At 37.4% G+C, this 92393-nt stretch carries 64 protein-coding genes, 3 tRNA genes and 1 pseudogene (1 of these 68 running past the window's edge); 35 read left to right on the plus strand and 33 right to left on the minus strand.

Going from position 1 to position 92393, the window contains the following annotated elements; translation table 11 throughout:
• Positions 1–2050 (plus strand): annotated as a pseudogene (locus ACFIJ9_RS00900) (GH36-type glycosyl hydrolase domain-containing protein) (it extends 6520 nt beyond the left edge of the window).
• 132 nt (positions 2051–2182) lie between these two features.
• Positions 2183–3487: a nicotinate phosphoribosyltransferase gene (gene pncB / locus ACFIJ9_RS00905; RefSeq protein ID WP_375635414.1), complete on the plus strand. Its 1305-nt coding sequence runs from the start codon at positions 2183–2185 to the stop codon at positions 3485–3487.
• A 1569-nt stretch (positions 3488–5056) separates the two neighbouring features.
• Here the strand turns inward: pncB and ACFIJ9_RS00910 are convergent.
• The 10 genes from ACFIJ9_RS00910 to nth form a co-directional block, all read right to left on the minus strand.
• The gene (locus ACFIJ9_RS00910; protein WP_375635415.1) at positions 5057–5443 is read right to left on the minus strand and encodes a YbaN family protein; all 387 of its coding nucleotides are present in this window, start codon (positions 5441–5443) and stop codon (positions 5057–5059) included.
• Between the two features lie 406 nt (positions 5444–5849).
• Entirely contained in the window at positions 5850–6755 is a 906-nt protein-coding gene (locus tag ACFIJ9_RS00915) for a metal ABC transporter permease (protein ID WP_012754509.1), read from the minus strand.
• Positions 6752–7618 (minus strand): metal ABC transporter permease, encoded by an 867-nt coding sequence (locus ACFIJ9_RS00920; RefSeq protein WP_012754510.1) that lies wholly within the window; start codon positions 7616–7618, stop codon positions 6752–6754. Before ACFIJ9_RS00920 ends, ACFIJ9_RS00915 begins: the two co-directional genes overlap by 4 nt.
• The gene (locus ACFIJ9_RS00925; RefSeq protein ID WP_375635416.1) at positions 7615–8445 is read right to left on the minus strand and encodes a manganese/iron ABC transporter ATP-binding protein; all 831 of its coding nucleotides are present in this window, start codon (positions 8443–8445) and stop codon (positions 7615–7617) included. Before ACFIJ9_RS00925 ends, ACFIJ9_RS00920 begins: the two co-directional genes overlap by 4 nt.
• On the minus strand, positions 8442–9350 hold the full coding sequence (locus ACFIJ9_RS00930) for a metal ABC transporter substrate-binding protein (RefSeq protein ID WP_375635417.1): 909 nt from the start codon (positions 9348–9350) through the stop codon (positions 8442–8444). The genes ACFIJ9_RS00925 and ACFIJ9_RS00930 overlap by 4 nt, the downstream gene beginning before the upstream one ends.
• A 291-nt stretch (positions 9351–9641) precedes the next feature.
• The gene (pheT, locus tag ACFIJ9_RS00935) at positions 9642–12056 is read right to left on the minus strand and encodes a phenylalanine--tRNA ligase subunit beta (protein WP_375635418.1); all 2415 of its coding nucleotides are present in this window, start codon (positions 12054–12056) and stop codon (positions 9642–9644) included.
• Between the two features lie 32 nt (positions 12057–12088).
• Positions 12089–13171 carry a phenylalanine--tRNA ligase subunit alpha gene (pheS, locus tag ACFIJ9_RS00940; protein WP_375627962.1) on the minus strand — a complete coding sequence of 361 codons (1083 nt, stop codon included), beginning with the start codon at positions 13169–13171 and terminating at the stop codon, positions 12089–12091.
• Between the two features lie 95 nt (positions 13172–13266).
• Entirely contained in the window at positions 13267–13668 is a 402-nt protein-coding gene (rplT, locus tag ACFIJ9_RS00945) for a 50S ribosomal protein L20 (protein ID WP_375635419.1), read from the minus strand.
• A 33-nt stretch (positions 13669–13701) separates the two neighbouring features.
• A complete protein-coding gene (gene rpmI / locus ACFIJ9_RS00950; protein WP_012754516.1) occupies positions 13702–13905 on the minus strand; it encodes a 50S ribosomal protein L35 in 204 nt (67 codons plus the stop codon).
• A 154-nt stretch (positions 13906–14059) separates the two neighbouring features.
• Positions 14060–14800 carry an endonuclease III gene (gene nth / locus ACFIJ9_RS00955; protein ID WP_375635420.1) on the minus strand — a complete coding sequence of 247 codons (741 nt, stop codon included), beginning with the start codon at positions 14798–14800 and terminating at the stop codon, positions 14060–14062.
• A gap of 120 nt (positions 14801–14920) precedes the next feature.
• Between nth and ACFIJ9_RS00960 the strand changes: the two genes are divergently transcribed.
• The 3 genes from ACFIJ9_RS00960 to ilvD all read left to right on the plus strand — a co-directional run bounded on the left by ACFIJ9_RS00960 (position 14921) and on the right by ilvD (position 18484).
• Positions 14921–15352, plus strand: coding sequence for an Hsp20 family protein (locus tag ACFIJ9_RS00960; RefSeq protein ID WP_012754518.1), 432 nt, complete (start codon positions 14921–14923; stop codon positions 15350–15352).
• Between the two features lie 26 nt (positions 15353–15378).
• The gene (locus tag ACFIJ9_RS00965) at positions 15379–15630 is read left to right on the plus strand and encodes a DUF1150 domain-containing protein (protein ID WP_012754519.1); all 252 of its coding nucleotides are present in this window, start codon (positions 15379–15381) and stop codon (positions 15628–15630) included.
• A 1015-nt stretch (positions 15631–16645) separates the two neighbouring features.
• The gene (gene ilvD / locus ACFIJ9_RS00970) at positions 16646–18484 is read left to right on the plus strand and encodes a dihydroxy-acid dehydratase (RefSeq protein WP_375627959.1); all 1839 of its coding nucleotides are present in this window, start codon (positions 16646–16648) and stop codon (positions 18482–18484) included.
• Between the two features lie 1057 nt (positions 18485–19541).
• Here the strand turns inward: ilvD and mutS are convergent.
• Complete coding sequence (mutS, locus tag ACFIJ9_RS00975) at positions 19542–22286, minus strand: DNA mismatch repair protein MutS (protein WP_375635421.1); 2745 nt, start codon at positions 22284–22286, stop codon at positions 19542–19544.
• 195 nt (positions 22287–22481) lie between these two features.
• On the opposite strand from mutS, the gene ACFIJ9_RS00980 reads away from it, so the two are divergent.
• A complete protein-coding gene (locus ACFIJ9_RS00980; protein ID WP_375635422.1) occupies positions 22482–24782 on the plus strand; it encodes an NADP-dependent malic enzyme in 2301 nt (766 codons plus the stop codon).
• A 67-nt stretch (positions 24783–24849) separates the two neighbouring features.
• On the opposite strand, the gene secB is transcribed toward ACFIJ9_RS00980, so the two are convergent.
• Positions 24850–25326, minus strand: a complete 477-nt coding sequence (gene secB / locus ACFIJ9_RS00985) for a protein-export chaperone SecB (protein WP_375635423.1) — start codon at positions 25324–25326, stop codon at positions 24850–24852.
• 142 nt (positions 25327–25468) lie between these two features.
• Positions 25469–25963, minus strand: coding sequence for an FxsA family protein (locus ACFIJ9_RS00990; protein WP_375635424.1), 495 nt, complete (start codon positions 25961–25963; stop codon positions 25469–25471).
• Positions 25964–26135: 172 nt separating this feature from the next.
• On the opposite strand from ACFIJ9_RS00990, the gene ACFIJ9_RS00995 reads away from it, so the two are divergent.
• Positions 26136–26828, plus strand: a complete 693-nt coding sequence (locus ACFIJ9_RS00995) for a Tim44/TimA family putative adaptor protein (protein ID WP_012754525.1) — start codon at positions 26136–26138, stop codon at positions 26826–26828.
• 52 nt (positions 26829–26880) lie between these two features.
• A complete protein-coding gene (locus tag ACFIJ9_RS01000; RefSeq protein WP_012754526.1) occupies positions 26881–27471 on the plus strand; it encodes a Smr/MutS family protein in 591 nt (196 codons plus the stop codon).
• A gap of 901 nt (positions 27472–28372) precedes the next feature.
• Here ACFIJ9_RS01000 and ACFIJ9_RS01005 read toward each other — a convergent pair.
• Complete coding sequence (locus ACFIJ9_RS01005) at positions 28373–28906, minus strand: GcrA family cell cycle regulator (protein ID WP_375635425.1); 534 nt, start codon at positions 28904–28906, stop codon at positions 28373–28375.
• A 485-nt stretch (positions 28907–29391) separates the two neighbouring features.
• Between ACFIJ9_RS01005 and ACFIJ9_RS01010 the strand changes: the two genes are divergently transcribed.
• Genes ACFIJ9_RS01010 through ACFIJ9_RS01020 form a run of 3 tightly spaced genes read left to right on the plus strand, consistent with a single transcriptional unit; the run spans position 29392 to position 32561 of the window.
• The gene (locus ACFIJ9_RS01010; RefSeq protein WP_012754528.1) at positions 29392–30606 is read left to right on the plus strand and encodes an aspartate aminotransferase family protein; all 1215 of its coding nucleotides are present in this window, start codon (positions 29392–29394) and stop codon (positions 30604–30606) included.
• The gene (gene argF, locus ACFIJ9_RS01015) at positions 30603–31538 is read left to right on the plus strand and encodes an ornithine carbamoyltransferase (protein ID WP_375635426.1); all 936 of its coding nucleotides are present in this window, start codon (positions 30603–30605) and stop codon (positions 31536–31538) included. The genes ACFIJ9_RS01010 and argF overlap by 4 nt, the downstream gene beginning before the upstream one ends.
• A 36-nt stretch (positions 31539–31574) precedes the next feature.
• Positions 31575–32561 (plus strand): Hsp33 family molecular chaperone, encoded by a 987-nt coding sequence (locus ACFIJ9_RS01020; protein ID WP_375635427.1) that lies wholly within the window; start codon positions 31575–31577, stop codon positions 32559–32561.
• A gap of 1117 nt (positions 32562–33678) precedes the next feature.
• Here the strand turns inward: ACFIJ9_RS01020 and ACFIJ9_RS01025 are convergent.
• Genes ACFIJ9_RS01025 through ccmA form a run of 5 tightly spaced genes read right to left on the minus strand, consistent with a single transcriptional unit; the run spans position 33679 to position 36600 of the window.
• Positions 33679–34272, minus strand: coding sequence for a DsbE family thiol:disulfide interchange protein (locus tag ACFIJ9_RS01025; protein ID WP_375635428.1), 594 nt, complete (start codon positions 34270–34272; stop codon positions 33679–33681).
• On the minus strand, positions 34247–34498 hold the full coding sequence (locus ACFIJ9_RS01030; RefSeq protein WP_375635429.1) for a hypothetical protein: 252 nt from the start codon (positions 34496–34498) through the stop codon (positions 34247–34249). Before ACFIJ9_RS01030 ends, ACFIJ9_RS01025 begins: the two co-directional genes overlap by 26 nt.
• Positions 34486–35265, minus strand: a complete 780-nt coding sequence (locus ACFIJ9_RS01035) for a heme ABC transporter permease (protein ID WP_375635430.1) — start codon at positions 35263–35265, stop codon at positions 34486–34488. The genes ACFIJ9_RS01030 and ACFIJ9_RS01035 overlap by 13 nt, the downstream gene beginning before the upstream one ends.
• Positions 35266–35311: 46 nt before the next feature.
• Positions 35312–35977, minus strand: a complete 666-nt coding sequence (gene ccmB / locus ACFIJ9_RS01040) for a heme exporter protein CcmB (RefSeq protein ID WP_375635431.1) — start codon at positions 35975–35977, stop codon at positions 35312–35314.
• 11 nt (positions 35978–35988) lie between these two features.
• Entirely contained in the window at positions 35989–36600 is a 612-nt protein-coding gene (gene ccmA, locus ACFIJ9_RS01045; protein ID WP_375635432.1) for a heme ABC exporter ATP-binding protein CcmA, read from the minus strand.
• Between the two features lie 297 nt (positions 36601–36897).
• Between ccmA and acnA the strand changes: the two genes are divergently transcribed.
• The 11 genes from acnA to gpsA all read left to right on the plus strand — a co-directional run bounded on the left by acnA (position 36898) and on the right by gpsA (position 51388).
• Positions 36898–39585 (plus strand): aconitate hydratase AcnA, encoded by a 2688-nt coding sequence (gene acnA / locus ACFIJ9_RS01050; RefSeq protein WP_375635433.1) that lies wholly within the window; start codon positions 36898–36900, stop codon positions 39583–39585.
• A 237-nt stretch (positions 39586–39822) separates the two neighbouring features.
• Positions 39823–40089 (plus strand): 30S ribosomal protein S20, encoded by a 267-nt coding sequence (gene rpsT, locus ACFIJ9_RS01055; protein ID WP_375635434.1) that lies wholly within the window; start codon positions 39823–39825, stop codon positions 40087–40089.
• Between the two features lie 701 nt (positions 40090–40790).
• Positions 40791–42362 (plus strand): chromosomal replication initiator protein DnaA, encoded by a 1572-nt coding sequence (gene dnaA, locus ACFIJ9_RS01060; protein WP_375635435.1) that lies wholly within the window; start codon positions 40791–40793, stop codon positions 42360–42362.
• 186 nt (positions 42363–42548) lie between these two features.
• On the plus strand, positions 42549–43670 hold the full coding sequence (gene dnaN / locus ACFIJ9_RS01065) for a DNA polymerase III subunit beta (protein WP_375635436.1): 1122 nt from the start codon (positions 42549–42551) through the stop codon (positions 43668–43670).
• A 20-nt stretch (positions 43671–43690) separates the two neighbouring features.
• On the plus strand, positions 43691–44824 hold the full coding sequence (recF, locus tag ACFIJ9_RS01070; RefSeq protein ID WP_375635437.1) for a DNA replication/repair protein RecF: 1134 nt from the start codon (positions 43691–43693) through the stop codon (positions 44822–44824).
• A gap of 54 nt (positions 44825–44878) precedes the next feature.
• Entirely contained in the window at positions 44879–45331 is a 453-nt protein-coding gene (aroQ, locus tag ACFIJ9_RS01075; RefSeq protein WP_375635438.1) for a type II 3-dehydroquinate dehydratase, read from the plus strand.
• 133 nt (positions 45332–45464) lie between these two features.
• A complete protein-coding gene (cyoA, locus tag ACFIJ9_RS01080; protein WP_273787465.1) occupies positions 45465–46436 on the plus strand; it encodes a ubiquinol oxidase subunit II in 972 nt (323 codons plus the stop codon).
• Between the two features lie 75 nt (positions 46437–46511).
• A complete protein-coding gene (gene cyoB, locus ACFIJ9_RS01085) occupies positions 46512–48530 on the plus strand; it encodes a cytochrome o ubiquinol oxidase subunit I (RefSeq protein ID WP_375619283.1) in 2019 nt (672 codons plus the stop codon).
• Positions 48527–49195: a cytochrome (ubi)quinol oxidase subunit III gene (locus tag ACFIJ9_RS01090; RefSeq protein WP_375635439.1), complete on the plus strand. Its 669-nt coding sequence runs from the start codon at positions 48527–48529 to the stop codon at positions 49193–49195. Before cyoB ends, ACFIJ9_RS01090 begins: the two co-directional genes overlap by 4 nt.
• Positions 49195–49983 (plus strand): cytochrome o ubiquinol oxidase subunit IV, encoded by a 789-nt coding sequence (cyoD, locus tag ACFIJ9_RS01095; protein WP_375635440.1) that lies wholly within the window; start codon positions 49195–49197, stop codon positions 49981–49983. The genes ACFIJ9_RS01090 and cyoD overlap by 1 nt, the downstream gene beginning before the upstream one ends.
• Before the next feature lie 397 nt (positions 49984–50380).
• Entirely contained in the window at positions 50381–51388 is a 1008-nt protein-coding gene (gene gpsA, locus ACFIJ9_RS01100) for an NAD(P)H-dependent glycerol-3-phosphate dehydrogenase (RefSeq protein ID WP_375635441.1), read from the plus strand.
• A 566-nt stretch (positions 51389–51954) separates the two neighbouring features.
• Here gpsA and ACFIJ9_RS01105 read toward each other — a convergent pair.
• The 4 genes from ACFIJ9_RS01105 to fabA all read right to left on the minus strand — a co-directional run bounded on the left by ACFIJ9_RS01105 (position 51955) and on the right by fabA (position 55924).
• Positions 51955–52104 carry a hypothetical protein gene (locus ACFIJ9_RS01105; RefSeq protein ID WP_375635472.1) on the minus strand — a complete coding sequence of 50 codons (150 nt, stop codon included), beginning with the start codon at positions 52102–52104 and terminating at the stop codon, positions 51955–51957.
• 1166 nt (positions 52105–53270) lie between these two features.
• Positions 53271–54089: an enoyl-ACP reductase FabI gene (gene fabI, locus ACFIJ9_RS01110; RefSeq protein WP_375635442.1), complete on the minus strand. Its 819-nt coding sequence runs from the start codon at positions 54087–54089 to the stop codon at positions 53271–53273.
• A 47-nt stretch (positions 54090–54136) separates the two neighbouring features.
• Positions 54137–55357 (minus strand): beta-ketoacyl-ACP synthase I, encoded by a 1221-nt coding sequence (gene fabB, locus ACFIJ9_RS01115; RefSeq protein ID WP_375635443.1) that lies wholly within the window; start codon positions 55355–55357, stop codon positions 54137–54139.
• 57 nt (positions 55358–55414) lie between these two features.
• Positions 55415–55924 carry a 3-hydroxyacyl-[acyl-carrier-protein] dehydratase FabA gene (gene fabA / locus ACFIJ9_RS01120; RefSeq protein WP_012754549.1) on the minus strand — a complete coding sequence of 170 codons (510 nt, stop codon included), beginning with the start codon at positions 55922–55924 and terminating at the stop codon, positions 55415–55417.
• Positions 55925–56155: 231 nt separating this feature from the next.
• Between fabA and irrA the strand changes: the two genes are divergently transcribed.
• Positions 56156–56689: an iron response transcriptional regulator IrrA gene (irrA, locus tag ACFIJ9_RS01125; RefSeq protein ID WP_375635444.1), complete on the plus strand. Its 534-nt coding sequence runs from the start codon at positions 56156–56158 to the stop codon at positions 56687–56689.
• Positions 56690–56735: 46 nt separating this feature from the next.
• Here irrA and ACFIJ9_RS01130 read toward each other — a convergent pair whose 3' ends face one another.
• The 4 genes from ACFIJ9_RS01130 to ACFIJ9_RS01145 form a co-directional block, all read right to left on the minus strand.
• Positions 56736–57296, minus strand: a complete 561-nt coding sequence (locus ACFIJ9_RS01130; protein ID WP_026500127.1) for an SH3 domain-containing protein — start codon at positions 57294–57296, stop codon at positions 56736–56738.
• Positions 57297–58916: 1620 nt separating this feature from the next.
• Positions 58917–59150, minus strand: coding sequence for a 30S ribosomal protein S21 (gene rpsU / locus ACFIJ9_RS01135; protein ID WP_012754552.1), 234 nt, complete (start codon positions 59148–59150; stop codon positions 58917–58919).
• Between the two features lie 186 nt (positions 59151–59336).
• Positions 59337–61010 carry a formate--tetrahydrofolate ligase gene (locus ACFIJ9_RS01140; protein ID WP_375635445.1) on the minus strand — a complete coding sequence of 558 codons (1674 nt, stop codon included), beginning with the start codon at positions 61008–61010 and terminating at the stop codon, positions 59337–59339.
• A 679-nt stretch (positions 61011–61689) separates the two neighbouring features.
• Positions 61690–61766: transfer RNA gene (locus ACFIJ9_RS01145), tRNA-Arg, on the minus strand.
• A 368-nt stretch (positions 61767–62134) separates the two neighbouring features.
• On the opposite strand from ACFIJ9_RS01145, the gene ACFIJ9_RS01150 reads away from it, so the two are divergent.
• The 3 genes from ACFIJ9_RS01150 (at position 62135) to pgi (ending at position 68259) form a co-directional block, all read left to right on the plus strand.
• The gene (locus ACFIJ9_RS01150) at positions 62135–63274 is read left to right on the plus strand and encodes an efflux RND transporter periplasmic adaptor subunit (RefSeq protein WP_375635446.1); all 1140 of its coding nucleotides are present in this window, start codon (positions 62135–62137) and stop codon (positions 63272–63274) included.
• The gene (locus ACFIJ9_RS01155) at positions 63271–66405 is read left to right on the plus strand and encodes an efflux RND transporter permease subunit (RefSeq protein WP_375635447.1); all 3135 of its coding nucleotides are present in this window, start codon (positions 63271–63273) and stop codon (positions 66403–66405) included. Before ACFIJ9_RS01150 ends, ACFIJ9_RS01155 begins: the two co-directional genes overlap by 4 nt.
• 189 nt (positions 66406–66594) lie before the next feature.
• Complete coding sequence (pgi, locus tag ACFIJ9_RS01160; RefSeq protein WP_375635448.1) at positions 66595–68259, plus strand: glucose-6-phosphate isomerase; 1665 nt, start codon at positions 66595–66597, stop codon at positions 68257–68259.
• Positions 68260–68572: 313 nt separating this feature from the next.
• On the opposite strand, the gene ACFIJ9_RS01165 is transcribed toward pgi, so the two are convergent.
• Positions 68573–68662: transfer RNA gene (locus ACFIJ9_RS01165), tRNA-Ser, on the minus strand.
• A gap of 285 nt (positions 68663–68947) precedes the next feature.
• Here ACFIJ9_RS01165 and rplU point away from each other — a divergent pair.
• The 4 genes from rplU to ACFIJ9_RS01185 all read left to right on the plus strand — a co-directional run bounded on the left by rplU (position 68948) and on the right by ACFIJ9_RS01185 (position 74220).
• Positions 68948–69427 carry a 50S ribosomal protein L21 gene (gene rplU / locus ACFIJ9_RS01170; protein WP_375635449.1) on the plus strand — a complete coding sequence of 160 codons (480 nt, stop codon included), beginning with the start codon at positions 68948–68950 and terminating at the stop codon, positions 69425–69427.
• Between the two features lie 12 nt (positions 69428–69439).
• Positions 69440–69709 (plus strand): 50S ribosomal protein L27, encoded by a 270-nt coding sequence (gene rpmA, locus ACFIJ9_RS01175; RefSeq protein ID WP_273787451.1) that lies wholly within the window; start codon positions 69440–69442, stop codon positions 69707–69709.
• A gap of 1412 nt (positions 69710–71121) precedes the next feature.
• Positions 71122–73653, plus strand: coding sequence for a phosphoenolpyruvate--protein phosphotransferase (gene ptsP / locus ACFIJ9_RS01180; protein WP_375635450.1), 2532 nt, complete (start codon positions 71122–71124; stop codon positions 73651–73653).
• A gap of 477 nt (positions 73654–74130) precedes the next feature.
• Positions 74131–74220: transfer RNA gene (locus ACFIJ9_RS01185), tRNA-Ser, on the plus strand.
• A gap of 461 nt (positions 74221–74681) precedes the next feature.
• On the opposite strand, the gene ACFIJ9_RS01190 is transcribed toward ACFIJ9_RS01185, so the two are convergent.
• The 3 genes from ACFIJ9_RS01190 to ACFIJ9_RS01200 form a co-directional block, all read right to left on the minus strand.
• A complete protein-coding gene (locus tag ACFIJ9_RS01190) occupies positions 74682–75902 on the minus strand; it encodes an MFS transporter (protein WP_375635451.1) in 1221 nt (406 codons plus the stop codon).
• 1896 nt (positions 75903–77798) lie between these two features.
• Positions 77799–79004: an ATP-grasp domain-containing protein gene (locus ACFIJ9_RS01195; RefSeq protein ID WP_375635452.1), complete on the minus strand. Its 1206-nt coding sequence runs from the start codon at positions 79002–79004 to the stop codon at positions 77799–77801.
• Positions 79001–80191, minus strand: coding sequence for a hypothetical protein (locus tag ACFIJ9_RS01200; RefSeq protein WP_375635473.1), 1191 nt, complete (start codon positions 80189–80191; stop codon positions 79001–79003). The genes ACFIJ9_RS01195 and ACFIJ9_RS01200 overlap by 4 nt, the downstream gene beginning before the upstream one ends.
• Before the next feature lie 181 nt (positions 80192–80372).
• On the opposite strand from ACFIJ9_RS01200, the gene ACFIJ9_RS01205 reads away from it, so the two are divergent.
• From ACFIJ9_RS01205 to ACFIJ9_RS01215, 3 genes are all read left to right on the plus strand, one after another.
• A complete protein-coding gene (locus ACFIJ9_RS01205; RefSeq protein WP_375635453.1) occupies positions 80373–80690 on the plus strand; it encodes a hypothetical protein in 318 nt (105 codons plus the stop codon).
• A gap of 582 nt (positions 80691–81272) precedes the next feature.
• Positions 81273–81923 carry a dTMP kinase gene (gene tmk, locus ACFIJ9_RS01210; RefSeq protein WP_375635454.1) on the plus strand — a complete coding sequence of 217 codons (651 nt, stop codon included), beginning with the start codon at positions 81273–81275 and terminating at the stop codon, positions 81921–81923.
• Positions 81924–82403: 480 nt separating this feature from the next.
• Positions 82404–83615 carry an MFS transporter gene (locus tag ACFIJ9_RS01215; RefSeq protein ID WP_375635455.1) on the plus strand — a complete coding sequence of 404 codons (1212 nt, stop codon included), beginning with the start codon at positions 82404–82406 and terminating at the stop codon, positions 83613–83615.
• Between the two features lie 320 nt (positions 83616–83935).
• Here the strand turns inward: ACFIJ9_RS01215 and ACFIJ9_RS01220 are convergent, their stop codons facing one another.
• Both ACFIJ9_RS01220 and ACFIJ9_RS01225 read right to left on the minus strand, forming a co-directional pair.
• Positions 83936–84205 (minus strand): hypothetical protein, encoded by a 270-nt coding sequence (locus ACFIJ9_RS01220; protein ID WP_375635456.1) that lies wholly within the window; start codon positions 84203–84205, stop codon positions 83936–83938.
• 520 nt (positions 84206–84725) lie between these two features.
• Positions 84726–85007 carry a hypothetical protein gene (locus ACFIJ9_RS01225; RefSeq protein ID WP_375635457.1) on the minus strand — a complete coding sequence of 94 codons (282 nt, stop codon included), beginning with the start codon at positions 85005–85007 and terminating at the stop codon, positions 84726–84728.
• Between the two features lie 150 nt (positions 85008–85157).
• Here ACFIJ9_RS01225 and ACFIJ9_RS01230 point away from each other — a divergent pair, with 150 nt between their 5' ends.
• Both ACFIJ9_RS01230 and ACFIJ9_RS01235 read left to right on the plus strand, forming a co-directional pair.
• Positions 85158–85664 carry a helix-turn-helix domain-containing protein gene (locus ACFIJ9_RS01230; RefSeq protein WP_375635458.1) on the plus strand — a complete coding sequence of 169 codons (507 nt, stop codon included), beginning with the start codon at positions 85158–85160 and terminating at the stop codon, positions 85662–85664.
• Between the two features lie 921 nt (positions 85665–86585).
• Positions 86586–91604 carry a Vomp family autotransporter gene (locus ACFIJ9_RS01235; RefSeq protein ID WP_375635459.1) on the plus strand — a complete coding sequence of 1673 codons (5019 nt, stop codon included), beginning with the start codon at positions 86586–86588 and terminating at the stop codon, positions 91602–91604.
• Positions 91605–92393: the final 789 nt, after the last annotated feature.

Below are 92393 nucleotides of genomic sequence, written 5' to 3' on the forward strand. Positions count from 1 at the left end.
TTTTAAATCGACACATTCAGAAATTGCATTAGAACTGACTCATACACTCGATCCGGAAAAAACAATTCGCTTTTCACGTCTTACCCTCACGAATGAAGGGACAAAACCACGCAGTTTACGCCTTTATAATTATGTTGAATGGGTTTTGGGAAATACCCGTACAAAATATGCCCCCTTCATTATTTCCTCTTATGAGGACAAAAGGGGTGTACATTTTATTCAAAATCCTTATCACATTGAAAAATCTCAACAAGTCACATTCTTATCGGCATCTGAAATGCCAACCAGCACCACAACCAATAGTGCTGAATTTATTGGTGCAACGGGAACCGTAACGCATCCAACTGCGATCCGTAAAGCTGGTGCTCTTTCGAATATCATTGAAGCAGGATGTGATCCTTGTTCAGCATTCGCCTATGATATTGATCTTCAACCAGGGCAAACAAAAGAAATCATCTTCTATCTTGGCAGTGCTGAAAATAGGCAAGAAGCTGAAAAATTACTCAATCAAGTACATGCAAGTGATTTTGAAATTCTGCTCACAAAACAAAAACAGCAATGGAGTGATTTTGTTTCTCCTTTCCAAGTCAAAACACCTGACGCTTCTTTTAATCTTATGGTCAACCATTGGCTTCCTTATCAAATCTACGCATGCCGCATCATGGCACGTGCAGGTTTTTACCAAGCGAGTGGTGCATTTGGTTTTCGTGACCAGTTACAAGATAGCCTGTCTTTGTTATTGCTGGAACCACAATTAGCACGTGAACAATTATTAAATGCAGCAGCGCACCAATTTCTTGAAGGGGATGTGCAACATTGGTGGTTGCCTGACACAAATGCTGGTGTTCGTACATACATTTCTGATGATATCGTTTGGCTTGCATATGCAACAGCTCTTTATGTCACTACCACTGGTGATGACGCTTTTCTTGATACGCTCATTCCTTTTATTGAAGGTGATGTTCTCAAAAGTGGGCAACAGGATGCTTATTTTCAACCTATCCAATCCTCAAAGGTTGCAACAGTTTATGAACATTGTGCTTTAGCTTTAGACCTTGCCATTAAACGCTGCGGGCCCCATGGTCTCCCTCTTATTTTAGGTGGGGATTGGAATGATGGCATGAATTTGGTAGGTGTGGAAGGAAAAGGCGAAAGCATTTGGTTAGGATGGTTTCTTGGGTACACATTACAAGCATTTATTCCTTTGGCCAAAAAACGTGGTGATAACAGCCATATGCAAATATGGAGTACATACCTTGAACGCTTAACAAAATCCCTAGAGGAAAACGGTTGGGATGGTGCTTGGTATCGACGTGGTTATTTTGATGATGGAACACCTCTTGGTTCTAAAATTAATGATGAATGCCAAATTGATACCATTGCTCAATCTTGGGCTGTCATTTCTCAAATGGCATCGCCTGAACATCAAAAGCAAGCAATGACATCAATGTTGGAACATCTCTATGATAAAAAAGGCGGACTCATTCGCCTTTTTTGGCCACCTTTTGATAAAAGCACACTTGAGCCCGGTTATATAAAAGGTTATCCTCCGGGAATCCGAGAAAATGGTGGTCAATACACGCATGGTGCCATTTGGAGTATTTTAGCATTGGCTGAAATGGAACAAAACGATAAAGCTTACGCTTTATTTTCTATGATTAACCCGATTACCCATGGACAAGATCCTGAAACTTATCGTGTTGAACCTTATGTGATGGCCGCAGATATTTATTCTGTTGAACCACGATGTGGTCAAGGCGGTTGGACATGGTATACAGGCTCAGCCGGTTGGTTTTATCGTGCTGCAACACAAGCTATTCTTGGAATACAGCGTCAGGGAGATCTGTTGTTTTTACAGCCACATTTACCCTCTATTTGGCCAAAATATGAAGCAACAATGAAGTTTTATGATGCCGTTTATACCATTAAAGTAAAATGGGGACCTAAAAATATGCTCCATGTTAATGGCAAAAAATATACCGAAGTTCATGCGGGGATAAAGTTACACAAAACAGGTCAGCATGAAATTATACGTATTGTTAAATCTTAGAGATGAAAGATGAAAAAGAGAGCAGACTTTTTTATTCTTGCCCAAAACTGTAGAGTTGTTATATTGCACCGCCTATATTGTCCGTGTTGGTGCATAATATTTTAGATTTTATGAAACTGAAAGAAAAAGGTTATGAATCATCCGGATATTGCTAGACGTGTTTACAATCATACTTGGAAACTTGATCCCATTATTCGTTCACTTCTCGATACGGATTTTTATAAGCTTCTTATGGTACAGATGATTTGGGGGTTGTATCCTAATGTTAACGTTACTTTTTCCCTCATAAATCGCTCTAAAACAATACGTCTTGCCGATGATATTGATGAGAGTGAATTACGTGCTCAACTTGATCATGCTCTTAGTTTGCGCTTTACAAAAAAAGAAATGATCTGGCTTGCTGGTAATACATTTTATGGACGCAAACAAATTTTTGAACCGGATTTTCTTCAGTGGCTTGAGAATTTTCAACTCCCAGAATATGAACTAACCCGCAAAGATGGCCAATATATGCTTCATTTTTATGCTTCGTGGGCTCATAGCTCTATGTGGGAAATTCCAGCCCTTGCTATTATCAGTGAATTACGTTCACGTGCAGCTCTCAAAAAACTAGATCGTTTTGCTCTTGATGTACTTTATGCGCGTGCTAAAGCAAAAATGTGGAGTAAAGTTGAACGTCTCAAAAAATTGCCTGATATTAAAATATCTGACTTTGGGACAAGGCGTCGCCATTCTTTTTTATGGCAGCGCTGGTGTGTGGAAGCATTAAAAGAAGGCATTGGTAATTCTTTTACTGGAACTTCTAATGTTCTTCTTGCCATGGATACGGATTTAGAAGCTCTTGGAACCAATGCACACGAATTGCCCATGGTTATTGCGGCTCTCAGCAACAACGATGATGAATTACGCAGAGCTCCATATCAAGTCTTGCAAGATTGGAACCGTTATTATGGTGGAAATCTTCTCATTGTTTTACCTGATACCTTTGGTACAGAAGCATTTTTACGCAATGCACCAGATTGGGTCGCTGATTGGACAGGTTTCAGACCCGATAGTGCGCCCCCTATTGAAGGTGGCGAACGTATTATTCAATGGTGGAAAGAAAAAGGAAAAGATCCACGCGAAAAACTTTTAATTTTTTCTGATGCTCTTGATGTCAATACAATTGAAAAAACCTATCATCATTTCCATGGCAGAGTGCGCATGAGTTTTGGATGGGGCACGGATCTTACCAATGACTTTACAGGCTGTGCACCTCAGGAAATCGAAACTCTTGATGCTCTTTCCCTTGTTTGTAAGGTGACCTATGCCAATGGTCGACCAGCCGTAAAGCTTTCAGATAATCCTGAAAAAACGATCGGTGATTCAAAAGAAGTACAACGTTATCTCAATTTTTTTGGTAATAAAAAGCGAATTGCTAGACCTATAAAGACGTAGTTTCCGGTTCTTTAAACGAGTATATTGACTCATCATATTGTTTATAAGATTGATTTTTGTCCTGCCCTAAGGATGAGGGTTCTTAACCTTTGCTGGTCTGTAAATAGTTCGGTTGTTTTTTGAGCAGATTCTACTTGGCCTACCACGCATACGCTTCACTTACATAAGGATTCGACAGATCAGACTTAAAAATATTCACTACGCATTAAAAAAATACTTAACTTGCTAGGGAAGTTTAGCCAAGGAGGCTTCCTTATATCATTGTCATAAATAACGGTGTTATACGGCACGACAAGATACTGTTGTTTTGCATGTTGAAAGAGCGTGCGTGAATATCATAAATTTTTTTCATTTCAACCCTTTTAAATCAAGCACACTCATCTCCTTACATGTATGAAGGTTTTCAAGTTTTAAGGGTTATTGTTGTAGCTCGACAGTAGGTTTGTACTAAGTGGGAAGAGATAGGATTAAGTAGGAATACGTGGTAATTTGTTGTTTTTATGTACAATTTTGACCATTAAATGCGCGTTTTATCAAAATAGATTTTGACGCCTAAAATTGCAAAAATTACCGAAAATCAGAAAAAAATGCGTTTCCATAGTAAAAATGAGAAAAGGCTTTTCCCCCCTTTGAGAACATCTTTAAAACTCTTTGAAAAAAAATAAATTGGTACAAAATCTAGTGTAAAAATATACAAAACCCAATGAAAAGCTACAGTTGTAACATTAGGAATTGCTAAGGCAACATTGGAGGATGACAAATAGCACGGTGACTATCGGTGTGCATTTTGTAAGGCAAGGATGATGGTGCTCAAATGAATTTTATACACTTTACAGGAGATTTTACTTTATCCATGTATGGTCTGCCATCATGAAATGCGTAAAGCGTTGAGAAATGTTCATTAAAATAAATGTGTAAATAACATGATTGGGGAGCCCTTTTGTTTTACATGAGGGGCATGACCTCATTAAAAAACAGAGAATGCAATAATATTTTTATTTCGAATAAGCTTTATACAAAGACAGAGAATTTATTTATTCACATATTATAATAAGAATGCGTGTATGCATAAAACCATTTGAAAAACTCTGTTGTTTCTTATGAATTATTCTTAAGCTAAGAACAGATGTAACATTAAAGATTGATATAATAGACCGGCTTCTTAACTGTATAAGTATAAAATGATGATGTTTAATAAGCTTTGTATTATATCCTCATTAAGAGATATGAAAACAAACGAAACGTCTTTTTAGAAAGAAATGGCTATCATATCAATGACTTTTCAATGACGTATATATAGAGATTCATACAAACATGTCTTATAAAAATAATGACTCTCTTCCATGAATGTGGTTTATCCAAGTGAGAACATTTTGAGTGTGCGTAAACAGTCTTCTTTGTTCATAAAAATTATTTCACAAACATATTATTAATTAATTTCTTTCAAAAAGCTTGCTATTTCATATGCATTTTGGATATGGAGAGCTTATATTCAAAACTTAAAAGTCCTCATAGTTTTTACAAATAAGTCGAAGCTAAAAAGAGTATCTCATAAAGCCTTTTCTATCATTATGAAGATGGACGTGTTAAAATATAAAGGGCAATCAGCAATAATATAACCGCAACAAGTAAGGAAATCCATGAAGGAGGGTGTACCATTACGAAAAAGGATAAAAATCCTCCTGTCATACTCATTATTGCAAAAATTTTAATGAATGGAGAGATTGCTTTTTTTTCTTCCCATCGCTTAATAGGGGGACCAAAAATGCGATGATTATTCAACCATTGATGAAAACGTGGAGAAGAACGCGTAAAACACCATGAGGCAACTAACAAAAAAGGCACAGTTGGCATAATAGGTAATACTACACCGATAATACCTAATATAACCATTGTCCACCCTGCTATATAATAGCAGATACGCAAAGGGTGAGATATCTTCAAATCTTTTTTCATTTTCTTGTATTTTTTTCCTCTACGCAAAACCCTCTACAAAAACATTATATCTGTTTTTTCTGTTTACATGTCTGAGTGCACAATTACGTTCTACCCCTTCATGCGTAAGCGTCTTTGCTGTTATAAGTTCCTTGAAAATACCGAATAGCTTACGCAATATGATAATCATTTTAAATGATTTCAAGAAAAGAGAAGAGATTTTAGAAAATCAAAAAAATAAAAAGGCTGCAGAATAAATCAATGCAGCCTCTTAATTAAGAATGCAGCGTTGGGGGGAGAAAATGTACCGCATTCACTTGCTAGACATTAGGAGGAAAAATAACCTAGCGCCTCGAACTCTAATTAAAATAGAAATGAGAAACAATATATAAAAATGCATGGCTGATATGCATGAATTTTAACACTTTTAAGTTTCTTGAACTGTGTTTTGACGAAAAAAAATCATCATGAAAATAGCCATAAAAATCAACGTCAAGATCAACACAATTGTGGAAGCAGAATCAGAGCCGATAAATAAGCTGAGATAAATCCCTAAAAAACCAGAAAAAGCTGCAACAAGTATCGCGATCATTAACATAAAAGAAAACCGCTTTGTAACAAGATAGGCAATTGCTCCTGGTGCTATCAGTAAAGAAATAACGAGCACGATACCTACAGCTTTCAAAGCCGCAACAATTGTAAGAGAAATCATCGTTAGAAGGGTATAGTGAAGTAGAGATATTGGTAACCCCATTGCATGTCCTTGAACTGTATCAAAAATATACAACATAAAGTCGCGCCATTTTGCTGCTAAAATGAAAGTGACAACAGCAGAAATGATCGCCGTTTGTGTTATATCAAGCCAGTTAACACCTAAAAGATTACCAAATAGAATATGATTCAAATCTAAGCTACTATAAATAGACGTGGCTAAAACAAGCCCCAAACCAAACATCGAAGAAAAGACCACACCCATCACCGTGTCCTGTTTGATACGGCTATTGCTCCCTAAAAAACCTGTTAATAGTGCACACACCATTCCTGCAACAAAAGCACCGCAAGTAATCAGAGTCATTGTAATATTCTCTGGACGCATATGCTGAAACCAAGCAAATGGCAAAGAAGTCAAAAATGCGATTACCCATGGTGTTGTCATATAACCAACAACAACACCTGGAAAAACTGCATGAGAAATGGCATCGCCTAACAGCGCCCATCCTTTCAAAATAAGAAAACAGGAAAGCATCGCCATGGGAATAGAAAGAATCATGACAATAAGCATACCCTTAAGCATAAAAGAAAACTGAAACGGAAGTAGTAATTGATCAATCATGATAATATTACACCCTTTTTGGCCGCATTTATGCGTAAGCGTGCAGCAATATACCCATGTTTAGGAGCAAAAATAAAAGCCAAAACAAATAAAGATGCTTGAAAAAGCACAACAACCCCCCCCGTTTGTGCATTTAAAAAATAACTCACATAAACACCCAAGACACTTGTGAATGTTCCAATTACAACTGCAATAACCAAGATATTCACGAAACGATCACTTAAAAGATAGGCTGTTGCCCCAGGTGTCACAACAAGACAAATGACTAAGAACGCTCCAACGGTTTGCATAGCAGCAACAGTACAAGCGGCAAGTAATGTGAAAAAGAGAATCTTTAAAAACTTTACATTTAATCCAATGGCATGCGCATGTGTTTCATCAAATAACGAAACAAGAAGATCCTTCCATTTCAAAAGCAATATAAGCAACGAAAAAAAGCCGATAAAAGCCAATTGTAGAATATCTGATGAACTAACGGCTAAAATATTTCCCAAAACAATCGTATCAATATTAACAGCCATTGGTTTTAACGATTTGAGAAACAACCCAAAGGCAAAAAAGGAGGAAAAAATGAGCCCAATAATGGTATCTTCTTTAAGCTTTGTCCGGTGGTTAAAAAAGAGCATTGCTGCTGCTGCAAGACCACCAGAAAAAAAAGCGCCGAGTGAAAAAGGTAACCCTAAAAGGTAAGCTCCTGCTACACCAGGAACAATCGAATGGGAAAGAGCATCACCAATCAATGACCAACCTTTTAACATCAAAAAAGCCGAAAGAAAGGCACAAACACACCCAACTAACCCAGAAACCCACATTGCATTCACCATATATTGATAGCTCAGTGGCTCAAGCAACCAAGAAATCATGCAACGTGCTCCACTCTTTCAATATCTTCACAAACTGCAGACTGCTTTCTTCCCATGAAACCATCATTTTTTTTTGTGCTAGGAAGATCAAAAATATGGTGGTGCAAAGATCCTCCAAAAGTTTTTTCTAGATTTTCTTTTGTAAAGATTTTTTCTGTTAACCCAGAAGCTAAAACGGTTCCTTTTATTAAAACTGTATGATCACAAAATTCGCGAACAGAACCCAAATTGTGAGTTGAAACCAAGATCACTGCTCCTTCTTTACGAAGATCTTGTAACAAAGCAATGATTTTATCTTCTGTTGTAACGTCAACCCCTGTAAACGGCTCATCTAATAAAATAGCTTTTGCTTTCTGTGCAAGAGCGCGCGCTAGGAAAACACGCTTTTTCTGTCCACCAGAAAGTTCTCCAATCTGGCGCTTGGCAAAAGCCAACATATCAACGCGCTCTAAGGCAATACGAACGGCTTCATAATCTTGTGTACGGGCATAGCGAAAGAAATTCATATGACCGTACCGCCCCATCAATACAACATCTTCGACCAAGACAGGAAAATTCCAATCAACATCTTCACTTTGAGGAACATAAGCAATAAGGTTTTTTTTCAAAGCTATATCAACGGGCAAATCAAACATGCGAATTTTTCCCTTTGAGGGGCGTACAAACCCCATAATCGCTTTAAATAACGTTGACTTACCGGATCCATTAACACCAACTAATGCCGTAATAGAACCCTTTGGACTTTCAAAATTCACTTCGCGTAAAGCCGTATGTCCATTACGATAAGTTACCGTTACTCCTTGGGCAAATATTCCAGATTCCGTCATTGGCTTTTTACTCCCTCTAATAAAGCATTGCTAATACGCCCACTCGTGACACGTAATAAATCAATATAAGTGGGTACCTCACCATTTTTCTCACTTAAAGAATCAACATAAAGAACGCCACCGTATTTAGCCCCTGTTTCTTTAGCAACCTGCTTAGCAGGCGCAGGGGAAATAGTGCTTTCAGAAAAAACTGCATGAATATTGTATTTGCGAACCATATCAATAACATGCTTGACCTGCTGTGGTGTTCCTTGCTGGTCAGCATTGATGGGCCATAAATAAAGCTCTTTTAGATTAAAATCACGCGCCAAATAGCTAAATGCCCCCTCACTGGTCACAAGCCAACGCTTATCTTGCGGTACGGCTTCTAATTCAGCCTTAATTGGATCAATCGTTGCACGAATTTTCTGTTTATAAATTTCAGCATTCTCTTTATAAATAGCAGCATGTTCAGGATCATATTTTACAAAAGCATCGCGAATATTATCAACGTAAATCAAAGCAGAGGTTGGTGACATCCACGCATGAGGATTGGGTTTACCGCTAAAGGGGCCCTCACCAATTTTAATGGGTACAATACCTTTTGAAACAACAACACTTGGAACATCCTTGATATTTTGAAAAAACTTTTCAAACCAAAGCTCTAACTCTAATCCATTCCACAATACAAGGTTAGCTCCCTGAGCACGCATAAGATCGCGAGGGGTGGGTTGATATTCATGAATTTCCGCACCTGGTTTTGTAATGGATTCAACATCAGCAGCATCACCTGCTACATTGCGTGCCATATCAGCAATGATAGTGAATGTCGTAACAGCTTTAAATTTACCAGCACACAAAGCAAAATTGGGTGTAAAAAAAATAACACTTCCTAAAACTATGCTGAAAAACGTTCTTACGTTCATTGATTCTCTCTTTCCTTTATATGCCTTCTTTTTATTGCAAATAATTTGCATTATCATTTAGCAATAGCAGTTATCTTTTACATTTGCAATGAAGGATTAAGAGAAAAAATAACTTTTCAAGATGTTTAAAAACAGCTTTTTTCATATTGAAAAAATTGATGATTTAAGCAGCTTGTTTTGGTAAGGAGATCCGCTTTCAAGAAGCTCTATAGCTCTTGAATGCCAAACAAAAAGGGAGCACTTAAAAATGCTCCCACTTCATGTAAAATATCTCATAAAAAATGAGAATACTCAGTAGCGCAAATATGCACCTGTCATTTTGGTAACATTATCCACGATCTTTAAGGCAAGCTTTTCTAAATCTTCATCTGTTAGAGTCCGTTCTATGGGCTGAATAGTTACTTCAATTGCAACAGATTTTTTATCTTCGCCAAAGCTTAAATCTTCAAAAATATCAAAAATCTGCACTGAATGAATAAGTTTTTTATCGGCTCCACTTGCCGCACGAATAATAAGAGAAGAGGCAACAGTTTTATCCGCTATAAAGGCAAAATCACGCCGCACCATTTGAAAAGGTGAGAGTTTCAAAGGAAGACGGCTTTTGGTCGTTTTTTTCTTTGATTCTGGAATTCTGTCTAGAAAAATTTCAAAACCGCATAAAGGGCCACTAACATCTAACTTTTCTAATGTAGCAGGATGAAAAACACCAAAAAAACCAAGAATAATCTTTGATCCAAGTTTTATGACACCTGAACGACCAGGATGATACCAATCGGGCGCTCCTACTTCAATCTGCACTTTCCCAACATCCATATCGCATGCTTCTAAAATAGCTAAAGCATCTGCTTTGGCATCAAAAACATCAACGACGGTTGCATTTCCATTCCAAAAACGACCAGCCCCTTTAAATTGCTCTGTTCCGCGACGAATCCCACTAACAACACGGTGTTGTTTATCAGGGGTATCGCCTTCATAAATATTGGAAACTTCAAACAAAGCAAGATCTGGAAAACCACGATCAGCATTTCTCTGTGCCGCCATAATCAAACCAGGTAAAAGGGAAGGACGCATCATTGACATATCAGCAGCAATAGGGTTAACTAATTTAAGCTCTTCTTGACCTCCTCCAAAAGCAAGAGCTTGATTTTCAGAAATAAAAGACCATGTTACCGCTTCTTTCATACCACGTTGCACTAAAGCCAAACGTGTAGCACGTGAACGAATTTGTGCGCATGTTAAAATTTGATCTTTTCCTTCTGCGAAGTTTTCCAAAGGAATAGGTTTAATTTTATCTAGCCCATAAATCCTCATGACTTCTTCCACCAAATCGGCTTTCCCCATAATATCAGGGCGCCATGATGGTACTTTTACTGTAACGACATCTCCTTTTCCTTCAACGAAAAATCCAAGTTTTGTTAAAATAGAAATGACTTTTTCAGGTTCTATTTCCAAATTTGTTAAACGTTTAATTTCAGAAAAAGGAAAAGCGATCTGTTTGATTTCTTGTTGCTGATAGCCAACGATCCTCTTCTTAGATACTTCACCACCACAAAGACGTAAGACCAATTCTGTTGCAATCTCAAGCCCTGTTTCTATAAAAGCCGGATCAACACCTCGTTCAAATCGATAACGTGCATCACTGATAAGACCTAATGCTCTTCCTGTTTGTGCAATGCTTTGCGCATCCCAAAGCGCTGATTCAATAATAACACGACGTGTTGTCTCATCACAACTCGTTCTTTCACCGCCCATGATACCGGCAATCGAAACAATCCCCTCTTCATCTGCAATGACACAATTCTTAGCGCCCAAATGATAGATTTTTCCGTTCAGTGCTTGAAGCTGTTCTCCCTCACGAGCACAACGTACACACAAATTACCTTTAATTTTATCTGCATCAAAAACATGGAGTGGACGACCAAGGTCAAAACTTATGTAATTGGTCATATCAACAAGCGCATTAATCGGTCTCAAACCAATTGCATTCAAACGCTGTTGCATCCACTGAGGTGATGCACCATTTTGAACATTGCGCACTTCACGCCAAGCAAAACCTAAACATAATGATGAATCTTGCGAAAAATCTAATGAAACATCGAGAGGTGTTTCAAAGGAAGGCTCAAATTTTGACAAGGATAATTCTTTTAATTTTCCCATTCCAGCGGCAGCAAGATCACGGGCAATACCACGAACACCTGTACAATCAGAGCGATTGGGGGTCAAACCAATATCAATGATCGGATCATCTAAACCAGCATAAGTTGCAAATGAATCTCCAATAGGTGCATCTTCTGGAAGTTCGATAATCCCGTCATGTTCATTTGATAATTCAAGCTCCGCTTGCGAACACATCATCCCAAAACTTTCAACACCGCGGATTTTTCCTACAGATAATGTCACATCGAGTCCTGAAATATAAGTGCCTGGTAGTGCCAGAACACCAACAAGACCTGCACGCGCATTTGGTGCTCCACAGACAACTTGAACAGGTGTAGAAGTCCCTGTATCGACGGACAGAATCTGGAGTTTATCTGCATCAGGATGCTTTATTGCTGTTAAAACTTTTGCAATCACAAAACCTTTTAAAGAAGACCGATCATCAACGTAATCAACCTCAAGACCTATAGCTGTTAGTTTCTCACAAATTTCATCCAAAGATGCACTTGTCTCTAAGTGATCTTTTAACCACGACAATGTAAATTTCATTTTAAAACCTCACATGAAAGCGATGACTAAGATCACATATTTCTATTAGGAAAAAAAGCAGGCATATCAAAGCAACGAAAGCCATAATGGTCTAACCAACGCAGATCAGCATCAAAAAAAGCTCGTAAATCAGGCATACCGTATTTCAACATGGCAATACGATCAATGCCCATTCCCCATGCAAAGCCTTGATATTCATCGGGATCTAAACCAACATTTTTCAACACATGAGGATGCACCATTCCGCATCCTAAAATTTCCAACCAATCCTGTCCTTCTCCGAACTTTACTTCTGAACCAGAACGATCACATTGAATATCCACTTCCATAGATGGTTCGGTAAAAGGGAAAAAAGAGGGACGAAAACGCATTTTTACAGAGGGAACTTCAAAAAATTCTTTACAAAAGGTTTCATGTAGCCACATCATATGGGCAATGGTGGAGGTTTTATCAATGACAAGACCTTCTACCTGATGGAACATGGGCGAATGCGTCGCATCCGAATCCATGCGGTAAGTTTTTCCAGGAATAATGATCCGTATCGGTGCTTTTTGTTTTTCTAGTGTGCGAATTTGTACGGGTGATGTATGGGTCCGCAATAATTTTCGTTCTCCCATTTTATCGACATCAAAAAAGAAGGTATCATGCATTTCGCGTGCTGGATGCCCTTCAGGAAAATTCAATGCCGTAAAATTATAATAATCTGTTTCAATATCAGGTCCCTCTGCAAGAGAAAAACCCAACTTCGTATAAATGGCAATAATTTCCTCAATCACCTGTGAAATAGGATGAATGCGTCCCCGTTCTATAGGTGAAGAGCGAACAGGCAAGGTAACATCAACCGTTTCACGAGAAAGACGGGCATCCATTGCCTGTCTTTTCAGAAGATCACGCTTTTGCGCCCATAATTCTAAAATACGATTTTTTAATCCATTAAGAACTGGTCCAACTTTATGGCGCTCGCTAGCATCCATCTTCCCTAATGCTTTTAATTTTTCAGAGATGCTACCTTTTTTACCCAATGCTGCAATACGCACTGCTTCAAGTGCCTGTTCATCACCCGCTGCCTCTAAGGCTAAACAAATTTCTTGTTCCAGACGCTCAATATCGTTCATATTTTTGCCTATTTTTTTAATAAAAAAAAACCCGCACTCGCAACAGCCAGCACGGGACCTCGAATAAATAAATGCTTTAAGAGAACACGACTGGCTTACTTGACAGCGCCTTCAAAAGCATTAGGTGTCGTATCTTTTAAATATTCCAAAGCCTTTTTTGCCGAAGCTACTAAAGCAGAAAATGCTTCTGCTTCGTGGATTGCTATATCTGAAAGAACCTTACGATCAACCTCAATACCGGCTTTTGATAAGCCATCAATAAAACGTCCATAAGTTAAACCTTCTGCGCGAACAGCCGCATTAATTCTCTGAATCCACAAAGAACGGAAAGTACGTTTCCTATTTTTGCGATCACGATAAGCGTATTGCTTTGAACGATCAACTGCTGCTTTAGCTGCACGAATGGTATTTTTACGACGACCGTAAAAACCTTCAGCCTGTTTAAGAACTTTTTTGTGCTTAGCGTGTGCTGTCACACCTCTTTTCACACGTGCCATATTATAATCTCCTCAAAATCAAAAGCGTAAGGTTTAAACACCATTCGGCAAATAATGCTGAACGACTTTTTTAGCATCTTGTTCACACAAAACCATTGTTCCACGTGCATCGCGAATAAATTTATTCGAACGCTTAATCATACCGTGGCGCTTACCGGCAGCTGCTACTTTAATTTTGCCTGACGCAGTGATTTTAAACCGCTTTTTAGCGGATGATTTGGTCTTCATCTTGGGCATTTTGCTACTCCGTACATTAATTTATTCAATCAAACATTTTATTCACTCAAGCGGACCAACGCTTGAACAAGCATTTAAACAGCCACGGCATGCCCTGCCGGGCAGTTCTAATAGTGTTTCCATAAGCCACTATACACAAAATAGCAAGACCGTATTACAAAAAAATCGGAGCTCCATTGCCTTGAAGCTCAACTAAAGGTGCCGGAATAGCATTTGTTTTGATAGCTGCTTTACATAGATCAGCAATAATGCATTGCCTACATTGTGCTTTACGTGCTTGGCAAACATAGCGTCCATGTAAAATCAGCCAATGATGCGCATGACGAAGATAATGGATTGGTATAATCTTTAATAATTTTTTCTCAACAATCTCTGGTGTTTTGCCAGGCGCTAAACCAAGACGATTGCTTAAGCGAAAAATATGTGTATCTACTGCCAATGTAGGCTGACCAAAAGCAACATTCAAAACAACATTAGCCGTTTTGCGCCCCACTCCAGGAAGGGACATAAGTGCTTCACGCGTATCAGGTACTTGACCGCCATAACAATCAATTAAACAGTTACAAAGTGCATAAACATTGCGTGCTTTTGCTCGCCAAAGACCAATTGAACGGATATGATGTGCTATTTCTTCTTCTCCTAATGCAACCATTTTTTCCGGTTGATCAGCAAGGCGAAATAATTCTTTTGTCGCTTTATTAACGCTTACATCTGTCGCTTGAGCCGAAAGCACAACGGCAACCAAAAGCGTAAAAATATTTGTATAGATAAGATCACTCTTAGGCGCTGGGCGTTGCACAGAAAAACGGCGAAATATTTCTGCAATTTCATTTTCATTATATAATATACCAGATAAATTTCGCACTTTTGACAATTTTATGGTACCTTGAGGCATTGAACTCTCTTAAATCTTCTCTCTTGAAGTTATCATTCACGCTCGCCATATGAGAGGAATGCAGCGAGCACTTTTATAGAGTTTGGTCAAGTAAAGCCGTTTTAAAGAGGATACTCATGAATGACACATGTGACGCCTTTCTCCAATCCCTTTCTTTTAGGGTTTGAAACCGTAGAAAAAATATTGCAACGTATCGGTAAAGCTGATGAGGCTTACCCAGCCTATAACATTGAACGTTTGCATAAAAATGATGATGCAAATCATATCCGGATAACTTTGGCTGTTGCTGGATTTAAGATTAACCATCTTAATATTTTGCTCGATGATAATCAATTGGTTATTCATGGTAAACAAACGGACAACCAAAATCATCAATATTTATATCGCGGTATAGCTGCGCGACAATTCCAGCGAACCTTTGTTCTCGCGGAAGGGATGCATGTTACAAATGCAGAGTTGAAAAATGGTCTTTTATCAATTAATCTGTATCAACCAAAATTAAAAAAAGAAATAAAACAGATTCCAATTAAAGTCAGTAGTGGTGAGTCATAAAAGTTAAGGCGTAAAGGAACAGTGAAATGGGAGAACATAAACAAAACTTGTCGTTTCAGAACACATCCTACTCTGATGCGGGACAGATTGCCTATTTAAAAAAAGTTTGTACAGATGATCTGGCTAAAAACTTTCCAGATCTTCCACCAATGACCCCAGGAATTACGATATGGGCTCTCTTTGGTGAAACAGGTTATCCTATCATTTTATCCGATGAGCGTTCTATCGCCCTTGCTGGAGCCAATGAGCATGAACTACAAATTGTAACTCTGCACTAGATTACCTTACGAGAAAACGCTGTACTCTTTATAAATTCTATCTGTTTTTTCGTAAAGGGTGTAATGTGAGTTATAATGAGATAAGTATAGGTTTATATTCATAATTAATTTTTACAACTGGAATGAGAGTCCCGAATATCATAAGGTTCTCTCATTTGAAATCCTCTTGTATTAAAACAATTAAAGTCACTTGCTTGTATGTCACACGCAGGGAGAGCCGTGTGGATAAAAACACTTGAAGAAAGGAATAAAAATATCTAAGAAAGGAATAAAAATATCTCTTGTGAATTGTCTTAATTAGCAAGGATGTTGGCAATATTGGGGATGAGAAAAATGTATGATGGTGTCAGTTTGCTTCTTCATAAGTGTGAAGATGTCCCCTATAGATTTATATTATTCACGGGAACTTTTATACCATTCATAGGCGCTATCGTGAAATAGGCTCGAGTGTGCATTGAAAGATGTTTCTTTAAAATGAGTACATGAAGGCTATACAAGTGTATTTTGTTTGGGGTTTTCTGTTCTTCGTGAGGAGAGTAGCTCCATTGAAGAGTATAAAAACAAAAGCATGATATAATGCGTCATCGTTATTTAAAAGATATTGCTATGAATGCTTTTGAAAGATGTAAAGCTGAATTGTAAGGAGATGATAGATTTTTACCATGATGCCTTTATATTCTTTCCAAATTAGGCTGTCTTCTTGTTCCAGAAATTACGCAAACAGATAGATGCAATATACTTACCAAATCTGGCATACAAAAATCTGGTACAGTTCGTGCCACACTGAAGCGTTTTGATATTTGTCTCAAACGTGGAATTGCACAGGGATTAGATGTTGATTAACAGGTAATAAAAAAACAAAGGCTTTATGAAAAAGTTTATGCAGAGCTTTTAATTTTGTGCTTCAAATGCCTCAGTACAAGGTATTTTTCTCTTTTGAATATTAAAGCTCTTGTTTTTATAATGAAGTTACAGCACAACAAGCAAAATGGAATTATTTGAGGGGAAAAAAATAATGCCTTCTTACCGTTCAAGAATATCGACCCACGGGCGTAATATGGCAGGAGCCCGCGGACTTTGGCGTGCAACAGGGATGAAAGATACTGATTTTGGTAAACCCATTATTGCGATTGCGAATTCTTTTACACAATTTGTACCAGGGCATGTCCATTTAAAAGATCTTGGGCAATTAGTCGCACAACAGATAGCGGTTGCCGGTGGTGTTGCGAAAGAATTTAATACCATTGCTGTAGATGATGGAATTGCGATGGGGCACGATGGAATGCTCTATTCTTTGCCCTCACGTGAAATCATTGCTGATTCTGTAGAGTACATGGTTAATGCACATTGTGCGGATGCACTTGTCTGTATTTCTAATTGTGACAAAATTACGCCTGGTATGTTAATGGCTGCTTTACGGTTGAATATTCCGACAATCTTTGTTTCAGGCGGTCCTATGGAAGCAGGTAAGATTAAATGGAAGGATCAAGATCTAAGGGTTGATTTGGTCGATGCCATGGTTGCAGCAGCTTCAGAACAGAATTCAGAAGAAGAAGTTGCTGAAATGGAGCGTGCTGCTTGTCCTACATGTGGTTCGTGTTCAGGAATGTTTACAGCCAACTCCATGAATTGCTTAACGGAAGCATTGGGGCTTTCGCTTCCCGGAAATGGATCAATGTTAGCAACACATGCAGATCGACGGATGCTTTTTGAAGAAGCTGGAAAACAGATTGTTGCATTGGTTAAACGTTATTATGAAAAAGATGATGAAACAGTCTTGCCGCGCTCTATTGCTTCACGCAAGGCTTTTGAAAATGCAATGACCGTTGATATTGCTATGGGGGGATCAACCAATACAGTACTGCATCTTTTAGCCGCGGCGCAAGAAGGTGAGGTGGATTTTACCATGACGGATATTGATCATCTTTCACGTCGTGTTCCTGTTTTATGTAAGGTTGCTCCTGCTGTCGCGAATGTACATATGGAAGATGTTCATCGCGCTGGTGGTATTATGGGGCTTTTAGGCGAACTGGATGCGGCGGGACTCATTGATACGTCAACTTATACGGTTCATGCAAAAACAATGAAAGAAGCTCTTTACCGTTGGGATGTGAAACAAACTAATGAACCAACAGTCCGTACATTTTATCGTGCTGCTCCTGGTGGTATTCCAACACAGACAGCTTTTAGCCAATCTTGTCGCTATGAGACCCTTGATCTTGATCGTGAAAAAGGTGTGATTCGCGATAGGGAACATGCATATTCACAAGATGGAGGATTGGCAGTTCTTTATGGAAATCTTGCAAAAGATGGCTGTATTGTAAAAACAGCAGGCGTTGATCAATCAATTTTAACTTTTAAAGGTCCGGCAAGAATTTTTGAAAGCCAAGATTCAGCTGTGTCAGCTATATTAACTGATAAGATTAAAATAGGTGAAATTGTTTTAATCCGTTATGAAGGTCCACGTGGTGGACCTGGAATGCAAGAAATGCTTTATCCAACAAGTTATCTCAAATCTAAAGGATTGGGCAAGGTTTGTGCACTTGTTACGGATGGACGTTTTTCAGGGGGAAGTTCAGGGCTCTCGATAGGACATATTTCACCAGAAGCTGCTGAAGGAGGAGAAATTGCGTTGGTGGAGGAGGGGGATATCATAGAAATTGATATTCCAAATCGTAGAATTCATATGTTGGTGGATGACGTTGAGATGAAGCAGCGCCGTGCTAAGATGGAAGCAAAAGGAAAAGGTGCTTGGCAACCGATTGAGAAGCGTCAGCGTAAAGTTTCAAAGGCTCTCAAAGCCTATGCAGCGATGACCACATCTGCTGCAAAGGGTGCAGTACGTAATATTTGATGAGATGAATGACGCGTCTTATAAAAGAGAGATAGTATTCTGATTTTTTGCATCTTTTACACGATATTCTAAGCTAATTATTTTATGAGTTTATGAACTTATCAGAATATTTCGAGCCATGATAAGTATGATTAAAAAGCTATCAATACAACTAAAAGCTGCTGCGGATTGCTTATTTCAGCAGCTATGTAAGACAGATAAAGATAGATATGGTATGATTACGCTTCATATCATATTTCAATTTTATACGAAATTACGATTTCCTGTTCTTATATTTATGAAAGATATTTATTGTACTGGTGGCATTATCTTTTTGTACCGTAAAAACACTGTCATTTAGGGCTGTGATATACGGCATCTTCCTTAATATATTAAGTGTTTTTTAAGTGTGTGGTGAATATTCTTAGACTTGTTTATCAAGCTTTGGGTTTAAGTGAATCACATGAAGGAAGTCAAGGTAAATCCTTTAGAATCTAGACTGTTTGCAGACTTGATGTGAATGAAAATCTTTATCCTTTGAGGTGTGGGAAGGAGTTCAAAGGATGTTTAGGAAAATAAAATGCTGCTGTGATATATCTGATTATATGGTTCATATGAAAACAGTAAAAGAGCTTTTTATAACTTAAAATGTGAAGAAAATACGAGACCCATCATCCATGAATTTATTATGCAAAATGGGGTGGCATCCCAACACCGACAGCTTTAAACTAAAACTGTTGCTATGATAACAATAATATTGATTGTGAAAAAGCATAATTCATTAAATATTGCGTATTTGCAAGGTGGAGGAGATTTCATGACAATCTTCACAAAAAACGACTATCTTGTAAAAATAGTCGATATTGACTAATTTTTTGTCTACGGGCCAATATTGATCTAAGGAAATATGGAATATAATGCATAGGATTTTGCCTCTATATGCATTACACTTATCAAAATATATTGTGTAGAAAAGCGATGGGAATACGGTAAACAACAGTTTGTGCTGTGGCATATCAAAAAGTGATACTTTATCTCCTCTTAAGAAAGCTTTTTAATAAAAAATAACATCCGTTTTCTATAAGAGGTTATTCTTTTCAAGCTGTTTGAGGTGGTAAATTGCTTCTAAAGCTTGTTTAGGAGAGAGTTCATCGGGATGGATATTTTTTAAAGCTTCGTGAAGTACACAATGTTTGTTTCTTGCTTCATTGACGGGAGATGTTGCTTTAAGAGAAAAGAGTGGTAAATCATCAATGAGTTTATGCCCTTTTCCAGCCATTTCACCTTGTTCTAATTGATGGAGTACATCTGTTGCTCGTGTAATAACGGCTGGGGGAAGTCCAGCAAGCTTTGCGACTTGTACACCATAGGAACGGTCAGCAGCTCCTGGTGTGACCTCATGAAGAAAAACTACATCACCATCCCAATTTTTGACTTTCATGGTTACATTATGCAGTCTGTCAAGTTTTTCGGTAAGTGCAGTCATTTCATGAAAATGGGTAGCGAGAATAGCACGACAATGGTTAACTTCATGGAGATATTCAACAGCAGCCCAAGCAATAGAAAGTCCATCAAAGGTTGATGTCCCACGTCCTATTTCATCAAGAATAATAAGGGAATGGTGGCTAGCATGATTGAGAATTGTTGCTGTTTCAACCATTTCCATCATAAAGGTTGAGCGCCCCCGTGCAAGATCATCGGAAGCCCCAACACGACTAAATAGGCGGTCAACAACACCAATATGTGCTGAAGTCGCTGGAACGAAGGACCCCATTTGCGCCATAATAGCAATAAGAGCATTTTGCCGCAAAAAAGTTGATTTTCCTCCCATATTAGGCCCTGTCAACAGCCAGATTGCTGCATATTGCTGATTTTCTTGCACAGAGAGATCACAATTATTGGCAATAAAAGGTTCTGCTGCTTGTTTGCGGAGTGCTTGCTCGACGACAGGATGGCGTCCTGCTGTGATATGGAAGGTAAGTGAAAGATCAATTTTAGGTCGGCAATAGCCTTGTTCTTCAGCAAGATATGCTAAGGCGACAGAGACATCTAAAATAGCAAGTGCTTCAGAGGCTTTACGAATAAAATCAACTTGTTCGGTAGTTTCCTGAACGAGAATATCAAAAATCTCTAGTTCAAGTGTCAATGCGTGATTGGCAGCATGGGCAATACGGCTTTCAAGGTCAGCAAGCTCTGTTGTCGTAAAACGCATAGCGTTTGCCATTGTTTGCCGATGAATAAAACGTGCTTTAGCTTGTGGATTATTTGTAAGAGCAGATGCTTGTATACTGGTTACTTCAATGAAATAACCTAGAATATTATTATGCTTTATTTTAAGCGTTTTAATATCTGTTTCTTGGGCATATTGCGCTTGAAGTTCAGCAATGACACGGCGCGATTCATCACGTAAAGCACGCATTTCATCGAGCTCTTTATGATAATTTGAACGAATAAAACCACCATCACGTTTAAGGAGTGGGAGATCATCAGCTAATGCTTGTTCTAAATGAAAGTATAACGCTGTGGGTAAGTTTGAGAACACCTGTTGTACATCACTTATTTCTTGAGGCAGAAGCTCATTATTAAGAAGTTGATGCAATTCACGAATGATTTCAAAGCCGCGCTGGATTGTCGCCATATCACGGGGACCTCCTCGTCCAAGAGCCAAACGTGAAACGGCGCGGGGCATATCTGGTCCCCCTTTTAAAATAAGCTTTATCGCTTCTGCAAGAGAAGGATTACGTAGAAAAAAATCGATAGAATCCAAACGTGTATCAATAGCCGAAGGAGTGGTGAGGGGAGCAATAAGGCGATCGATGAGAAGGCGTGATCCTCCTCCTGTTACAGTGCGATCAATAGCTTTTAATAAACTTCCATCCCGTTGACCTGATGTCGTACGAATAAGTTCAAGGCTTAATCTGGTTGCGGCATCAATAAAAAGAGTCGCACTTTCATTTTGGCGCTCAGGCTGCATGAGGGGAGGACGATGCGTGATTTGTGTTTTTTCGATATAACGAATAGCAGCTACAATTGCAGAGAGTTCGGAACGTGAATAATCGGCAACGCCTTCAAGAGTTGAGAGTTTAAAATAATTGCAAATATCGCGTTCAGCGGTCAGTGCATCAAAGAGACAAGCAGGTTGAGGTGAAACGATACGATCAAGAACATTAAAAAGTGATTTGTGAGATTTATCATGAAAGAATGAATCAGCAACAATGATTTCTTGTGGATCCACACGCATAATATCTGCCAAAAGTTTTTCTTGGCGGCTTTCTGTTACACGAAATATGCCTGTTGAGATATCAATCCAAGAAAGAGCAAATTCCTCTCCATCGCTTGTTTTTATACGGGAAAGTGTCATCAAATAATTTGCGCGTGTTGGATCAAGGAGTTTTTCTTCTGTTATCGTTCCAGGTGTTACAAGGCGAACAACATCACGCCGAACAACAGATTTTGAGCCACGTTTTTTTGCTTCAGCAGGATCTTCTATTTGTTCACAAACAGCAACTCGGTAACCACAAGCAATCAGTTTTTGTAAATAATCATCAGCAGCATGAACGGGAACACCGCACATAGGAATATCTTGTCCTAAATGTTTTCCGCGTGCTGTGAGTGTGATTCCTAAAGCCTGAGCAGCTTCAATCGCATCATTAAAAAATAATTCATAAAAATCCCCCATTCGGTAAAAGAGAAGAGAATCATGATGTACGGCTTTGATTTCTATGTACTGCTCCATCATAGGTGTCAGACGTTCTTGAGAGGAAGCAGATGAGGAGGCAGGCTGTGGAATTAAATTATTTTTATGGTTGTCTTTTTTATCCATTTGTACGAGGCCTGTTTCCTTTAAGTGAAGTTTTTACTCTTTTTTGTTTACTTTAATATCTATTTATCTCTAAATTGCAACGCATCATCAGATTTGCTAAGGCAAGAATAGCGATTTCTAATATATGAATCAAATTCAATGACTATACGCATTATCAAGCAAAATTTACACTGTTTTTGGAGAAAATAAAGTGAGATGAAAAAGAGCGAGCAGGATCAGAAAATGTCTCAAACTGTTTACAGTGCGAGCGAAAGAGAAGCTCTAGATTTTCATAGTCGTGGTCGACCAGGAAAGCTTGAGATTGTTGCAACAAAGTCTATGGCAACACAGCATGATTTAGCACTTGCTTATTCACCAGGTGTTGCAGTTCCAGTTAAGGCAATTGCTCAAAATCCAGCGTTAGCTTATGATTATACAGCAAAAGGAAATCTTGTTGCTGTTATTTCAAATGGAACCGCTATTTTAGGGTTAGGTAATTTAGGAGCCCTTGCCTCTAAGCCGGTTATGGAAGGCAAAGCAGTGCTGTTTAAGCGTTTTGCGGATATTGATTCCATTGATTTAGAAATTGATATAAACGATACAGAAAGTTTTATCAATTTGGTGCGTCATTTAGAACCTTCTTTTGGTGGAATTAATCTTGAAGACATTAAGGCGCCAGAGTGCTTTATGATTGAAAGCCGCCTACGCGAGGTGATGAATATACCTGTTTTTCACGACGATCAACATGGTACAGCAATTATTGTTGCTGCTGGTGTTCTCAATGCTTTGACTTTAACAGGGCGTGATATGCAAAATACGCGGTTAGTCTGTAATGGTGCTGGTTCTGCAGGAATTGCTTGTATTGAACTGATTAAAGCGATGGGCTTTCGTTCTGAAAATATCATATTATGTGATACAAAGGGTGTGGTCTATGAAGGCCGAAAAGAGGGAATGAATCAGTGGAAATCTGCGCATGCTATTCCAACAGATAAACGTACGCTTATAGAAGCAATGGAAGGTGCAGATATATTTTTTGGGGTTTCTGCTAAAGGTGCTCTTACTCCTGAAATGGTAAGATCTATGGCACCACAGCCGATTATTTTTGCTATGGCTAATCCTGATCCAGAAATTACGCCGGAAGAGGTTATGCAAGTGCGTCATGATGCCATTGTCGCAACAGGGCGTTCCGATTATCCAAATCAGATTAATAATGTTCTCTGCTTTCCTTATATATTTCGTGGTGCACTTGATGTGCGTGCAAGAGTTATTAATGAAGAAATGAAGATTGCTGCGGCAAAGGCTCTTGCCAATTTAGCGCATGAAGAAGTGCCTGACAGCGTTGCAGAAGCTTATCGTGGAAAGCGATTAAAATTTGGTCCTAATTATATCATCCCTGTTCCTTTTGATCCACGTTTATTGACGGTTGTTTCAATAGCGGTAGCAAAAGCAGCAATGGAAAGCGGTGTTGCGCAAAAGAACATAGATGATTTAGAGGCCTATGAGCGCGATTTGAATGCGAGACGTGATCCTACTTCTTCGATGATGCGTGGGGTTTATAACCATGTTCGTCAAGCGCCAAAACAAATTGTCTTTGCAGAAGGTGAAGAAGAGCAAGTTATGCGGGCAGCCGTTTCCTATGTTCATCAAAAATTAGGACAAGCGATTTTGGTCGGTCGTGAAGAGCAAGTAAGAGAAACAGCTGTTATCGCTGGAATTGATCTGGAGCGTGAAGGTATTTCTATTATGAATGCTAAGCTTTCTTGCCGTACAGATGATTATGCGAATTATCTTTATAAAAAGATGCAGCGTCAAGGCTGGCTGTTGCGTGATTGTCATCGTCGTATCAATAATGATCGCAATTATTTTGCTGCGTGTATGGTGGCACTAGGAGATGCTGATGCAATGGTTACAGGGGTGACACGCAATTATGAAACAGCGCTGATCGATATACGTCGTGCAATTGATGAAAAACCAAAAGAACGATTGATTGGTATCTCAATGGCCATTTGCCGAGGACGAACTGTGTTTATTACGGATACAGCTGTTTATGAAAATCCTAATGCTGAAGAACTTGCGGATATAGCGGAACAAACCGCTTCGTTTGTACGTGGATTTGGATATCAACCACGGGTAGCATTTTTAGCATTTTCTACGTTTGGTTATATGAAAGGGCAAATCACACAGCAAATTCAGGATGCGATTAATATTTTGCATGAACGCAAGGTTGATTTTGAGTTTGATGGAGAAATAAGTGCTGATGTAGCACTCAATTCCAAATTGATGCAGCAATATCCATTTATGGGATTAACAGAGCCCGCTAACATTTTGGTTATGCCTGGATATCACGCGTCTTCCATTGCAAGCAAAATGTTACAAGAACTTGGTGGAGCAACCATCATTGGTCCTATTTTAATTGGATTGGAAAAATCTGTCCAAATTGTACCGTTTAGTGGAAACGATACAGATGTGGTCAATATTGCAATGCTCGCGGCTTATCATGCCGCAAAAGCCGTCTAAAGGAAAAAAGCCCCTAATATACCAATAATATATCAAGGGGCTTTATGATAGCAAAAGAATAAATTTTTTAAGAGGGCTGTATTTGATTGTCTTTTTGTTCTTCGGCGAGACGCTTTTGGAAGAGGGCTGCAAAATCAATAGGATCAATCCATAAAGGTGGAAAACCACCATTTTGAGTAGCATCAGATATAATTTGGCGAGCAAATGGAAATAAAAGACGGGGACATTCAATAAAGACCAATGGCATAACATGTTCTTGTGGAATGTTTTCAAGGTGGAAAACACCACCGTAAATCAGTTCCACATGAAATAAGATTTCAGTATTATCATTGGCTTTGACGGAGAGAGACAAAACGACATCATAATTGTCATCACCAATTGGGTTAGCATTGACGTTAATATTGATATCAATTTGTGGTGATTTTTCATGCGTACGCAATGAACGAGGAGCACCTGGGTTTTCGAATGATAAATCTTTTAAATATTGAGTTAATACAGCAAAAACCGGCTCTCCACCACTGTTATTCATTTCACCTTCGGCCATACGACGAACCTCTCTCATTATAATATGTATATTTATTTTAGATCTAAAGACCAAATTGGTTATCACGCCTTGAAAAAGGTTGCAAGAAATGCGCTCTTTATCTTGAATATTTTTTTAGTTTGTTACAGATTTTTTAGGCATTTCAATGGTTATCATCATTTTTGCGCCATGGAGATTCTGTCGTATCATGAATTGTGTAATCTTCTGCGTTAAGATCAATTATTTTTTCAGCATCATTTTTTCTTTTAGTATTGGGATTCATTTTGTTTTGTAATGATGTAAAGAAATGCCAAACAATAGAGCGAATTGGTTTAATAAGAAGTAATATTCCCAAGAGATCACTTACAAAGCCAGGAAGAATAAGTAAAATTGCACTAAACATGATGAAAACATCATTAATAATATTATTCTCTAATGTACGCCCTTGGATAAGTTCAGTTTGTATGTTTTTTAAAAGGCAAAACCCTTGAACTCGCAATAAAACGACCCCAACTATGGTTGTGAGAATAACCAAACTCAAAGTTGCCAAAATACCAATTTCTTGACCAACAAAGATAAAACCAGCGATCTCGATTAAAAGAATGCAAAGAAAGATAACAACAAAAAAACGAGGACTTATAGAATAAAGTTTTATCACATGCAAATTTCCTTCTGGATGAGGTGGGGAGAAATTCTTAAGAGCACTCCATTTAATATAAAATCTATAAAAATATTTGAATGGTAGGATTCCTTATTTTACATATTTATTGATAAATGGTATTGACTGCAATGTTTATTAGAGATTTAAGCTTTGGAGATTGACAGCGCCCATGGAATTTGACGTTATACTTGTCATAGCTCTTGTTGTTATGGTTGTTATTTTTGTGCAACTCCGTAATGTATTAGGGAAACGAATTGGGTTTGAAAAGCCCCCCTTTGATCCTTATTCGCGTCGTTCTAAAAAACAGGTTGAAGCAGAAACGGCTGATAATATTGTTTCGTTCCCTCATCAGAAAAATTCACAAAAAGACGACTTTAGTGAAATTGATAAAATTTCACCGGAGGGGAGTATTTTGAATAAAAATTTGCGGGAATTGCATAAAATTGATCCTCAATTTTCTCCTCAATTTTTTATAAAAGGTGCACAAATTGCTTATGAAATGATTGTAACAGCTTTTGCCAAAGGTGATCGCAATCAACTTAAAAGCTTGCTTTGTCAGGATGTTTTTGAGAGCTTTTGTACGGCTATTGAGCAACGAGAAAAAAATAAAGAGAGAATAGAGTTCACTTTTGTTGGAATTAATAAGATCGAATTTGTTGCGGCGGCAATACAAGAAAAGGATGAACTTTTAACGATACGTATTGTCAGTGAGATGATTTCTGTTACTTATAATGAACAGGGTGAGCGTATAGACGGTGATCCTGATGCTATTGTAGAAATCAGGGATATTTGGACTTTCGTTCGCAATAGTTTATCGTCAGATCCAAACTGGAAGCTTTTTGCTACAGAAAATGAAAATTAAAATACTTTTTGTTTTTCTTCCATAAGTATTCAATGATTTATGAGAAATTAAAATGTCCTCAAGTAAATGGAGACAAAAAAGAGATTTATTGGCTTCACAGGATCGCCTTTTATGGGAGATGGTTTGTCGTACGATAACACCGCTTCACGGTAAGATGCTCTCTTCTGCTTCAGAAACTATTGCAAATATTAATGATAAAAAACAGCCTGTAACTCAAATCTCTTCATTGTCTCAGGAAAATCAACAATCCTCGACATTTATTAAAAAAGAAAAGAGGGCAGTTACACAAGTACAAAAGATTCATTTCTTTGATCATGTTGCACATCGTAAAATTTCCCAAGGTCGTTATCCTCTTGAGGCGCGCCTTGATCTCCACGGTTATATGCAGGAAGAAGCTTATTTTTTCTTAAAAAATTTTCTACAATCCTCTCAGCAGAGAGGATTGCGTTATGTCCTTGTGATTACAGGAAAAGGACGATCTGTTGGGAGCGATGGAGCTTTGTATAGATTTGTTCCGTATTGGTTATCAACACCAGCTTTTCGATATTATGTCCATGCGTTTGAGCAAGCAGCGCGTCAGCATGGCGGAGAAGGTGCACTTTATGTTTGGTTGCGCCGTTTCGTGTCGGGAAAAGGAAAGTGATGTTATTGTGGTCGTTCTAGGTTTAATATTTATTTATACGTAATAATTTATAGTTTTCGTATATTTCGTAAGAGCCTTGAATACAATATCCCCTTATTTATAATTTTTTATAAAAAATTATAAATATATCATTTTACATTCTACGTATTGCTTCACGCTTTTATTTATCGCATTCTTTGATGGGGCACATCCCTCACGCAAAACAGAATGACATTGGATTGCATATATGCACAGGCTTGTTTTAAAGAAACATTTCTCAACGCATCCAAGCCTATTTTGCGACGGCATCCGTGAAGGGTATAACGATAAATCCATTAAGACTCTTATCTTTATGCTTAATAAAAGAGCAAGCTGGCATCATCACACACTTTGCTAGCTCCCAATGTTGCAACAACTCTTGAAGCCCTTGGCACTTGAAAGCATTTGTAGAAGGCATGCTTTTCTTTAAGTGTTTTTACTCTCCCCAGTTCTCATCTCATTCGTGACGCCCAAACGAAAGATTTTGATTGATTCAATATAAGAGGGCTTGAAATGAAAGAGATATTGATGGATCTCATTTAGGTTGCAACGCGATAAATTGTTTTTATAAACCACAGCATTACTCTATTAAATACACGAAGAATAAAAACATGAGAAATTGTCTTATTCAAAAGATATTGCTATGGATAGTGTTAAAAGTAGTACAACTAAATTAAAGAGGATCTTGGAAATAAACAGGAATATAACTTTACAACACATAATTGTGCAATAGCACAAAAGATACAATTTCGTTGAATAGTTTCATGAAGAAATTTTTTCACTCATTAAAAGCTCTATTAAATTTCTTTCTCATAATAATTCGATAATTAAAATTTCATAACGAAGCGCAGAAGGTGTAGAATATGAGATTCAATCGAGGATATTACACTCTTATCCGACGTCTTTCAGATATTGGTTGAAATGCTAACTTAGCATGAAAGGCACAATAGGGGCTATTTTCATCAGAATCTGCACCACAAAAATGAAAATCTGCTGATAATGGATCGCCAACCGGCCATCTACATGTATTTTCACTCAATTGTAAAAGATTAAGTTGACGTGATATAGGCACAACTACATTGGATTTTGTGGACATATCAACTTCTTTTATATCTTCCGCTACAAATTCTGTCTTTAAAGCTGTTTCTTCAATACTTACAGATGATGTGTTCATTGGCGATACCGTGGATGTGTTGCGACGCACACGTGGAGATGATGGGCTGCTTCCCACGGGGGGTTTTTGCGTACGCGCGCTTCCTTGTGCTGTCTTACCGCGTCCTGGTAACTTTAATCGGTGTACTTTGCCGATGACTGCGTTTCTGCTGACCCCACCTAATTGAGCAGCAATTTGACTTGCACTTAACCCTTCACTCCAAAGCTTTTTAAGAAGCTCAACGCGTTCACATGTCCAACCCATACCAGCACTCCATTCCGATTACGTCACTAAGATGCTCTCCCCTTTGCATCTTCAAATGTTTTAATAATATTTTCACTACGCTGAATGAAAGAATTTTACACTCTAAGCGAGCATAAGAAAATCATCCAACCTGTGGACTTACAAACTAAAACACATCATCTTGCTTATTATATTATAAATTACAATATGCACTCACTCTATGACAAGAGTCTTTACCTCTTGAAGAGTTTATTTAGAATGTTTTCCCCAACTTGCAAATCAATCATAGGTTAAACTTTCACTTTTGTTTAAGGCTTTTTCCCAAAATGCTTATTTATAGAACCTTCATTGACTTTTTTTCAATTGGTGTAATGATCTATTCCATAGGTGTAATCATTAATCGTAATGAAATGTTGAAAGCACCGTAACAAAATGTACCATGTTGTTTTATTTGTAGTGTTGCTTTGTATATATATTGAAAAGGTTAAAATATAAAGGAAATTATGATGGATGCCGTCTCTATACAACCACTTTATGAATGCTTCGCACGACGAGATTTGCATTTTGAACAGGGGCATGGTGTATGGCTTATTTCCGATAAGGGAGAACATTATCTTGATTTCACATCTGGCATTGCTGTTAATGCATTAGGGTATTCACATCCAAAATTGGTTGATACGCTCAAAATGCAAGCTGAAAAACTTTGGCATGTTTCTAATATTTTTCAATCCCCTGAACAAGCAGCTCTTGCCACGCGGCTTTGTGCAAATAGTTTTGCGGATAAGGTTTTTTTCTGCAATTCAGGCACTGAAGCATTGGAGTGCGCATTCAAAACGGCACGTCATTATTACTATGCTGCTGGTCATTCAGAACGCATTGAAATAATTACTTTTGAAGGGGCATTTCATGGACGTACACTTGCAGCACTTGCTGCGACTGGGCATGAAAAATATCTTGAAGGCTTTGGACCTAAAGCTGGTGGATTTATTCAAGTACCTTTTTGTGATGAAATCGCTTTGCGTAACGCTATTAATAAAAATACCGCCGCTATTCTTATTGAACCTATTCAAGGAGAAGGAGGAATACGAACGGTTTCTCATGAATATTTAAGATTTTTGCGCAAAATATGCGATGATAATGGTCTGTTATTGATTTTGGATGAAGTCCAAACGGGTATAGGACGAACAGGGAAGCTTTTTGCTTATGAATGGAGTGATGTCTCACCTGATATTCTTACCCTCGCAAAAGGATTAGGAGGAGGATTTCCATTAGGTGCTTGCCTTGCAACGGATAAAGTTGCAAAAAGCATGACACTTGGGACCCATGGTTCAACCTTTGGAGGAAATCTTCTTGGAATGGCTGTAGGAAATAGTGTTCTTGATATTTTGTTAGAGCCAAATTTTCTCAACCACGTTCAGCGTATGGGAAATAAACTAAGAAGTGGACTTTTGCACATTCTCAATATCTATCCTGATATTATCTGCGCAGTTCAGGGGATGGGCCTAATGGTGGGTATTCAGTGTGTTGTGTCTTCTAATCTTGTCGTTAATGCTTTAGAAAATGAATATCTCTTAAGTGTTGCTGCCAACAACAATGTTGTGCGCTTATTGCCTCCTCTTATCATTAGGGAAGAAGAAATAGATGAAAGTTTGCATCGTATTGAAAAAGCAATAGCGTATCTTTCGCAAGTAAACAAAGAAAGACAAATATTACACACATGACAAATGCTCTTCGTCATTTCACGGACTTATCCATTTTAACGCCAGCAATAGCACGCGCACTGATCGATTATGCAAAAATCCTTAAAGCATCTTTTAAAGCAGGGAAAGGTTCAAAACCTTTTATAGGTAAAACACTTGCGATGATTTTTGAAAAACCATCCACACGAACCCGTATTTCATTCGATATCAGTATGCGCCAGCTTGGGGGAGATACAATCATGCTCACGGGGTCAGAGATGCAGCTTGGTCATAGTGAAACTATAGCTGACACGGCTCGTGTTTTATCCCGTTTTGTGGATATCGTGATATTACGAACAACAAAACATCAACGTATGCTCGAATTGGCACAATATGCACAAATTCCTGTCATTAATGCCCTTACAGATGATACACATCCTTGCCAAATTTTAGCAGATATATTAACCTATGAAGAGCATCGGGGGCCAATTGCTGGCAAAATATTCGCGTGGATGGGGGATGGTAATAATGTGCTCCATTCCTTAATTGAGGCCGCAGCTCTTTTTGATTTTCATTTGCGTATTGCTACTCCAAAGGGCAGTGAACCACAAGAAAAATTTATACATTGGGCACGTGAACGAGGAGCGCACCTTACACTAACTCATAGTCCCCAAAAAGCAGCTCAAGATGCTGATTGTATTATGACCGATACATGGGTCTCCATGGGACAAGAGTTTCGTGCTCGCAGTCATTCTATTTTTCAGCCTTATCAAGTCAATGAAGCTCTCATGAAATTAGCAAAATCTGATGCTCTTTTTATGCATTGTCTTCCTGCTCATCGTGGTGAAGAAGTGGTTGATTCTATTATTGATGGACCGCACTCCGTTGTTTTCGATGAGGCTGAAAATCGTCTTCATGCTCAAAAGGCAATTCTTTCTTGGTGTTTACAAGATGCGTTTTTCTCTCCACAATAGCTCCTCTACAACAAATTATATAAAAAAGGCAAAGCTATGAGTAAACAAGCTAAAGATGAAGCCTCTCTCAATAACAACTTCTTGCATGAAGATGATACTGTTGTTCCCTTTCAAGTCGAAGAACTTGATATTCGTGGACGTGCCGTACAACTTGGAGAAACTTTAAATTCTATTCTTAACAGACATCAATACCCTGAACCGGTTTCCTATCTTCTAGCAGAAGCTTTACTTTTAACTGTTTTGCTTGGAACTTCTCTAAAGCTTACGGGAAAATTTATTTTACAAACTCATTCAGATGGACCGGTTAATATGTTGGTATGCGATTTTTCGCCTCCTTCCAGTTTACGTGGATATGCTCGTTTTGATAAAGAACAGCTTAAACAAGCCATGGACAATAATCAAATCTCTTCAGAAACCCTTTTAGGGAAAGGCACTTTAGCCTTCACAATTGATCAAGGTCCCCATATGCAGCCCTATCAAGGGATAGTTGCATTAGATGGATCAAATTTACAAGAAACTTCTCGTATTTATTTTGATCAATCAGAACAAATTCCTACCGATATCCGTTTGGCTGTTGCTATATTAATTAATCGTGACCAACAAGGAAAAACGCAGAAAAGCTGGCGAGCTGGAGGTATTTTGATCCAACTTTTACCCCAAGAATTGTCTCATCATAAAATAGATACCCCTCATCAAACGCGAGAAAAAACGAAAACCCATAGCCAATTGGATAACCAATGGCAGGAAGCTAAAATACTCATGGCAACGATTGAAAGTTCAGAATTAACAGATCCCCAAGTTGGTAGTAAACAGCTCTTGTTCCGTCTTTTTCATGAACAAGGTGTTAGAGTTTTTAATCCTTTTTCTCTTGTCGATCAATGTTCTTGTTCACACGAAAAAATTAAAGGAATCCTAGAAGGATTTTCGATTGATGAACGCAATAAAATGGTTAAAAATAAATATATTTCAGTCACATGTGAATTTTGCTCAAAAACGTATTGTTTTACACCACAAGAATTTTAGAAGAAAAAACATAATCAAATATTTTTCATAAAAAAATGATGATTGCAACAAAAGCCTATTTTATTTGCGTCATAAAAGTTTACCTATAAGCTCATATGAACTTCTAGAATATTTCTTGTCTTAGAGTTTTTTAATGTATACGAGTGATCTTTCTGTTGAAATCAGTAATCACGTCACCGAGTGCTTAAAAAAGAGTTCTCTGTAAAATATATTTTCTCCTCTCGAAAAAGCTTCTTGTTTATTTTTTCATCTCAAAAGCTTATTTCTTACAATGAATTCTTTTATAATATTCATTGATAGATTGATCATGTACTTATAACTTATCTTCTCTGTTAAATGAGATTTTTTGATTGTAGTCATATTTTCTTACTCGAATTTATCTTATTAAAAGTCAAAAAAGCTTATTAGTTGTAATCATAAGATAAATTATCGAAAGAATAAGAATGTATAGACTCAATATGGGCTTTATGGAGTCTATTACGAACAGATAGTGTAATGGGAATAAATATACCAATAACGCTGCGAAGGAATGGATTTGTTATTTTATAAAGATGAAAATAGTGGTGAAGTCCCCTCATAACAATGTGCATTTCAGATAAAAAAGCGGAGACAGAACACTATATGATTTTGAAAATAATAGTTGGTTGCTTTCACTAATCTAACGATGTTTCTATAGCAATATTGTTTTGTCCAAATAATCAAAAATAAAGTTCCAAAACAGATATTTAATCGCTAAAAAAATGAAAACTACTTAAATTTTTGTTATATTTGGGAGGTTTGCTCTACAGATATTTCTTTGCACATGTTTTTGAATCAACAATGGTAATGCTCTTGTCAAATTTTCCTAAGAAGAATGAGGATCCGTATAAATAAAGTAGCATACATAGCATGATAAAACGTTATGTTTTTACAAACCTGCATTATTGTATTTTTCAACTTAAAATATTGCCAATTATTTTCACGTTTAGACAATTCATAAGGGGTATTTTTAGTCTTTATCTTAAATGTTTTTTTGATTCAACATATAGAAATTTTAAAAAACACTCATAGTATACGGTATTTTCAGTTAATAGATAGAAATGGTAAATTACTATTTATAAATCAATATTTTGATATTTTATTTTTCTTCTGTCATGATCGCTTGTTTAATTTTTGGTAGAATTTTTTTTTGATAAATTTGCCATGTTAAGGGACCAACATGTTTGGCAATGATGATGCTCTCTTTATTCAAGAGAAAGGTTTCTGGGGGTCCATATATTCCCCAATCAATAGCTGTATATCCTGAAACATCAAAGCCAATAAATTTAAAAGGATTACCAAAACTGTTTAAAAAGCGCAGGGCGTTTGTTTTGTTATCTTTATAATTAATACCAATCAGATCAAAACGTCTATCTTGTGCAATTTTCATAAGAATAGGATGCTCTTCGCGACAGGGCAAACACCAAGAGCCCCAAAAATTGATCAACGTGACACGTCCCTTAAACTGTTTTGAATTGAGATAACTTTCTTTATCAAGAAGAGGAAGATGAATATTGGGAGCAGGTTTTTCAGCTAATGCGTTTGGGAGAAGAGAAGAATCTTGAAGGTTTTTTTTATCCATAAAGTTGAAAAAAAGCACCACGAGAAGAAGAAAAAGCACAAATGGTCCAAAAAAAACAAGCAGAACAGGCAAAGATATATTTTTTTTAAGTTTTGGAGGGATGTTTTTCATTATACTTTTCTTTTTGTGACAACTCTTTTTTGTTTAGCTGTTGGAGAATTTTTTTTTGGTATAGCGCTTTGCAAAGAATATATCCAATAAGACATAAGAGGGATATTGCAGAAAGCACATAGCTTAAAACAACAATTTGCTCGTGTTTAAGGGTGCTAAGGAAAAAATCAATTTTCTGAGATAGATTTCCTAAAAGTCCGCCCTGGATGCCATTTAGGTCGAGCATGATGAAGAGTCCTGTTGTTGTGCACGACGGGATTTTTTAATCTGAAGTATTCGAATATAATGATTATTGATTTCATTTCGCATAGCCATCAAATAGAGTGCAATAAACATAAAGATAAAACAAAATAGCATTGTTATAAGGGGCCATAACATAGCATTGTCGATTGTTGATCCTCCAGCACGTAACAATGATGCTGGTTGATGCAATGTATTCCACCAATTAACGGAAAATTTAATAACAGGAATATTAACAAATCCAACAAGTGTAAGAATTGCAGTAGCGCGAGCGGCTTTTACTTGGTTGTCAAAAGCACGTCCAAGCAGGATAATGGAAAGATAGATAAAAAGCAGAATTAAAACTGATGTTAACCGTGCATCCCAGACCCACCATGTTCCCCATGTAGGTCGCCCCCAAAGTGCTCCTGTCATGAGAGCCAATGCGGTAAAAATCGCTCCAATAGGCGCTCCACATTTAAGTGCCACATCAGCAAGATGATATTTCCAAATCAGATTTCCTAATGCTGCTGCACTCATCGTTACATAACAGAATGTAGACAACCACGCAAAGGGTACATGAAGGTACATAATCTTAACAGTAATGCCTTGTTGATAGTCATCAGGGGAATACATCACCAGAATAAGTCCTAAAATAAGGAAACACAATGTTATGCCGGCCAACCAAGGTAAGACGATACTGCTTATTTTCATGAAAAGGATGAAACTTGCAGGGAGTGACCTGATTTTATATGGACGAGATAGTTCATTCATGAAATTCATAATAGGCAGAGTTTTGCTATGCGGCAATCATCTTTTATTATTCTGATAAAAGTTTAAGCGTTATCGCAGCAACAAAAGAGCCAAAGAGACTCAAAAGAAGTGAAAAAGCGCTGAGAAGAGCCAAGGACGTGAGAAAAGAAATATTTGGATTTATTGGGGCTGTAGCAGCCGAGACACCAAAAATCATAATTGGAATGACCCACGGCAAGATAATGATAAAAATAAGCAGAGTACTGTGCAACAATGAGGTTGCCAGTGCCGCGCCTATGGCGCCAATAAAAATAATGGCTGGTGTTCCGCATAAAAGGGTAAGTATTGTTGTAAAAGTTATTGTTACATCTAAATGGAGCATGAGGGCTAAAATAGGTGTAGCAAAAATAAGAGGAAGCATTGTTCCTACCCAATGGGCAAGACATTTGGTAAAAACAATTAGTGTAAAACTTTGTCTTTTTCCTGAAAGGATAAATTGGTCGAGATTACCATCATCGCGATCGATTTGGAAAAGTTTGTTTAGATTGAGGAGTCCTGCAAGAAGGGCTCCAAACCACAATATACCTGGCCCTATTTGTGCAAGAATTTTGGGATCTGGTCCAATGGCAAAGGGGGTTATGACAACAACAGCGATAAAAAATAATAGTCCTGTTAGTGAAGAGGCTTGTGGCGCTAATAATAGTTTAAGGTCACGCCAGAACAGTGCTTTCATTTTATTCTCTCCTAGAGAGGTAAAAATTTTTCCAGAGCGATTTTATGGTTTTCTGGAATACCTAGGGAATTATGAGTTGCAGCGATAATCATACCACCTTGATTGAGATGACGCTGGAAAATACGAGCAAGGAGTTTTTGAGCATGGTTATCAAGTCCAGATATTGGTTCATCTAAAATCCAAAGAGGACGATAGGAGAGCAAAAGGCGAGCAATAGCTACGCGCCTTTGTTGTCCAGTTGACAGAGCTTTAAAGGGTAAATGTTCAAGGTTAGAAAGACCAATATCGGCAAGAACCTCATGCACAAAGCGTAAATGTTGACCGTAAAAATCTGCCCAAAATTGCAAATTGTCAATGACAGATAAGAGAGGTTTCATAGCATTTTGAGGACCAAGATAATGACACGCAGTTGCAACAGGGTATATTTGATTATGGTCTTTAAGTATTATATGACCTTCAGCAGCTTCAAGAAGACCGACAATGATTCGGAGTAATGTAGATTTTCCGATACCATTAGGACCGGTGATTGTCATCAGTTGCTGTGAAAATAAACAAAAAGAAAGACCTTTAAACAGAATTTCCTCGTTTCTGTAAGCGGCTAAATCTTTGCCTGATAACACCATGTGATTGCCTATTTTGTTTTTATTTTCATATTCTTTATTGCATTATAGAATAAAAAACACATTTTTTGTGCAATTGTACCTAGAATAGTTCTAGAAATAGTTCTATAAGAGATACCTTACATCAATATCTGGTGTAAAATGGTTTCTGGCGCTGATTTCCGCATTTGCCTACGAGAGGGTGGAGGGGGAAATGGATGGCGGAGGTGATTGCGTCTGCGCTCAAGCTGCGACCTTGACTCGTAGTTTGTGTTGTTCATTCCTGGAAATTGGGTGGTTATAGTATGAGGGTGGACAGTCATGACTCAAATTGATAGCTTTAATTGTCGCAGAGTATTAAATGTTGGTGGCAAAGAATATACTTATTATAGCTTGATCGAAGCGGAGAAGAATGGTCTTGAAGGTGTTTCTCGGTTACCGTTTTCGATGAAAGTTATTCTCGAAAATTTATTGCGATTTGAAGATGGTCGCACAGTTAAAAAAGAGGATATCCTCAATGTTGCTAAGTGGTTAAACGACAAAGGGAGCGCTGGGGCAGAAATTGCTTACCGTCCTGCACGTGTTCTTATGCAGGATTTTACAGGTGTTCCAGCAGTTGTTGATCTTTCTGCAATGCGTGATGCTATGGTTAAACTTGGCGGTAACGCTGAAAAAATCAATCCTCTCATTCCCGTTGATCTCATCATTGATCACTCAGTTATTGTTGATGCTTTTGGCAATTCCATGGCTTTTAAGGAAAACGTTGAGCATGAATATGAACGCAATGGTGAACGCTATCGTTTCCTTAAATGGGGGCAGCAAGCCTTTCAAAATTTTCGCGTTGTTCCTCCAGGAACAGGGATTTGTCATCAGGTTAACCTAGAATATTTAGCACAATGTGTATGGATGAAGAATGAAGAGGGCTGTGAGACGATTTATCCTGACACCTGTGTGGGAACTGATTCGCATACGACTATGGTTAATGGTTTAGGGGTTTTAGGTTGGGGTGTTGGTGGTATTGAAGCAGAAGCAGCAATGTTAGGCCAACCTGTTTCTATGTTGTTACCTGAAGTGATTGGTTTTCGTCTAACAGGTAAACTTAAAGAAGGTGTAACAGCCACCGATCTCGTATTGACTGTGACTCAAATGCTACGCCGGAAGGGTGTTGTCGGTAAATTTGTTGAGTTTTTTGGTCCTGGTTTGGAGCAGATGACGCTTGCTGATCGGGCAACGATTGGAAATATGGCACCTGAATATGGAGCAACGTGTGGTTTTTTCCCAATTGATAAGGAGACAGTGCGTTATCTCAATATGACAGGGCGTGATGAAAATCGGATTGCCTTAGTAGAAGCTTACACCAAAGCACAAGGGATGTGGCATGACGAAATGGTGGCTCATCCCATTTTTAGTGATACAATTGAATTGGATATGGGAACTGTTGTTCCTTCTATGGCTGGTCCTAAACGTCCTGAAGGACGTATTGCATTGGAAAACGTTGGGCAGGGTTTTGAGAAGGCATTGGTCGAAGACTATAAGAAGACTTCTGAACAAAATAAGCGTTATCGGGTCGAGGGTGAAGAATATACGCTTGGTCACGGTGATGTGGTGATCGCTGCGATTACGTCGTGTACGAATACATCGAATCCAAGTGTTCTTATTGCAGCGGGTCTTTTGGCAAGAAATGCAGTGGCAAAAGGTCTCAAGAGCAAACCATGGGTAAAAACTTCTCTTGCACCAGGTTCACAAGTCGTTGAAGCTTACCTGCAAAACTCGGGTCTGCAAAAAGATTTAGATGCATTAGGATTTAACTTAGTAGGATTTGGGTGCACAACATGTATTGGGAATTCTGGTCCTTTGCATCCAGCTATTTCCAAAACGATTAATGACAATGGTATAATTGCATCTGCAGTTCTTTCGGGAAATCGTAATTTTGAAGGGCGTGTTTCCCCTGATGTGCAAGCGAATTATTTAGCTTCACCACCGTTAGTTGTTGCACATGCGCTCATCGGGACGGTGTGTAAAGATTTAACCAAGGAACCTCTTGGTGAAGATTCAAATGGCCAACCCATTTATTTGAGAGATATTTGGCCAACCTCTCAAGAAATACAGGAATTCATCGAAAAAAATGTCACGCGTAAGGTTTTTGCTGAAAAGTATGCAGATGTTTTTAAGGGAGATGAAAATTGGCAAAAAGTTCAGATTCCTACGGGTTCTACCTATTCTTGGGATGAGCAATCCACTTATGTACGCAATCCACCTTATTTCGATGATATGCAGAAAATACCTGATATCTTACCAGATATTAAAGATGCACGGATTTTAGGTTTATTTGGTGATAAAATCACGACGGATCATATTTCTCCTGCTGGTTCTATTAAAGCAGCTTCTCCTGCCGGAAAATATTTAATGGATCATGGTGTTAAAGTGGCTGATTTTAATCAGTATGGAACGCGTCGTGGGAATCATGAAGTTATGGTGCGTGGGACCTTTGCCAATATTCGCATTCGTAATTTCATGTTGGGGGAAAATGGTCGAGAAGGAGGTTATACGGTTCATTATCCGTCAGCGGTAGAACAAGCCATTTACGATGCAGCAATGGCGTATAAACAAGAAGGTACTCCACTTGTTGTTTTTGCTGGTATTGAATATGGCAATGGATCATCGCGCGATTGGGCAGCCAAAGGTACCAATCTTCTTGGTATAAAAGCAGTGATTGTACAGTCTTTTGAAAGGATTCATCGCTCTAATCTTGTTGGTATGGGCATTGTTCCCTTTGTCTTTGAGGAGGGTGTAAGTTGGAAATCTTTAGGCTTAAAGGGAGATGAAAAGGTGACAATTGAAGGAATTCATAACTTGAAACCTCGTCAAAAGACAGTAGCGAAAATTACTTTTTCTGATGGTACGATAAAAACCGCTCCGTTATTATGCCGTATCGATACTGAAGATGAGCTAGATTATTTGCATCATGGGGGAATTTTGCAATATGTCTTGCGTAAGTTAGCTGTTTAAATTCTTTTGTTTGTTAAGGAATATCTATTATTAAGCTATAAAGTTGCGGATCAAAGAGTTTGGCTTCGTTTTTTTATGACTATCTTTGAAAATCTAATTGACGTTAGCTTTGGGATTGCGCTATAAGCCACACAGTTATAGGCAGCTTTATAGTTTTGCTTGGGTTGAATTTATTTATATTGGTAGAGTTGTTCTTTAGACTCATTTTACCAAGGTGTTGAAAGAGAGATTATATTTATGGCGAATACACCTTCTGCTCGAAAAGCGGTGCGCAAGGTTGCGGCACGCACACAGGTTAATAGGGCCCGTCGTTCGCGCGTTCGTACCTTTATACGTAAGTTTGATGATGCTTTAGCGGGTGGCGATAAGGCATCTGCAGAGATTGCATTTAAGAATTTTGAGCCTGAAATTATGCGTGCGGTTTCTAAAGGGGTTTTTCATAAAAATGCTGCTGCGAGGAAAGTATCGCGTTTAGCTAAACGTTTGAAGGTTCTCAGCGTTTAAGCTTTTTCTCCTTTATTGAGAATCAAGCCAGTATCCATGAGGATGCTGGCTTTTTGTTTATTATTTCAAAAAGTTTCTATCGAAAATAAGAATCGATAATGATTCTCCTCTTGAAAAAGGAGAGAAAGTTTATAGGGGGGAGTATGGTTATCCACAAGCTTTGTGGATTTTTACAGAGTCTTTTTTGTCAAGCATTTTATTTTTTTTTTTTAATCTGAAGAGATTTTTTAATTGTTGGTAAATTTAGAGAAAAAAAATGAATTGAATCAATATTTTTTTCATTCCTCATTGATACAAGCATTTTTTTCTGGTTTTTTGATTTTATTTTGACCTCTTGCATTTTACCTCTGCTGTTTTGTATGGTTCTTATGAAGACTAAAAAGCATGAAGGGGTCACACCAGCACATTGTTCTATATTTTGTTGAGTACAAGATGTTTTGACTTAGGCTTTTCGAAGCTTTTGTTCTGGAAAGGTTTTCTGACGATTTTTTAGTTTTCTGAATAGATATGTTTACCATTTTAGAAGAGTGGGTCATATCATGAGTGCAAGTAAATCTTATTGGTCATCTTTGTTAGTGGGGTTGTGATGAGGCTATCCTAGGGGAGGGTGAGTAATCTTATTTGGGGTAGGGCGTTTTGCCTTCGCTAGATTTATTTTAGCTGTTTGGCAGGACAAAATTTTATTTTTATCAGGATGGAAGATGGTGGATAAATTGAACTCTAAAGCTAGTTCCTTTAAAAGGGTTTCGGTGAATATCCTGTCAGCAGAGAACATAATAAAGAATAGGATGACGGAGAGTGATGAGGATGTTCGTAGAAATGCTTCTATAGGGCATTCTATTGTTTCAGAGGAGGAAAGTGCGGCGGCTTTTATACGTGTTATGGCGCAATTAAAGGTGCAGGTTGGTGTTGAGGCTTATACCAGTTGGTTTGGACGTGTGAAGCTTGCTGAATATAGCCATACTCTTGTAAAGCTTTCTGTTCCTACTGCTTTTTTACGTTCATGGATTAATAATCACTATGGTTCTCTTTTGACTCATTTATGGAAACAAGAGAATTCAGCAATTCTTCGTGTTGAAGTTATTGTTCGTGGTATGGAACGCGTTTCAAGAGACGTCGTTTGTAAAAGAAGTGTTCCTTCTGTTGTGCTAGAGGAGCAGGCGACTTCATCTTTTGTTGAAAGTTGTGCAGAGCATTCAGTTAAGAGTTCTCAAACGGGAGTTTTTGGATCTCCGCTTGATTCGCGCTATACTTTTGAAAGTTTTGTTGAGGGGGCTTCTAATCGTGTTGCTTTAGCAGCTGCGCGTTCAATTGCGGAGGGGCATAAAAGTGCTTTGCGTTTTAATCCTCTTTTTATTCACGCATCTGTTGGTTTAGGAAAAACACATTTGCTTCAGGCAATTGCTGCTTCTGCATTGAAGCGTTTAACGTCTGCGCGCGTTATTTATTTAACTGCTGAATATTTTATGTGGCGTTTTGCAACAGCTATTCGTGATAATGATGCTCTTTCTTTTAAAGAACAGCTTCGTGATATCGACCTTTTGATTATTGATGATATGCAGTTTTTGCAGGGTAAGTCGATACAACATGAGTTTTGCCATTTGCTTAATATGTTGCTTGATAGTGCAAAACAAGTTGTTGTCGCTGCAGATCGTCCGCCAGCAGAATTAGAATCGCTTGATCTTCGCGTTCGTTCTCGTCTTCAGGGAGGGGTAGCCCTTGAAATTGAAGCACCAGATTATGAAATGCGTTTGCAAATGTTGCGCCAGCGGTTGAAGGTGGCACAACAAGATGATGGCATGGTATCAATTTCTGATGATATCTTGGAATATATTGCGAAAACGGTTTTAGGGTCGGGGCGTGATATTGAAGGTGCATTTAATCAGCTCTTGTTTCGTCAATCTTTTGAGTCTGATTTATCTTTAGAGCGGATTGATGAGTTATTAGGTCACTTGACACGTCCTGGTGAACCTAAGCGCATTCGGATTGAAGAAATTCAGCGTACGGTAGCACGTCATTATAATGTTTCTAAACAGGACTTGTTATCTAATCGTCGAACACGTACGGTTGTGAAGCCACGGCAAGTTGCAATGTATTTAGCAAAAGTATTAACTCCTCGCTCGTTGCCAGAAATTGGGCGTCGTTTTGGTGGGCGTGATCATACAACAGTTTTACACGCTGTGCGTAAAATTGAAGATTTGGTTTGTGGTGATCAGACCTTGGCTAAGGAACTTGAATTGCTTAAGCGGTTGATTGGAGAACAGGCTGTATAGTGTTTATTGTTTCTTTCTTTGGAGAAACTTTAAAGAATTTAATGAAAAGATTTATTTTTTCTTATGCAGGAGTGGCTTGCCATTTTAAGAGAGGTTTAATAAAGTCTAGCAGGCGATTCTTTGAAGAGGATCTATTTTTAATGCTAAGGAATTCTTATAGTTTTTAGTAAATCATACGGGGCTTTTATGCGTATTACAGTTGATCGCAGTCAATTTCTCAAGTCTCTTGGTCGGGTTCACCGTGTGGTAGAGCGCCGTAATACTGTTCCTATTTTATCGAATGTGCTGATTGATGCAGAAAATGGTTCTGTGCAGTTAAAAGCAACAGACCTTGATTTAGAGGTTACGGAATCTTTTGCAGTTAATGTTAAACAAGCTGGAGCAACAACTGTTCCAGCACATTTGCTCTATGATATCATTCGAAAACTTCCTGATAGCAATGAAGTTGTATTATCCGTCGATGAGAATCAGGCAGCTACAATGTCCGTTGTTTCGGGTTGTGCACATTTTCAGCTTCAATGTCTTCCGAAGGCAGATTTTCCAGAGTCGCTTCCTGGGCAGTTTGGTTATCGTTTTTCTCTATCGGCATCAAGCTTAAAACATTTACTTGATTGTACGCAGTTTGCTATTTCTACTGAAGAAACCCGTTATTATCTTAATGGTATTTATTTACATGTTATTAATGACGGTGTTTTGAAATTGCGTTTGGTTGCAACTGATGGTCATCGTTTGGCACAAGTTGAGATGGAAGCTCCTTCAGGAGTTGAGGGAATGCCCGGTGTTATTGTCCCCCGTAAAGCTGTAGGAGAATTGCAAAAACTTCTTTCAGAAGAAAATGATAGCGATGTATGTATAGAGCTTTCAGAGACAAAGATTCGTTTTTCTGTAGGTTCTGTGATTTTTACATCAAAATTAATTGATGGAACATTTCCGGATTATCAACGTGTTATCCCTCTTGGAAATGATAAAGAATTAATAGTTAATAGGCAGGACTTTTCTTCTGCAGTTGATCGTGTTTCAACGATTTCAAGTGATCGGGGGCGTGCAGTTAAATTAACGATTGAGCACGGACAGTTAAGGCTTGTTGTTAATAGCCCAGATTCGGGCAGTGCAGAAGATCAATTATCAGTAACTTATGCATCTGAACCGCTTGAGATAGGATTTAATTCACGTTATCTTTTGGATATTGCTGGGCAGCTTTCAAGTGACGAGATGGTTTTTATGTTGGCTGAGGCTGGAGCACCAGCTCTGATTCGTGATAATGATGATGTGGATGTGCTCTATGTACTGATGCCTATTCGCGTTTAGGGGCAATTGTTTTGCAATGCATGGCCAGTCATGTGCACAAAGTGGCAGTGAGGCAGCTGAAGCTTTTACGTTATCGCAATTATCCTTTTTTCAATATTCATTTTTCTGGTCAGCATGTGGTTTTTACCGGCCATAACGGTGCTGGTAAGACGAATCTTTTGGAGGCGTTATCTTTTCTTTCTCCTGGTCGTGGTTTGCGGCGTGCTGCTTATTCTGACGTTAGCTTTGTAGATGGTGACGGTGGAGGATTTGTTGTATTTGCGCGTCTTGAATGCGCTCTTTATGGTGAAGTAAAGATTGGTACAGCTTTGGAGGTTAGCGATAACAGTCGAAAAGTCCATATTAATGGTGTAAATGAGTCGGGTGATTGCCTAACAGATTATTGTCATATTAGTGTCCTAACACCATCCATGGATGGTCTTTTTACAGGTCCTTCGCTTGAGCGCCGTAGTTTTTTGGATCGTATGGTTTTGGCGATTGATCCCTTGCATAGGCGCCGCATAGCCGATTATGATAGAGCTATGCGCGCACGTAATCGTTTGTTTTTAGATGGAAATGAAGATTATGCTTGGTTTGATGCTTTAGAAAAGCAGATGGCAGAACTGGCGACAGCTATTTCTGCGGCGCGTGTTGATGTTATTCGTCTTTTAAATGATATGTTTACACAAATGCCATCACAGATACCTTTTCCACGAGCTTTTTTGCAAATTGATGGTTTTTTGGAAACAGCTCTTAGTGAAATATCAGCAATTGAAGTTGAAGAGCAATTTTGTGATCGATTGCGGCATAATCGCGCAATGGACCGTGCTGCTGGGCGGACGTTAGAAGGACCACATCGCGCAGATTTGCAGGTTTTTTATGCTGATAAAAATATGGGAGCCGCATCGTGTTCAACAGGTGAACAAAAAGCGCTGCTGACAGGTTTAGTTTTGTGTCATGCACGTCTAACAGGTATGATGTCGGAAAAAGCTCCTATTCTTCTTCTTGATGAAATGGCTGCTCATCTTGATTCGCATCGACGTGCTGCTTTATTTGATATTCTTGATGATTTAGCTGTACAAACATTTATGACAGGAACAGATCGTCTTTTATTTGATGACTTAAAAGGACGCGCAGAATTCTTTGAGATTAAGGATGGGGCTTTATTGTCGTAAAAACATGCTAAATATTTTTTTAATAAGTGATAGGTCTAAAAGAAAAGGCATGCTATGTCTGAGGTGATAACGATTTTAAATGGTCCTAATTTAAATTTTCTAGGTCAACGTGAGCCAGAAATTTATGGAACTGAGACTCTGGAAGATATTGAAAAAAGATGCAGAGAATGGGCAAAAAAAAATGATATCGTAATAAATTTTTATCAAAGTAACTGTGAAGGGCAGTTGGTAGCATGGATACAAGAAGCAATAGAGGCAAGTTCTGGATTGATCATTAACCCAGCGGCTTACAGTCATACATCTGTTGCACTTCTTGATGCCCTAAAAATGTTTTCAGGGCCGAAAGTAGAAGTTCATTTATCTCATATTTACCAGCGTGAAGCTTTTCGTCACCACTCTTATACATCTGCAGGTGTAGACGCTATCATAACTGGGTGTGGAGGTGATGGATATTGGTTTGCACTTGAATATATTGCAAAACAATTAAGCAAAACAATTAAATTGTGATAGGTAAAGAATAAGCGTTTGATAAGAGTAATATAGGCATTGAATTCACTTGATAATTATTTTCAAATCTGTACAATATGAGGTATATATATTTTATGACAATTTTTGGTGCATATGACGGGGGTAAATAGAGATGAAAAGCTTTGTTCGACAATTAGAAATGCTTGTGATTTTAGGGGGAGCACTGCTTTTATCTGGTTGTAAAATTGATGTTATACAGCCATCAGGTTATGTTGCACGTCAACAGCTCATTTTGATAGTTGTTTGTGTGGTGGTGATGCTTTGTGTTGTCATCCCAGTTATGGTGAGTGTGGTGTTTTTAGCTATAAAATATCGCGCATCGAATATGAAAGCGGACTATTCTCCTGATTGGGCGCATTCAAATAAAATTGAAGCGTTGATGTGGGGTATTCCAATTGTAATTGTAATGGTTTTAGGTTCATTAACAGCTTATTATACTTATAAGCTGGAACCTACAAATCCTCTCCCAGTGGAAGTTGTAGGTGAAGGAAAGCCATTACAGATTGATGCCGTTTCTCTTGATTGGAAATGGCTTTTTATTTATCCTGAATATGGTGTTGCATCGATTAATGAGATTTATGCGCCTGAAGGACGTCAGGTTTTATTGCAATTGACGTCAGAGAATTCTGTCAATGCTTTTTGGGTCCCCAAACTGGGTACAGTTCTTTACGCTATGCCGCAGATGAATGCTAAGTTGCATTTGGTCGCTGAAGAGCAAGGAGTATTCAAAGGAACCTCAGCAAATTACAGTGGTGATGGTTTTTCGAGTATGCGGTTTAAGTGGCATTCTGTGTCTTTGCAGGACTTTGAGGATTGGATTGTAAAAGCTCGGGCTAATGGTCGAGTACTTGATCGTGCATCTTATCGTCAACTTTCTATTGCGCCTCGTATGGGTGATATTGCTGCGAAGAAAAAAGATGCTGAAGTTCGTTATTTTGCACCTGTTGAGAAGCGCCTTTACTATCGTGTTGTTAATCGATGTGTCGATGAAAATACGGTATGTAATGAGGATTTAATGAAACGTGCTGCTGCTCAGACTCTATGGGGTGCACTATGTTCAGTATTTGATCCTGATGTTATTTAAAGGGTCAGTAAAGAAAGAGCCCTTTTAACATAAGGTTTCTTTTAAACTTGAATTTCATTTGAAATGGGTTGAGAAATGTTTGGAAGACTTACAGATCCTACGGCAGGTGCTTTTCATGCACTTGCACATGAGCCGATCGTTTTATACACGTGTATTGCGATTGTTGTGGTTGGTTTAATTGCTGTTGTTGCTCTAACAGCACTTGGGTGGTGGGGGATTCTATGGCGAAATTGGATTACAACTGTTGACCATAAACGCATAGGCATTATGTACATAGTTCTTGGAATTATTATGCTTGTTCGCGGTTTTGCGGACGCACTCATGATGCGAACACATCAAGCTTTAGCTCTTGGGAGTGAAAGTGCAGGTTATTTGCCCCCTGACCATTTTGATCAAATTTTTTCGGCGCATGGCACTATCATGATTTTTTTCATGGCTACGCCTATTTTATTTGGCCTTTTTAATTATCTTATACCGCTTCAAATTGGTGCGCGTGATGTTGCTTTTCCCTTTGCAAATAATCTAGGTTTTTGGATTACGGCTGCAGGGGCAATATTGATTAACATATCCCTAGGTGTTGGGAATTTTGGTCGTGGTGGCTGGTTGATGTATCCACCTTTTACAGAATTGCAAACGAGTCCAGATACAGGGGTAGACTATTATTTATGGTCACTTCAACTTTCTGGTATAGCGACAACAATGGGGGCGGTCAATTTTGTTGCGACTTTGATTAAGATGCGTGCTCCTGGGATGACGATGATGAGAATGCCTGTTTTTTGTTGGAGCGCTTTTGTTAGCAATGTCCTTATTTTAGTTATTTACCCTGTCTTAACTGTAGCATTTGCACTCTTGGCATGCGATCGTTATTTGGGCATGAATTTCTTTTCCAATGTTGGTGGCGGAAATCCGATGGTATGGATTAACTATGTTTGGGTTTTTGGTCATCCTGAGGTTTATGTTTTGGTTGTTCCTGCTTTTGGAATTGTTTCTGAGGTTGTATCAACTTTTTCTTCAAAACGCCTCTTTGGTTATACTTCGATGATATGGGCCATGTTGGTTATTTTGATTCTTTCGCTTCTTGTTTGGGGACATCATTTCTTCACAATGGGTGGCGGTGAAGCTGTGAATACTTTCTTTGGTATTGCGACAATGATTATTGCCGTTCCAACAGGTGTAAAAGTCTTTAATTGGCTGCTAACTATGTATAAGGGGCGGATTCGCTTTGAGCCTCCAATGCTTTGGTGCATGGGAATGATCTTTACATTTGTTGGTGGTGGATTAACTGGTGTTTTGTTATCTATTGTGCCAGCTGATTGGCAGTTTCATAATTCGTTGTTTTTGGTAGCGCATTTCCATCATACAATTATTGGGGGTGTCGTTTTTGCGTACTTAGCGGGGATTGCATTTTGGTTTCCAAAAGTTTTTGGTTATAAACCAAATCGGGCATTGGGTATTGCATCTTTCTGGTGTTGGTTCATTGGTTTTTACCTTGCCTTTTTCCCAGTCTATGCACTTGGTTTAATGGGTGGGACACGTCGTCTCCAGCATTATATGGAACCTAGTTGGCAACCGATGTTTATGATTGCTGCATTGGGCGCTTTTATTATTTTGCTTGGTATCCTTTGTTTTGTGCTGCAAGTTGTTTTGGCGATTTGGTACGGTATCAAACATAAGGGACGTTTACCTGTAACATTAAATGATTCTTGGGGTGATGCACGGACTCTTGAATGGTCTATCTCTTCACCGCCTCCTTCTTACAATTTTGCAATAGTTCCGAAAATACAGTCTGATGACGCTTATTGGAATATGAAGAAAAGTGGTTATCAACGTCCTACCAGTGGATTTACAAAAATTCATATGCCGTCCAATACATCGGCTGGAATTATTGCGGGATTCTTCTCGTTAGTTGTTGGTTTTGCGCTTGTCTGGCATATTTGGTGGCTTGTTGCGGTCGGCTTGATTGGTTTTATTGCAACGCTTGTGTGTCATTCATTAACAGGTGACCATCATGGTTATTATATTCCGGCTGAAGAAGTACAAAAAACTGAAGATGCCTTTACAGCTGTTCTTAAAGAACAAGGAGTGACAGTATGAGTGCAGTAACAATAAATAATGTGAGTGCTGTGGATGAACATCACCACGATAATAGTTCGGTAATGACGTTTGGTTTTTGGGTCTATATTCTTTCAGATTTGATCCTGTTTTCGACACTTTTTTCAAGTTTTGCTGTTTTTTCTGCTTCTTATGGTGGTGGTAAGGCGGGCAATGAGTTTATTGATTTAAAATTTGTTTTGGTTGAGACTGCTTTCTTGTTGTTTTCATCCGTCACTTATGGTTTTACAATGGTACAAGCACATAAAAATAACATCAGTGGTGTGCGTTTATGGATGGCTATTACCTTTGTATTTGGCTGTTGCTTCATTGGTATGGAACTTTACGAATTTCATGAACTTTTGGGTGAGGTCTTTTATTACGATCCAAATGCTTATGCTGGTATTGATTCTGCAACAGGTTTACAGCTTTTTGGTCGGGAGATTCTCTCTGCTTATTGGTCAGCATTTTTTGCTTTGGTTGGCACCCATGGACTTCACGTAAGTGTTGGTCTTCTTTGGATGGTTGTGATGTTTTTTCATCTTCGTCGTAATGGCTTGGATCAGAACAATAAGACACGTTTAGCATGCCTTTCCATTTTTTGGCATTTACTTGATATTGTATGGGTTGGTGTTTTCACCATGGTTTATCTATTAGGAGCGTTGTGATGAGCATGCAAAATGAAACACATGGTCCCAGTACTGGTTCATATTTAGTCGGTTTTATTCTGGCTGTATTTTTCACTTTGGGTTCTTTTGTTCCTGTGATGTATGGAATGATGGAAAGTTGGGCAGTTAGTACAAAGGTTGCGTATCTTATTGGGATGGCGATTATTCAGATTATAGTACAAATTGTTTTCTTTTTGCACTTGAATTCTGGTCCAGATGCCAAGTGGAATTTAAGCGCGTTGTGGTTTGCTGCTATTTGCGTTTTTGTTATTATTGGGGGAACTTGGTGGGCTATTTCTCATTTGAATTATAATATGATGGGTGGCTCAGGACGTGTTATTGAACCGGAAATATCAAGTAGAGATGATTCTTCAGTATCTGAGCAGTTATCAAACAAAGATATATCCGTAAGAAAACAGCCAGAAAAGATACAGGGCTCAGAAATGCCCATGGGGCAGGGGTTAAGTACGCAAACTCCTGTAGATCAAGTTCCTAGTTCAGAAATGCCCATGGGGCAGGGGCTAAGTACGCAAACTCCTGTAGATCAAGTTCCTGGTTCAGAAATGCCCATGGAGCAGGGGCTAAGTACGCAAACTCCTGTAGATCAAGTTCCTGGTTCAGAAATGCCCATGGGGCAGGGGCTAAGTACGCAAACTCCTGTAGATCAAGTTCCTAGTTCAGAAATGCCCATGGGGCAGGGGCTAAGTACGCAAACTCCTGTAGATCAAGTTCCTAGTTCAGAAATGCCTATGGAGCAGGGGTTAAGTACGCAGTCTCCTGTGGAGTAATTGTTAGAAATACCTGTGGAGCTGATGCGGCGTGTATCAGCTCTTACAAAAAATTCGTAGGATATTAAAGAGGGGTTAAGTGCAAGATATCAGTGGAATGAGTATCATGATTTTGAATGTACTTTTATTTTAAAAGAGAAAGTCCATGGAGTATTGAGTCAAGCTTTAATTTTTGAGACAAATAGCTATTTGTAGAATATACAAAAAGTGATGTCTATGCAATTTACTACAAAGAAAGAGAATGTGAGAAACAAGTTTTTATGCTGTGTGAGATAAGAGCTACGAAGCGGTAACGTTTTTATAATTTACAGAATTTATATTAAAGATAGCATTAAAGTTATTTGTGATAATAATATGCACTTGAAATCAAAAGTTTAGAGAATAATCAGAAAACTTAATGAAAACCGCTGCAATGACAATTATTGGTGCTGGTTCTTTTGGTACTGCATTAGCGATTGCTCTTGCCCGTAATGGTCATAATGTTTTACTTTGGGGATATAATCCTCAACATATCAAAGAATTACAGGAACAACGTTGTAATCAAGTATATTTACCCGATATTCAATTTCCTGAAAATTTATTACTTGAAGCTTCGCTTGAAACTGCAATAGCAGCAAGTCACAATATATTAATCGCTGTTCCAAGCCATGTATTTCATCAAGTTTTGTATAATATTCAGCCTTATTTAGATCAGCATTCACGCGTTATTTGGGCAACAAAAGGTTTAGAACATGGTACCGGACGTTTCTTACAAGAGGTTGCTCGTGAGATTTTAGGTGAAAAAATTCCTTTAGCAGTTTTTTCTGGACCAACTTTTGCTCAAGAACTAGCTATTGGTTGGCCTACTGCAATGACGATAGCAGCTTCTGATGTTGAGTTTGGTAAAGAATTACAGCAATTTTTTCATTGTGACAAAAGTTTTAGAGTTTATAAAAGTTCAGACATGATTGGTGTTCAATTAGGGGGAGCAGTCAAAAATGTTATTGCTATTGGTGCAGGAATATCAGACGGTATGGGGTTTGGGGCAAATGCACGAATAGCTCTCATCACACGAGGACTAGCTGAAATCAGTCGTTTAGGGGGGGCTATGGGTGCTGAGCTTTCCACATTTATGGGAATGACAGGCTTAGGTGATCTGGTTTTGACATGTACTGATAATCAGTCGCGTAATCGTCGTTTTGGAATACTTCTTGGTAAAGGAATAGATATAAAAGAAGCGGAAAAACAAATTGGTCAGGTTGTGGAAGGGTACTTAAATACCAAGGAAGTACATACGTTGGCGCAACGTATTGGGGTAGAAATGCCCATTGTAGAACAAATTTATCAAATTCTCTATTGTGGTAAAAACATAACTGAAGCGGCGCACACATTACTAAGCCGTACTCTTAAGGATGAAATACAATGATATCCTGTTTTTTAATAATTCCAATCGTAAAAAAATAGAAACATGCTATGAAGACATATAAAATAGATTGTATTGATGGTTGTATAAGACAGTCATATTCTAGCAAATTATAGATTCATATCATTCGATTATTTATGAAACATGGCTGAAATATAAAAGTTTTGGCTTTTGTCTAAGAGCTATCTCTTTGAAAATAAATTATCGTTTCCACTTACACATGTTTATGTAATGTAATGAACAAGATATTTTGATTTTCTCTTAAATTCATCTCACAATGATATTTGCAAACAGAATAATACAAGACTCATTAGGTGGAAGCATTTTTTTTATGTAACGTATAAGCTAAAAATATCATTGCTATTATCCAATTTTCAATATTATTTGCTGCGTGTAACAGCGTTTATATCTCGATAGAGGCAGGGATATTGTGTGTTTCTGTTTGTGTAATTCGTTAAAACAAGAAGACAATCTAATTTGGGAAGAAGATGAAATTTTAAAGATAAAAACCAGTTCCCATCTCTACCATCATTTTTAAATTCAGTTTTACGCTATCTAAAGCATATCTTTTAAATAATGGAGATTACCTCACACCTTGATGTGTCAGGTAAAATAGAACGCCCAAAACAAAACACTATTGCTGTTGTATATTCACGCGCTTGTTTTAAAGAGACCTCTCTTAAAACTCCCAAGCTCAATTCGCGACGGTGACCGTGAATAGTGTAACGATAAAGCCATTGTGCACATCCTCATCTTTACGTTTATGAAGGAGGAAGCCGAGCATCATCACACATCCTACCAGCCCCCAATGTTGAGACAGCTCTTGGCACTTGAGGCTGTTCAGTAGAGATGTTTACGCCTTTATTTTCTCACATGACAATTCTTTTTTTATATGCAAGAAATGACTTTTGGAATTATAAATTTGAAAATCTAAAATTGAAAAAATGTTATTGTACTTGTTTATGGCTGTCATTTAAACTGAAAAAATAATGTGATTATAAAGATAAAAAATTGATTTATATGAATAATTCATTTTATTTTTGTATTGAATTAATTAAAAATATGTGTTTGCTTGTCACAAGCGGGTTAGTATGTGGATAAAAATTATTAAAAATACTTCTAATGAATCATCTCAAGTATCAAGGGGTGTTTCAACATTAGAACATGGCAAGTAAAATGATAGTGTCGGTTTGTCATTTGTATAGACATTAAAATGGTGGAGAAAAAAGGATTTATGTACTTCACGGGGATTTTATCTGTTCTACAGATACCATTGTGAAATGGAATTGCGTGTATTGAGGGATATCTTTTAAAAAAATGCATGAAGGAGCAACAGCCGTAGTGTTTTTGAGCGTTCTGTTTTACCTGATATATCAGAGAAATGCTTTCATTAAAGAACGAGAAAAATAAAGGTGTGAGGTAAAGCGTAATCTCCATTATTAAAAAAATATTGATGTGGATGCTTTTAAAACTGTAAAGCCTCATTAAAGAATAATAGTAAGATTAATGATTGATTTCTTTACGCCTTCATATTCTTCCTAAATTAGATTGTCTTTGCGTTTCAAGAATAAATAAAACGGTAGGCAATATTTTTTTCAATCTGGTATACAAAAGCTGAAGCTAAGGATTTTAATAATCCTCTAATCTCTGTTTCAAACTGCGATGGCATGAGGGCTGAGGATTGATTTGTAAGCAACAGCAAAAGCGTATGCTTTAGTAAGGTAAATAACGTCATAAAATACAAAATTTTTCAACCATGGATTGAAGAAATATTCGGATTTTTATAAAATACTTTGCAAAACAAGGCATCTGGTTTTGTATTATACTTATTCTTATAAAGACCTGCACACGTGCCTTACGTCATATTTTCTAAGTGCGATAATTTTTATTCTTCTTGAGTATCGTCACTTTTTTTCAGTTCTTCAAGTATTGGCATAGACATGATGTTATAGCCTGAATCAACATAATGGATTTCACCTGTAACACCTGATGATAAGTCAGAGAGTAGATAAAGAGCAGATTTTCCAATTTCATGAATATTTACGGTACGACGTAATGGGGCATTACGGCGTTGATGTGAAAATATTGCACGTGCAGCTGCAATGCCATTACCTGCTAAAGTTCTAACAGGACCAGCGGAAATCGCATTGACACGGATATTTTGAGGACCAAAGTCTGCTGCTAAATAACGTACCATAGCTTCTAAAGCTGCTTTAGCAACACCCATGATGTTATAATTAGGCACAACTTGCTGTGAAGCACCATAGGTAAGAGTTAAAAGTGTTCCTCCATTGGGCATAAGCTTACCCGCGCGTTGGGCAATTTCAGTAAAGGAATACGCTGAAATAACCATCGTGCGTTGAAAGTTTTCACGTGTTGTAACATCAACGTAACGCCCTTTTAGCTGAGTTTTATCTGAAAAACCAATGGCATGGACAATAAAATCAATTGTTTTCCATTCTTTTTCAAGTTGCCCAAAGACGTAGTCAATATTTTCAATATTTTCAACATCACACTCTAGCACTAATTTGCAGCCAAGTTTATCTGCTAGAGGTTGAACACGTTTTCCAAAAGCATTTCCTTGATAAGTCAATGCTAATTCAGCTCCTGCTTGTGCGAGCTGACAGGCAATGCCCCAAGCAATTGAATGGTCATTTGCAATTCCCATAATAAGGCCACGTTTGCCCTCCATCAAACCTTTCATATTATTCTCCGTAGACCGTACTTTTTTCAATTACTAAGAACTTTTGTTTATTCATAGCGTTGGAAAACAAGCGTTGCATTGGTACCGCCAAAGCCAAAAGTATTTGACAATACGGTATTAAGTTGTTGATGATCGCGTCGTTTACGAACAATTGGCATATCGGCAAAAGCTGGATCAAGTTCTTCAATATGAGCACTTTCACAAATAAAATTATGCTTCATCATTAACAGTGTGTAGATTGCTTCCTGAACACCAGCTGCACCCAAGGAATGACCAGTCAGAGATTTTGTGGCGGAAATTGGTGGGCATTGATCACCTGCTCCGAAGATACGGCGGATCGCTTCTATTTCAGGGGGATCACCAACAGGTGTTGCTGTTGCATGGGGATTGATATAATCAATCTTATTTTTGACGGTCGCAAGTGCCATGCGCATGCACCGCTCTGCTCCCTCACCTGATGGAGAGACCATATCGTGTCCATCGGATGTAGCGCCATAACCAACAATTTCTCCATAGATTTTTGCACCACGTGCTTTAGCGACTTCTAGTTCTTCAAGAACCAAAACGCCAGCGCCACCAGCAATAACAAATCCATCACGATTAGTGTCATAAGCACGCGAAGCTTTTTCTGGTACATCATTATATCTGCTGGACATAGCACCCATAGCATCGAATAAAACAGATAATGTCCAATCCAGATCTTCGCAACCACCAGCAAAAATGCGATCTTGTTTTCCATATTGTATTGTTTCATAAGCATTGCCGATACAATGATTGGATGTAGCACACGCGGAAGAGATTGAATAGTTTACGCCTTTAATTTTAAAAAAAGTTGCAAGTGTTGCGGATGCCGTAGAACTCATCACTTTAGGCACAACAAAAGGACCGATGCGTTTTGGACCTTTTTGGCGTGTAATATCAGCAGCCTCAACGATTGACTGAGTTGAAGCACCTCCAGAACCCATAATAATACCCGTGTGTTCATTCGATACTTCATGCGGTTCTAGACCCGCATCAGCAATTGCCTGATCCATAGCGATGTGATTCCATGCTGTTCCACGCCCATGAAAACGTAGAGCACGTCGATCTACGAGTTCTTCTATATTAATATCGGGTTTGCCGTAAACTCTGCTACGAAAGCCTAATTCGGCATATTGAGGCGCGTAAGAAATTCCGGATTTTGCTTCACGTAAACTGGTTAAAACAGCTTCAGGTCCATTTCCAATCGCGGAGACAATTCCCATTCCGGTTACAACAACTCGACGCATTCATACCTCCTCGTTCCATACAGAATAGTGAAAAGTTCTTTCTGACGGAAATAACGTTCAATCTTCTTTGAATAAAGCAACGCGTAAATCATTCGCCTTATAAATAGTCTCTCCATCTGCTTTTAGCCACCCATCAGCTATTCCTAAGACTAAATTTCCACGTCGAATACGCTTAAAATCTATTTCATATTCAAGAATTTTGGTTTGTGGAGTTACCATCCCTGATAACTTTACTTCACCTGTTGATATCGCTCTTCCTTTTCCTGGTTCGCCTAGCCAACCAAGAAAAAAGCCTGTTAATTGCCACATACCGTCTAGTCCGAGACATCCCGGCATGACGGGATCGCCTATAAAGTGACAATTAAAGAACCACAGGTCTGGTGTAATGTCAAATTCGGCGCGAACCATTCCTTTATCGTATTTACCATCAGTTTCACTAATTTGAGTGATTCGATGAATCATCAACATTGGCGGTGCTGGCAATTGCGCATTACCTCTACCAAACATTTCGCCGCGAGCGCAGCTTAGAAGCTCTTCATAAGTGTAGCGAGACTTTTGTTCAGCCATTGTTACTCCATTTATTTGCATATATCTTTATTTCTGCGCTTTTCCCAACCTACTTTTAGAGCAAATTTCAAAGAGAGGGAAATGATTTTATATCATTTTTAATGACAAAAGCCCTTTTTTATGTATTCTACACAGGTAATTATTTAAAAATGGAATACAAGATTACACCATACTATTCCCATTTTTTTGTATTTTGATCTTATTTAGCAGGAATATATTTGGGTTTGTAATATGTCAGTAAGTGCAGACGACTTAGATATGAATGAAGAACAACAGTTCACAAAAGAGTGTGGAAAATTCACAAAAGAGTGTGGAAAAATTGTGCAATATTATTCCATTTCTATGTTAGAAAAACGTTTGCGTCAAAATGGTCTGCGTCCAACACGTCAGCGGTTGGAGCTTGCACATATGATTTTTTCTCAAGGAAATCGTCATATTACTGCTGAAGAGCTCTATGAGGAAGCGGGGAGGGCAGGTGTACCTGTATCTTTAGCAACGGTTTATAATACGCTTCATCAATTTACGGAAGCGGGATTGTTACGGATTATTGCCGTAGAAGGCTCAAAAACTTGGTTTGATACCAATACCTCTGATCACTACCATTTTTATATAGAAGGCGAAAATCGTATTCTTGATATTCCTTACAATTTGGAAGAAGCTCCCATTATTAGAAATTTGCCTAAGCCACCAGAAGGTATGGAAGTTTCACATGTTGATTTGATCGTACGATTGAAACCCAAAAATCAATCTTGTGATAGGCAGTGAGGATATTCAATGAGGAATAAAAGTTAAACTTGATAAGTTTGAGTATTCACCAACCTTTTACTTTTTCATCAGGATAGATTCCCCATAACTGGGGTTGCTGAAGCCATCCGCGCGTATTATTAATGTTTAGTTCGCACCATTGTCCATCACATTGGCGGATATTACCAATGACATTAGGTTCTACTTCCGCCACAAGTTCTGCGTTGTCGGTGGGGTTTTTTCGTAGCATCAGCCTTTTTGTTTTATCTTTTTGCCATGGAATAGTTATAGCAGTTCGCTTTCCCGATAAAAGCGATTGATACACCCACCCCTCATCGCCTTCTGCATCACGAATTTTGCGCCATTGATCATATTCTTGAATGATTTCAATAGGCAAGCCCTTCTTTTTGTAGGTAAAAATGATAGAATAGTTGCTTCCTGGTCCGACGCGTACATTAACGCTGGTGGGTTTAATCGAAGCAAATCGCGGAAGTGGTAAACCGCTGGGCCCTAAATTTTGATTAAATGTTTGTGCGTGCAACAAATGAGGTGAACCCAATACAATGACTGTTGCTATTAAGATACATGATGCGAGTATTGAAACGCGAAACCAACGAGAATTTTGCACACTGAACTCCTTTATTTCGTCATATATTGGAAATTTAAAATCTGAAAGATAAGACTAGAAACTGATAAAAATTATGACATATCGCTCGTTAAAGAGATCTAAACAATGAAAAAATTGTTACGAGAATAGCAAAATAAGGAAAACAAAAGTTTGTATTTTTTAGTGCTTATCTTGTTTATGAGGGGATAAATATAAATAAACACTGGACTTTTATGTAGCTGTACGCGTGATAAAACAGTAAAGTATACTGGGAGCATAGCATTTTTTGTACAGGAAATTAGGGCTAAAGTATTGCATCTCTTTTCTGAGTTTGTTTCTCGAAGTAAAAGTACATGTATGCATATTATGAACAAAGAGCTGTTCAGTAAAGGGGTTATCATGTGGCTTGAAAAGAAGTTTTGAATGGACAAAATAATACGATGAATAAAACATTTAAGCTTAAAAATATGAGCAAAATTATGGAGTAGATTGATATATGAAGGGCTGATTTTAACAGGACAGTTTTTCGTGATAATCCATTTTATAAAATTTGCTATACTATAATCTTATGTCATGATAATGCTTATCCGTATGGCAGATAAGCTGGATTCATCATACCATTTACCAGCTCTCAATGTTATGCAGTTCTTATTATTTATGGCGTTCATAAGAAGCATTTTTATTTTTTTCTTAAATAGCTTTTATTCTATTTGCATACTAACCCTGCTTATGATGTACAAGAAAATAATCTTGATTTATTCAATATAAGAAGGTGTTGAGAAACTTCACGTTATTCAGAATTATTACTTAATATGAAAAACGATTACTTATAACGATAAATCAATGCGTTAAAAACTTTAACTCGTTATTTAAATTGTAAAAATATTTCCATCAAAAATGGTAATAAAAGGTACATTCATTCATCCATATTAAAATACAGTGTTTTCTCTGTTTATTGTCAATTTTCTTTTTCTCTAACTCAGTATAGAAGAAAGTTGAATGAAATAGAGGAGCTTATTCAATACACTTATGGGGGGCATTACATAAGTGATGAATAGAAGAAATTTATCAAGAAAAAAGAATCTGTAGTGCCGTGGTTGAAATTCGTCATCGTTTAGAGAGACAGAGTCAAGAGATATAAAAAGTTATGGAATTATATCGTTTTGTTACATAACTGAAGGGAAAGAGGATTATGCATTTGATATCATATTTTTACACACAATCGCATATTGCGATAGTTATTTTTGTTTTGCAATCTGACCTAGGATGTTCGAAAGATGTAGAATATTTAATGACAAAAAAAGAAAATCATCATGAAATTTGTACATAAAGAAACAGTTATTTAAGAGATATCCGGAAGGAGAAAAATTATAGCGAAAAGTGATAATAAAACACCTTACACTCAATTCACATAAGAATAAGTCGCTTAAATATCTAAAGCGTAGTTTGTTATCTGTTTTTTGAAATATAAGAGTGAAAAAAACACCCCTATGACAGAAACCTTATTATTTTCAGATAACTAACATATTAGATAACATTGTACACAAAAAACCGTACACAAGCAATTTATTGCAATCGCCTATGAAGATAAAATTTTCTGGAAGCTTATTATCTACTACTTATGCAATTACATAAAGTATATTACTTTACCGCAACAGTTCGTCCGTTACTAACAAAACCTTCTCTTTGCGCACGCTTACGAGCAAGCTTACGTGTACGACGAATAGCCTCAGCTTTTTCACGAGCACGCTTCTCAGATGGCTTTTCATAATAACTACGCATTTTCATTTCACGGAAGATACCTTCACGCTGCATCTTTTTTTTCAACGCACGGAGCGCTTGGTCAACATTATTATCACGAACGAGTACTTGCACTATCTATCCTGCTTTTTTCAGTGTCATAAATGATAGGAAAAACCTACATCCTTTTAAAGGCATATCCAAAAGGACAAGCACCTATATCATATAAATAAGACATTTGTCTATATCGCTTTTTAAAATTCTATTCTTTTTGCAATAAAACGCTTTTTATAATGAATGATAGAATTTACGGTTATAAATTTATGAAAGTCCTTGTATTTGATCATTTTCGTCAAGATGAATTTTTTCAGCCGTGGGATAATGGGGTAGTCCCGGCATGGTCATAACATCTCCACAAATGACAACAATAAAGCCAGCTCCTGCGGAGAGACGAACTTCACGTACGGGAATTTCAAAATCAACAGGAGCACCATATTGCTTGGGATCAGAAGAAAAAGAATAAGGTGTTTTTGCCATACAAATAGGGTAGGCACCAAAACCTTCTTTTTCCCAAGATTCAAGTTGTTTGAGAATAGGGGCTGGGATGATGGCGCCACGCCCACCGTATAGCTTTGTTATAATACAATTAATTTTTTGAACGAGTGGAATATTATCTTGATATAAAACTTTAAAATGAGAATGTTTTTCTTCAATCAAGGTAACGAGTTCTTGTGCAAGTTCTATAGCGCCTTTTCCACCTTGTTCCCAATGCTTACAGATAATAGCTTTGTGTCCAGTTGTTGCAACTATTTTTTGTAATGTTTTTATTTCAGCATCGCTATCGCTGTCAAAATGATTGATAGCCACAACACAAGGAATACCGTAGTGCTCCATATTCTTTATATGTCGTAAAAGATTGGCTGTTCCTTTTTCTAAAGCGGTGATATTTTCTTCTGTCAGGTTATTTTTATCTACACCACCATTCATTTTTAATGCACGAATAGTTGCGACGATTACTGTAGCATTTGGTACAATACCTGCTTGCCTACATTTGATATTGAAGAACTTTTCTGCTCCAAGATCTGCTCCAAACCCTGCTTCTGTGACAACATAATCAGCAAGTTTTAAAGCAGTTTTTGTTGCTATAACTGAATTGCAACCATGAGCAATGTTGGCAAAAGGTCCTCCATGAACGAGAACAGGGTTATTTTCAATTGTCTGTACGAGGTTGGGTTGTATAGCATCTTTGAGAAGAACTGCCATTGCACCTTCTGCATTGAGATCAGAAACGGTGATGGGCGTTTTATCATAACGATAAGCAACAATAATTTTTTTGAGTCTTTGTGTAAGGTTTTCTAAATTTTCAGAGAGACAAAGAAGTGCCATAATTTCTGACGCAACAGTAATATCAAAACCTGTTTGGCGTGGAAAACCATTTGTTATGCCCCCTAATGAAATAACAATATCGCGCAATGCACGGTCATTCATATCAAGAACGCGTTTCCAAACAATGCGACGTGGATCAATGTTTAGAGTATTTCCCCAATAAAGATGATTATCTATCATTGCGGCAAGAAGATTATGAGCAGCTGTAATAGCATGAAAATCACCGGTAAAATGTAAATTAAGGTCATCCATTGGAACGACTTGTGCATAACCACCACCAGCAGCACCACCTTTTACACCAAAACAGGGACCCAAAGACGGCTCTCTCAAGGTAGCTATTGTTTTTTTACCAATAAGATTAAGAGCATCACTTAGTCCAACTGTTGTTGTTGTTTTGCCTTCTCCGGCAGGTGTGGGATTGATAGCTGTGACGAGGATAAGTTTACCATCTGGATTTTTATCAAGCGATTTTATGTATTCAGAAGAAATTTTAGCTTTATCATGGCCATAGGGAATGAGATTTTCATGTGAGATACCAATTTTTTTTGCAATTTCAATAATATGCTGCTTTTTAGCAGTGCGAGCAATTTCAATATCTGTTTTAGGCATGGAAAAATTCTTTAAACTTAGCTTTTATTAATGTTCGAGATCTGTACCCCATGGATTAATTAGAAGAATTCATAGAGAACAGAAAGTGTTAGGATATCATAGAAGTCGATGATATGCTATGCAAGAGATAATGCTAAAGAAGCACGAGAAGAGTTTCATTGTTTTTTAGGAAAAAGAGTTTCTTTGCTTTTAAGCAGTAAAAATATGTTTAATTCAATTAAAAATATCTCGAAAAGAAGCTTTGGTTTGCAACAAAATGCTAATGATATTAATGGATACCATAAGTGTTTTATGGCGGCACATCTGAAGTCCCTATTAAGATGGGATTGCTAGGAATAAAATATCCAGAAACATCTAGTTATGGAAAAATTAGAAATAAGCACGCAAAAAATTATCTAACTGATTAAAGAGTATAATCCGGAAGAGACTAAAAACAAGCGCATAGATCGAAAAAAGAAAACAACACACGCTGCTTATGCAATCGTTATGATTATTAGCTAATAAAAGCACCTTGGAGCTGAATTGAAGGACTCATAACATCTTATTCTAGCAAAATGGCTAAAGAAACGACTCACAACAGAATGAAGTAACAAAATACAAAAAACAAAGATAGGCAAAAATAAATCACAAAATAAAGAATTTAAAGAGCCTGAATTTATAAGAAGATATTATTGATAGATGGCGCACCCGAAGAGATTCGAACTCCTGACCCCCAGATTCGTAGTCTGGTGCTCTATCCAGCTGAGCTACGGGTGCATACATTTCAGTTTTTTACATTATCTATGACAAAGGGTTCCTAATCGTTTCATTAAAGAAATGCAAGTGAAACTTGGATAGTAATAAAAAAAACTCTCTTTTTTATGAGATATTTTAAAAAAGGATATAATATATTATGGTTTCAGTTGGTTTTGATATAATCATTTTTTGTTGTGACTGTACAAAGCAATATGAACGATAGTTAACTTGACGTTTTAATCTATGAAAGATAGTCAAGCAAAGATGAGATGTGTTTTTTGCGGTGGGGGGTAAGATATATATACACCCGCTGTTTGGTTTTTGTGTAAAACACCGATATTACTGTTGAAAACTATTTCAGATGAACATGACACAGCAAGGGTGGATGTATGGCGTTATTAAAAAAGAGCTTTCCGTTGGTGTTTTTAATCGTCGTTTTAACGGTTACTTATTGGGCTGGAAAAAAGAGTGCAGAACAACCCATTTCTATGGTGGATAAAACAAGAGTATCGTATAAAGCTTCAAAGGAAAAAATGGGAAGACCACCGGCGAATGTCGTCGTTGATCTTGTAAAAGTTCAAGATTTTTATGAACAACTTAACGTTCTTGGGAGTGGAAAAGCTCTTGCAGAAGTCGATCTTACCCCTTTATCCTCAGGTGTTATTGATAAGCTTTTTGTATCAGCTGGTACAAAAGTACAAGTCGATGATGTGATTGCAAAGCTTGATTCTAAAAAAGAGGAAATAGCGGCTGCAAAAGCAAAAGTACAACGTGATAATAATGCATTAACGCTTTCGCGCATTCTTAAATTACGCGCCAGCAATACAGCAACGGAAGTTCAAGAAATTACAGCACGTTTAGAGTTGGATAACGCAAATTTAGTGTTGCGTAATGCTGAATTAGATCTCGATCGGCGAACAATTCGTGCACCGATTCCTGGAGTTGTTGGTATTTTGCCCGTTGATGTGGGGAATAACGTGACCCTTAATACCGTAATAGGGCGTATTGAGAATAGAGAACGTATTTTGGTCGATATATGGGCCCCTGAACGATATGTGTCGCGCATCCATAAAGGAGATGAGGTAACGGCAACATTAACTGCGCAGCCAGATAAATCTTTTGTTGGTCATATTTATGCGATTGATAATATTGTTGATCCAGAAAGTCGCACGCTTCATGCTCAGGTTGAAATCAATAATGAAAAAGATACGCTCATGTCTGGTATGTCCTTTTCTGTTGTATTGCAATTTCATGGTGGTTCTTTTCCTGTCGTTAATCCTCTTGCGGTTCAATGGAATAGTAAAGGGTCATTCGTTTGGCGTGTGAGAGAAGGAAAAGTAGAGTCTATTCCCGTATCAATTATTCAGCATAAAGCGGATCAGGTTTTCGTGAAAGCTTCCCTAGAAAAGGGTGATCAAGTTGTCATTCGAGGGGTGCAAATGCTTTATCCAGGAAGTAAAGTAACTATTGATGATCCAAAGTCCCACCAACAGCAATTATCAGCGGTTTATGGAACGGATATACAATGAGCCAAGAATTGAGCACAAAACAGCCTATGTCAAAGGTGGAGCAAGGTGGTCTCATTGCCTTATTTATTCGCAGACCGGTTTTTACTTTTGTTTTAAATGCTATGATCATCATTGCAGGATTTGCAGCATGGTTGAATGTTGATGTAAGAGAATTACCCGATGTTGATACTCCAGTAACAACGATTGTGACGATGTTTTCTGGTGCGTCAGCAGAAACCATTGATCGTGAAGTAACAAAAGTTATAGAAGATGCTGTTTCTCGTGTTTCAGGTGTTAAGACAATTTCTTCAACATCTTCTTTTGGACGCTCTCGTGTGCAGATTAATTTTAATGTCGGTGTTGATTTGAATGTAGCGGCATCTGATATTCGTGATGCTCTGTCTCGTATTGCTTATTCTTTACCAAAAAATGCAGATACCCCTCTGATCATTAAAGCAGATTCGAATGCTGCTGCCATGATGTATTTGGTTGTGACGTCACCAACAATGAGTATTGATGATTTAACAACGATTGTAAATGATCAGATTGTTGATGCAATTTCTGCTGTTGATGGTGTTGGTGATGTACAGGTTGATAGTGCTCGCACAAAGATTTTTCAGATTGATATAGATCAAGCAAAACTTGCAAGTTATGGATTAACTGTAGCAGATATTTCACGTGTTCTTGCTGATATGACAACGGATGTGCCAGTAGGATCATTACGCAATTCTAAGCAAACTTTAGTTGTCCGTGCCACTGCACGTCTAACAACACCAGAATCTTTTGAACAAGTTGTTTTAAAGCCTCATGTGCATCTTGGCGATGTTGCGCATGTTACTTTATCGCCGGATATAGAAACGGTTATTCTTCGTATCAATGGAAAGACAGGTATTGGATTAGGTATCGTGCGGAAAGCACAATCCAACACGCTTAATATTTCTCAAGGTGTAAGAGCCGTTGTTGATAATCTCAAAAGTATTGTTCCTTCTTCTGTACATATAGACGTTATTAATGACGATGCAATTTTTATTAAAAGTGCCCTTCATGAGGTTGAGGTTGCGTTGGTCATTGCTATTTTGAGCGTTATTTTAGTCATTTTTCTTTTTCTCAGAGACATTCGTGTAACACTGATACCTGCTTTATCTCTTCCTGTTGCCTTAATTGGTACCATTGCAGCTATTTATCTTGTGGGATTTTCATTAAATATTCTCACATTTTTAGGACTTGTTTTAGCAACAGGGCTTGTTGTGGATGATGCCATTGTTGTTCTGGAAAATATTGTTCGATGGCGCAATATGGGGTTAGGTTCCAGAGCTGCAGCGGTGTTAGGAACACGTGAAGTTTTTTTTGCTGTTGTCGCAACAACATTGACTTTAGTGGCTGTATTTGTTCCTATTTCCTTTCTTCCTGGGCAAGTTGGAGCGCTTTTTAGAGAATTTGGTTTTGTTTTGGCAATTTCTATTTTGCTTTCTTCAATTGTTGCCTTAACGCTTTGTCCCATGTTGGCTTCACGTTTTCTCAAAGAACATATTGAGGAGAAAGAAGAAAAGTCCCATCATTTTACTTTTTTATATAAATTAGGTACTTTTCTTCATAAGGCATATACTTACAGTTTGCATCAGTGTTTAGAAAAGCCTTGGTCTGTTATTTTTGCTTCACTTATTTTTGCGGGTCTTTGTGTCGGAGGCTATATGAAGCTGAAACAGGAATTAACTCCAGCAGAAGACAGAGCTCTTATCTTTTTGGTTATTAATGGACCACAAGGTATTTCAACACAATATTTGAACGAACAGGTAGAGCAAATTGAAGCAAGTCTACAGCCATTACGTGATGCAGGGGAGATTGCTAACAGTTACTCTATTGCGGGTATTGGTGGTTCACCCAATACTGCTTTTTTGGTTTTATTGCTTTCATCTTGGGATGAACGTTCACGTAGTCAGCAAGAAATTGTGAAGGATGTTAATGCAAAGGTTAGACAGTTTCCCGCAGTTTTTGTGTTTGCTGCGGAGGGAAATTCTCTAGGTGTGAGAGGAACTGGGCAAGGATTACAATTTGCAATTCTTGGCAACGATTATGCAACACTACAACCCATTGCTGATAAGCTGGTGAGTGCTTTACAAGATGATCCGCGTTTTATTCGACCACGTCTTACTGTTGATGCAACACAACCACAATTTTTTATTGAAATCAATCGAAAAAAAGCCTCCGATTTAGGGATTGATATCACCAATTTGGGCGATACATTACAAGCAATGTTGGATGGTAAAAAGATTGGTTCCATTAACGTGGATGATCATTCTTACGATGTTAAATTGATATCGCGTAAAAATTCTATGAAGAGTCCCAGTGATTTAGAAAATATTTTCTTAAAGACTAAAGACAATCGATATGTTCCTTTATCGGTTATTGCGCATTTACATGAAAAAGCTATCGCTCCCCAATTAAAACGGGAAAAACGCATGAGCGCTGTTATTTTAAGCGCAAATCTTGCTCCAGGTATCGCTTTAGGGGAAGCTTATCAAACTGTACAGAAAATTGCTTCTCCTTTGTTATCAAAAGGAATCTACGTGGTTCCCTTAGGAGAAGCTGAAACGCTTAATGAAACATCTTCCAATTTTATGATTGTTTTTGGCATTGCTTTTTTGATTATTTTATTGATTTTGGCTGCCCAGTTTGAAAGCTTTATTTCAGGATTCATTATCATGGCTACGGTCCCATTAGGGATTGGTTGTGCTGTAATTGCTATGCTATTAAGTGGTGTGAGTCTTAATATTTACAGCCAAATTGGACTAATTTTGTTAATTGGCGTTATGGCAAAAAATGGTATTCTCATTGTTGAATTTGCAGATCAATTACGAGATCAGGGAAGAAGCGTGCGTGAAGCCGTAGAAGAAGCAGCAAATATTCGACTTCGTCCAGTTTGTATGACAATGATTTGTGCCATTTTAGGAGGTATTCCTTTGGTTTTAGCCAAAGGTGCTGGCGCAGAAGCTCGTATAGCTTTAGGTTGGGTTATCGTTGGTGGCTTAGGTTTAGCAACTATTTTTACGCTTTATGTCACACCGGTTGTTTATCTTTTTTTGGGGCGTTTTATAAGACCAAAAGCAGAAGAAGATTTACGCTTAACAAAAGAACTCAATCAAGTTAAATGATGTATCTGATAGAAAAGGTTTGAAAGTTTATTCCTGTAAAAATATCATTTTCGGATCTTATCCTTTTATTTTGTATATTCCTTCATTTTTATGTGAGCAGTGAAAATAGCGAGCAATAAAGGAGACGCTTTCTGCTTTGTTATGGTTTGGGCATAGATTTCATTATCAATAATCGTATAGGATAAGCTTATGGGAGATAGCTTTTCGATTCGAAATGAAAAGGCTTTTGAAGCCACATTAAAAGCTTTAAGAAACCATGCCGCAAAGGATGGGGTCTATGATATTCGTCGACATTTTGTAGAAGATGAACAGCGTTTTTCCCATTTTTCCCTCAGACTTGATGATCTTCTTTTTGATTTTTCAAAATGTGGTGTGACATTTAAAACATTGCAACTTCTAGATGATTTAGCTGTCGCAGCAGATGTGTTAGGCCGGCGTGATGCAATGTTTTCTGGTAAGGCGATTAATACAACTGAAAAACGCTCAGTTCTTCATATTGCGTTACGTTTACCTGCTGATGAAATTTTCATGTTGGATGGTCATAATCTTATTCGCGATATTCAAGACGTCCTTGAAGATATGGAAAGATTTTCTGAAAAGGTACGTGATGGCAGCTATAAGGGAAACAGCGGCGAGAGAATAAATGATATTGTCAATATTGGTATTGGTGGTTCTGATCTTGGTCCTGAAATGGTTACATATGCTTTAAAACCTTATCATGATGGTCCACAGTGTCATTTTGTTTCTAATGCTGACAGTGCCCATATTTCTGATACTCTCTCTATTTTGAATCCAGCAACAACGCTGTTTGTCATTGCTTCTAAAACTTTTACAACGGCTGAAACAATGGTAAATGCTCAAGTTGCACGTCAGTGGATCTGTTCACATTTAGGAGAAGAAGCCGTTGGTACGCATTTTGTTGCTGTTTCAAGTGCGCTTGATAAAGTGGCAGAATTTGGCATAGATTCCACAAGAGTTTTTAAATTTTGGAATTGGGTTGGAGGGCGTTATTCAATTTGGTCAGCCATTGGACTTGTTGTTATGTTTGCAATAGGTGGTGAAAATTTTCGCCAATTTCTCAACGGTGCATTGCAAATGGACCAACATTTTAAAACTATGCCTTTGCATAAAAATATTCCTATTCGTTTTGCTCTTTTAGGATTCTGGCATCGTGTTATTTGTGGTTATTCATCACGTTCTATCATTCCTTATGCACAGCGTTTAATACATTTTCCAGCTTATTTACAACAGCTTGATATGGAATCAAATGGTAAGCAAGTCTCGCTGGATGGAAAACCATTAAGTTTTTCAAGTGGTCCGATTGTTTGGGGGGATTCAGGAACAAATAGTCAACATGCTTTTTTTCAGCTTCTGCATCAAGGAACAGATATTATTCCTGTAGAATTTATTTTATTTATAAAAGGGCATGAGCAAAATTTACATTCTATGTATGAGATGTTGCTAGCAAACGGTTTAGCACAATCAAAAGCATTGATGAAAGGGCGTAGTATTGAAGATGCTCGGCATATCTTGATAAAAAATGGAGTTGATGAGGGTGAAGCAGATCATTTAGCACTTCATAGAAGTTTTAAAGGAAACCGTCCCAGCATTACGTTGGTTCAAGATTTATTAACACCTTTTTCACTCGGTCGTCTTATTGCGCTTTATGAACATCGTATTTTTGTTGAAGGGATTTTAATGAATATTAATTCATTTGATCAATGGGGGGTTGAACTTGGTAAAGAATTAGCAAATGAGTTACTACCAATTCTTCGTGGAGAAAGTCAAGCGGATAATCGCGATAGTTCAACATTAGGGTTGCTAGCACATATTCAAGAAAGACGTGCAAAATAAATATAATTTGACAGCAGATTTTGTACTAACTAAGCAAAAGTAGAATGAGAGAGAAATATGAGACAATTCTTTGATTTTACTATGCGTTCTCTTATTATCTGAACTATATTTATGTAACAGAAAACCAAAAAGTGAAAAAATTGTAAAAATGAGAATTTATGCAAAAATGATAAAGACCTTTGAAGAGTCTTGAAGACCTTTTGAAAAATGGATTGGTACAAAACCTGCTGACAAACTACACTAGGTAAAAATATACAGAATCCACCGGCAAGCTACGATTAAAGACATTTTAATAATATCGCTTTATAAACTTTGGCGGAGAGAGAGGGATTTGAACCCCCGATAGAGTTGCCCCTATGCCGCATTTCGAGTGCGGTGCTTTCAACCACTCAGCCATCTCTCCATAATAAAGTGAAACAAAAATCGGCACTATTTGAGTGTATAAGGGGTAGATAACCTTCAATTGTTTTTGGTACAACCTTTTTTTCTTTTTTATGGGACTTTATTGACAGAGAATAGAAATTCCTTCATATATACGGAACATGAGCGTGGGGAAATCTGCGCATATTTGTGTTGAAGAAGGTTTTATCCTTCTTTAAAATCTATTACGACTGATAAAAAGCAGCCTATTTTCCCTTATTTCAAGGCAGAAATTAAATAAGAGCTGGAGTGAACGGAAGGATAAAAAATGTTCGCAGTCATTAAAACTGGTGGTAAGCAATACCGCATTGTTGCTAATCAAGTGGTGAAAGTTGAAAAAGTTAGTGGAAATGCGGGTGATGTTGTTGAATTCAATGACATATTGATGGTTGGGCAAGAAGGTAATGCGGTTATTGGTACCCCTGTCGTTGCTGATGCATTGGTGACAGCTGAGATTGTAGAACAGGCACGTGGGCGCAAGGTTATCGCATTTAAGAAGCGCCGTCGTCAAAATTCTAAACGCACGCGTGGTCATCGTCAAGAATTTACGAAGCTTCGTGTTTTAGAAATTTTAATGGGTGGTTCAAAAACTAAAAAAGCAGCTGCAAAGCCGATAAAAGAAGAGGCAACTGCACCAAAAGAAACAAAAGATACTGCTTCTGTTGAGAAGACGGCTAAAAAAACAGCTGAAAAAAAGACTGCGTCACAGAAGAAAGCGTCTGTAGCATCAAAGAGTAAGAAAGATTAAAGGAGAGCGTCTATGGCACATAAAAAAGCTGGTGGTTCCTCGCGTAATGGTCGCGATTCAGAATCGAAACGTCTAGGCGTTAAAAAATTTGGTGGTGAGACCGTTATTGCTGGAAATATTATTATTCGCCAGCGTGGTACACGTTGGCATCCTGGCAACAATGTCGGCATTGGAAAAGACCATACGCTTTTTGCATTATCAAATGGAAAGGTTTCTTTTCAACGCAAAGCGGGTGATCGTTCCTATGTTTCAGTCATTCCTATGGTGGAGGCAGCAGAGTAATCTGTAACACTCTCTAGCAATCAACGGGATTCCATTGAATTGTAGTTGTGGTTTTATAAGTATTAAAAGGGAAAGATAGAATTTCATCTTTCCCTTTTTGTTTTGGTACTATAATAAATGTAGAAGATGTACGAAAAAGGTGGAATTGGGGAAATGACTTTTCTCAATGAGGGGAGGAACTTGTGCGGTATTATGTTAGTATTTAGTACTGAACGTATTGATATTATGATAGAATTTGTTGATAAATTTCTGTATAATAATAGTAAGGAGAGACTTTCTTTTTATGCATGAAGAAGTGTTTAGTAATTTCTTTATAAGAGAAGCAGTTTGTTTTCAGGAAATTATGAGAAATTTAATGAAAGCATTATTTATGTAATCATTTTGATAAAGATGGATCTTTTTATTGGCATTGTAGTATTGATGAGTTGTCATACTGTTTTTAGGTGGTGGTGTGGATAGGTGGGGCTATTCATTTAAAAGGATATAGGGATAAAAAATCCATAAGATGGCAGTCAAAACTACTTTGAAAGTGACGTGCATTAAGGAGTTTTCGGTAAATCGAGAGTGAAATTATATTTTTAAGGAGGACGCTGTTTAAAGATATAAAAATAACCAATGTGCAATCAGCGCTCTTCAAGAATATTTTTTCTGATTTCATTATTATTGTATTGTACATTTTTGAAAATAAACAAGCATAAGAGCTAGGGTTAAGGCAATAACTGCTTTTCATTTTTTACTTTATTTATCTTATTTGTAGCGTTTTTCTTGATTTTAGTAGTTGATGATGGTGCTTGGGTGATGCTCGTACTTTGCAAATATGCGACAGAGAATATTGTGTGTTTGCGATATTGATTGAAGTAAAGGAGTATCTTAAAATACATAGATGTTATATATCAATAAGTTAGCATCATAGGATGAGCTGCACGGAATTTTAAAGATGATAAGTTGCATGGAGCAATTTATAATTATGTAATGAATTTATAAAGAGGGATAATAGGTTAAATAAACTTTGAGGAATCAGTTAAAATATTAACTGAAGTTACAGATGATTGGGAAGGATGCTTTCTTTTAGGGAGAATAATGAAAAGTTATGTTGAATAACTTGGGATAATGAGAGCGTTTTTAAAACATAGTTTTTTAGGTGATTGGTGCTGTAAAAATCGGGGTTTTGTCTTTGTAAAGTAAAAGAGTAAGAGGCAGACTTGCTTATGATGCTTTTAAGCACCTCGCTAGATGATAATATCCAATTGTATTATCGGTTATATTGAGGTATTTAAGCACCTCACTTAGCTACATTTCGTAAAATATAAAGAGAGCTGTGGTGGTATTTATAGCTTGTATTTTGGGAAATGCAGCTTTGAAAAGGAATTTATCAGAGATATTGGTGTTCAAATGTGAGGCAATTTGAATTCATGATAAGATGTGAGAAAGCAGAAGCAATGAATGTAGATTTTATCGAGAGTGAAATCTTGTCTATAAGATCTGTACAACTTGCAGCTACTTTTGATCATAAAAATGATGCAATTTATGCTGCTGCTGAATTGCTTGTGCAGGTTGGTGCGGTTGATAAGTGTTATCTGGCAAGCATGCTCGCATGTGAAGAAAAAACCAATACTTGGCTTGGAAACGGTATAGCCATTCCCCATGGTATGGCTGAAAATCGTGATTTAATTATCAAGGACGCTGTTGCTGTTATACAGGTTCCTGCTGGTGTTGAGTGGCAGGATGGCAAGAAAGCACATTTGGTTATTGCTATTGCAGCGTGTCCAGATCGCTATAGAGAAATTTGTAAAAAATTGACGTCTCTTTTATTTGATAAAAAACAGCTTGAAGTACTTGCAACAACTATGAACAAACAGCAAATTGTTACAACTTTGTTTGATCAAGATATGAAGATAGAAAAAACTTTTATTGGTGACCTTTCGGTGTGTCAGGAATGGACTTTAGATTATCCAAGTGGTCTTCATGCACGACCAGCTTCTCTTTGGGTTGATTTTGCGAAAAAGGCTCAAAATTCTATCAGAGTTCGTCATGGTCAATATGCCGTTGAAATGAAAAATTTGGTTGGTTTATTGCAATTAGGAGCAAAAAACGGTGATGTTCTGATTTTTTCTACAGATGCTGCAGAAGGAGCACAACTTCTCAATGATGCCATTGCTATTGCAAAAAAAGTGAGTATTAGTGAAAAATGCCTGATGAGAGCAATGGAATCTCAAACAAAGGCTTTTCATGGTTGGTATCCACGCTCTATGCAAAAAGGCATTTCTGGTGTTGGAGCAAGTTCAGGATTAGCATTTGGTAAGATTTTTGTTTTAAGGCAAAATGATATTTCCATAATAGACCAGCCAATTGATTTTGCAGCTGGTGCGGCATGTCTTGAAAATGCTCTTACAAAAACAAAACATAAAATGGCATCTGTGATTTCTGATATTACAGTGCGTATGGGAGCAGATTCTGCTGCGATTTTTTCTGCGCAAATGGTTTTGCTTGAAGATGAAAATTTAATAGCTCAAGCTTGTCGTTTTATAGCAGAAGGTCATGGTGTCGCTTGGTCTTGGGATAGAGCGGTTCGTCAATTTTCAGATATGTTTTTTAAGGTAGATAATCCTTTGTTAGCAGCACGTGCTGTTAATTTAGTTGATGTTGGTCGACGTGTTTTAGGTGAAATCAATCCATCCTATAGATCGTTCTTTTTAAATGATATTCCACATGGTGTAATTCTAGTTACAAATGACCTTTCTCCTTCTGATGTAGCACAACTTGATTGTACAAAGGTAAAAGGATTAGCAACAGCATGGGGAGGTCCATTATCTCATACAGCTATTTTGGCGCGTACTCTTGGTATTCCAATGGTTGTTGCTGCAGGTGGTGATATTTTAGCGATACAGTCTGATATTCAGGCTATTATTGATGGCGATAACGGGTTTATTTACCTTGATCCTACGCTTGAAGACGTTGAAGATGCTCAAAGGCATATTGATACTATTGTGCAAAAACGTGTCAGTGAAATAAGTGCGTGTAGATTACCAGCGCAAACAACAGATGGTCAAAGAATTCGTATCATGGCTAATGTCAACTACGCAAATCAGGTTCCTGTTGCGCTTGATTTGGGGGCTGAAGGTGTTGGACTCATGCGCACGGAATTTTTGTTTTTAGAGAATCCTCATATTCCGGATGAAGAGCTACAATTTAATATATATCGGGAGATGATTACAGCTGTAGGAGATAAGCCATTAATTATTCGTGCACTCGATATTGGTGGGGATAAACAGGTTACGCATTTACATTTATCTAAAGAGGACAATCCTTTTTTAGGTGTTCGAGGGACGCGGCTTTTGTTACGTCGACGTGATCTTTTGGTGCCTCAATTACGTGCTTTGTATCGAGCAGCAAAAGAAGGCGGAGATCTATGGATTGTGTTTCCGATGGTAATGTCTGTTTCAGAGATTGTTACTATAAAAAAGATTGCAGAAGAAATCCGCAATGATATTGATGCACCAAAATTAAAACTTGGTATTATGATCGAAGTTCCAGCAGCCGCCATTATGGCAGATGTGTTGAGCGCCCATGTTGATTTTTTCTCAATTGGAACCAATGACCTAACACAGTATACAATGGCTGTTGATCGGCAAAACCCGTACCTTGTGTCTGAAGCTGATAGCCTTGATCCAGCAGTTTTGCGTATGATTTATCAGACTATTCAGGGAGCTTCACAACATAAGTGTTGGGTTAGCGTATGTGGTGGTATGGCTGGAGATCCTTTTGGTTCAATGATTTTGACTGGGTTGGGAATTAATGAGCTTTCTATGATATCTTGCGATATTTCTCCAGTAAAGGCGTGTTTGCAGACTCATAGTTTTGAAGATATGAAAATTTTAGCACAAAAAGCATTACAATGTGAAACTGCACGAGCTGTACGTGCTCTAAGCAAGGATATAAGGTGATAAAGAACATTAAGGGGAACGAGCTAGTTCATTTTGCAGAGTAATCAGATCGTTAGTGCTATAAAACATTATTCTTTTATACGTTACAGGGAGGAGTAACGTGTGGATAAAAACACTTTAAGAAAGAATAAATGCCTTTTATGCATTCTCTCACATAGCAAGGGATGTTGCAACATTAGGGGATGAATAGCGTGATGGTACTTGGCTTGTACTTTTTATTTAAGGAAAGATGATGCTATTCAATAGATTTTATACCATTCATAGACACCGTATGAGATAGATGTGACAATCTTTTTATTCCCATTATTGTATTATACAAACCTATCCACGGAAAAAGTTTTTTCTTAAAAAGAAAGGATGTGCTTGTTATTCAACAGATATAAGCTCTTACTTTAATAAATGAATTTGTTTTTTGAACTTTGAATGTATAATTTAGGCTTGCACGTTATTTCTTTCTGGGTATAGTGCGAGACTTCTGGAGAGGTGGCCGAGTGGTTGAAGGCGCACGCCTGGAACGCGTGTATATGGGAAACCATATCGAGGGTTCGAATCCCTCTCTCTCCGCCATTAATTTAAAACGAATTTTCATATGCTTGATATGACATAGCTTAAAAAGCTCAGGATTTTTTTACTGTTTGCAATTGACCAGTTTGCGCTGATCTGTATCTGTCATTATGTATACCTAGAAATTGCAGTTGAATTTCCATGAATTTTATAACTTCTAAGTTACTCTCCTCTCGATCTTTAGATAACCTGATCTAGCATAAACGATCTCTTCAAATATCATTAAGGGATTTTTGCCATTATCACTAACTTCTGATAGAGTTTCAGAATTAATGGTGATCATAGTGCTATTTGCAATTCCGATTAACGGGCTAAATGCGTTTTATCCACATGAGAGGTAACGAACACCTCAGCTTTTCTCACGCAATGTGCTCATTTAAAATTAATGTCATGAATATTTGTACAAAATTTTTATCTATACGATAATCAAAAAAGGCTGACGTAATATAATAATTGAAGATCATTCATGCGGTGCTTTCTTTTATTTCTAAGCTTTGTATGTAAATAGATAGTCCGTGTAAAATAAATAAAGGGGCGCAAAAACCTATAAATATACACAGGACGTATAATGTAGAAAATGAAAAAAAATTTCCGGCATATAAAAGCACAATAGAGAATAAAGCTGTTATGATGCGCACACTGGCATCGCCTGCCAAAATCACCTCGGCTAAATTTTCACTAGGTGTGATAGCTTGTCCAATTGTTATTCCCGATACCCTAAAATAAAATTGCCCAATACCTAATAAAAAGCCCATAATATAAAGGGAATATTGAGTAAAATTTAAATATAAAACAAAAGAGATTGCGATCACTGCAAAAGCCGGTGTTCCCCATACAAAAAAACGAATTAAAGATGGAAATTTTCGTAAATAATAGGATGAGATAAGACCATTGACTACAAAACCCAGTGCTGACAAAGCAAAAATAGTATTTTGAATAGCTGTAAATTTTGTATTATCTGATGTTATAGATGCAAGAACAAGTGGCAATAGAACAATAGGCCCCGTATAGAGAAAATTATTCAAAATACGATTAATCGTTAAAAAACGCAACGCAGAAACCCGCCAAAGGCACCTAAAACCAACTCCATAAGCTTTTTGAGATGGCTTTTTTAATAGCTCTTTTACTCTGTTTATTTGTTGTATAGATTTTATACGAAACCATAGGCTGGCATTCAAAAGATAAATAAACACAATAAAGGCTATGGCTATTTTGTGCCCCAAATGCGCAATTATAAAATATATAAGCAATGGGGATATAATAACAAAAAACTGACAGCAACTAGTATAAAATGCAAAAATTCCAGCTTTTTGTTTGGGAGCTGGAACCAGCTGATTCAAGGCACTATTGTTATTTGGATTATCAGCCCCCATCAAGAGAGCAAGTAAAAAAAATACAAATAAAATAAGTACCGGATTGTTTATAAATAATAAGAACGATAATAAACAAGCGCAAATAATTTGACTATAAAACCCAATTATAAAGCCTTGATAGCGCACCAACACATTTCCCAAACATAAGCCTGCAATTCCAATTGCGATTAAATTAACAACATTTAAAGTAGCAGATGCTTTTCCAGTTGTATCTTGGAATTGTAACAAAGAAAGGCCAATAGATAATACACCACTAGCACAAAAACTCGTCAAACAACCAATCAAAATCATAAGAAAAACAGAATTACGCAATAGCTTTCTCACTCTTAAACAGAGACTCGAGCCATTTTATGATTTTCTCCATTGTCAAATATGGTTCGGTACTAAATTCCAGTTTTTCATAAAATTTTAGTTCAAATGCGTTGTAGGTACTTATTTTTTGCGAGTCATCTGTCAGCATGAATTCTATACTTGGTAACGTTGCGCCCGTAGATTGAGACAAATAATAGGAAATTACTTTCCAATAATTTTCCAAGACATATTTCAAGTGACAACCATCTAAAATATATTTCGAACAATGGTGCAAAGGATAACAAATACAAATAGCATCCGTTTCGTGTACGGGACAAGAAGAAATATTAATATTTTTATCATTTCATAATATTATAAAAACTTCAGTGAGCAGATCTTCTAAATTTAGTCTAGTCACAACAAGATTGGGTGCTAATTTTTGGGTAACATGAGACCAAGCCAATCTTACTACTAAAGTTCCCAAAACCTTTAAGTCAGATTCTAGATAAGCTTTTTTTAAATTCCCCACCCATATGGTTCTATGACACATAATAATTGGCTCATCTCGTCTGAATGAACAGGATGTAATTCTAAACCAATATTATCACAAAGGTTTGAGCTCTTGAATTGCTCGTATCCTAATCTGGTATTCTTAAATCATTATAGCAACTAAAGAGTTTTTAAGTATTCCAGCTTTTATTAAACTTTGTAATAATGTATTGGAATCTCTCCTTCACGGACTTCGACAATTATTTTCTCACCATTATAAGAACAAAAAAATTATCTTTGAATTTGCTTACTTTTAGAAAGAAAAATGAGCAACACTCTTCCTTAACTAAAAGAAACATGCTCTCTACTTTTTTCTTTATGATGATCAAAAACCTATACTGTTACAATTCGATCATCAATTATTAGGATAAATATTCTGCGTTTAGCCTAATAAACTGTTATGATCAATGTTTCTCTCTGTTCTAAAAATCAGCGCTTTTCTTCCTAGAGATACTCGTAATTGCTGTATAATCTTTCCCAAAAAGGCACTCCTTCAACATTGCTATTAACACGATCATTCTGAAAAGTTTTATACATACACACGGCATTATACGGAATGCTATGTATTTTTTTAACTTACTCAACTAACCAACATCTTTTTGATGGGCAAAATAAATCACGAAATTTGTGTGCTGTCACAATTCGAAAAACAATCATATATCTCCCTCTAATGATAGGCGATGTCATTAGAAGAAAGCCTTAACGATATCGGTAGAAAAAATTAACCAGAAAAAATTGCAGCACTGATGGAACCAATTTTATTTCACACCTTGTAATTCTATCTAAATTTTAATCATTTTTGTTAAAGATTCTTATGCAACTTTTTCTACGTTCAGCATTTTTTTCCACTTGTTTGCAACAAAAGATTAATAGCTAAATTCACCTGTGTCATAATAGCTCTTCTTTTGGTAAAATAGGACATCTTCAATCTCGATATATAAATATTTTAATTCTTTAATATATTCTCTTCACATGCTTTAGATTAACAACACACCAAAACCCAAAATAAAAAATATTTATTTTACTTAAGTTATTGAATATTATTTAAAAAGTATGGAAATAGAGTGATGCAAGAGTTAAGAAATTATTTAAAAGTTCAAATCCACCTACATTAGAGCCATCACGTATGGTAATAGCAGTTGTCATTAGGTATACTAAGTATGCTTGATAACTTTTCTGCTTCATGCCTGTAGGGAGTTCCAGATAGAGATAATACCAGAATCCATCCGCGAATGCTCGACAATAAAGCTGTAAACAAAATTATTTCCTTGTTGTTTAATCCATTAAGCTTGATCAATTTTTAATATTTGTCTATATTTTCAATTAGTTACGCTGATGAATCTATGTTTTCTTTCCAATTATTGTATTTTATAAGAAATTGCTACGAATGATCCTCTCCAAAGCTGATAATTCATCATCACTGTGTCCCCAAATTGCTATAATAGCTGGGCAGGTATTTAAATCGACGGTTAGGGGGAGGGGCTCGTTTTCTTTAAAAAAGAGCATAAAATGAACCACATTTTCCCAAGAATGAAGCTTTTGCTGCCATAAGTTAACATCTTTTATAATATGACCGTCGATCTTGTTGATAAGAAAGATAATACGCCCCTTTTTCTTAAAGTGGCTTGGTTTTTGCGAAAACACTCTTGCAATAAGATTAACGGAGCTTTCAAGTAAATCATCTTCATAGCAATGTGCGAACAAGGTGGGTGCAATTCCCCCGTGGAGGCGGGCTCCTACTTCGATCATCACTGGACCACGAGCTGTTTGCATGATTTCCATATGCGCGGGTCCATATTCAATCCCCAGCGCGCGAATGCATTGTTTTGCATAAGAGATAAGAGGGGCATAAGAAGGATCTTGAGCATCAAGCACATCAAGCGATTCATAAACAAAAGCACTTCCATTATGAATACCTTTTTTATATCGTGATAAACTACATATTTTTATAGCCTCTCCCTTTACAACGGCGTCGACGATGTATTCCTCTCCCTCCAATCTTTCTTGGAGCAAATAAGCCTCGTTAGGTGCGCCAAAAATATTTTTTTGCGTCCAGTCGATTCGAGAGGACCATGCCGCCACTTCCTCACGGCTGGAGAAAAACAAAATGCCATCACTCCCAGCAGAATCATTTGGCTTTACCACATAGCCGCTATGACTTTCAAAATCATCGATAGCACAATCGCCTTTTGTAAGAATCTTCGACCGAATGTAAGATAAACCATTTTCACAAAGGCGCCTTTGCATTACTGCCTTTTTTCGTCGCCAATCGGTGGTTGAGGGATTATTCCCAGGGCAATTATAATAAGCCGCCAATTGATCTGCACAATAAATACCCCCTTCGGCGCCTGCCACCACGGCCTCTATCGCACCGATAGGAAAGCGTGTCTTGATCTCATCTACATTATGAAGTTTCGCTTCTGCCATACCCTCTCCCTGATAAGAAAGCATATAGTGTGAAAAAGGAGCTTGTTGAGAGACAACACCATAACAAGTGTAGCCTAATTTTTGCAAAGCAGGGCCATAGAGGGCACCCGTGGAGAAAGGGTCGACAATAAGAATGGATTTGCTCATGCTGTGGCCTGCCGCGATAAAAAGAAAAGGATATAAATAAAGATTATCATTCCTATAAGGGGTAGAAGATAAACAGCTGCTTGAGGGCCCATAAGGGCAGAGCTTGTAAGAAGACCAAGGATAACATAACCTGCCGATTGGGAGAGAGTATAAAGCATGCCGCTATAGCTTCCCACCAGCTCTGCTTGAGCTTCTGTTTTAGTCGCTTCAATCGTATGTTTTCGGGCATTAATTCGCATGGTATTCATTGAAAAGCCAATAAAAAAGCAAAAGACCACAGCCAAATAGGGCGATTGTGTGGTGCTAAAAATAAGATCAGCCACGCTCAACATAAGGGCTGGGAGAATAAATTCAAAGCGAGGGATTTTGATAAAAGCAGCCAAAAAAGCGCCCAAGCCCGCGACCGCACTGCAAAGCCCATAATATTCAGAGCCAAAATTTTTCACACTTTGAAAAAGAATGGTTGCCAGCGTATTATAAGCGCAAATATGAAAGCCAATAAGTCCTATGCAGACGCATAAAAGTTTAAGCTCTTGGGAGAGTCCATTCGCTTGCGGTGTAGGTACGGGCTTCTTATCGGTTGCAAGTGCTGTGGTATCGGTAGCTTTATATTCATCGCAAAAGATGATATATCCGGCTATAAGGCTTATAATGATGTCAAACACACAAAGTGCCACAATCAAACCATTATAGCCAATTTCAGCCGCTGCTCCTTGAGGGCTGGTCGCTTCTAAGAGATAACCACTCAGTGCTGCTCCCAAAAAAGCGCCAATTTGCACAACTGTTTGCATAATGCGGGAAGCCTTTTGGGCGCTAATATAACCACCAAGTGCGAGTTTAGTATTATAAGTCTCGAGAGTGCTTAAGGTAATCAAAGAGAGATAGCCGATAGAGATAGAGACAGCGATAAAACCAAAGGGGGAATCGGCATAATGGAAAAGTGCAATCAATAAAAGAAGGCTATAGATAATGATCCGCCTTTTGTATAAATCGACCAACCTCAGGGAGGCTTTAATGCGCACAAGTCCGCTTTTTTTTAAAAGGTAAGGCGTAAGGGTGCCCAAAGCCATGGTTATGCCTAGGAAAATCGATGAGGATGTTATGCGATAAGCATTCCAAAGATTACTTAAGAATAGAACCATATCAGAAAGATATAGCAAGACAACAAGCCCATAAAACCGAAACATCAGTTGTTTGGGCACATCATCCCCCCCATTTCGAAATCTCTTAAAAACACGCAGTATTATAAATCAGCACACATGTTTACGAATAATAAATACATACATACATGGCTGGGCATGTCAAGTTTTTTCAGTAGGAAAAATTGAACGCTGATGTTTATGCTAGTGATAGCTTATTTTCAGGAGAATGAGTAGGATGGAGGCTGGTATTTTTACTGCGTCTCTTGGCAGGTGGCTTGCCAATAAAGAACTATGTCCTAGAGATATATTTCGCGCTTTCAAGTTGATTTTGTTTATACTCAAGGTTGAGGTTTTGTTATTGACGGTTGTTAGATGTTGTTGTGACAATAAACTTCGTTATCTATCAGAAACATTTATGGCATTAGCGCTAAGGTGTGCGGTTGTATTAAAGCCTTTATATGGTAGTCTTTTTCATAGAGAAGGTATTATTGGTTCAGTTTTAGGAGGCTTTGTCACGGCCGATTTGGGCGTCGTCGTTGTTTGAAGTCTTATTATAATATTCTTAGTTTCAGTTTATGAATATACCGAAAAATATAGTGAAACATTTGATTCAAACGCTTTTGCAAGGCATATTTCAATATCTCAGCGATGTTTTCTGAGAATTGCTCTGCTGCTTTTTGACGGAATCGGATATCGAATGCTTATAGCGTGGGCAGTGGTTTGAGAAAATATAGAGTTGATTTCGTTAGATTCCTGTGTAGCGCAATCTAGTATCAGCCCTTAGGGGCAATAATATACTTAGATCGAACTCATTTCTATACGCTTACACGACGTTATAGGAGTAATCCTCAGAAACTCTACTAGAATTCGTTAAAAAATGGCAGGTTATGTAGCGTGAACAAAAAATATATTTTTCAAAAATACTTAATCTCATTTTCAGTTGTCTAAAATATAATCTTATCTTAAAAATAAGTCTATATACCGCCATTTATCATAAAGTTAATAAGTTATACAAATGCGGGAGTATTGTGTTTTTCTGTTTAGAGACGAGTAAAAAAACATCTTATTAAACATTAAGAGATTTTAGACATAAAACAATTTAACTTATGGAGAGTATATAGACAAAATGTATCTTGATAAAAAAGTTTATAATTCCATGTGGTCTCCAAAGAAATTTTCCGGTTCTTTTATTGTCTTATGCGGGTTTGATGGGAGTGGAAAGACAACACAAACAAAAGAAATTGCTCACCATTATTCAACAGAAAAACATATAATACAAACTTTTCAATCCAGTTATTGGTATAGAAATAATCCAGAAATTAGAGATTACTTAGATAATGGAAAAGCAATTGATCCGTTGCTTTTCGCACTCTTATCAGCGACAGATAGACGCAAACATACGCTTGAAATTATTGAACCTTCCTTAATGTTATCGCAAAATTTATTAATTAGCGATCGATATGTTTATTCTAGTCTTGCTTATTTTTATGCTCGAGAGCTTTCTGTTGAAAGTGTAGTTAAATTAAATCAATCTATTCCAAGACCTCATATTACATTTTATCTTCATTTACCGCCCACTACTATACTGGAGCGGTTGCAGAAAAGGGATGGTTTAAACTTAAAATACGAAGAACAACTCTCTTTTATTGAAAAAGTTTATGAAGTATACGAAGTTTTATCAGAAATAGATGAGCGGTTTATAACAATTGATGGAACTGCTTCTGTTTCTTTAATTCATCATCAAATACGACGTCATATAGATGAAGTTTGTTTTTGATTATGAATAAAATCATTTATTAATCAATTTATCCACGATAAATCCTTCTTATGTATTCGTATTCTAAATCTGAAACTTTAGAGATATGATTGCAATAATTTAACTGCTCAGGAAAAATATCACGTTATATATTTTAATTGGAAAATTAACTGTAATGGGCTTGTTTTAAAAGATTTAGAGAAGGGGAGTAGAAAAGTTATCAATATTTATCGTGAGAATAATAGTATGTTTATTCTTTTAGAGACGAAGTGTGGTGATAGAATAACGACATGGAGGGATGTACTCGAGCATATTTTAGTGCATAAATGTTTTGTTTTCATAGAAGAATTAATCATACAACAGCACAAAGATTTTAAAAGCTTCAAAAAAGGAATTTTGCTTTCTTAAATTTAATGATCTAAAATGAAAACCGTAGGAATGCATGTTTTTAAACAGGATGTATCATGCATATCGACGGGTATTTATTTTAGAGGATAATTTATGTTCACTTCAAATTTGAAGGAACGCATTGCTTTATTTGAAAATAGAACTTTTCTCTATTTTACTTTGAGTGGCTTATTTGCTACATTTGGAAATGGACTAAATTATATTGCATTGTCGTGGCTTGCTTACAATCAGACGAGTTCAATCCGTGGTGTAGCGTTGATGATGCTTTTTCTTTGGACGCCTAGCATTATTTTTGCCCCTATTTTGGGCATATTGGCGGATAAATATAATCGTAAAACGCAAATTATTATTTCAAATCTTGTGAGAGGTTTGGTAATCGTTGGCTGGGTAATGCTATGGCATTTTGGTATAGAAATTGAATTGATGGTCTTATCTGCTCTTTTGGGTATTTTTATCTCTTTTTATATGCCATCAGCTATTTCTTTAATTCAAAGTATTGTGCTGAAGGAACAGCTCATCAATGCAAATGCGACTATCGATATGATTTATGAACTTGGCACTATCGCAGGTATGGGCTTAAGTGGATTGATACTGTCCTATGCAGGAACAAAAGGAACTCTTCTAATAGGTGGTATATTCTTTATTATTGCTGGTTTATTTAATTTTGCAATGAAGGTACCTAAAAACCGAAGATCTAAAAATCAAAACCAGCAAAATTGGTGGGAAAATTATACAGCAGCACTTCATTATTTTAAACAGAATCCGGCTCTTTTTGTACCTTATGTAAGCCAGATGATTATTATGACTCTTTTGATGACCATTCCTGTTATTCTCGTTCCTTATATACAAGAGGTTTTGCATGCGGATAGCAGGACCTTTGCAATATTTGAGGTGCTTTATTCTATGGGCGTATTGACAGGTGCGGTTTTTTCACCACTTCTTTGTAAAGTTTTATCCATAAGGAAAACATTAGCCATTTTATTAGCTTTTATGGCTATTGGTCTCGCTATTCTCTCTGTTAATACACACAATTTTGTTGTTTTTCCTGTTTACTTTATGATTGGATTTGGACTTTCGAGTTGGGCTCTTTCGATTTCTTTATCACAACTCTCTTGTGATCCTGAATACCAAGGAAGATTGCAGGCAAGTTTTAATGGTATCTCTGGATGCTTGATCCTCGCAGTCTATCTCATTATGGCACGCGATAACAGTAGCATATCACCTCAATCGATATATTTTTTTCAAAGCATTTTTGCACTTGTTGGAGTATTCATAGTGCTGTTTTATAAACATGAAAAACAATAAATTACATTTATAAGTGTGGTAATACACGCTATTTTATAAACATTTACGCTACAGCATATTTCATATTTTGCTTTTACAGGGAAGTGAGAAAATGTAAAAATTGGTGCTTAATGAATAAAGCATAAATTGATGTATGCTAGAGAATACTCTCTATTTTTTGATAACGACCCACAAGAATTGCTGCGTTTCTTTAATTCATCTCACTGTTGTTAAGAAGACGAAAACGCAACATTTTAAATCTTCTTGAAAGTTTTTTTGTTTAAGCGCAGTAGAAAGTAAAGCGATAAGGTAATATCTTATCATACGGGGAGAGTGTTGCATTATTTTTGTTTTTCAAAATCCATATGAAAAATTGTATCAATTTCATCTTCATTGGAATGGGTATTTCTACGACGATGTAAGGTTTGCACAATCTCTTTTTTTAAAACAGCATCTGTTTCACTTAAACGGTGAATACTGAGTTCCAATTCAAGAGATAACGCCAAATCCACGCACAATTTAAGCTCTTCTCCAATGTCGAAACCGTGTTGATAGTCGTCATAAAGACCAACCAATGTATCAGATAATTCTTTATCGCATAAAGAGGTCATGCTTAATTCCTCCGCGTTGCGGTTTCCCATACAGCTTTTTTAAGTATCACTCCACTATTATCACTTAGAATTGCCATGTATACGAACCTCATGGTTTTGTCAATTTTCTGCAAAATACGCGCTTTTAAATCAATGTCTATTAAAGACTGTATTACTTCAAGATTTTGAAGCGCCAATTGTAAATATGGATGGTAATGTGTTTACTATAGAACTTATAGCATTTAAAATACATTGCTAAAAGGCTTTTAATATGCATAGAGGAGGAGCATTCTGACGATAAACCAAACACCCTGAAATCTCTATTGCCAATTACAGCTAACTTAGCACCATTAATATATAAAATAAGCAAATATGGTTTGTAAACGTCTAACTTTTTAATAACGAGTGATGATCTCATTTTTTGTAGAATACCAATTATTTTACCTGTTTTATATTGATTTTTAGACATTGATAAACTTTTTACCTTATGTTGTAATGTAAAAACTTTGGGAAGTGTATTTATAGATTCTTGCAAAGAGGTTTAAGCAGGTTTACTAGGCTGTTGAGTGAGAGAACCTGTGTTGGGCTTTTTGCTTCTGAAAAATATGACTGTGACTTTTGAGAAAGCAGTTGGCAAGAATTTGCTTGGCGTGCAAACTGATAGAGTTGGCAGTGGCGCATTTAGCTTTTTCATTAGGCTGTGTCCAAATGTTTTTGACTCTGGAAAATAGCCTCTGATAGGCTTGAGTTTTTCCAAGGTTATATTACAGGGACGCAGTTCAGTAAAATACCACGGCGATTGCATTTTTTGTGTAATTGTCATAATTTTCGCTCCTGCTTAGACGGATGCTGTAACATCCATTTTTGTGGGGTTATGTATGTAGATCTTTGCCTAACATGAGGGGCAGTAACAAAAGGTATAAATCAATATAATTATTTAGTCAACAATTATATTGATTTTGGAGTGTTTTTTTTGGCTCGTCCGGAAGCAAAACCTAAAACTGAGTTGGCAAAACGTTTTCGTGAAGTGCGTCACGCTCTTGGTTTTACAGAGCGTAAGCAGTTTGCGGAACATCTTGGTATCACTGCTGGCTCTATAGGAACTTATGAAACTGGTATAAGTGAGCCTACAGCCTCTGCGCTCTCCAAATATCAAGAAATTTGTGGTGTTTCATTAGATTGGCTTGTAACGGGCAATGGCGAGATGTTTTCAGATATGGCAAAGGCGAAAGCAGCTGGTTTTAAACCACAAGCGATTCCTGCTGGGCTGATGAAAAAGCTTGGACATTTGGTTTATACGACCTATCATGATGCAAAAATAACACTTTCTCCTGAAGATGTTGCGGAATTAGCAGCAGAGCTTTATGGAAAATTGCAAGAGCTTATTCAAAACCTCAATGATATGGAAGAAGTCGAAGCCACTTTGCCACTTTTAAAATTGCATTTAAAGCGTAAAATCGAAACTGAAAAGCACATCTAGAAACGTCATAAGATACGAATGAACAGCCTTTTTAAAAAATAAAACTTTTTTGATTTTTTACGGTATAAACAGGTTTTAAATAAGAAAATCTCACGATTTTTTTTGGTCTCTTATTCAACATGAAATAATGATAAATTACCGTTATAAATTAATGTATTGCTCTAATAAAGATAAAACTGCTTATAAAAAGAATTACAGTTAGTAATACAAAAAAAATATACAACAGTGAAAATACAATGACGATGTTTTGTTCCTATAAAAGGGTTACAGACATATAAGAGAGAAGAAGGAAAGACTATTTATAGGCGCGCTTTTGTCTTTTTATGAAGATGATGAGATGAGCACGTTGAAACTTTTTACAGAGCGTACATCATTATATTAAGAAAGATTTCTTTTAAAGATATGTATCATATATTGAAACAGCTTACCTCGCAGAAAAGAGTGAGGTCATTATGGTAATCGTCATCCATTACATTATGCTATAAGTTAAAAAAATCATAAATTTGTGCTTATAAGAACAGCTAATTTATTGAGAAGTATTTTGACAAATTTATAAAAAATTATTTTTATACTCTTGCCATTCTACTGAGGCGCTTTATCTAAAAAGTAGAATTGCTCTTTAGTAAAACTATCTTTGTTAAGAGGTAAATAGCAGTGTTTTTGAATGGAGATTACGTTATGTTTTCAAAGTCTTGTGTTTTGGTTTATTTTTTAGCTTGAATCCCTCTAGCTCAAAGGGTTGGGGACTTTTCTAGATTCAATATCTTTTCAGAGATTTTAGGGTGATGCTGTGATGGGGATCGCTATCGCGGGGGATGGTTTTTGTCTTTAATTTATTCGTTTTTTGGGGCGCAAACAGGGGTTTTGCCGTGAGGTTTTTGCGCGTTGTAATGATATTGGACTCTGTTGGAGGAGGTTCTTATGAAAAAATTATATTCAACATCAAACTTGGTTAAAGCTGTTTCGTTGGGAACAGTAATGACTTCACTGTTATCAAGTGTTTCGCCGGTTTTTGCTGCGAACCTTGCGATAACAGGAGGGCTTACTTCAAGCTCAAGTGCTCCTGGTGTGGCTTATGCACATGGCAGTCATGGCAGTATTGTTTTAGCTGGTGATGATAATTTCTGTGGTGCAGACACTGTTATTGGTCGTGGTGGTATACAACAGGCGAATGCTGCTAATCCTATAACTGCAGAAGAGCAATATAATAGATTTATCACGGATCAAAAATTTGTTGATCGTAATCCTTATGGTACAACCACTGAAAAGGTTACTTGGGGTGGTAATAGTTGGACAAATCCTCGTGGTGGTTATATGGGGGCGCTGACTGGTGGTGTCGAATCCGCTATGCCTGAGGCTTATGGTGTGTACTCTTTTGCAACTGGTTGTGGATCTGCAGCGACGGGGAATTATTCAACGGCATTTGGTGCTGGTGCAACCGCAAAAACTGGTGGAGCACAAGCTTTTGGTGTTTCTGCGCTTGCAGCTGGAAAAGTAAGTGTTGCTATGGGTGTGGGATCAGAAGCATCGGGGGAAGCTACAGTTGCTATTGGTGGACTTGCAACCGCTTCTAGTAAAAATAGCGTTGCTTTAGGGACTAAGACAAAAGCAGATAAGAATTATGCAATTGCTATAGGTTCAGAAGCTGAAGCTTTGGGGTCAGGTGCTATTGCAATAGGGAGCAGGGATTCTGACAGAACTCCAGAAGCTAACAGAAAAGTAACAGCAAAGGGAGAAAACGCGATTGCTATAGGTACGCATACCTACGCTGAAGCGGAAGATTCTGTTGCTATTGGAGCAAATGCACAAGTAAAGGTTTATGACGGTGTTGCTATAGGTGGGGGCTCTCTCTCTGATAGAGCTAAGGGGATTGTTGGTTATGACCCTTATCTGAATGGTGATTCAACAGAAACCGGTCTGGCATGGAAAAGCACTGCAGGTGCTTTCAGCGTTGGTGAAGTTGGTGGCAATGGTAACGGTAAGCTAACACGACAAATTACAGGGGTAGCAGCTGGTAGTGAAGATACCGATGCTGTGAATGTGGCGCAGCTGAAAGCTATGAGAGACGTCATAGCAGGAGGAGGAGCTTGGAAACTTTCTGCTAACGATACAAATCCTACAGATGTTAATCCAAGCAATACAGTCGATTTTTCAGTGAAAAATAACAACGAAGTGGGAAAAGACAACTTAAAGATAGAAAAAGGTAGTGCAAATAATAAGCATAACGTCAAATTTGCTTTGAGTGATACTCTTCAATTAACGAGTGTCACTACAGGACAAAGTTCTATGAGTAACAATGGTTTTATGATCACTAATGGGGCCAAAATAACTATAGATGGTATTGATGCTGGCAAGCAACAGATTACAGGAGTAGCAGACGCGACTGCAGATGATCATGCAGTGAATTATAAACAGCTGAAGGAAGTAAAAGATGGTTTCAAAACAAGTTGGCAACTTTCTGTTAATGGTCAAGATGCTACGCATATTGGTCCAAACGGTTCAGTAAATTTACAATCAGCTGGTAACAAAAGTAACCCGAATATTCAAATTATCAAAAACAGTGACAACACTGTAGAATTTGGTTTGTCTGATAATATTAATGTAAAAAGTGTCACAGCAGAAACAAGCGTTATGAATGCTGATGGCTTTATGTTTACTGATGGTAATGGGCCAAGCATAACTGTTAATGGTATTAATGCAGGCGATCAAAAGATTACAAAAGTGGCAAGGGGAACTGAAGATACCGATGCAGTAAATTTTGCACAATTGAACGAAATCAAAAATGAAATGGCAGGAGATAGTCTTGTTAAATGGGACGAAGGACAGGAACTTATCACCATTGGTAAGGAAAAAGGCGGCAGGTCAATTACTGTTCAAAATAATAAAGGCGGTGATCGGGCTATTAGGGGTGTTGCATCTGGGGCGGTTAATGAGAATTCATCTTATGCAATAAATGGTTCCCAGCTTTATGCTATGGGTAGCGACATTGCTAGGTATTTTGGTGGTGGTGCTAGCTATGATGGGGCATGGACTGATCCTACTTTCATAGTTTTGCAGCCTGACGAAAAGGGTGCTATTTTTGGGAAGAAACACCATAATGTCGCTGATGCTTTAGGTGGTGTCAACAATTCCATCCTGGATATTTACTATCGGATTAACAATCAGACAATAAATAATCTTGTTAAATGGGACGAAGAACAGGAACTTATCACCATTGGTAGCGAAAAAGGCGGCGAGTCAATTAGTGTTCGAAATAATGCAGGCCTTAATCGGGTTATTAAGGGTGTTGAATCTGGGGCGGTTAATGTGGATTCATCTGATGCAATAAATGGTTCCCAGCTTTATGCTATGGGTAGCGACATTGCTAGGTATTTTGGTGGTGGTGCTAGTTATGAGAGTGGGGAATGGACTAATCCTACTTTCCGTATTTTGCAGCCTGGTGAGGATGGTATTTTTACGAGTGCATCATACAATAATGTCGCTGATGCTTTTCGTGGTGTCAATAGTTCCATCACGAATCTTCGTAATAGAATCCTTAATATAAAAGAAAATAGTCTTGTTAAATGGGACGAAGATGAGAAATTCATTACCATTGGTGCTGAAAAAGGCGGTACAAAAATCGATATCGCAGGTACTGAGGGAGAGCGAACCATTGCAGGTGTGAAAAATGGAAAGATTTCAGAAAATTCAACAGAAGCAATAAATGGTAGCCAGATTAATCAGATATCTGGAGATATTGCGAATTTCTTTGGTGGGAATGCAAAATTTATTAACGGTGCTTTTGTTAAACCAAGATATAATTTAACTACTATTGAAGTAGATGGCTCAGTAAGACAGAAGGAATATAATGATGTTGGATCGGCTTTAGATGGGCTTGATAAAAATGTCAGGATTGTTAATGCAAATTTGATTAGTGGGTTTAGTGATGTTGCTAAATATTTTGGTGGTGGCGCTGGATATAATGAAAATGGAGAATGGCACGCTCCTACTTTCAAAGTTTATCAGATCAACGATAATGGTGCTGTCTCTAAGAAGCCTTATGACAATGTTGCTGATGCTTTTGAAGGTGTGAACAATACTTTCACAAATATTCACAATCAAATTTCTGATATAACAAAAAATAGCCTTGTGAAGCAAGAAGGAGGTGCGTCAGGTGTTATCACTATAGGTAAGGATACAGCTGGGACTGAGATCAATATTGCAGGATATGGTAAAGTAGAACGTTCTATTTCTGGTGTTAAGGCAGCAGAGAAGGGTGATGAAGCTGTTAACAAAGATCAACTTGATAAAAGTATAGAGAAGATTTCTAAAGATATTGAGACAGCAAGTGCTGCTGCAGTTCTCTATGATAAGAATGACAATGGTAATGTTAATTATGGTAGTGTAACTTTGGGCGGCGATAAGAACAACGGACCAGTTGCTCTTCGTAACGTGAAAGATGGTAGCATTTCTGAAAATTCCAACGATGCAATCAATGGTAGTCAGATTAATAAAATATCAGCAGATATTGCAAAGTTTTTTGGCGGTGGTGCAAAGTTCATTAACGGTGCTTTTGAAGGGCTGAAATATACTTTATCGGCTATTGTAGATGGTAAGGTAGGGAAGGCTGATTTTTATGACGTTGGTTCAGCTTTAAAAGGTCTTGATAGTAATGTTCAAGATGTAAATAAGCGCTTAACAAATGTATCCAATGAGTTTAATCAGAAAATTGAAGATTTCTCAAAAGATGCTTTACTGTGGGATGATGAAGAAGAAGCATTTGTTGCACGTCATGAAAAAGATGGCAAGAAAACAAACAGCAAATTGAAATATCTTTTAGATGGTGAAATTGCTAAGGGTTCAACGGATGCCATTACGGGTAACCAGCTTTATTTCATGAGCAACCAGCTTGCTAATTATTTCGGTGGCGGTGCCAAATATGAGAATGGCAAATGGACAGGTCCTACTTTTAAGATTGTTCAAGTCAATGCTGATGGTACGACTGTTGAGAAAGAGCACCATAATGTCGCTGATGCTTTTGGTGACGTCAATAAAAATATGTCAAATATTAATAACCGTATTGATGATGTCATCAACAAGGTCGATTCAGATGCTTTAAAGTGGAACAGTGATAAAAAAGCCTATGATGCAGGTCGCGATGGTAAGCCGAGTAAGATTATCAATGTAGCTGATGGTAAAATTGCAGAAGGTTCGAAAGATGCGGTTAATGGTGGTCAACTTTGGGAAACCAATGAACGTGTCACGAGTGTTGAAAAAGATGTGAAGCATCTTAACAACAGAGTCGATAATATTTCCACTACGGTTACGAATATTGGTGAAACGGTTTTCAATATTGAAAACAAAGTTGATAATATTGATAATAAAGTTAACGATATTGCTGAGGACGCTGTTCGTTATGACAGAGATGAAAACGGCAAAAAAACCAATAAAATCACATTAGCGGGTGGTGATCCTAGTGAACCTGTTATGATTGATAATGTAGCTGATGGTAAAATTGAAAAAGGGTCGAAAGAAGCTGTAAATGGTGGTCAGCTCCATGACTATACCCAAGAACAGATGAAGATAATTCTTGATCAATCCAAACACTACACAGATCAACGGATAAATAATATCACGATTGATGCGATTGATGATGCTGTTGATCGGGCTAAGCAATATACAGATATGAAGTTTGATGTTTTAAACTATAGTATTGAGAGTGTGAAAAAAGAGGCAAGACAAGCAGCTGCGATTGGTTTAGCAGTTTCTAACTTACGCTACAATGATACACCTGGAAAATTAAGCGTTGGATTTGGTACTGGTTTATGGCGTAGCCAATCTGCATTTGCCTTTGGTGCAGGTTACACCTCAGAAAATGGAAAATACCGTTCTAACATATCTGCAACAACTTCTGGAGGTCACTGGGGTGTAGGCGCGGGATTCAATATGACATTGAACTGATAATAAACAAAATACATAAAAAACACTTTTTCACCCCTGTCTCATGAGGCAGGGGTGAATTGTTTTTACGGATGAAAAAATATATATATATAAATTGATAAGCGCTATAATGATAAATACAGGTTTAAAAAACAGAAAAACCGTACACTTTCAACAAAGTAAACTTCTTATTTCAAAATAAGATAATGAGTTTTTTCATAAATTATAAGTTCATTATTTTCTGCTGTAATTTTTAAATATAAAAAATCTGTAGCACCCTACAGATAAAAAAACTCTCACCTTCTAGAAATCTATTAAAAAATTTTCTAATAAGATAAAAGTATATATTTAAATGTATTTCAATTTTACCGGAGGAAGTTATAGAAACAATATACTAAACTAACTCCACCCCTTGCAAAAAACAACCAACAAGTTTAAAGGTTAAAAAACAATCACCACAAAAAATTTACCTTCTTAGGAAATGTAAAAGAGCAAAGCACGTTAACCATAAAACCTAAAAACACAACTTCTCTATCTTTTCAATCAGGTACTAAATTTTTATGTTTAGAAAAAGCTGATTTTAAAGAGTTTTATAGCGCTTAAATGTGTCTTTTTTATGTTTATAGTTATTTTTTCATTGGGGAGTTCATTATGAAAAAATTATATACAAAATTAGCAGGGAGCGATTTAAAATTTTCTCGTTTTTCTTTTGTTAAAGTTCTTTCATTGGCTTCAGCGGCTACATTTTTATCGAATGTTACACCTGTTTTTTCAGCAAATTCTGATTTTAGAAACACATTTCTTGAGGGT

The organism is Bartonella sp. MR90HLJMH (genome assembly GCF_042194115.1).
Classification (GTDB): domain Bacteria; phylum Pseudomonadota; class Alphaproteobacteria; order Rhizobiales; family Rhizobiaceae; genus Bartonella; species Bartonella grahamii.

Coding starts and splice junctions, on each gene's coding strand:
- secB (WP_375635423.1), bottom strand. CDS start 25,326: ATGGCCGAAGGTGAAATGAATAACAGTGGTGGAGAGCCGGTTTTTGCT.
- fabB (WP_375635443.1), bottom strand. CDS start 55,357: ATGCGTCGAGTTGTTGTAACCGGAATGGGAATTGTCTCCGCGATTGGA.
- argF (WP_375635426.1), top strand. CDS start 30,603: ATGACAAATGCTCTTCGTCATTTCACGGACTTATCCATTTTAACGCCA.
- ACFIJ9_RS01090 (WP_375635439.1), top strand. CDS start 48,527: ATGAGTGCAGTAACAATAAATAATGTGAGTGCTGTGGATGAACATCAC.
- ACFIJ9_RS01020 (WP_375635427.1), top strand. CDS start 31,575: ATGAGTAAACAAGCTAAAGATGAAGCCTCTCTCAATAACAACTTCTTG.
- ACFIJ9_RS01035 (WP_375635430.1), bottom strand. CDS start 35,265: ATGAATGAACTATCTCGTCCATATAAAATCAGGTCACTCCCTGCAAGT.
- recF (WP_375635437.1), top strand. CDS start 43,691: ATGGCCAGTCATGTGCACAAAGTGGCAGTGAGGCAGCTGAAGCTTTTA.
- ACFIJ9_RS01140 (WP_375635445.1), bottom strand. CDS start 61,010: ATGCCTAAAACAGATATTGAAATTGCTCGCACTGCTAAAAAGCAGCAT.
- ACFIJ9_RS01200 (WP_375635473.1), bottom strand. CDS start 80,191: ATGTTTCGGTTTTATGGGCTTGTTGTCTTGCTATATCTTTCTGATATG.
- gpsA (WP_375635441.1), top strand. CDS start 50,381: ATGAAAACCGCTGCAATGACAATTATTGGTGCTGGTTCTTTTGGTACT.
- rpmA (WP_273787451.1), top strand. CDS start 69,440: ATGGCACATAAAAAAGCTGGTGGTTCCTCGCGTAATGGTCGCGATTCA.
- ACFIJ9_RS01000 (WP_012754526.1), top strand. CDS start 26,881: ATGTCCTCAAGTAAATGGAGACAAAAAAGAGATTTATTGGCTTCACAG.
- ACFIJ9_RS01150 (WP_375635446.1), top strand. CDS start 62,135: ATGGCGTTATTAAAAAAGAGCTTTCCGTTGGTGTTTTTAATCGTCGTT.
- dnaN (WP_375635436.1), top strand. CDS start 42,549: ATGCGTATTACAGTTGATCGCAGTCAATTTCTCAAGTCTCTTGGTCGG.
- ACFIJ9_RS00980 (WP_375635422.1), top strand. CDS start 22,482: ATGAAAAAGAGCGAGCAGGATCAGAAAATGTCTCAAACTGTTTACAGT.
- cyoA (WP_273787465.1), top strand. CDS start 45,465: ATGAAAAGCTTTGTTCGACAATTAGAAATGCTTGTGATTTTAGGGGGA.
- ACFIJ9_RS01005 (WP_375635425.1), bottom strand. CDS start 28,906: ATGGGTTGGACATGTGAACGCGTTGAGCTTCTTAAAAAGCTTTGGAGT.
- ACFIJ9_RS01205 (WP_375635453.1), top strand. CDS start 80,373: ATGAGTAGGATGGAGGCTGGTATTTTTACTGCGTCTCTTGGCAGGTGG.
- ACFIJ9_RS01235 (WP_375635459.1), top strand. CDS start 86,586: ATGAAAAAATTATATTCAACATCAAACTTGGTTAAAGCTGTTTCGTTG.
- ACFIJ9_RS00930 (WP_375635417.1), bottom strand. CDS start 9,350: ATGAACGTAAGAACGTTTTTCAGCATAGTTTTAGGAAGTGTTATTTTT.
- ACFIJ9_RS00910 (WP_375635415.1), bottom strand. CDS start 5,443: ATGAAAAAAGATTTGAAGATATCTCACCCTTTGCGTATCTGCTATTAT.
- mutS (WP_375635421.1), bottom strand. CDS start 22,286: ATGGATAAAAAAGACAACCATAAAAATAATTTAATTCCACAGCCTGCC.
- tmk (WP_375635454.1), top strand. CDS start 81,273: ATGTATCTTGATAAAAAAGTTTATAATTCCATGTGGTCTCCAAAGAAA.
- cyoD (WP_375635440.1), top strand. CDS start 49,195: ATGAGCATGCAAAATGAAACACATGGTCCCAGTACTGGTTCATATTTA.
- fabI (WP_375635442.1), bottom strand. CDS start 54,089: ATGAAAGGTTTGATGGAGGGCAAACGTGGCCTTATTATGGGAATTGCA.
- ACFIJ9_RS00915 (WP_012754509.1), bottom strand. CDS start 6,755: ATGATTGATCAATTACTACTTCCGTTTCAGTTTTCTTTTATGCTTAAG.
- rplT (WP_375635419.1), bottom strand. CDS start 13,668: ATGGCACGTGTGAAAAGAGGTGTGACAGCACACGCTAAGCACAAAAAA.
- ccmB (WP_375635431.1), bottom strand. CDS start 35,977: ATGAAAGCACTGTTCTGGCGTGACCTTAAACTATTATTAGCGCCACAA.
- ccmA (WP_375635432.1), bottom strand. CDS start 36,600: ATGGTGTTATCAGGCAAAGATTTAGCCGCTTACAGAAACGAGGAAATT.
- dnaA (WP_375635435.1), top strand. CDS start 40,791: ATGGTGGATAAATTGAACTCTAAAGCTAGTTCCTTTAAAAGGGTTTCG.
- ACFIJ9_RS01220 (WP_375635456.1), bottom strand. CDS start 84,205: ATGACCTCTTTATGCGATAAAGAATTATCTGATACATTGGTTGGTCTT.
- rpmI (WP_012754516.1), bottom strand. CDS start 13,905: ATGCCCAAGATGAAGACCAAATCATCCGCTAAAAAGCGGTTTAAAATC.
- irrA (WP_375635444.1), top strand. CDS start 56,156: ATGTCAGTAAGTGCAGACGACTTAGATATGAATGAAGAACAACAGTTC.
- acnA (WP_375635433.1), top strand. CDS start 36,898: ATGACTCAAATTGATAGCTTTAATTGTCGCAGAGTATTAAATGTTGGT.
- pgi (WP_375635448.1), top strand. CDS start 66,595: ATGGGAGATAGCTTTTCGATTCGAAATGAAAAGGCTTTTGAAGCCACA.
- ACFIJ9_RS01195 (WP_375635452.1), bottom strand. CDS start 79,004: ATGAGCAAATCCATTCTTATTGTCGACCCTTTCTCCACGGGTGCCCTC.
- pheT (WP_375635418.1), bottom strand. CDS start 12,056: ATGAAATTTACATTGTCGTGGTTAAAAGATCACTTAGAGACAAGTGCA.
- ACFIJ9_RS01225 (WP_375635457.1), bottom strand. CDS start 85,007: ATGACAATTACACAAAAAATGCAATCGCCGTGGTATTTTACTGAACTG.
- ACFIJ9_RS00925 (WP_375635416.1), bottom strand. CDS start 8,445: ATGACGGAATCTGGAATATTTGCCCAAGGAGTAACGGTAACTTATCGT.
- fabA (WP_012754549.1), bottom strand. CDS start 55,924: ATGGCTGAACAAAAGTCTCGCTACACTTATGAAGAGCTTCTAAGCTGC.
- ACFIJ9_RS00920 (WP_012754510.1), bottom strand. CDS start 7,618: ATGATTTCTTGGTTGCTTGAGCCACTGAGCTATCAATATATGGTGAAT.
- ACFIJ9_RS01030 (WP_375635429.1), bottom strand. CDS start 34,498: ATGCTCGACCTAAATGGCATCCAGGGCGGACTTTTAGGAAATCTATCT.
- pheS (WP_375627962.1), bottom strand. CDS start 13,171: ATGAACGATATTGAGCGTCTGGAACAAGAAATTTGTTTAGCCTTAGAG.
- ACFIJ9_RS00960 (WP_012754518.1), top strand. CDS start 14,921: ATGACACATGTGACGCCTTTCTCCAATCCCTTTCTTTTAGGGTTTGAA.
- ACFIJ9_RS01010 (WP_012754528.1), top strand. CDS start 29,392: ATGGATGCCGTCTCTATACAACCACTTTATGAATGCTTCGCACGACGA.
- ACFIJ9_RS01025 (WP_375635428.1), bottom strand. CDS start 34,272: ATGAAAAACATCCCTCCAAAACTTAAAAAAAATATATCTTTGCCTGTT.
- pncB (WP_375635414.1), top strand. CDS start 2,183: ATGAATCATCCGGATATTGCTAGACGTGTTTACAATCATACTTGGAAA.
- ACFIJ9_RS00965 (WP_012754519.1), top strand. CDS start 15,379: ATGGGAGAACATAAACAAAACTTGTCGTTTCAGAACACATCCTACTCT.
- ACFIJ9_RS01215 (WP_375635455.1), top strand. CDS start 82,404: ATGTTCACTTCAAATTTGAAGGAACGCATTGCTTTATTTGAAAATAGA.
- cyoB (WP_375619283.1), top strand. CDS start 46,512: ATGTTTGGAAGACTTACAGATCCTACGGCAGGTGCTTTTCATGCACTT.
- ptsP (WP_375635450.1), top strand. CDS start 71,122: ATGATAAGATGTGAGAAAGCAGAAGCAATGAATGTAGATTTTATCGAG.
- ACFIJ9_RS00995 (WP_012754525.1), top strand. CDS start 26,136: ATGGAATTTGACGTTATACTTGTCATAGCTCTTGTTGTTATGGTTGTT.
- rpsT (WP_375635434.1), top strand. CDS start 39,823: ATGGCGAATACACCTTCTGCTCGAAAAGCGGTGCGCAAGGTTGCGGCA.
- ilvD (WP_375627959.1), top strand. CDS start 16,646: ATGCCTTCTTACCGTTCAAGAATATCGACCCACGGGCGTAATATGGCA.
- ACFIJ9_RS01155 (WP_375635447.1), top strand. CDS start 63,271: ATGAGCCAAGAATTGAGCACAAAACAGCCTATGTCAAAGGTGGAGCAA.
- nth (WP_375635420.1), bottom strand. CDS start 14,800: ATGCCTCAAGGTACCATAAAATTGTCAAAAGTGCGAAATTTATCTGGT.
- aroQ (WP_375635438.1), top strand. CDS start 44,879: ATGTCTGAGGTGATAACGATTTTAAATGGTCCTAATTTAAATTTTCTA.
- rplU (WP_375635449.1), top strand. CDS start 68,948: ATGTTCGCAGTCATTAAAACTGGTGGTAAGCAATACCGCATTGTTGCT.